This is a genomic window from Plantibacter sp. ME-Dv--P-095 (assembly GCF_030209365.1).
Classification (GTDB): Bacteria; Actinomycetota; Actinomycetes; order Actinomycetales; family Microbacteriaceae; genus Plantibacter.
On record NZ_JARVSB010000002.1, the window covers coordinates 1 to 113899 of the forward strand.

A 113899-nucleotide genomic window follows, 5' to 3' on the forward strand; every position below is an offset into this window, starting at 1 on the left:
TGAACGGGTCGGACCCGCCGAGTTCCAGCACGACCTTCTTGAGGTGCTTGCCGGCGAGCTCGGCGACGGCGGAACCGGCACGCTCGGAACCGGTGACGGAGACGCCCTGCACGCGTGGGTCGGCGATGACCGTCGCGATCTGCTCGTTGGTCGCGAAGATGTTCACGTACACGGAGTCGTGGGCGCCGAGTTCGGCTTCGGCGTCGTCGAAGATCTGCGCGATCGCGAGCGCCGATTCGGGGCACTGCGGGGCGTGCTTGAGGAGGATCGTGTTGCCGTTGACGACGTTCGGGCCGACGAACCGGGCCACCTGGTAGTAGGGGAAGTTCCACGGCATGATGCCCAGCAGTACTCCGAGCGGGGCGCGGCGGATGAACGCCGAACCGGTGCCGTCGGACAGTTCGATGGGCTCGTCGGCGGAGAAGGCTTCACCGTTGTCGGCGTAGTACTGGTAGATCGCGGCGGCGAAGTCGACCTCGCCGAGCGCCTGCTCGTAGGTCTTGCCCATCTCGCGCACGGCGATCTCGGCGAGCTGTTCGCGGCGCTCGGTGTGGAGGGCGGCGACGCGGGCGATGAGTGCTGCACGGTCGGCGACGGGAGCCTTGCGTGACCACTCCTCGTGGGCGGCGGACGCGGCGGTGATCGCCTGCTGCAGCTCCTCGTCCGTGATCGTCGGGTAGTCGCGGAGGGTCTCTCCGGTCGCGGGGTTGACGACGGCGTAGTCGCTCACTGGTGTGCTCCTTTGTCTGAGGTGCTGCTGGTGCTGGCGCGGTGCCCGGCTCGGGTCGACGCCGTCGGGGCGGGTCGGACGCGAGTGCGGAGCACCACCTGCACCGTATCGAACCGGGCCCCGCCTGTCAGGAGTGGAAGCCGCTTCAGGAGTCGAAGCCCAGACCCACAGCGTCCATCGTGCGCAGCCACAGGCCGCGCTTGCCGCGGTTCCGGTCGGCGCGGGCCATCTCCGACAGGGAGATGCGGGCGCCGATGAACGCGAGCGGGTCGGGCGGGAACGGCGTCGGCTTCTTCGTGACGAAGTCCATGGTCGTGCGCTCGGTGGGGGTGCCGTTGAGGAGGTCGAGCATGACGTTGGCGCCGTACCGGGTCGCGCCGACGCCGAGGCCGGTGAAGCCCGCGGCGTGCGCCACCTTGCCGCCGTGTGCGGTCTCGAAGAAGGAGAAGAACCGTCCGCAGGTGTCGATCGCGCCGCCCCATTTGTGGGAGAACCCGAGGTCGGCGAGCTGCGGGTAGGTGTGCGCGAAGTGCGCGGCGAGCTTGAGGAAGGACTCCTCGCGCTGGTCGAACCGCGGTTCGACGCGGCCGCCGTAGTTGTACACCGCGTCGTAGCCGCCGTAGAGGATCCGGGTCGACCCGTTCGCGTCGGTCGTGAGGCGCGAGTAGTGGAAGCGGTTGTCGAGGTCGGAGATGCCCTGCCGGCCCGTCCAGCCCAGGGCGTCGAGCTGCTCGGGTGAGAGCGGGTTCGTCATGAGTGCGTAGTCGTAGACGGGCACCGTGTACTTCCGCGCTTTCGGGATGAGTGCCTTGAACACGTTGGTCCCGAGGGCGACGCGCTTCGCGACGACCGAACCGTGCGTGGTCGTGAGGGTGACGGACGTCGCATCGGAGGCGATGGAGCGGACGTGCGTGTACTCGTGGATCTCCACCCCGAGGTCGAGGCAGACCCGCCGCAGCTCCCAGGCCAGCTTCGCCGGGTTGACGAGCGCGGCGCCCGTCGGCTCGAACAGGCCTGCCTGGAAGATCGGCGAGTGGACCTCCGCCTGCATCGCCTCGCGGTCGAGGAAGCGGGCGCCGTGCTCCTCGGCGCTCTCGCGGAGCCACTCGACGTGGTGCGGTGCGGTCGCCGCCTGCAGCAGCCCCGTCTCCTCCCAGTCGCAGTCCATGCCGTACCGCGCGATGGTCTCGCCGATCTCGCGCAGGTTCTCGCGCCCCAGCTCCTCCAGGCGGTCGAACTCGTGCGGGAGGCGGCTCTTGCCGTTCGAGGACCCGTGGGTGAGGCTCGGCTCGCAGAACCCGCCGTTGCGACCGGACGCCGCCCACGCGATCCGCCGCCCCTCGAGGAGCACGACCCGGCGGTCCGGGTCGCGCTCCTTCGCGAGGAGGGCCGTCCACAGCCCCGAGTACCCGCCACCGACGATCGCCAGGTCCGTCTCGATGTCCGCTTCCAGCCGAGGGAGCGGTGCCGGCCGGCTCGGGTCATCGAGCCAGTACGGCTCCGGGTCGGCCGCTGCCAGCTGTTCCCGCAGGCGTGCGGTGTCGGCGAGCTCTTCGGCCAGTTCGTAGGTGGTTCTCATGGTGTGGTGTCCCTTGTGGTGCTCGGTGCTCGGTGCGTGGTGCTGCGGGATTGGTGGTGCGCTACTCGGTGCGTGCGGGGTCGGTGCGTTCGACCGTGGCCTTCGGGCCCCCGGATCCGTTCGCCGCGGCTGCCGCGTCACGCTTGGTGCTCCGCTGGACGAACAGCCAGATGACGACGCCGAGGGCGAGGAGGCCGAGCGCGATGCCGAGCTCGAGGAAGCCGCCGTAGCCGGTGGTGGAGAAGCCGGTCGCGCCGACGATGAGGATGATCGCGAGGAGCACCGAGAGCACGACCGACAGCGGCACGAAGAAGCGCGGCAGACGGATGGGGCGGACGGCGTCCGGGCGGTCCTTCCGCAGCAGGAAGAAGCCGGAGACGGCGAAGAAGTGCGTGAGGATGTAGCCGAGGTTGCCGGTCACGATGATCGCCAGCGGGTTCTGCAGCACGACCAGGATGACGACGTTCATGACGAGCATCACGTTGAGCGAGCGGAACGGCACCCCGCGGCGGTTGAGTACACCGAGCGACGGGACGGTGACCCGCTCCTTGCCCATGTTGAACAGCACGCGGGAGGCGTCGGCCACCGAGGTGGTCATGATGAGCAGCAGTGAGGCGATGAGGCAGAGCACCATGACGTCCGCGGCACCACCGACGAGGGAGGCGAAGCTCGCGACGAAGAAGGTGGCCGGGTTCTCGGCGATCGCCGCTTCACCTGCGTAGCCGCCGAGGGTCAGCGGGATGACGAAGAAGACACCGAGGCAGAAGAGGACGGACGCCTTGATCGCCTTCGTCGTGTCCTTCACCGAGTCGCGGTACTCCGGGGCGAATGTCGCGCAGACCTCGATGCCGAAGGTGGTCCAGGCCATGATGTACAGCCAGACGATCGCGGTGTGGAGGCCCTCGATGCCCTCGAGCTTCCAGGTGAGGTCGAGCGGTGCCCAGTCGGCGCTGAACAGCGGGAACACGATGAACACGAACAGCGGGATGAGCAGGATGCCGGCCGTGATGTAGACGAACGCCATGGTGACGCGGACGCCGATGACGTTGATGAGGTACATGACGCCGATGACGCCGAGCCCGATGAGGATCGGGAAGGTGATCGAGATCGGGCCGAGCTGGATCACCCAGTCCTCGTTCGGGAACCACTGCGCCTGGATGAGCGCGCCGGTGACGGCACCGTAGGTGGCGAGGTTGGTGCCCCAGGGCAGCCAGTAGCCGACGCCGGTGATCGGTGCGACCCAGGGTGCGCGCGACTTCCAGGCTTCGGCCGCGTAGTGCGCGATGCCGCCGGAGGAGTTCGGGAACATGGTCGCGAGCTCGGTGTAGATCCAGTTGACGCCCATCGCGAGGATCATGGAGATCGCCCACAGCACGGCGGCCCCCCAGCCGCCGAGGCCCGTGATGGAGGCGCCGAGGGTCGCGATGAGGGCGGCGGGCATGGTCATCGCCATGGCGAAGCCGTCGAACCAGCGCATCCGTTTCGGCAGGTGCGTGGTCTCGTCGGTGCTGGTGACGTGTTCGGTGGACATGGGCTCTTCTCGATTCGTGGGGGACGAGACGTCGCTGTCTCGCTGCTGATGCACTCAATGTGCCGAAAGATTGTCGCTACGACAAGATCGGGTGGTTTCAGTTGTTGTAATCGTAACTTTGACGAAACAATACTGCTTGTTCGAGGAATCGCAAGGTCCTAGGCTGATCCCACATTCTCCCGACGACATCCGCACGACGCTGTTCGGCGTCGTCGGCCAGCCACGACACCAGGAGGTCCGGAATGACCACGTTGCCGACACCCACTCGCACCCAGCTCTTCATCGCCGGCGAGTTCACCGACGGAACCAGCTCGGAGCGCACGGAGGTGATCAGCCCCGTCACCGGTGACGTCGTCGCGTCGATCCCCGTCGCCGGCACGGCCGAACTGGACGAGGCGGTGCGCCGGGCGCACGAGGCGCAGCGGGAGTGGCGGAAGCTCGGCGTGTTCAAGCGTGCCGAGATCTGCCACAGGGTCGGCGACGCGATCAACGCCCGCGTCGAGGAGCTCGCCCGCCTGCAGACCCTCGAGCAGGGCAAGCCGCTCGCCGAGTCCATCGCCGACATCGCCGAGGCTGCACAGCTCTTCCACCTCCACGCGGAGGACGCCCTCCGCCTCTATGGCGAGACCCTGCCGTCGAGCGACATCGACAAGCGCATGTTCACCTGGCGCGCACCGGTCGGCGTCTGGGGCATCATCACCCCCTGGAACTTCCCGCTCCTCATGTTCAGCGAGTTCGTCGCCCCGGGCCTCGTCACCGGCAACGCCTGCATCGTCAAGCCGCCGAGCAACACGCCACTCGCCGTGCTCGCCGCGATGGACTGCCTCGTGGAGGCCGGTGTGCCAGCCGGGCTCGTGAGCGTCCTCCCCGGTGACGGCGCCTTCGGCTCCGAGCTCGTCTCCCACGACGGCATCGACGCCATCGGCTTCATCGGCTCGTCGGCGACCGGCGCGAAGATCGTCCGCACCGCCGGCCTCAAGCGTTCGCTCATGGAGTGTTCGGGCAACGGGCCGATCGTCGTCCTCGAGGACGCGAACATCGAGCGCGCCGCCAAGGCCGCCGTCGACTCCGCCTTCTACAGCGGCGGGCAGGTCTGCTGCGCCACCGAGCGGCTCATCGTGCACCAGAACGTCCACGACGTGTTCGTCGAGGCGGCCCTCGCCTACGCCACCGCGAACGTCCGACTCGGCAACCCGTTCGACGAGGGGATCAACCTCGGCCCGCTCAACAACGAGGGCGTCGCCGCGAAGATGGACCGCCACCTCGACGAGGCGCGCTCGCTCGGCTTCGACATCCTGCTCGGCGGCGGTCGTGCGGCCGGTCATCCCACGGACCTCTACTACGACTTCACCATCGTCGACGGCGTCTCCGAGGACAGCCTGCTCTCGCGCGAGGAGTCGTTCGGCCCGGTCCTCCCGATCCTCACGGCGAAGGACGACGACGACATCCTGCGCATCGCCAACGCCGACGCGCTCGGCCTGCAGTCCGCGGTGTTCACCGACAGCCTCTCGAAGGCGTACCGGTTCATGGAGGAGCTCGAGACCGGCCAGGTGATCGTCAACGACTCCAACGGCTGGTGGGACATCAACATGCCGTTCGGTGGTGCGGGCGGCAAGGGCACCGGTTGGGGTCGTATCGGCGGCATGTACACGCTGCACGACATGACCGACCTCCGCACGGGCGCGATCCACATCCGCTGACCGCCAAGCTCCGCCGATCCGCCCGGCCTCCCTCGGCCGGTCGGGTCGGCGTCGCCCCGGTCGACCGCCCGCGTTCGGGTCGGTCGGTCGGCCGGGGCTCGCGGCCCGGGTGTGGTGGACACCGCACCCGGGCCGTCAGGTTCCCCTCGCTACGCTTGACCGATGACCGTCCGCCAGCTGCCGGAGGAGCCCCATGAACGACCTTGACGACATCGACCGTCGGCTGATTGCGATCCTGCAGCAGGACGGACGGAAGGCGTTCTCCGAGATCGCCACCGAGACCGGGTTGCCGGCCTCCTCCGTCCGCTACCGGATCCAGCGGCTCGAGGACACGGGCATCCTGCAGATCGTCGGTATCGCGAACCCGCTGTCGATCGGCTTCGACCACCTCGCGCTCATCGGCATCCGCTGCGAGCCCGGCATGGCGCGTGGCGTGTGCCAGGAACTGTCGAAGCATGCGGAGACGAGTTACGTGGTGCTCACGAGCGGCGGCTTCGACGTGATGGTCGAGGCGGTGTGCCGCGACATGGACCACTACAAGACGTTCCTCCTCGACACCCTGCAGCCGACGCCCGGCGTCCGCGCCACCGAGACCTTCTTCGTGCTCGAAGCCCACAAGCTCGCCTACGGTTGGGGCGTCGGATAGGCCGACGAGCTGCTCCCGATTCCGCTGTTTCTGTCCCGCCCCGAAAGGCCCCTCATGACCGACGACCTCCTCGCCATCAACACCGTGCTCCAGGGCGCCGACGTGGTGCTCGCCGACAACGCGCTCGCGCCGGAGGATGTCGTCTCGGGTTCGCCACGGAGCGGGATCGTGTCGCTCGCGGCCGTCGGTGACGCCGAAGTGGGCGTCTGGGAGCTCGGCGTCGGCGTCGTGCAGGACACGGAGGTCGACGAGGTGTTCGTGGTGCTCTCCGGTGAGGCGACCGTCGACTTCGCGGACGGCACCCCGTCGCTCGAGCTTCGCGCCGGTTCCATCGGCCGACTCGCCGCCGGCGCCCGCACCACCTGGACGGTCCGCGAGACGCTCCGCAAGGTCTACGTCGCCTGAGCCGGCCGGCGCGTCCGGTCCCTGAGCTGCCTCCCTGCACCTCTGGTCCCTGAGCTTGTCGAAGGGCGCAACCCTCCCCATAGGCTGGTCGCATGAACCTGCGCACCGTCGAGCTCGACCACACGGACCACGCTGCCCTCGACCTCTGGTGGGGCGCGGCCTCCCGTGGCTTCCTCTCGAAGCCTGAAACCGATGTCGCGGTGCGCGCCGAGCGTCGGCAGCTCCTCGTCGGCAGCTCCATCCTCGGCGTCTACGACGACACCGCGGCCGAACCACTCGTCCCCGTCGCCACGCTCGGGTCCTTCCCGACTGCGTTCTCCATCCCGGGCGGCACCGTCCGTGCGCTGGCGATCACCGAGGTCACCGTCTCCACCTCCCACGAGCGTCGCGGGATCGCCCGGTCGCTTATGGAGAACCGCCTCCACCACGCGCAGGCGACGGGCGCCGCGGTCGTCGCGCTCACCGCGAGCGAGGCCACCATCTACGGCCGGTACGGCTTCGCCCCGTCGACGTGGGAGTACACGCACGAGGTCGACCCGAAGCGCGTCGCCTGGCGGGGTGCACCGCCCGCCGGCCGGGTCCACACGCTCGATCCGCGCTCGCTCGCGATCGTCGCCCCCGAGCTGTTCGAGCGCTCGCGTGGCGCGGGCGACATCGACCGCGGGGTCGCCTGGTGGAAGCAGGCCCTGCGCGAGGTGACCATCCGGCACTTCAGCCACGGTGAGGGCGACACGCTCGCGCTCCGCTACGACGATGCCGACGGTGAGCCGCAGGGCTACGCGCTGTACCGCGTGGGTGAGGAGTGGGGGACGATCGTCGTCGACGACCTCGTCACCACCACGCCCGAGGCCCGGTACGCGCTGTGGCGACACCTCACGGGGATCAGTCTCACGACGAAGGTCACCTTCCACCAGGCGCCGGCCGACGAGGCCATCCCGTGGCGGCTGGTCGATCGCCGCGCCGTCAAGACCAGCGCGCGAGCCGACTCCCTCTGGCTCCGCATCGTCGACGTGCCGACCGTCCTCGGCGCTCGGCGCTTCACCGTGCCGGGACCGTCGACGCCGCGCGAGCACGTGCTCGACGTCGTCGACGCGCTCGGCTTCGCGGAGGGCCGCTTCGTGCTCCGCATCGACGAGCGCGGGGCTGCGGTCGCCGAGCGCCTCGGCGACGTGCCGGAACCGGACGCCGCCACCGACACCGACACCGACGCCGTGCGCCTCACGATCAACGAGCTCTCGGCCGTCCTCCTCGGCGGGCCACGGGTGTCGGCGCTCGCCGAAGCGGGGCTCATCACCGGCTCGGCGGACGCCGTGCGCGCGCTGGATCTCGCCTTCGTGACCGAGCACGCGCCCTTCCTGCGGACGCACTTCTAGGAGTTTCGGGCGCTCTGGTCCGTCGACCTCGAGCCTGCTCCACAGGCTGTCTGAGGTCCGGCTCGATGGTGTGACCGACGGGTGTCGGCAGGCCGGATCGGCCACCGTCACTACCGTCGCCTGCAGCATCACGACGGGCTTCGTCGAGGTGCGTAGCCGGCGACAGGAGCGACGCGTGGACATGACCCCCGATGAGACGACGAACGACGGCCCGGGCGGACCGCCGATAGCGGGCGGACGGGCCCGGCTCGGGCGCCGTCCGGTCATCGCGATCGTCGTGGCCGTGGTGGTGCAGCTCGGAGTGATGGTGTTCCTGTTCGTCTCCTGTGCCGGATGGGTGGGTACGGTCCGGCAGCTGCCGACGAGCGCGCCGCCGAGGCTCACTTCACCGGGAGAGCAGGTCGATCCGCGCGATCCTCAGAGCGACGACGAACTTCCCACCCGAGACGAGGTGTTCGCCAAGGCTGCAGACATCCTCGGGCAGATGGTCAATACAGCGACGCGCGGGCAGCCGTCCGTGTTCTCACCGCAGGCGTCGGAGGCACCCTGCACCAGCCTGGCGCCGTCCGGTCGGGCCACGAAGCTGGCGCGCATGGCCGTTGAGCTCGAGCTGCCGGTCGGAACGAGTCGAGCCGTGCTCGTCGACCTCATCAACGTGTACGCGCAGCCGCTCGAACTCACCGCTGATTCCGACGAATTCCGGTCGGAGCTGATCGTGCACTCCTATGGCGAGCTGGGGCTGCCGGCGCAGCTTCGCGACGACGTCATCATCTTCGAGCGGGAGCTTCGACCCGATACGGACGTGCTGCGGATCACGGTCGAGAACGGCTGTTTCCTGCCGCCGATAGAGTGACATCCGTCGAGTACAGGGGAGAGTCGGATGAAGATCGTCGTCGCTGGGGGCAACGGGATGGTCGGGAGGCACGTCGTCGCCGTCGCCGAGGAGCGCGGGCATCGGGTGGTCACCCTGTCTCGTGCGACGGGCGTCGATCTCGTGTCCGGCGTGGGGCTCGCCCAGCAGCTGGAGGCGGCTGACGTCGTCATCGACGTGACGTCGACGGCCACCCAGTCCGCTGCGAAGTCCCGCGCGTTCTTCGGTGGGGTCACCCGCACCCTGCTCGATGCCGAGGGTGCGGCGGGTGTGCCACATCACGTGGCGCTGTCGATCGTCGGGAGCGATCGCGCTCCGTTCGGTTACTACGCCGGCAAGGCTGTGCAGGAGGAGCTGGTGAGCACGGGGCGGATCCCGTGGACGATCCTCCGAGCGACGCAGTTCCACGAGTTCGCGCAACAGATGGTCGAGCGGTTTCGGTTCGGCCCGGTCACCATGGTGCCGACGATGACCTCGCAGCCGGTCGCCGCTCGCGAGGTCGCCGAGCGCCTGCTGGAGTTGGCGGCGGGGGAGCCTCAGGGGCGTCCGGCCGACCTCGCCGGCCCGGAAGAGCTGCGCATGTCCGCGATGGTCAAGGCGTACACGGCGGCCGAGGGCGTTCGCGGCCCGGTCGTCGAGATCCCGCTGCCGGGCGGCTTCGGCAAGGCGATGCGCGACGGCACCACCCTCGCGGGCCCCGACGCACAGCGCGGCGTGCAGACGTTCGCGCAGTGGATCGACGGGCGCCGTCAGGCTCGGTGAGCGTCAGTTCCCGCGCGCGGCCCGGACGTCCTGCATCAGTCGGGGCGTGCGCCCCTCGCCGATCCGCTGGAACCACTCGGACGGCGGGTAGGCGAGGCGGACGACGAAGTAGTTCACGTACTCGACGACGCCCAGCAGCCAGATGAACGGGATGCCGATCGCCGCGAAGGGGTGAGCAGGGAACCAGACGATGATCCCGACGAGTCCGGCGAGTATCAGGGCTGCGTCGAGAACGCGGAACCCGCGGTAGGCCGAGGCCAGCCCACGGGGCATCGTGCCTCGCTTGACCCACCGCCGGGCGAGGAGCCAGTAGACACCGGCCTGCACGAGGATCACCAGCAGCGGGATGAGCGCCGACCAGAACGCGAGCGCGTCGCTCGGGCGTTCGAGTAACGGCAGCGCCGAGACGAACGCGACGCCGATGAACACGATGGCGGCGAACAGCTCCCCGAATCCCAGGCTCAGGTACCGGCCCCGGAGGACCGTGCGGCGATCGTCGGTCATCCCACCAGCCTAAACACGGTCCGCCTTGCCGGTCGAGCGCGCTCGGCAGACCTTCAGATGCTCAGAACGTGACGGTCGGCAGCGTCATGATCTCGGCGCCGTCCTCGGTGATCGCGATGGTGTGCTCGCTGTGGGCGGTGCGGCTGCCGGTGACGCTGCGGAGCGTCCAGCCGTCGGCGTCGGTGACGAGCTTGTCGGTGTCGACCATCACCCACGGCTCGATCGCGAGGAGCAAGCCCGGGCGCAGCTTGTAGCCGCGGCCGGCGCGACCGTCGTTCGAGACGTGCGGGTCCTGGTGCATGGTCGTGCCGATGCCGTGTCCGCCGAAGTCCATGTTGATCGGGTACCCGGCGCCGCTCAGCACGGTGCCGATCGCGAAGGAGATGTCGCCGATCTTCGCACCCGGCTTGGCGGCCACGATGCCGGCGGCGAGGGCGCGCTCCGTGGTCTCGATGAGTGCGAGGTCCTCCGGCTTCGCGGTGCCGACGACGAAGCTGATCGCGGAGTCTGCGGCGATGCCGTCGAGGAGGACGGCGAGGTCGAGGGTGAGGAGGTCGCCGTCGGCGAGCGCGTAGTCGCGGGGGAGGCCGTGGAGGACGGCATCGTTGACGGCGGTGCAGATGTAATGGCCGAACGGTCCGCGTCCGAAGGAGGGAGCGTAGTCGACGTAGCAGGAGACGGCGCCCGCCTCGAGGATCATCGCCTTCGCCCAGCGGTCGATCTCGAGGAGGTTCGTGCCCACCGTGACGCGGTGCTTCAGCGTGTGGAGGATGTTCGCGACGAGCTCGCCGGTGCGACGGGCCTTCGCGACCTCGGTGGGGGTGAAGATCTCGATCATGCGGGGCCCTTCCATCGGCGTGCTGCGTGTGCGGTGCGGCGGTGTTCGTGCCATTCACGGCACCCGACCAATAACTATACCGGTCAAACTATCCCGTACTACACTGGGCGCATGGTCCGCCTCCCGCTCACCCCCACCGACGTCGAACGCGGTCAGCGCCTCGGCGCGCTCCTGCGTGAGGCCCGTGGCGAGCGGTCGATGCTTGACATCGCCCTCGACGCCGGGCTCTCCCCGGAGACGTTGCGGAAGATCGAGTCCGGTCGCGTCGCGACGCCGGCGTTCTCCACGATCGCCGCGATCGCCGAGGTGCTCGAGCTCTCCCTCGACGAGGTCTGGGCGACGATCAGTCCAGCTCCCACCGGCGACCGCCTGCGCGAGCGCCTCGTCTCCTAGCCTCGCGCCTGTCCTCTGACGAATCCTCGGTCCCTGAGCTTGTCGAAGGGCGCTCCGCAGGTGCCGCGCCCCGCCCCCGCTACTGCGTGTCGCTCGTCGTCGGTTCGACCGGTCGGGTGAAGACGTTCTCGCTGATCTTGGTCCACCCCTCGTCGGGGTCGAGCTGCGTGTCGACGACGGCATCGGAGAGCACCGTGTAGCTGTTGACGCTGTCGCTCATCGTCACTTGGTCGCCGTCGCCGCAGGCGCGGAACGGCTGTGTCGCGGCGAACACGATGATGCAGATGCGTGGCTGCCCCTGCTCGGTCGCCGACGCCAGGAAGATCTCCGTGTCGCCCTGCACCGCGACGAGCCGCGTCGAATCGGCATCGATCGCGAGTGGATCGTCGCTTCCGCCGCCGGGCGTGCTCACCGGGAGTCGGTCCTGATCGGTCTGGTCGCGTTCCAGGTCCGCGTAGCTCTGACCCGAGGCGGCGCACGCGCTGAGCCCGACAGTCAAGGTCAGCGCGGCGATTCCAGCGGCAATGCGTCGATGCATGTGACGTCCCCCGAGGTCGATTCCCGACAGCCTACGACTCCTGCTCCCCGCGGGCCGCCGCAATGCCCGCGTCTCGGCTCGCGAGCGCGATCGCGATGATCCCGAGGAAGACCGGGGCGACGACCCCGCCGAGTCCGTCGAGGATCGAGAGGAACGGCGCGAACCGCGACGCGTCGGGCCCTGCCGTCACGACGACGAGCAGCTGCACGACCCGCACCGCAGCCGCGGCGACGAGCACCCAGAGTGGCGCGAGGTGCCACGGGCGGGGCACGATCCCGGCGCGGGCGATCTGCGTGGTGGCGATCGCGGCCAGCACGAAGGTAACGATCAGGTCGACGTATCCGAACCCGAGCATGGACCCGCGGCCGGGCGGGGCGGCCAGGGCGTCGAGCACGGGTGTGCTGACTGCGGTCCACACGGCGAGGCCGATCAGCGCCGCGGTGCCGAGCGGTCGCCTCGCGGTCACGCTCGTGGAACGGTCCGAGCCGATTGCGAACATGATCATCGACACGACGATGAGCAGGGTCGAGAGCAGGCTTCCGGTCGGCCCGAGGTACGACCCCACCTGGAGCAGCGGGCCGAGCAGGACCGACCCGATCATCAGTGCTCCGGCGACGATCCACACCTGCTTGGACCCTGGCGTCATGTCGTTCGTCTCCCCCATGGGCGCCCAGTCTACAAATCGGGCACCGACGTGCCCAGGGCGACGTCGGTCCCCGAGCTGGTCGACGGGCGTCCCGGTATTCGCCACCCGGGCTGTGTAGCGTGGCTCGGATGACTGATGAGCATGCTGGCCCGTACGCCACCGGATTCGTCGAGGTCGAGGGTGGTGCGTCGATCTTCTGGGAGGAGTCGGGCGTCCCGGACGGCGTTCCGGCGCTGTGGCTGCACGGAGGTCCTGGCGGTTCGCTCGGCTCCGGGTGGTATCGCTCGCACTTCGACCTGTCGCGGTACCGGCTGATCGGGATCGACCAGCGGGGGAGCGGTAAGAGCGTCCCGAACATCCTCGATGCGCGTGATCGGCTCGACGAGCACACGACCCAGCGGTTGATCGCCGACATCGAGCAGGTTCGCGTGGCGATGGGGGTGGAGCGCTGGGTGGTCGCCGGGGTCTCCTGGGGCACGACCCTCGCGCTGGCGTATGCGCAGGAGCATCCCGACCACGTGATCGCGCTGGGGCTCGTCGCGGTGACGACGACGAGCCGCGAGGAGGTCGACTGGATCACCGAGGGTGTCGGCCGCGTGTTCCCGGAGGAGTGGGCGCGGTTCGAGCGCGACAGTCGCCGCCGGGATGGCGAGCGCGTCGTCGAGGCCTACGCGCGGCGGCTGCGCGAGGGTGATGCGGCCGAGCGAACCGCTGCCGCTGCCGCCTGGGACCGGTGGGAGAGCGCGCACGTGTCGCTCGACAGCCCGGAACGTGTCGGCCAGCTCTTCGCCGATGCCCGCACGCGGGAGGCGTTCGCGACGCTCGTCACCCACTTCTGGAGTCGCGACGGCTTTCTCACCGGCGAGCAGGCGGTGCTCGCCCGGATGGGCCGGATCGCGGACATCCCGGGCGCGCTGGTCCACGGTCGCCGTGACATCAGCGGACCGGCCGTGACGGCCTGGCGCCTCCACCAACTGTGGTCGGCGAGCGAGCTGACGATCGTCGAGGCCGAGGGCCACGGCGGAGCGGAGGAGAGCGCGGTGCTGCGTGCGGCCCTGGACCGCTTCGCCCTCCTCGCCCCCTGACCTTGTCGAAGGGCGCCCGCGCTGGCCGACCTCGTTCCCTGACCCACCCCGGTCCCTGAGCCTGTCGAAGGGCGCCCGCTCGCTGCAGCAGTGCCCGCTCCCGAATCCCAACCATCTCCGGTCCCTGAGCCTGTCGAAGGGCGCCCCCGGCCCACCCGCCGCCCCTTCGATGACACCGGCCCATGCAACACTCGTCGCATGGAACCCGAGGTCGATATCCGCGTCGCGACGCCGGCCGATGCCGCCGGGCTGGCGGAGCTCAAGCTGGCGATGTCGCCTCCCTCGGCCCCGCTCGCCGACTGGGAGCGGGCCCTGTTCGCCCATGATCTCGTCTCGTGGATCGCCGTCGACCCCGACTCCCGCGTATGTCTGGTCGCCGTGGTCGGTGATCAGGTCATCGGGATGGCCTGGCTGGTCGTGTTCTCGCGCGCCCCGAACATCGGAGCGCTCCGCCGGCTCACGGGCGATGTGCAGAGCGTGTTCGTCCGCCCCGAGTTCCGCGGCCGTGGCATCGCCGGCCGGCTCGTCGACGGTCTGCTCGATGCAGCACGTGCTCGTGACATCGGCAGAGTCTCCGTCAGCTCGAACGAGAACGGCGCCTCGGTCTACCGCCGTGCCGGCTTCGAGGAAGCGCCGCTGCTCCTCGAGTGGCGGGCTGAGCGGGACGGATCCCACTAGCGTCACGAACCGCGTCGAACACCGACCCATCCCGCAGAACGACGAATCGCCCTGATCCGCGATCCGAGCAGCAGCTCGGGGCGGGTCAGGGCGATTCGGAATGCGGCGTGACTTACATGTCGCGGTAGCGCTTGGCCTCGGCGACGAGTTCGCGCAGCTTGTCCGCGTCGACGTCCGGACCGTAGCCGGGGGTGTCGCGCTGGATGCGCCATCCTTCGGAGAGTGCGCCGATGTCGAGGGGCTCGAAGCCGAAGGAGTCGATGAGCGCGGCGACGGTGGCCTTCGCGTCGGCGTCGTCACCGGCGATGACGAGGGCGCGACGGTTGGGGGTGCCGGACGGCTTGCCCTTGGTGGTGAGGTCGGCGGCGTAGATGTGGTTGAACGCCTTCACGACCTTCGACTCGGGGAGGTGCGCCTGCAGCATCTCGGCCGTGGTGGTCGTCTCCTCGTCGAGCTCGGCGATGTGGCCGTCGCGCTCGGGGTAGTAGTTGTTGGTGTCGATGACGACCTTGCCGACGAGCGGTGCGACGGGCACGGTGTCGATCGCGTGCAGCGGGATGGTGACGATGACGATGTCGCCACGCTCGGCCGCGTCGAGGGCGGTGCCTGCGGTGGCGTGTTCGCCGAGCTCCGAGACGAGGTCCGCGAGCGTCTCCGGTCCGCGCGAGTTGGACACGATGACGTCGTGACCCTGCGCCACCGTGAGGCGTGCGAGCTGAGAGCCGATGTTTCCTGAACCGATGATTCCGATGGTTGTCATGTTCAGGGGAACGGTTCCGGCGGGGTGGGGCATTCCTGCGCTCGCCGATTCCCAGCGGACGTTCATCCGCGGCGGATCCGTCGTGAGGTCCGGTCCTGTCAGTCGGTGCCCGCGACGCCCAGGAGCGCGCCGATCGCCGCATCGAGTCTGCTGCGGACCTCGCTCTCGGGTTCCGGGTCGTAGCCGAGTTGGGAGGCGACGCCGCCGGCGAGTGCCCAGACAGCCCAGGCGGCGGTGTCGGGATCGACCCAGGCCGGGATCTCGCCCTCCGCGCGTCCGCGGGCGATGAGCGACGCGATGAGGCCGCGGAGTCGGGCGTCGCTCTCGGCGATGGCGGCGGCGATGTCCGCATCGACCAGCGCGACCTGCGTGAACACCTCACCCTGGCGGTGCGCGGCCCGGCGCGGTTCATCGAGGGGAAGGACGCCGATGAACAGGTCGACGAGCCACCGTCGCAGGTTCGGGCGGCCGGGCTCGCCGGACGGCAGGGGCGCCGAGGTGTCGCGGAGTCGGGCGAAGGCCGCCGCCACCATCCGCTGCTTGCTCGGGAACGCCTTTTGGACGGAGCCGAGCGAACAGTCGTCCTCGGTCGCGACCGCGCGGAACGACAGCGCACCGAGGCCCGAGCGCGCGACGATCCGCAGTGCAGCGTCGGCGAGTTCGGTCTGGCGGTCGGTCAGGTCCACGTTCTCAGGGTAGGGCTGGGGAGCCGGTCGCTGCTGTCCCGCTCGGCCTTGATGGCGTCCGCCGACCGAGGAACACCGCATAGCCGAGCATGACGAGGCAGGCGGCGCCGAGCCCGACGAGCGATCGGGTGTCGGTCGCGTCGCCGCCGATGAAGGTGACGAAGTTCCAGGCGGCGTGCCAGGCGATCGCGGGCCACAGGCTGCCGGTGAGGACCAGGAGTTGCGCGGCGACGAGACCGAAGAGCGCCGCGAACGCCACCTGCAGGACGGAGGAGCCGAGGTCGGCGCCGCCCGCGAGGTTCGCCAGGTGCAGGACGCCGAACAGGACGGAACTCCCGACGACCGCCGTGCGGGTGCTTCGTGCGCGGAGGATCGCGAACACGATGCCGCGGAACCAGGTCTCCTCGTTCAGCGCGACAGCGACCACGAGCACGGCGTAGGCAGCGAGGGTCGGTGCGTCGACCCGGACGCCCTGGGCGCCGAGGATGATCAGGACCGTCGCGGCGGCCGGGACGAACCAGAGCGCGGCTCGCGCTCGCCGCGGTTGCCCGAAGCCGTAGTCGCGGAGCGTGGGTCGCGAGAGTCGTATGACGATGAACCCGAGGATCGCTGAGACGGCCGCCCCCGCGGCGAGGATGAACGCTCCGCCGATCTCTGTTGCCTCGGACAGCTGTGCCGCAGCAGATGCGCCCGCCGTGAACACGACGGGGACGAGCGCGAGGGCGATGGCGGCGAACCACGGAGCGCGCACGTGCCAGCTCGCGGTGGGCTGGTCGGCGGGCCGTTGCTCCTCGGTCGAGGAGGTCGGTGCGGAGGGTGAGGCGGAGCGAGGGGGTATGGCCAAAGAATACACATGTATTCCGAGAGGTGGAGCTACCTGAAGCGATCGGCTGCGGCGCGGCCCGCCCGGACCGATGCATGGGCAGCGCTGCCCATCGCCGAGCGGATCGGCGCTCGGTACCGTGCGAGTGTCGGGTCAACTAGAGGAGCAGCCATGCAGATCACACGTCGGAACCAGTCCACCGCTTCGGCCGGTGCGCGCGTGCGTGGTGTCGGGTCGGGCCGAGGCGTGAGCAGGTCGTCCCGAGCTCGTCGGTTCGGAGCGGTGACCACGGGTGCGCTCCTGGCTGTGGCGATGTCGGGTTGCGCGACCCTTCCGTTCGCCCAGTCCGCGCCGGATGCCGCCGCCCCCTCTGCGGCCGTCGAGCCGTCCGAGGCCCCGACGGTCGACGTGGCGTCGAAGCTGCTGACCATCGACGACCTTCCCACCGGGGGATGGGCTCTGCAGCCCACGGACTCGAGCGAGCCGGAGACCTCCACCGACAAGGCCGAGACGACCGTCTGCCAGGGCAACCTGGCAAGCGTCCTCGGAACCGAGGAACCACCCACGGTCTCCTTCGAGCGCGCCAGGACGGTGTTCTCCGAGTCGCTGGTCCCGTCGGACGATTCGGAGGCGTTGCTTGAAACGGCCGACGCGGCCGTCTCCGCGTGCTTCGGTGAGCAGACGGAGCGGATGGTCAACGGCGAGACGATCCTGATCGAGTGGGAGCCCGTCGACGTGACCGGAGTCGACGGCGCGGTGAAGGGTTACACGCTGTCCGCGTCGACCGGCTACGTCGTGACGACGTCGATCCAGATGTACCTCGTCGCGGGCGAAGGAGCGCTCGTCTCCGTCGGCGTGCTGGCCGGCAGCGTGACCCCCGACGAGCTCGCGCAGCTCACGCAGGCGGCCGTCGACAAGGTCGCTGAGTAGCCGAGCTCCCACCGGTCACTGAGCTTGTCGAAGTGCGCCCTCCGCTCACTGAGGTCCCGCCGGTCACTGAGCTTGTCGAAGTGCGCTTTCCGACAGGCGTGAATACGCGGCGGCCCTGACGCCCGCCTCATCCCACCGGCGGCAGCAGCTCGAACGTCAGCGGCTCCGTCGCGATCCCGTTCACCTGCAGGGCGATGCCGTGGGCTCCCGGGTGGTAGCGGCGGGTGGTGATCGCTCGGAACGAGTGTTCGCGGGAGAGCAGGATGTGCTCGCCGGGGGCCAGCTCGGTCGTCGTGAGCTTGAACGTCTTCGTCGTCTGTGAGCCGTTCGCCTTCTGGTGGTGCACGACATAGTCGATCGCCAGGCGGGCGGTCTCGGCGCCGGTGTTGCGCACGGTGGCGACGAACCTGACGGTTCCGCCGAACGGGACGTGTGCGCTCTCGAGCCCGAATCCCTCCACCTCGGTGGTCGCCGCGCCGAAGCCGAGGGCTGCGAGGGCACCCGGGTTGCCGCGCTTCACGAGCGTGCGGAGCGCGTGGCGGACGAGCGTCGGAGTGTTGACGTCGGGGTCGGCCAGCCAGCGGTTCGCGGTCGCGACGACGAGCTCAGGGTCGTCGCGGCTGAGGTCGTTGAGATGGTTGGCGACGGAGCGCCGCACGTACTCGCTCGGGTCGCGGTGGAGGGCGTCGAGGATCGGAACGGTGACGCCCGGGTTCGCGACGATCTCCCGCACGCGCACGGCCCACGGCAGGTAGGGGCGGGTGCCCTCGCTCGCGAGCCGACGGACGTGTTCGTTGTCGGAGGTGGTCCAGTCGAGGACGATGGCGAGCGCGCGGTCGAGGTCGTGGCGGAGCAGGGTGCGGATGGCGAACTCGGCGCTGAGGCGGTCGGTGAGTTCGGCGAGGAGTCGCATGGCGTCGTCGAAGGCCTCGGGCGTCCCTTCTTCCACCCCACGGACCGCGACCGCGCTGGTCACCGGCCAGATGAGCCAGCCGGTGAACGCGGGGTCCGAGGCCTGGGCGGTGCGGACGACACCGGCAAGCGTCGCGTAGTCGCCGGGGACGTCCCCGAGCAGAGCGTCGCGGAGCAGGTCGGCGCGCTCCCGGAGGGCGAGGCCGTCGAGCCGTTCGGCGGCATCGGCGACCGCGTCGAACGGACGGTCCGGAGCGGCCTCCCGCAGCGAACGCGTCATGGTGCGCGCGACGGCAACGCCGAGGAGCTCGTCTGCGAAGGGCATACCGCGATCATCGCAGGAGCCGGTGACACCCGTTCTACCTCCGTTCACCCGGGCGCGATAGCCTGGCGCGCATGACTGCATCGCTGACTGCCCTGGCCGAAGAACTCACGCGTCGGGGCCTCGTCGCCTCGCCCGAGGTGGAGGACACGTTCGTCTACGGGCTCGCCCGCTTCGACGCCATCGACGCCGAGGTCATGCTCAACGTCGACCCCGAGCCCGAGGAGCAGGAAGTCGAGCCGGAGCCTGCGGCGCTCGCCGACTTGGCGCAGCGGGTCCTCTCAACGCCGACGGCGGAGTGGAAAGTGCTGCTCGACCGCGTGGTGTCGGAGATCGAGGAGTCCGACGAGCTGGACGAGGTCGTCGAGACCGCCGAGCTGCGCGAAGACCTCGTGCTGCGCTCCGTGATCGTCTTCATCGACGCCGTGCTGCTGTCGTTCGACGCGCCGAAGCAGTTCCCCGACAGCTCGGTGCTCGTTCAGCTCGACGCCGACCTCGCGTTCGAGGCCGTCGAGGTCGAGGCCGACGATGACGACGAAGAGGGTGGCGAGACCATCGAGTTCTCCACCGTCGAGGAACTGGTCCGCCGCCTCTCGATGTGAGGCGGACACCGGTCCCTGAGTCTGTCGAAGGGCCGTCCGTTACTCGTCCCTCCCCGGTCCCTGAGCTTGTCGAAGGGCAGGCATGCACACGTTGACTCGTGTCGTTCGACAACCCGTCGTCCTGGCGGTCCTTGGCCTGACCGCTCTGTACATCGGGTTCATCCTGCTGCTCGTCGCGACCTTCGACGGCGGTTGCCAGGAGTCCTACCCGATGCACTGTCTCTTCCTGGAACTCGACCTGCCGGGCTTGCTCATCACGGTGCTCCTCCTTGTGGCCGTAGCGGTCGCCGCGGGTGTCTGCGCGACGCGTCCGCGATCGGTCGCGAGGGGCGCGCTACTCGTCGCGCTCGGAGTCGGTGTCGTCGCCATCATGGTCGTCGGTGTCGAGCTGTCGTCGAATCTCGCTCGAGAGTGGCGGTACTGACGACGTGTCGGCGCGCCGGTTGCGACGGTTCCGCGTCGAGCGCACCGCGTCGCCGGGTTCGTGACGAGTTGTGACACCGGTCGCTGGTCACGAGCGGGCTGCACCGCCGACACTGTCCGCATGACTCTCCTCACGAACGACCTCGCCACCGTCCCGACCGTCTCCGCAACCGAGCGCGCTGAACGCCTGGCCGCTGCTGGCTCCTCATGGTCCGAGCGGATCGCCTCCGCGCCGTCGAGCGCAGCGCTCACCTACCGCGTCTCGGGCACCGGTGAGGGCTCGGTCGCGAGTGCGATCACGGCGGGCAATCACCGCTTCTTCGTCGACGAGCCGGCCGCGCTGGCGGGAGACGACGTGGCGGCGAGCCCGGTGGAGTTCGCGCTCGGGGCACTGATCTCCTGCCAGATCGTGGTCTACCGCCTCTACGCGAGTGCGCTGGGCATCCAGGTCGACGACATCAGTGTCGACGCCGAGGGTGACCTAGACGTGCGCAACCTCTTCGGGATCACCGACGAGGTGCGAGCGGGGTTCTCGACGATCCGGCTCAACATCACCATCGCCGGCCCTGAGACGGAGGACCGCTACCAGGAGCTGCGTGCCGCGGTCGATGCGCACTGCCCGGTCCTCGACCTGTTCCAGAACCCGACGCCGGTCGAGGTCAGCGTTTCGAAGGGGTGACGGACCCTAGCTCCATTCCAGCGTGGCGCGGTTCCAGGCGCGTCCCGCGGCGCTGCCATCGAGTGCCGGCTCGATGAGTGATCGAGCCAGCGATTGTGCGTCACCGACGGTTCGGAAGCGCTCGCAGGCGGGCACGCTCTTCGCGAGCTTTGCATAGCTGGCGCCCCAGTGCGGCGGCAGGCGGAACGTGCGGGGGAGGTCGAGCGATCGCATGCGTGCCTCAACCTGGAGCGCGGTCGTGAGCTTCGCGCCGTCGATGTCCTGGGTCACGGCAAGTACGACGAGGTCGACCAGATCCTTCTCACGGCTCGAGGGGCGGCCGTTGTAGAGCGAAAGCGTCGCGCACACCTTGTCCGCGATCTGATCGACGACCGAATACAGCCGATAGGGGTGGCTGGCCGGCTTCGGCAGATCGAGCGCATTGGCTGGTGAGGCGGACTCCGGGTCGTCCGTGGTGACGACGTTCGATACGAGGTCCACATGGAGTTCACCCTTGCGATTTGCCCCGATCGAGATGTCGAAGCTCACCCGGTATCCGTCGACGTAGGCCTGCTGGTCCCCACTGATCGACGGCACGTACCCGGTGTAGTCGAAGCGGAAGAAGTCTCCGAGGTCGGTCTCGGCGAGACGGCGAAGCTCGCTGAGAGCAGCATCAAGGGAATGACCGCTCCGAGTCAGGTCGACGTCGATGGTCGCCCGTGCTGATGCCACCCGCGCGAGCATCCCAGTGCCGCCCTTGAGGATCCAATCGGACACATGGCCTTCGGAGAAGACCCGGCTGAGGAATCGGTTGAAGTACTCGAGGCGAATACGCTCGCTCGTCGTCAGCGATGGATTCGCGCGAGACGTGTTGCGCGCCGCGGCGGCGATTGCGGACTCCACGGCTGCGGGGGACGCGTAGCGTTCCTCTGCACTCACTCTTCGATGCTCCGGCGGGGCCTCGATGTCGCCGCAGCGATGGAAGCCCAGTCGTATCCCTTGAGGGCTTCCGCCATGCTCGCGCGAATGCTGGCCGTTGCGGGTTCTGCGATAGACGCGGTCAGCGCGTGCAGGTGTTCCACTTGCGGTGCAACAGCTTTGCTCAGCATCGCGTTGATTCCATCAATATCCGGGAACATCCGTTTGAAATCGAACGAGGGCAGCTGGCTGAGGTAGTTCGCCGCGACGAGTGCCCCGAGGCCAGGAATGGCCGCGAGGTGCTTCGCGACCGAGGCGGCGTCGATGCCCCCGGTCTGCAGCAGGTCTTCGAGGAGCGCATCGCCATCACCCTTTGGGTGGCCGTTCTGCTCGGCGAGCGGGCCGAGGAGCTCGCTCAGGCGGTCAAGGTCCAGGCGAGACTGCTGCGCTGCATCGCGGAGAACGCCAGCGACGAGGCTGAGATCCTGTCGGTCCTCGACCAGGTCCGCGATCGTCCGTTCTCGCGTGGTGACGGGGAGTCCGTCGCGGACTGTCACATCCTGCGCCGGAAGCGGCCGGGTGCGATACCGCACGTCCGGGCGTTGCGTCTGCTTGCGCGTCGGCGTCGTGAATTCGCTTCTGGAGGCGCGCAGATCACCGATTGCATGGAGTCTGCTGGCCGACTCCCCGGAGACGACTCCGGTGTTCGGCAGGTCCTGGAGTCGCTCGTACGCGAGTTTCTTCGGTTCGATCGCGAGCCAGGCAGCTCGGAGCTCCTCGTGTTCCACGCTCGGAGCGCCGGCGTCCCGGTACACGCCTTGGGCGAGGCGGACGAGGCTTCCGGAGTCAGTCAGCCGGGAGAGGTTCATGTGGCTGATGCCGCGCGCGCTGGCCTGTGCGGAGGTGACCATGCCCCATTGGGACTCGGTCACCTCCGCTAGGGCGCGGAGCGACTCTCGGGACTGCATGCTTGGATTCTAACGCTCCAGACGTGAGTTTCCAAGCTACTAGTCGGCTTCACACCGTTCGTGGGTGCGATCGACGGGAACTCCACGTGGAGCGCCCTGCTACTCGTTGAGGTCCATGCTCGAGGCGGAGCAGGAGGCCGACGCGTACGCACCGGTGGAGGTGTTCTCGGCGAGCACCTTGCCGTCGACGGTGATCTTGCAGGAGATCTCACCAGCGTCATCGGCGCCGTTCATGGCGAGGACGTAGAACGAGCTGTAGTCGAAGGTGCCACCGGCCTTGATCGTGAACTCCTTGGTGAAGGGGAGCGCCTGGTCGTTAGCCTGCTCGGTGCCGCTGTTCTCATCGGTGAACGTCATGTACGTGATGGAGGCGGCGGTCGAGGTGCCGGTCACCTCGTAGACCACGGTGACGTCGCGGTCGGCTTCGGCGGACGACTCGGCCTGCGCAGTCTTGATGCCCTCGCTCACGGCGCCGGCGAACCCGGCGGTGTAGGTGATGGCGAGGACGATGCTGAGGATCATCGCGACGAGCGACAGGACCGTGCCCGCGATGGCGAGGCCCTTCGACTTGTTCTTCAGGAAGAGCGCGATCACACCGAGCACGAGGCCGACGAAGGCGATGAAACCGGAGACGAAGTTCACGAAGGGGATGAACGCGCCGACGAGCGCGACGACGCCGATGATGAGGGCGGCGAGGCCGAGGCCGTTGCCGGTCTTCGCGGGCGGCGGCGTCGGCTGGCCGAAACCGGGCTGGCCGTAAGGTGCCTGGCCGTATGGCTGCTGGCCCTGGGGTGCCTGGCCGTACGGCTGCTGACCGTAGGGCTCCTGCGGCGACGGAGGCTGCTCGGGGTAGGACATGGTGGTGGTGCCTTTCTGCGGTGTGGACGACCGGCGTGCTGTCGTCGGTCGGTGGTGCGGGGGGAGGGAGTCGGAGAGGTGTCGCGTCCGCGCGGTGGGCGCGAGTCGGGCGCCGACGCGGGTCAGTACGGGTACGCGATGAGGCGTCGGTTGGCGGTGTCGACCTGCGATTGCATGGTGCAGAGGTCGATGATCCACCAGATGAAGGCGGCGATGATCGCGACGAAGCCGATGCCGATCGCGCTCAACGCCCAGCCGCCGCACCAGAGGGCGATGAACCCGATGCCGGCGCCGACGTTCCCCAGATAGAACTGGTGGGCGCCGAAGCCGCCGAGGAGGATCGCGAGGAGGTAGCCGGTTCCGCTCTCCTTGAGCGGACGGGCGTACAGGACCGGTGCCGGGTAGGGCTGGTGGTTGTACGGCATGGGTGCGTACGCGGATGGACCCGCGGGTGCTCCGTACTGTTGCGGTGCGGGAAGCATCGGCATCGGCCCGGTCGGGGCGAGTGGCGCGACCGCGGACGTCCAGGCGGTGCCGTCCCAGTACTGCTGCTGGCCGGGGCGCTGCGGGTTCGGGTACCAACCGGCGGGGATGTGACCGGGCTGCTGGGGGACGAGCGTCATCGAGGTGCTTTCGGAGAGGGCATGCACCGGGGGTAGGTTCAGCGGGCAGGCGGCGAAGTCAGGTTCACGCCGTGAGGCCCCCTGTGTGTTCAGTTTGATGTCCGCGCTGTGGGGGACAACAGTCCCAATGTAGGGCACGCGACCAAGTTTGCGGAGGGGGCTATCCCCTGGTCTGGGGCAGGGTGTGTAGCGCTCCCTGATCAGCCCTGGGAAACAGCGAACTGTCCAGCGCTGCTCGAGAATCGGCGAGCTACCGTCGCCGGACGGGCTGTGCTGTTCGAGGGCAGCCATGGTGAGGCGTTGTCGTTGCCAGGACGCCGGTCGGTGGCGTCAGAATGTAAGGATGAAAGAAGTGCCTCGGTGTGAATCAGTGGCGGACGCCATACACCTTCGGAAGCGATATCGCGATGTCCAGTGCACCAAGCCAGCTGACCACACATCAAGTCCACTACCCGGTTCTCGATCCCACTCTGGCGCAGCGGTCGGCGTTCCATTCTTCTGGTCTGATGCCAACTGGGACAAGCGCGAGCGTAAGTTCATCGCGCGGTACTGAGAAGGTCGCGATGGTCAGTCTCAGCAGCACCCAACGACTCACGCCCAATTCATAGCCGGCAGTCGCGCGCCGCGCGCTCGGTCAGAGATGAGTCTCAGACCTCACGATTATGAGTCGTGCGCTGTCGCCACGGTTGTGGGGCCGCTCCGCGAGTGGTTCCTACTTGTTCTCCGTCAGCCCATCCACACCAGACGCGGAGCACGCCACCGACGCGTACGCGCCCGTCGAGGTCTGCTCGGCGACCACATCGCCGTCGACGGTGATCTTGCAGCTGACGGACCCGGTGTCCTCGGCGCCGTTGGTCGCGATGAGGGAGAACGCGGTGAAGTCGGTGTCGCCACCGGCCTCGACGGTGAGTTCCTTGATGAAGGGAAGAGCCTGGCCCGTCGCCTGCTCGGTCCCGTTGGTACCGGCCGTGTAGGTGGAGTAGACGATGGAGGCGTCGGTCGCGGTGCCGTTGACCTCGTAGACGACGGACACCTCCTTGTTGGCGGCCTCGGAGGACGCTGCTTTCGCGGTCTTGACGGCGTCGCTGACGAGCCCGGCGAATCCGGCCGTGTAGGTGATCGCGAGGATGATGCTCAGGACGATCGCGATGGCTGAAACGATCGTGCCGGCGACGGCGAAGCCCTTCTTCCGGTTCTTCAGGCACAGGGCGACGATGCCGAGGACGAGGCCGACGAGTCCCACGAACCCGGCGATGTAGTTCAGGATCGGGATGAAGGCCCCGATGAGCGCGAACCCACCGACGATGAGAGCGGCGATGCCGAGTCCGTTGCCGCGCTTGCCGGTCTTGACGGGAGCCGGGCCTGGCACGGGCAGCGGGTAGGGCTGGTTTTGGGCGGGCGGCTGGTTCGAAGACGACATGCGCGGGGGACCTCTCTGCGGCGTTGGTTCCACCGTACCCAGGTCGACGCCGTGGATCACTGCCGTCTTCGGTTCGCGGTCATGCCTGCGGCGAAGGGGCGAGGCATGATCGCCCCGCCCCTCCGCTGACCAGCGCTCGTCGCTACTTGCTCGCGTCGTCGACGAGTGCCGTGTCGACGAACTGCTCGAAGCGCACGATGAGCCCACCGCGGACGACGAAGTGGTGGGCCACCCGGGCGTTCAGCTCCTTGCCCGTGCCGCGGTGCCTCGCCGTGTATCGGGCGAGCACCACGACGTTCTCGCCTTCGACCACGTAGGTGTCGTCGTGCGCGGTCCAGTCGGCCCAGTCTGCGCCGAGTCGTTCCATCACGTTGCTGGTGACGCCCTCCGGCGTCCGGTACGTGCCGGCGAGCGGGAAGCCGGCCATCTCGGTCCACTCGACATCAGGGGCGAGGGTCGCGCGCAGTGCGTCGAGGTCACCGGCGGCGGAGGCGAGGTACTGCCTCCGCACGACGTCGCGTGGTGCCGAGGACGGCTCGGTCGTGGTGGTCTCGTTCAGCCCCATGTCATCTCACCCTTCGCGACCTTCGGCCCGATCTGGGCGGCGATGAGCATGCCCGAGGACGGGTACTGCTCGACGAGCGCCTGCGTCGCGGCGGCGCCATCGGCGGACGCTGCGACGATCGTCTCGAACGCCTGCAGGTACGAGCGCGTGTAGTCGATGGCGGTCGCGTCGTTCGCGGTGTCGGGGAGGCGGTGCCCGGCGATAACGAGCTGCGGGTCGAGGGCCTGCATCTCGTCGAGGAGGTCGATCCACGCTGCGCGGAGTTCCGGCGTCGCCGTGTCTGCGGTCCACACGTGCTCCTGCTGGAAGAGGAGGACGCCACCGAGGATGGCCCGGTGCTCGGCGCTCCAGAGGTACTGGCGGTCCGGGAGGGGTGCTGAAGCGCCCTTGAGTTCGAGGCGCTGTCCATCGACGAGAAGCACGTCGCCGCTGAGCGGGGTGAGGGGGACGAGCCGAGTGGGCAGGTTCGCGCCGAGGGATGCCCAGGCGGTCAGCTTGCCCTCGAACGACGCGTTGATGTGCTCGATGACGATGGGGGTGGCGACGAGTGCTGCGTCGGGGAAGGCGTCCGCGACGACCTCGAGGCCGAAGGAGAAGTCGGGGTCGGCGTGACTGACGAACACCGTGGTGAGCGTCTTGCCGGAGTCGAGGATGGCTGCGACGAGGCGGTGGCCGTCGGCGCGGGTGAAGCCGGCGTCGACGAGGAGTGCCTCGGTTTCGCCCGTCACGAGGACGGCGGACTTGTTCTTCGAACCTGCGGGGAAGTCGAGGTCGAAGACGTCGAAGTTGAGCGCCATGGTGGTGGATCCTTCGGTTGGACGAGGCTCGGTGCGCCCGAGTCGATGCCGCGGTGCGGCGTACATGACGGTACAACAAAAGCTGACTCGTCAGCTATTCCCAATCCTTGCACGGAGATCTCCCGACCGGTCGGCGGCCTGTCCCCGGCGTCTACTGTGGAGACGTGACGACTGAGAACGAGTTCGCTTCGGCGAAGGATGCGGCGAGTGATGCGCGCATCCTGGTGTTCGGTCGTCTGCTGGGCGCGGCGAACGGTCTCGAGTACCTGCTGGGCAAGGAGCTCGAGGAGCAGACCGGTCTCAGCCATTCGCTGTTCGAGCTGTTGCTGATCGTCGGTCGGGCCGGTGCTGGCGGGCTGTCGGTGCGGGACATCGCGCAGGCGAAGGTCGTCACCTCCGGTGGGGCGACGCGGCTCGTGCATCGCGCCGTCGATCAGGGGCTGGTGAGTCGCCGGGCCTCTGCTGAAGATGGCCGGGTGCAGCTCATCGAGTTGACGGCAAAGGGTGAGCGGGCGGTCGTCGAGGCTGCTGGTCTGCATGCTCGGAACATCGAGCGGCTGCTGTTGTCCGTCCTGCCGGCCGAGAACCGTGCGGTTTTCGAGGAGTCGGTGAAGATGTTGAGCAAGCACGCCTCGGGGGCGCTGCCGGTGATGCCGTAGGGCGGCTCGGCTCCTGTTCGATCTGCGGGCTCGGTGCCTGCCCTCTGGTTCGCCGATCACCTGTTTGGCTAGGCTCGCCGCATGAGTAGCGATGTCCCTCTCGTCCCGGGCGAAAACGCCTTCCCGCTCCACATCTTCGATGCCCTCGGCTTGGACCCGGTGGTGTTCAAGGACCGCATCGGTGGGTCGGTGATGGTGATCGAGAAGCGGCCTGAGGACGGGCCGGTGACGATCCTGACGTCCGGGGTGTCCCGGCTCGAGACCGACTCCGGTGAGCGGATCGAGCTCGCCGTGGAGGTCGTCGACGGACAGCAGGGTGCCGCGATGGTCGCGCTGCGCATCGTGATCAACGAGATCGCGACCAACCGACGGGTGCCCCCGGTGCTCGCGCCGTGGCGCAACGGCACGCCGTTCCTCAACGGGACGGCGATCTCCGCGCTGCTGGTGACGCCGTCGCGCTGGGGAGCGTCGTTCGACGAGATCCGGAACGAGGCTGGCCAGGTGGTCGGGCACGTGCGGACACTGCGGTTGCTCACCGACGGTGAGGCCGCGGTCGCGGGGGAGCGTGGGTGGGATGCGCTCGTTGCCGAGGTGGGGTCGGTGGATGCATTGTTGGATGTGGAGCGGGGTGAGCGGGTTGGGAATTCGGGCGTGGGCTGAGCCGCCGTTTTCGTGAAGCGCGGCTCCGGAGCGGAGCAGCACATCTGCAGCGGTTGCGGCGCGTTCGTCCTTCAGCATCGATCTGTCGTTTCCGCCAGGATAGGGAGCGCGAGACGATCTTGTCTCGGAGAGCTGTCAGGAGTACCCGTACCTTGGTAAATCACGTCAATTTCATCTGGAACATCGCTGAGTCACTGCGCGGCCCGTTCAAGCCGGCTGAGTACGGATCCGTGGTGCTGCCGTTTACTGTGCTGCGGCGTCTGGATGCGGTGCTCGCGGAGACCAAGCCGAAGGTGCTGAACGTCGCGAAGGCAATGGAGTCGATGCCTGAAATGCTGCGGCACCTCCGACTCACCGAGGCTGCAGGCCGCCAGTTCTACAACACCAGCCCGTTTGACTTCGCGAAGCTCGTCGCTGACCCGCAGGACCTTCGCGTGAACCTGTCGGCCTATCTAGCGGGGTTTTCGGAGAATGTGCGGGATATCTTCGAGCGCTTCGATTTTGACAAGACGCTCAACAAGCTGGCAGAGAAGAACAGGCTTTACGCGGTGACGGAGAAGTTTGCGCAGGCCGACTTTCACCCGAACGTCGTCAGCAACATCAAGATGGGTCTGGTGTTCGAGGAGCTTATCCGGTGGGCGAACGAGCGCTCGAATGAGACCGCGGGTGATCACTACACGCCGCGCGAGGTAATCGCGCTCATGGTGCAGCTGCTATTCGCGCTTGACGACGATGCGCTCTCGAAGCCGGGCGTGGTCCGCTCGATCTACGACCCGACCGCAGGGACGGGCGGAATGCTCTCCGTCGCCGACGAGTATCTGCGCCGCATGAACCCGGGCATCCAGCTCAGCCTCTACGGGCAGGACTACAACGACGCCTCCTACGCGATCTGCAAAGCCGACATGGTCATCAAGGGCCAGGACGTTGACAACATCGCCCTCGGCGACACACTCACCGAGGATGCCTTCGACGACAAGAAGTTCGACTACGGACTCTCCAATCCACCGTTCGGCGTCGATTGGAAAGACCAGCGCACGTACGTCGACGAGGAGCACGCACGGCTCGGCTTCAATGGCCGGTTTGGTCCCGGGACCCCAGCGGTCAGCGATGGTGCGATGCTGTTCCTCCTTCACCTGGTGTCGAAGATGCGCAAGCGAGAAGACGGTGGCTCGCGCGTCGCAATCGTTCTGAATGGATCGCCGTTGTTCTCCGGTGGCGCGGGCGGCGGTGAGTCGAGTATCCGAAAGTGGCTGCTCGACAACGACCTAGTCGAGGCGATCATCGGGTTGCCGAAGGACATGTTCTACAACACCGGCATCTCCACGTACATCTGGGTGCTCAGCAACCGCAAGGCCGAAGAGCGCAGGGGACGCGTGCAGCTGATAGACGGGCGGGAGATGTTTACCAAGCTCCGCAAGGGTCTCGGCTCGAAGCGCAACGAGCTGTCGCCGAAGAACATCGAGATGATCGTCGGCCTGTACGCCGGATTCGAGGATACCGAGCACTCGAAGGTCTTCCGGAACGAGGACTTCCTCTATCGAACGATCACGGTCGAGCGTCCCCTGAAGCTCAACTGGCAGGCGACGCCGGAGCGTATCGAGGCATTGTTCGCTGCGAAGGCGGTGCGGAAGCTGAGCGAGGCGGACGTCCCGGCACTGCGCCGCGTACTGGATTCCATTGGTGAAGACACCGTGTGGAAGAACCGGGACAAATTCCACAATTCATTGAAGGACGCCGCGAGGGCCGAGGGCTTCTCCATCTCTGGGTCGCTGCTGAAGACCGTCACGACGGAGCTCGGCGAGCAGGATGACACCGCCGAAGCCTGCCTGGACGCCAAAGGCAAGGTCGAGCCAGATACCTCGTTCCGCGACACCGAAAACGTGCCGTGGCACGAGGACGTCGACGAATACGTCCGGCGTGAGGTGTTGCCGTACGCGCCCGATGCCTGGATCGACCACGCAAAAACCAAGGAGGGCGCGGAGATCCCCTTCACCCGCCACTTCTACCAGTACGTGCTGCCGCGTCCACTCGAGGAAATCGATCGTGATCTTGAATCCGTGATGGACGAGCTTCGCGCGATGCTTCTCGAGGTCGAGCGGTGAGCAGAGAACTTCGCGACTCAGGAGTGGGCTGGCTCGGATCTGTGCCCGCCGACTGGGGGACGGTGCCGGCACAAGCGCTGTTTGGGGAACGAAAGGCGAAGAGCACGGCCTCTGATGTACACCTGACGCCTTCCCAGAAATACGGCGTGCTTCCTCAAGAGGAGTACATGCAGATCACCGGGAATAAGGTGGTCTTGAATCTCACGGGTGCCGACAACATGAGACACGTTGAGACGGGCGACTACGTGAGCCACCTCCGGAGCTTCCAAGGCGGGCTTGAGTACGCACGGATTCCGGGGAAGGTCAGCGCTGCCTACACGGTGCTGAAACCCAAGGTTGCGCTCGACTCACGATTCTTCAGGTACCTGTTCAAGAGCGAGCTCTATGTACAGGCGCTCCAGACCACGACCGACCAATTACGAGACGGCCAGTCGATTAGGTACCCGCAGTTCTCACAGATTGCACTACCACAACCGTCACTCGACGAGCAGCGAGCTATCGCGGACTATCTGGACCGGGAGACGGCGCAGATCGACGCGTTCATCGCGAAGAACGAGGAACTCATCGCCCTCCTTGCCGAGCGTCGTGCCGCCACCATCACATCTGCACTGACGTCGGGGCGGGAGGAGAGCACCGGGAGTTGCGATGGTCGATGGTTTGGAGCGATTCCCGCGCACTGGGAATCGATGCCACTGCGGTACTTGCTGCGGCGAATCGAGCAGGGAGTGAGTCCTCAGGCTGAAGGTGGATTGGCCGAAGGTGCCCACCAGTTTGGCGTGCTGAAGTCTGGTTGCGTGAACGCTGGCATCTATCGGTCGACCGAGCACAAGCTGTTGCCGGCAGAGTTCGACTTCGATCGATCATTGCTGGTTCGCCCCGGCGACCTTGTCGTCAACCGTGCAAGCGGAAGCATTCCGCTACTTGGCTCCGCGGCGATCGTGACGCAGAGCCCCTACCGATTGATCCTTTCGGACAAGACCTTTCGGCTCATCCCGAACGCACGCACGTCATCGCACTATCTGTATTGGCTCCTCAACTCGCGGATCTACCGCGAGCAGGTCGAGTCCCGCGTAAGTGGGGCCGACGGGCTCGCGAACAATCTGCCGCAATCGACCCTGAAGCGGTTCGTTCTGCCGGTACCGCCAATCGAAGAGCAGGATCAAATCAGCTCTTACCTGACGGACCGATGCACGCAGATCGACAAGTCGATTGCAACCGCGCGGCGGGGAGCGGCCTTGGCTCGCGAGCGCCGAGCCGCTCTGATTTCTGCCGCGGTGACGGGCAAAGTCGACGGGAGGGAGGCGTCATGACTGAGATAACTGGCGCACATCTTGAGTCGGTGCTTGAGAACGAGATCGCTGAGCACCTGGCCACGAACGGCTGGCTGTACTCACCGACTGGTGCTGGATATGACCGCGGGATTGCGCTGTTTCCGGACGACGTTCTTGGCTGGCTCGCGGAGTCGCAACCGATCGAGTTCGCGAAGCTCGTGCGCCCTGACGATACCGATGCGCAGCGGGTAACGGCATCCCGGAGCATCCTTTCCCGTCTCGCGAAGGCCCTCGACAACGACCCGATGAAGAACGGCGGGACGATCCGCATCCTTCACGAGGGTTTCTCGATGGTGCCGCTGCACGGCGGGGCGGTGAAGTTCCGGATGGCGCAGTTCCGTCCGGCGACGGCGAACAACCCGGAGACACTCGCCGACTACGCGAGGATGCGTGTGCGGGTGATGCGCCAAGTGCACTACTCGACGAAGCATCCGAACAAAGCGCTCGACCTGGTGCTGTTCGTCAACGGCATCCCAATCGCGACCGTCGAGCTGAAGACCGACTTCACCCAGCCGATCGGAAACGCCGTCGACCAGTACCGGTTTGACCGCAACCCGGCGGGTGAGCCGCTATTCGCTTTCGCGAAGCGGTCACTCGTGCACTTCGTCGTATCGAACAACGAAGTGCGGATGGCGACAAAGCTTGCCGGCGTCGGGACGCGCTTCCTCCCCTTCAATAGGGGGCACGATGAGGGGGCAGGCAATCCGCCCAACCCCGTGGGGTCAGCATCCTCGTACTTTTGGGAGGATCTACTGCAGCGTGATGCTTGGTTGCAGGTGTTGGGGTCGTTCGTGCACCTCCAGATCGAGACGGACGTCGATCCAGACACTGGCAGGAAGACGCGCACGGAGAAAATCCTGTTTCCGCGCTACCACCAGTGGCGTGCAGTCAACCGTCTCGTGGAAGCCGCGCGTGCCGAGGGTGCAGGTAACCGCTACCTCGTGCAGCACTCCGCCGGCTCGGGGAAGACGAACTCGATCGCATGGCTCGCGCACCGGCTCTCACAATTGCACGACGAGCAGAACGAGAAAGTCTTCGACACAGTCGTAGTCGTAACTGACCGCACGGTGCTCGACAAGCAGCTGCAGGACGCGATCCGCCAATTCGAGAAACATGCCGGCGTGGTGCAGTCGATTACCCGTGAGGGCGGTGAGTCGAAGTCGACCGAGCTCGCGGCCGCGCTCTCTGGTGGCAAGCAGATTGTGATCGTAACGATCCAGACGTTCGAGGCGCTGATCTCAGCTATCCAGTCGAAGCCCGAGCTGCGGGGGCGGCGGTTCGCGGTCATCGCTGACGAGGCGCACTCATCACAGACCGGCTCCACGGCAGGCGCGCTCACGAAGGTGCTGTCACCGCAGGAGCAGGCTGCCGTCGCTGAGGGCGCCCCGATCGACTCGGAGGCGTACCTGCAGTGGGCGATGGAGGTCACCGCCAACGCGTCGAACATCTCGTACTTCGCGTTCACCGCGACGCCGAAGGCCAAGACGCTGGAGCTGTTCGGCCGGATCCCCGCGGGCGCGGACACTCCGGAGCCGTTCGACCTGTACTCGATGCAGCAGGCCATCGAAGAGGGCTTCATTCTCGACGTGCTGCAGAACTACACGCCGTACAAAGTCGCGTGGCAACTCCAGCATCCAGACTCCGACTATGACGGGCCTGGCGAGGTCGACGAGTCAACAGCGGTGAAGGCGCTCGTGCAGTATGTGAGGCTGCACCCGACGAACATCAGTCAGAAGGCGAAGATCGTCGTCGATCACTTCCGCGCGTTCGCGCAGCCGCTGCTGGAAGGCAAGGCGAAGGCGATGGTCGTCACTGGCTCCCGCAAGGAGGCTGTGCGCTGGAAGAAGTATCTCGACACGTGCCTGGCCGATTTGCACATGCATGGCGTGAAGGCGCTCGTCGCCTTTTCCGGCACCGTCGAAGATCCCGAGGACGTCGGCGAAGGGCTGACGGAAAAGACCCAGAATCCCGGCCTATTGACCTTGGATCTGGCTGCGGCGTTCAAGCCGTCGACATACAACGTGATGATCGTCGCGGAGAAGTTCCAGACCGGATTCGACCAGCCGCGCCTCGTCGCGATGTACGTGGATCGTAAGCTCGGCGGAGTGCAGGCAGTTCAGACGCTCTCGAGGCTCAATCGCACGTACCCCGGCAAGGACAAAACGTTCGTGCTTGATTTCGTGAACGAGCCCCTCGAAATCTTGGATGCCTTCAAGGACTACTACCGCAAGGCGACGCTGACGGCGACGACCGATCCCAACCTCATCTATGACCTCGTCACAAAGCTCGACAGCGCTGGCATCTACACGATGGCCGAGGTGACGCAGGCGTTCGATGCCGCTTTGGCGGGAGGAGTGAACGCGAATAGTGCGGTGAGCGCCGCGACCGCACCTGCGGTGGATCGCTTCGGAAAACGTTGGGTGAACGCCGTGCTTAATGGGGATGCGGCTGAGCAGGATGAACTGAAGCTCTTCAAGAGCGACGCCGGACAATACGTGAAGTTCTACGACTTCATCTCCCAGGCGCGAAACCTTGAGGACACGGATCTCCCCAGGCGGCACTACTTCCTAAGGCGCATTCTGCCTCAGTTGTCGACTGCTAGCTATGAGGAGCCTGTAGATATCTCGAAGGTGCAACTCACCGAGTACACGATCGCGCGCGGTGAAGCTGTGAAGCTCAACCTCGAGCGAGGCCCTGGACTTGACCCAATCACGGCCATTGGCGCTGGTGCAATTCACGAGAAGCACCGCACTGCGCTCGACGAGATTATCGGCAAGCTTAATGATCGCTTTGGCGACAAGTACGGCGTTGGTGCGGTAGACCTAACTATGAGTCACATCATGGGAAAACTTGCTGTGGACTATGATCTCACGCAGCAGGCTGAACGGAACAATCGACAGCAGTTCGCGGAGTCGCCGGCGTTGCCGAAAGCGTTCGCGAAAGCCGTCATCGAGGTGCGAGATGAAACGCCGTTGCTTGTGGACGACATGCTCAGCGACAGTGGGCTGTTCGCCGAGCTGTCGAAGGCGCTGCCCGCGATGTTGTACGAGTTCCTGAAGGGCAAGCAGGCATGATGTGCGCTGGATTCGTCGAGGATCACGGCGGGCGTCTTCAGGCGAGAGCTTCTGGTTGGCAACCGTTCAGTCAGGCACTTCCTACTTCGCCTCGTTAGGGTTTGTGAGGGCCTCCGCGGGCTGTCGAACAGGCAGAAGCTGCGTGGTCAGCGTTCTCTTGCCGATGAATTCCATGGGAGCGCCCGCCCACCTGTACCACCCCGATGAAAGGCCCGCACGTGGACGCTTCTGAACTCAACTCCGCCGTCGGCCAGGGGCTCGAGCAGCTTGGGTTGGGGCTTCGCCCTGTCGTCGAGGGTGCGTTTGCCGAGGCGGTGCCCGGTGTCGAGTGGACACGGATCATCGAGGAGAAGGACCGCGCAGCCGGGAGCGGCCACGGGCGGTACTCGGCGACCGACGTGTCGCTCATGCTTCGGGCGATGACCGAGCGGATCGGGGAGCTGGGGTACCCGTTCGACCGCGTGCTGTCGCGGAGCGCTCGGGGGTACGCGAGTGAGCTTCGGGAAGTTCGGAACGCCTGGGCGCATAACGCGGGGTTCACGGAGCAGTCTGCGTATCGGGCGTTGGACTCGATGCAGTTGCTGTTGGAGGGTGTCGGGGCGATCGAGCAGGCCGCGGTTGTGGGGGAGTTGAAGGGGCGGATGTTGAGCCCTTCGACAGGCTCAGGGACCGAGGGGGTTGCGTTGGGCGAGGCCGGGAGCATTGGCGAAATGAGCCCTTCGACAGGCTCAGGGACCGACGGAGCCAGTGGGCAGAGCGCCGCAGGCTCCTTGTCTGCCGCAGACGCCGCCGCCTCTTCCTCCGTCTCCATCCGCGTCAGCGCGACGCCGACGCTCAGCTACGCGATGGCGCACTGCAGCATCGCGGTGATCGACGAGATCGTCCTCGAGAACCACGGCGGGGAACGCCGGGCGGCGTCCGTCGAGATCGACGTCGTCACCGCTGACGGCGCCCTCGCCGACACCAAGGTGCTCCTCGCCGACCTCGGCGAAGACCGCACCACCCTGCTCCGCAGCCCCGAAGTCCTCCTCGACCCACGCCGCATGCTCCTCGTCGAAGAACAGCGGCCCGGCGTCATCCGGGTCACCGTGCGCGATGCCGCCGGCACGCAGCTCGGCACGGTCGAGAGCCCCGTCACCGTGCTCGCGTCCAACCAGTGGATCGCCGCACCCGTGCAGCTCGGCCTCGAACTCCTCGCCGCCCACGTGCAACCCAACGCCCTCGTTGTCAGCGAGCTCATGCTTGAAGTCTCCGACCTCCTCGACCAGCAGACCGGCAACAGCTCCCTCGCCACCTACCAACTCGACGACCCCGCCCGCATCGACGCCATCGTCGCCGCCGTCTGGGACGCCGCCCGCGCCCGCGACATCCGCTACGCCGAACCGCCTGCCAGCTGGGGCCAGAGCGGCCAGAAGGTCCGCACCCCCGAGGAAGTCCTCACCAGCCACCTCGGCACCTGCCTCGACACCACCATCCTGCTCGCGTCCGTCCTCGAAGCCATCGGCATCCACCCGCTCCTCTGGCTCATCAAGGACCACATCTTCCTCGGGTACTGGCGCGTCCAGACCACCCTCGACGTCGTCGCCAGCACCGACGTCTCCGAAGCCGTCAACTCCCTCGAACTCGGCCGCATCGGCGTCGTCGAGACCACCATGCTCACCGGCAACTCCGCCACCTTCGCCGACGCCTCCCGCCGACCCCACACCGAGCACCTCGCCGGCTCGCTCGACGACTTCATCGGCATCACCGACGTCGTCCAGGCGCGCCTCCGCAAGATCTACCCGCTGCCGAGCCGCCGCATCAACGCCGATGGCGAGCCCGTCGTCACCCTTTACCAGGCACCCGAAGCGCGCGCCCTCACCCAGGACGCTCCGGCCACCGCCGAGTCGACCGCCGCCGGCCACGGCCCCGACGCCCCGAAGCGCGTCTCCACCTGGAAGAACGCCCTCCTCGACCTCAGCCTCCGCAACAAACTCATCAACTACACCGAACGATCCGGTTTCGAGCTCGCCGTCCCCGGCCCCGCCCTCGGCCACCTCGAGGACAGCATCAACCACGGCACCCCGCTCACCCTCGTCGCCTCCGACAGCGTCGCGACGATCGACCAGCAGCGCGGCATCCGCTTCGGCCGCGACCTCGACGAGCGCGACCGCATCACCTTCCTCGACGACAAGAAGAGCGCCTTCATCGACGTCACCCAGGCCGCCTACCCGACGAAGCTCCGCGCCCTCGCCTACAAGGCCAAGACGATCGTCGAGGAGACCGGCGCCAACAACCTCTACCTCGCGTTCGGCATGCTGAGCTGGCGCTTCGGCGACCGCGACCTCCGCTCACCGCTTGTGCTCGTGCCCGTCACGCTCACGACCACGAGCCGCGGCTCGTCCTACCGCCTCACCCTCGACGAGGCCGGCTCGTCGACGCCCAACTACTGCCTGCTCGAGAAGCTGCGCCTGAGCTTCGGCCTCGAGATCCCCGGACTCGCGAACCCCCTTGAGGACGGCTCCGGCATCGACCTCCCGGCCGCGTTCACCGCCGTGCGCCAGGCGATCCTCGACGCCGGCCTCCCGTTCCGTGTGGAGGAGACGGCGTCGCTGTCGATCCTCCAGTTCGCGAAGTACCGGCTGTGGAAGGACCTCGACGAGAACTGGGAGACGCTGAGCCGTAACAGCCTCGTAGACCACCTCATCAACTCACCGCTCGAGGCCTACGCCGACCCGACGCCCGCGCAGACCGACACCGACCTCGACCGCCTCGGCCTCGACTGCCCGGTCGCCGCCGACTCCTCGCAGCTCGACGCCGTCGCCGAAGCGGTCGCCGGTCGCACCTTCGTGCTCGAAGGCCCTCCCGGCACCGGCAAGTCGCAGACGATCACCAACCTCCTCGCCCGCTCACTCGCCGAGGGCAAGAAGGTCCTGTTCGTCGCCGAGAAGCGTGCGGCGCTCAACGTCGTGAAGCAGCGACTCGAAGACGTCGGACTCGGCGCGTTCTCGCTCGACCTCCACGACAAGGGCGCCAGGCCCAACGTCGTCCGTGCGCAGATCAAGACCGGCCTCGACCTCCGCACCAAGGCCGACATCGACGCGCTGAGCACCAACCGCGAGCTGTCCGAGTCCGGCCTCCGCACCCTCACCCGCTACGCCGACCGCCTCCACGAGGTCAACGCCGCCGGCTTCTCGCTCTACTCCGCGCGGAGTCGTCTGCTTGCGATGGACCACGACCTCGTCCCGATGGCGATCCCCGAGCAGCTCGTCGCCGCCGGCACGCCCGAGGCCTTCGAAGAACTGCGGCAGGTGTTCCGCGAGCTGCCCGAGCGCTCCGACCTTGCGCGCCCGAGCACGACCCACCCGTGGGCGTTCCTCGACGGCCCGTCGGCTCCCGGGCTCGACGCCGCGACTGTCCAGCAGGCCGCCCGCGCGCTGGACGCCGCTCTCGCGACGACGCTCGACGCCGGCCTCCCGATGGACGCGCTGCGGCTCGCGACGCGACCCGACCTCCTCGGCCTCTGGTCGACCGCCGTCGCCGCACCGCGTCTGCCGATCGGCGCGCTCATGGCTGGAACCAGGCCCGAGGACTTCAGCCGGCTCGACGAGGCCCTGGCCGCTGCCGAGCAGCTTCGCGTCGCCCAGGCCGAGTGGCGCTCGACCTTCACGCCCGCCATCCTCGACCGCGACATCGCGGGCCCGCTCCATGCTGCCGAGCATGCCGCGGCGTCGAGCTTCTTCGGTCGCAAGAAGCGGCTCCGGGCCGCGCTCGCGCAGCTGAGCGACGTGCTCGCGGTCGACGCCGCCTCGTTCAAGGTGAAGCAGCTCGTGCCACAGCTCACCGAGGCGAAGGCGGCGCAGGACCGCCTCGTCCAGCTGCGCGGCACGCTCCGCTCAACCGCCCTCCCGCTCGTCGGTGACCGCTGGAATCCGCTCGTCGAGCCGACCCAGCCCGTCCGCGAACTCCTCGGCTGGTACCGCTGGCTGTCGGAGGGCTTCCGCCTGCCGGGCACGCCCGACGACGCGTTCATCACCGCCGTCCGCGACCACTACGCCACGACCCAGCCGTCGCAGGAGGCCGCCCAGGCGCTGACGACGCTCGCGAGCACCTGGAGTGGGTTCCTGCGGGCCGCGTCCGTCACTACCGAGCGCCTGTCGGCGTGGTCGGGTGGCGAGGGCTTCCTGCAGGCCTGGTGGTCGACGCGCGACGCCCGCCGTCTCGATGGCGCCGAGCCGGTCGTCCTCGAGCGCTGGCTCGACCTCGTGCGGGTCATCGAACCGCTGCGCACCCACGGGCTCGACGACGTCCGCGCCGCGATCCTCGCCGGTCGCATCGAGACCGAGGACGCGACGCTCGCGTTCGAGAAGGGCCTCGCGCAGGCGTCGATCGACGAGCGTGAGCGCACCACCACGCTCGACGCCTTCGACGCCACCGCCCACAACCGCAGCGTCACCCGCTTCACCACGAGCGTGAAGGCCGTGCGCGAGGAACTGCCGCGCGCGATCCCGGCGTCGGTGCTCGGGCTGCGGACGTTCAGTTCGCAGTCGGAGAGCGGTCAGGTCGGCGGCTTGCGTCGCCAGATCGACCGCCAGCGCGGCGGCATGAGCGTCCGGGCGCTGCTCGAGAACTTCGGCGAGCTCATCACGCAGATCATGCCGTGCACGCTCGCGAGCCCGGAGTCGGTCGCGCGGTTCTTCCCGGCCGCCGCCGAGCTCTTCGACATCGTCGTGTTCGACGAGGCGTCGCAGATCCGGGTCGCCGACGCCATCGGGGCGATGGGGCGTTCGCGCTCGGTCGTGGTCGTGGGCGACAGCAAACAGATGCCGCCGACGACGTTCGCGGAAGCGGGCGCAACGATCGACGACGACGCCGACTACACGAGCGAGGTGTTGCAGGACGAGGAGTCGATCCTCTCCGAGTGCGTGCAGGCGCGGGTGCCGAGCAAATGGCTGTCGTGGCACTACCGCAGCCAGGACGAGTCGCTCATCGCGTTCTCGAACCACCACTACTACGACAGTCAATTGTCGTCGTTCCCGGCGCCGTTCGCGGGTGCGGGCGACGGCGGGGTCGAGGGCCATGGGCTGGCGTTCGTGCGACTGGAGGGTCAGTTCGAGCGCGGCGGCCGAGGCAAGTCGCTGCGGACGAACCCGGTGGAGGCGCAGGCGATCGTCGAGGAGATCACGCGCCGCTTCGACGCCTCGCCGGACGAGACGCCGTCGCTCGGGGTCATCACCTTCAACGCGCAGCAGCGGACGCTCATCGAAGACCTGCTGCGCGACAGCACCGACCCGCGGATCGCGACGGCGCTCGACGAGCAGGACGGGCTCTTCGTCAAAAACCTGGAGAACGTGCAGGGTGATGAGCGCGACACGATCCTGTTCTCGATCGCGTTCAGTGCGAACGAGAAGGGCGTGATCCCGCTGAACTTCGGTCCGCTCACGCGAGCGGGTGGCGAGCGGCGGTTGAACGTCGCAGTGACCCGCGCTCGGCGACAGGTGGTGCTGTTCGCGAGCTTCGACCCGTCGGAGCTGCGGGCGGAACAGACGTCGTCGATCGGCATCAAGCATCTGAAGGCGTATCTGGAGCTGGCTCAGCGGGGCAGCGACGCGGCGGGCGAGGACGGTCGTCGTCAGGCGATCATCGACCGTCACCGCGACGAGATCGCCGACGAGCTCCGATACGCCGGGCACGCGGTCCGGACGGATGTGGGGTTGTCGGACTTCCGGGTCGACATCAGCATCGCGACCGAAGCCGAGCCCGACCGACCGCTGGTCGCCGTGCTGCTCGACGGGGCGTCGTGGCGTGAGCGACGGACGGTCGCCGACCGAGACGGACTGCCGATCGAAGTGCTGAGCGGCCTGATGCGGTGGCCGGGCGTCGAGCGCGTGTGGTTGCCGGAGTGGCTGCACCACCGCGAGGAGGTGCTGGACCGGTTGGTCGCGGCCGTGGAGGCTGCGGGGGAGCGGGCCGCTGTGGGGAGTGCGGTGGACGCGCCTGTTACCGACGAACCGGACCAGACCGAGGTGACTGCCGGCGGCAGCGAGGGCGCCGTCGACGAGTCCGCCGCGGCTGCGGATGCTGTCCCGCCGGTGCGGAGCGCGCGCGTTCGGGAGTGGTCGGAGCGGTTGGCGTCGCTGGAGACCCTGTCGGAGTTCCGTGACCGCAAGGTCGGTGCAGCGCAGCCAGTGGAGGCGGAACCGATGGCGGACACGTCGGCGCGCCATCCTGAGCTCTCGGAGTACCAGGCCTGGGACGCACCCACGCTGGGTGGGATCGAGGTGCTCGACCGTCTGCCGGGTCGTCCGTCGGTCGTCGCGGTGCAGGGTGCGATCCGTGCGGCGGTGGAGGCCGAGGGGCCGATCCACCTGACGCGTCTGGCGAAGCTGGTCGCGGGTGCGTTCGGTCTCGATCGGGTGGCTGGTTCGCGGGCGAAGTCGATCCTCGACAAGGTCCCCGCCGAGTTCCTCGGTCGCTCTGACGAGCCCTTCGCGTGGCCGACGGAGATCGACCCGCTCACCTGGCGAGGAGCGCGTCAGTCCGCGGCGGACGCGCCTCGTGCGATCGAGCACATCTCCCTGGTGGAGATCGCGAACGCGATGGCGATCGCCGCAGAGGAGTCCGCCGGTCTCTCGCCCGACGAGCTCCGACGCGAGACCCTCGCGATCTTCGGCGGCAAGCGTGTCACCGCTGCGATCGGCGCCCGCCTCGACGAGGCCCTCGAGTTCGGGCTGGCCTCGGGGCGGTTGGCGCGGAGCGGATCGAGTCAGATCGTTTCTGGCTAGCGAAAGCTGGCTGGCCATGGCAACCGTGCGAAGCCTGTCAGGAACGTCTAGCCGTCTGGGGTCCCACGGGGGAGGTCGGTGTCTACGACCCCAGCAGCTCGTCCGGGTCGAGTCGACCACTGCTCAAGCTGAATGCGCCCCGCTGGGCGGCAGCAGTCGCTGAGGGCGAAGCGTTGCCGTCGATGGCTGCCCACGCGAGCTGAACCTGCGACCATCTCGACGTATCCCCATCGCTCTCGAGGCAGCCGCGTCGCGTTCCCTGCCGCAGATACGCAGTCAGCGGAGATGGTCACTCCAGAACGTATCCGCGGCCCACCCCTCGGGCATTCCCATCCCAGTAAGGTTCATCACCGGCCGGGTGACGAGGAGGTCGTGCAGACGACGCGACCATCCGCTGTGGGGCGAGATGGTGTTCAGAATGGACTGCAGCGAGATGAGCACCGGATAGAGACGCTTCTCGGACCGACGAGGCAGGGCGCCGGGAGCCTCCAGCCAGGACACTGCCTGCGATGTTGGAATCGCCGGGTACACGCCCAGACCGACGTTCCACAGGCGTCCATGATGCGCGCAGATGTTTCGCACGCGGACGTAGCTTCGCATCCACGATGTCAATACTCGTTCGTTGAGCCCGACGTTCGCGGCGATAGCGCTCCTGTCCGAGCGGAGCTTCAGGTTGCCGATGAGGCTGTCCAGCTGGCCGATCGTCAGCGCTTCAAGCATCAGCCACGATGGCGGAAGTTCCGGTACGCCGTAGGTGGTCAGATAGTGCTCGAGAGCGGACCGGTGGACCAGCGCGTCCTCGCCCGCATCGGGTGCACCTCGGAGTCGTTCGTCGCACGACTTCTGAACGATCTGCAGCAGCCCGGCGTGCTTGCGCCCGTCGAAAAAGTGCCCGGGCTGCACATACCAATGGGGATCTCCGTACGTCGTCGACATGTGGTCGGTGACCGCAGCCCGCACGGCGACTTCGACGCGCTCCAACGCGTCCATCACGAGCAGCCGAAGAGCCCGGTCAAACACATAGAGGTCGAGCACATCGTCGAATGAGGTCCCGTCGCGGAAGAGATGGTCTGTCCCCGGACTCTGGAACGGAATCGTGTATGGGGATAGCCGGAAATAGCCGATATGCCTGAGGTACCGACGAGTTCGGTCTCGGTCAGGGATCGTCAATCCCCGCTCTTCGAGTCGACTGACGAGCGAGTCAAGGCTGAGCGCCTCCTTCTCATATCGAAGGATGCCGCGGGGCCGAGGTGGTCGAGGCAACGATGGTCCTCCCGAGTAGACAAAAAAATCCCCCAAGTGCGCTTCGATGAGAGGCGTGGGGGATGTAGTGGGGCAAGCCTAGCAGTCAGGCGCTGATCGTGGGGCGGCGGCGTTGAGGCTGTGGAGAGCGCCGACCGCAGGGTCCGCAATCACCTCGACCTTGAACCCGGCCTCGTTCTCGAGCCAGCCCGCGTAGTGCTGCTCGCCGCCGGCGTGCGGGTAGCGCTCCTGGTACAGCGGCTGCCAGCCGTGCTCGGGGGCCGCAGCCATGATGGCGTCGACGGCCTCGCGCGATCCTGCTCGGAAGGCGAGATGGTTCACGCCCGGCCGTCGTCGGTCGTGCGACTCCGCACTGAGGTTCGGTGACGCCGTGAGCGTCAGGTACGTGTCGCCGGCCTCCCAGGACTCACCGCCGGACCACTCGCTCGCCATCGTGAAGCCGACACGACCGAGCAACCACGCCCAGCCCGCCCGCTCCGCAGCCACGTCCGCCAGCCACACCTCGACGTGGTGCAATCCGGGACCAGCCGCGACCAGCGCGGACGGCCGCGTGCGCTGCAAGACATCCGCAGCACCCCGCAGCCGCTCCAAGGTCCCCGCCACCGCGACCCGCGCGAGCGCATGCGGCCGCGCGAGCACGTCGATGTTGCGCGCGATCCGCACGTCCTCCAGCGGGACCAGCACCAACCGCGGGTCGGCCCGCGGCGCCGTGTACCGCGGGAACAACGCCAGCAATCCGCCGCCCACGATCAGCGACGCCGCCAGGTGATAGTCGTTCACCCGATGCGCCCGCTGGAACCGGACACCCGCCGTCGCCTCGACCACCCCGAGCGCGACGTCCGGCGCGAAGCCCGCATGCGCCGCGATCCACGACTCGTCGGCGAGTTCCGCAGCCGACACCGACGACCGCCCGGCCAACGGGTGGTCCACCGACATCGCCACGTCGAAGGGCTCGCTCAACAACGTCGTCACCGACAGCTGCTCCGATGGCCACGGCTCGTCGTGATCCATGCGGTGCGCGATGACGAGGTCGTACTGGTCGACGAGCTCGGCGAACTCCGGCTGCGCGACATCGTGCTCGCCGAACACCAACGCCGGCGCGGAGCCCGCGTCCCCCTCGGCCAACAGCCCCGGCAACAGCGCCTGGCCTGCGCTCTGGAACGCCGCCACCCGCACCCGCGCACCGGTGTCGTCGCCGTACTCGCGCACCGTCTCCGCCGCGCGGTCGATGAGCGTGTGCACAGTCCCGGCCATCTCGGCCAGCGCCATGCCAGCCTCGGTCAGCCGGATCTCACGCCCGACGCGATACGTGAGCGGCACGCCCAGCTCGCGATGGAGCGCGGCCAGCTGCTGCGAGATCGCGGGAGCGGTCACGTGCAGGTGACGCGCGACGGCGGCGATCGTGCCGCGATGGGCGAGCTCGCGCATGATCCGCATCTGGGAGAGATTCATCAGCTCAAGCTAACTGGTCACGTGGAAACCCTCAATATTCATGACGGATCGATCTGACTAGCGTGGTCATCAGGACAGCGCAAGGACGCCCGTCCGCGACAGCCAGCACACCAAGCACCACCGGCAGTCGCCGCTCCCGCAGGAAGGAACGCCGTTGCTCGCCCTCTGGAAACGACCCGACACCGCCGGTTTCGAACTCGTCGAGCGCGCGATGCCGGCGATGGGCTCCGACGACGTCCTCATCCGCGTCCACCGCACCGGCATCTGCGGCACCGACCTCCACATCGAATCGTGGGACCCGTGGGCGGCCGGCGCGGTCGACGCACCGCTCGTGCCGGGCCATGAGTTCTCGGGGGAGGTCGTCGAGGTCGGCAGCCGTGTCGCGGGGATCCCGGTCGGCGCAGCGGTCTCCGGGGAGGGGCACCTCGTCTGCGGGACCTGCCGCAACTGCCGCTCCGGCCGCCGCCATCTCTGCCGCCACACCCGCGGCCTCGGCGTCAACCTCGACGGCGCCTTCGCAGAGTATGTCGTCCTCCCCGCCACCAACGTGTGGGTCCACGGCGACCAGGTGACGCCCGACCTCGGCGCCCTCTTCGACCCGCTCGGCAACGCCGTCCACACCGCCCTCAGCTTCCCGATCCTCGGCGAGGACGTGCTCATCACCGGCTGCGGCCCCATCGGTCTCATGGCCATTGCCGTCTGCCGGGTCGCCGGGGCACGCAACATCGTCGCGACCGACGTCGTCGCCGATCGACTCGAGAAGGCGCTCGCCGTCGGAGCCGACCGGGTGGTCGACGTCTCGAAGGAACGGGTCGCCGACGCCCAGGCCGCGCTCGGCATGCTCGAGGGCTTCGACATCGGCCTGGAGATGTCCGGTCAGGCGGCCGCTGCGAGCGAACTCATCGACAACCTCAACACGGGCGGCAAGGTCGCGCTGCTGGGGCTGCCGTCGACGAACATCGAGATCGACTGGACCAAGGTCATCACCCGCATGATCACCATCAAGGGCATCTACGGTCGCGAGATGTTCGACACCTGGCACCACGCCAGCGCGATGGTGGACCACAGCCCAGAGCTCCGGCACGCCCTCGAGTCGCTCGTCACCGCCCGCTTCCCGCTCGCCTCCTGGCAGGACGCCTTCGACACCGCGCGCGGGGGAGCGGCGGGCAAGGTGCTCATCGACTGGACCGACACCAGCGACGCCGTCATCACCGGGGTCATCGACGAACACGTGCCGGAGACCGTCGGCGCGGTCACCGCAGCCTGAGCCGGCGCCCGTCGCCCACCCACAACCGACAACCGACCAACCGCCCACTCGACCCCGAGGAGACGACATGTACGGCACCATCAAGACCCAGTTGCGCGACCAGCTCGACCGCATCGAGGCGGACGACCTCACGAAGCGCGAGTTCGCGATCACCTCGCGGCAGGGCAGTCACGTCACGATCGACGGTCGTGAGGTGCGGAACTTCTGCGCCAACAACTACCTGGGTCTCGCGAACGAGCCGTCGATCGTCGACGCCGCCAAGCTGGCGCTCGACGAGTGGGGCTACGGACTCGCGAGCGTGCGGTTCATCTGCGGCACGCAGCAGATCCACCGCGACCTCGAACAGGAGTTGAGCGCCTTCCTCGGCACGGAGGACACCATCCTGTTCTCCTCCTGCTTCGACGCGAACGGAGCCGTGTTCGGCGCGCTGTTCGGCGAGGACGACGCGATCATCTCCGACGCCCTCAACCACGCTTCGCTCATCGACGGCATCCGCCTGAGCAAGGCCCGCCGCCTGCGCTACCGCAACCGCAACATGGCCGACCTCGAGCAGCAGCTCATGAACGCGGCCGACGCTCGTCGCACCGTGATCGTCACTGACGGCGTGTTCTCGATGGACGGCTTCTACGCCCCGCTCGACGAGATCTGCGACCTCGCCGACCGGTACGGCGCGCTCGTGCTCGTCGACGACTCGCACGCGGTCGGCTTCGTCGGCCCGGGCGGTCGCGGGACGCCGGAGCTGTTCGGTGTGCAGGACCGCGTCGACATCCTCACCGGCACGCTCGGCAAGGCGCTCGGCGGGGCGTCGGGCGGGTATGTGAGTGCGAAGCAGGAGATCGTCGACGTGCTGCGGCAGTCGGGCCGGCCGTACCTGTTCTCGAACAGCCTGGCGCCGTCGCTCGTCGCCGGTGCCCGTCGTGCCGTGGAGTTGGCGGCCGCGGGCGACGAGCTGCGCGAGGGGCTCTTCCGGAAGGCGGACCTGTTCCGCGCCCGCATGACCGAGGAGGGTTTCCGGCTGCTGGAGGGGTCGCACCCGATCATCCCGGTGATGTTCGACGACGAGCAGCAGGCCGTCCAGGTGGCGGCGCGGATGCTGGAGCAGGGCATCTATGTGATCCCGTTCAGCTTCCCCGTGGTGCCGCGCGGCGAGGCCCGCATCCGCGTGCAGATCAGTGCCGCGCACAGCGAGCAGGACATCGAGGACTGCGTGGCCGCGTTCGTCGCGGCGCGGGGGTAGGTGCCGCGGCTGGTCAACGCGAGCGATCGTCCTCGCTGGGGTCGGCCGTCGATCGCAGTCGCATGCTCAGCACGTGCCGCGCCGACCCGTTTGCGCCGAGGTCGTCGTCCACGCGCCGCATGCCGATCTTCTCCGCCACGCGCTCCGACGCCCGGTTGTCGGGGTGGACGATCGCGACGAGCTCCATCGAGTCCGTGTGCTCTTGCGCGAAGTCCCGACTGGCAGCGGCTGCCTCGCTCGCGAACCCTCGACCCTGCCAGGCGGGACTCACGTGGTAGCCGACCTCGAGCTTCAGCTCGCCGTTCACCCGCTGCCAGGTCAGGCCGCAATCGCCGACGAAGTCGCCGTCGTGCGTCTCGATGATCCAGAGGCCGAGGCCGTAGGTCGCATAGTTGTCCTCGTTCCAAGCGATCCACGCTGCGGCCTGCTCGCGGGTCTTCGGCGCCGGGTAGAACTCCATGACGGCAGGGTCGCCAAGCAGCGCAGCCATCTCGTCGAGGTCCGCCGGCGTCATCCGCCGGAACCGCAGGTGCTCCGTGTCGTGAGGGACTGGCATCGGTTCAATGGCCTCTACTGCGGCAGGCCGCGTGCTGCGGCGGCCCGGCGTTCGGCCTGTGTCTCCGCGTGGTGCTTCCGAAGCGCGGACAGGACCGCGGTCCGGATGATGAAGATCCAGAGCAGCACGAACAGGATGAAGCCGAGGAGCCAAGCGGTGCTGTAGGCGACGATGAGCGCGGTCGGGTCGAGGTTCACCCGTGAAGGGTACCGAAGTCGTGCGTCCGGAGAGTGGGGGTCGCTCCTTTGGGGCCCGGGCAGTCACGCAGGCTTCCGATCGTGCCGAGCGGTGGTGAGGAGGACCGCAACCTTCACCGACGATCCTCGTTACTGAAGTTTGGCTCCCTAACCTTCAGTAAGGGTCCTCGTTAGTGAAGTTTGGCTCCCTAAGCTTCAGTAAGGGTGCTCATCGACGAAGGTTCTCATACGCGGAAGCCGCTCGCAGAGATGTCGTCGGCACCAGAAAACTCCCGCATTTGACTCTCCCGTAGGGGGAGACGGGATGCTTGACGCATGTTGCACATCGGAGAGTTCGCAGGCATGACCGGCTTGAGCGTGAAGGCGCTCCGGCACTACGACGAGAAGGGCGTGCTGGTTCCGGCCGAGGTCGATCCCGACTCCGGGTACCGCCGCTACGGCGAGGAGCAGGTGCGTTCCGGCGTGATCGTGAAGGCGCTCCGCGACGCCGGCGTGCCGCTCGACGCCGTCGGCGTCACGGTCGTGGGTGCCGATCCGTCGACCACCATCGACGTCCACCACCGCCTCGTACTAGAGCAGCGGGAGCAGGAGGACCTGGCCTTCGCGCAGGCTCGTTCCGTCGTCGCGTCGCTCGCGGCTCCGGTCGAGATCGTCGAGCGCACCCTTCCGCCCCAGCCCTACGTCGGCCGGGTGCTCACCGTGCCGCGCGGCGATGAGGACGCCGTAACGAACGACGATGCGAACGAGCAGTTCTCCGTGCTCTACGCCGCCGTGCGGGAGGCCGGCGTCGGCCCGTCGGGAACCTTCTGGACGGCCCTGCGCCCCGGGGAGCAGGGCGCGGTCGAGATCGTCTGCTGCTGGCCGACGTCGTTGCAGCTCGAACCGACGTGGGGTGGGGACGAGACCACGGTCGACGCGCTGCCGGAACGCACCGAGCTTGCAGCAGTCTGGCGGGCCGAGCCCGGCGTCGAGCTCCCGGAGGGCTCGACCCACCCCGCGGTCGTCGCCCTGTTCGACGCGATCGCGGAGCGTGGCATCACGATGCCGACCACCGAGCTGCGGCAGCGAGTGCTCGGCCAGAGCGCCGACGAGTACGCCGTCGAGGTGTCGATCACCCTGCCGTGATGCGGTGGTCAGGCGACACCTGTCGTGCTGTCAGGGCGGGTCGTTAGGCTGGAGTCGTGGCCAACAGCAAAGATTTCGACGCCCGATACGAGCTCCGTGAGTTCCCGTTCGCGAACGGGACCGACGGTGAACCGACCCCGGAGAGCCTGGCGGCGCTCGACGCCATCGGGTTCGGCTTCCACGAGCCCACCCCGAAGCCGGAGGCGCGCAAGCGCAAAGTGAACGAGTTGATCGCCGACGAAGCGGTCCTCCTCGGAGCCTACGTACGCAACCCGCAGCCCGGCTCGGTGGACGAGACCTGGCCCGCCGGCACGTTCTCCTGGTTCCCGAAGGCGCTCAGCTGGGGCGACGGCACGTCGATCAACACGCAGGCCGTCTCCGATGTCACGGTCCGCCCGACCGAGCGCCGTCGCGGGATCCTCCGTCGCATGATGACCCACGCGCTCGAGCGCGGCGTCGCCGACGGTTACGCGATCGCGGCCCTCACCGCCAGCGAGGGGACCATCTACCGTCGCTTCGGGTTCGGCTCCGCGATCCGCGAGCGCAACGTCGTCGTGAAGCGCGCGAAGGCGCTGCCGTTCCTCGCGTCGACCACCGGCATCGTGTCCGTCGTCACCCCCGAGTACCTCGCCGACGGTGTCGCGCGCCGGGTGTTCGACCGCTTCGACGAGCGCTCGATCGGTTCGATGATCCGCAACACCGGATCGTGGCCGCTCGTTCTCGGCACGCTGGGTCGCGATGGCGAGCCCGCGAAGGACACCCGTGCCGCGGTGCACCGTCCGGCCGATGGCGAGGACGTCGACGGGTACGTCACGTGGCGCATGGTCGAACAGCCCGGCGGGCAGACGGGCATCGAGATCATCGACCTCGTCTACGCGACGGACGTGGCCTACTTGTCGCTGTGGGAGTTCCTGCTCTCGATCGACCTCAACGACGTCGTGAAGTACAACCGCGCCCGCCTCGACGACCCGATCATCGCCGCACTCGGCGACAACCGAGCGTACGACATCGAGCACGAAGAAGACCACGTGTGGCTGCGGGTCCTTGACCTGCCTGCCGTCCTCGCGTCTCGTCCCTATGCGGCCGACGGCTCGCTCACCATCGCGGTGACCGACGCGCTCGGCTATGCGGCGGGCACGTTCCGCCTCGAGGTGACGGGCGGTCGCGGCACGGCGACGAAGCTGAGCGACGAGACCGATGCGGCTGGTGCGGACCTCGCGCTCGACGTCGCCGACCTCGGCGCCCTGCTCCTCGGTGCGGTCTCCCCGGTGACCCTCGCGGCCGGCGGGGTGCTGCACGCCGCCGACGAGCAGGCGCCGCTGCTCCTGCGGTCGATGCTGCAGACGCCCCGCGCCCCGCACGGGATCACCTTCTTCTAGGGAAGCACGTGGGCGAGCGGTCACTAGTGGCCGCTCGCTCGCCGGTCAGTCGCGCTGCTCGATGAGCGTGAGCTGCGTGCCGTCCGGGTCGATCAGGAAACCGGCTCGGAGGCCCCAGTCCTGCATGCGCACCGGGTGGAGTCGCGGCGCCCCGGTCGTGCGTTCCGGGACGCCCGACCGTCGAATCGCATCAGCCAGCTCGTCGACCTCGGCGACGCGCAGGCAGCACATGAAGCTGCTCGACGCAGGGTCGAGGTCGGGCGCCGGGAAGAACTCGAGCTGCAGACCTCCGCGGACGAGGATCAGCCAGCCCTCATCGCGGAAGGTCCGCTCGAAGCCGAACGCTGCGTAGAAGGCCTCGGTGACGTCGAAGCTGCGTGATGGCAGGTTGGGCGTCGCGCGGTCGTACTGGGTCGCGGTCATGGCATCGATGATCGCAGCGCGACGGCCGTCGCGGAAGGTCAATCCGTCGAAGCCGGTGACGCCAGGCGCTCGCGGAGGAAGGCGACCACGCGCTTGCGGGCCTCGAACGCGGGATGACCGTCGCGCTCGCGCACCTCGCCGGTGAGTGCCGAGTGGGCGGTCTTCGCGAAGCCGCCGGGGTTGCCCGGTGAGGAGTCGAGTTCGATGACCTCGAAGGCGTCGCCGAGCTTCGCCGCGATGGTCGCGAATCGTTCCCGCGGCACGGCCTTGTCCTCGCTGAACCGCAGACCGAGGGCGCAGACCGATCCTTGCGCTGCGCGGGCTGCGACCGCGTCGAACTCGGCCGCGGACATGCCAGGGTCGATCCGCCGAGCACGACTCACGGGGAACGGCGTCGACGGCTGGCTCATCACCGAGGCGAGCACGTGCTCGTCGACGGCGGCCGCGAGCGCGAAGCCGCCGGAGAAGCACATGCCGATGACGCCGACGCCCGGCCCGGGCGTGCGGGCGGCGAGGTCGGCTGCGAGGGCGCGGACGTGGTCGGCGACCGGCCGGTGCGCGCCGGTCGCGAACGCCTTGAACTCAGCGGACACGCACACCTTCGACACGCTGGCGAGCGTGTAGCCGAGGGTGCCCTCGCGTCCCGGCGTCCCGAACGGCGACGGGATCGAGACGGTGAACCCCTCCGAGACGAGGTGCTCCGCCAACCCGAGGACCTCGGGCGTGAGCCCAGGCAACTCGGGGATGAGGACGACGCCCGGCCCGGACCCCTGCTCGAAGCGGTCGTGCGTGACGCCACCGCCGGTGAACGGGGTCCGGACCCAGCCGGTGAGTTCGCCGGTCGGGGCGTGGTCGAGGTCGGTCATGGGGCGAGCGTAGTCCTGGGGCGGGAACGCAGGCGGAGACCACGCGAGACACATCGCTTCTCGCAATCGTCGCTGGTCCGTTGAACTTCAGCCGATGGATTCGTTCCGCGATCGGGATCGCTGCGGCCAGCGCCCGAGAGACTGTCGGTACTCCGTTGCTTCGGCGCTGTCCGAGAATTCGAGAATGTTGCCGACCTTCTGCAGGAGCACATCGCGTACTTCAGCTGGACTGGCGAAGAAGAACTCTTTGCGCGGGTTGGCCTGGTTGAGCGCCCGGTCAGCGAAATGCTTGTGCAGCTCGTTCTCCAGGGTGACTGCATCCTCCGAGAAGAACAGCGTGTGGGTGTCGAACCGGAATGGCACGGATGCGCCGCTCAGTTCAGAGATGCGATCCGTCGGCGTCAGGCGGCGGGTGAGCCCGATCTTCACCACATCAGGACCGAACGCACCTTCATTGGAGATGACGTAGATATAGCCGGCACGAATGTTCGCGGCCCGGAAGTCGTTCTCTGCGATCGCTTCGTCGATCGCGCCGAGCCGACGCAACAGGTCGTCGTCGGTCTGACCCTGACGTTGCAAGACGGCGAGCGTATTCACGAGGTGGGCTCGCTCCTTGTCCAGACGAGCACGCTCGTCATCCAGCTCTTTCTGAACGCGTTGCTCCTCCTTGATGCGGGCGCGTTCCTCCTTCGCTTCTTCTCGCTCGATCTGCTTCTTCATCAGCCAATCAGCCGTCAGCTCGAGTTCCTTCTCACGAAGCCGATGGAACTCGTCGCTGATTCTCAGCTCCATCAGAGCGCCGAGCTTGGCGATGGCCGTGCGAGATGATTCCAATCGCTTCTTCGCGGTCACGACGTTGCCAGCACGAAGGGTGCGCAATGCGTTGTCGGCTTCCGCGTTGTAAGCCCGGAGCATGAGTTTCGCGAGGTCCGACGTCATGCGCTTGCCCTGCGCCAGCGAGTTGTTGAAGGTGAAGAGTTCGGACTTCTCGATCGCGCGGTCGTCTCGGACCAGTGAGGCGATCCGAGCTTCGATCGCTTGGAGTCGCAGCTGGTAGGCGGCTGCCGTTTCGAGCGGATGGTGGAATCGGTAGATGCCCACCGACTGCAGGACTCGTGCGTCGTCGAGTTCGACGAGGTCGTCTACGTGCCCCAGGGCCAACTTCTGACGCAACGCGGCGTTCTCACGCTCGAGTTCATGGATGCGAGCGGAGTCAGCTGCAGGGTTCGGCGTCGGCGGCGTATCCACGGTTGTCGGTATCGCCGGTGCCGCTGCCGCTGCCGCTGCCGTTGCCGCTGCCGCTGCCGCTGGTGTAGGCGCCTCCACGTCGCGGCTCTCGTTCGGATCGATCCAGAGCGCCCATCCGGCTGGGGCAGGTGGCCAGCTCGGATCCGGCGTCCAACTCGCGGGCGGCCTCCAGCCGGCGGGAGGCTTCGGCCATCCCGGCGGTGGGTTGAAGATCATCGATCCGTTGTCCGTCATGCTCGGCGAACCCCGCCGCCATCGACCGCGACGAGCCCATGGGGGTTCTTCGACACGACCGCGCGAAGGTGCTCCAAGGTCGCGGACGGGACGACCGCGGCCAGATCCAGCTTGAGGAACTCGTCGCGTGAGACGGCGAGGGCCAGGAATCGCACCGAGGTCTCGCGGCCCGTCGCCGGATTGATCGTTTCGGTGCCCAACTCGAGCGACACATTGTGAATGAGTGCCCGCCGATCGGCTTCGAAGACCTCGTGGACGCTCCGGAGCGCGACGTTGTGGACGATTCCCGCGTACCGATCCTTCACGTCCTTCGCCGCCAGAGGAGAGGCGGCGATCTCATCCGACGCCTTCACGTACCGGTAGGCCTTGGTCGTCGGGATCTGGTCCGGTCCTGGGATGGTCACCCGAAGACTGAGTTCGGCCGTCGATGGTTCGAACGTCGCGTTGGTTTCGACCGTGAACCATTCCGGATAGACCGAGTTCGCCATGACGATGCCGACGTACTCCTGCACGGCTTCCACGGTGCCATAGCCGAGACCGGTGATGAGCTGGTCCAGCTCTGCGTTCCGCTGGGTCGCGGCAGTCTCGCGTGCTTCACACTCCTGCGAGTACTTGGATTCTTCGAAGGCGAGCCGTCCACGGCGTTTCTGCTCGGCAGCCTCGTATGCCTCCTGTTGCGCCGCGCGCTGTTGCGGAAGCGCAGCGACTGCTGCTTGCCAGGCGTAATAGTCGGCTGCATAACGCGCTTCAACAGCTGCCTGCGCCTCGGCGAGTTTCCGCTTCTTGCCGAACATCCCGGTCGGCTCCTCGGGAGCGTACTTGACCGGCAGCGGGGGATCGGGGATCGGGGCGGGAGCTGCCGTCGGGACTCGCAGATCGACCCGAGGGAACGGAGGGTGTTCGACTCGGACGCGTAGCTTCTCGAGGTCGACGTAGTCGTCGACATCGAGGGTCGCGCTGAGCAGCCCGTCTATCTCGGCATACTGATCCCGCAGATCCGCGTTTCGTTGGTCGACCTCAGCTTGCATGGCGGCGACGTGTGCGGCTGCCGCTTCCTTCTCCAGGCGCTTGCGATCTGCTTCTGACGCCCGAGCTGCGGCGAGCTGCGCTCGTTCGGCCGCGCGTTGCGCTTGCTCCACCTGGCGGACGTTCGCGTTGTGTTGTCGGAATGCGTTGCGTTGTCGCTGCTCCGCGAGCCTCGTCTGGTGCTGCATCTCCGCCAAGAACCCACGCCGTCGTGCCATTTTCTCCCCAATTCGGTCGTCCACATTGTATGTGGCGAGGGGCCACGAACGAGCGTGGTCCGTCATCGCCCAGCGCGGTCCCACGGGCGGCATCACGGCAATGCTGCGCGCGCTCCTCGCACCCGAACTGCCGGATCGTGGCACGTGTCGCCTGGGAAGCCACCCGCCGTTCACCTTCCGGCCACCGTCGCTCCTCCAACCGGCAACCCCACGCCGATGGGATGGGTCCAGATCCCCGTCCCTTCGTGCCCTGGAGACCCATGCCCCGCCTCAACCGCGTGTTGACGATGACCGCCGCGTGCGCCATCGGTGCAACCGCTTTCATCGCGACACCCGCCGTCGCCATCGCCGCCCCAGCGCCGGGGCTCCAGATCAACGAGGTCGAGTCCTCCGGGGGCGTCCCCGGCGACTGGATCGAGTTCACCAACACCGCCGCCACCGCGATCACGCTCGACGGTTGGGTCGTGAAGGACAACAAGGACGACAGCAACTACGCGTTCCCCGCCGGCACCGTCGTCGAGCCCGGCGCGTTCCTCGTCGTCGAGGAGGAGCAGCTCGGGTTCGGCCTCGGTAAGGAGGACTCGGTCCGCCTGTTCGACCCAACCGCGGCACTCGCCGACGAGTACTCGTGGACCGGCCACGCCGTGACCACGTACGGCGTCACCGCCGACCGCTCCGGGTGGGCCGAGACCACCGAGTCGACGAAGGGCGCGGCGAACCTCTTCACCACTCCCGAGGTCCCCGAGACGCCCGGCGAGATCCGCATCAACGAGATCGACTCACAGCCCGCCGACTGGGTCGAGTTCTTCAACCCCGGCACCGAGGCACTGGACATCTCCGGCTACGAGATCCGCGACAACTCCGACGACCACCGTTGGCAGTTCCTGCCCGGCACGTCGATCGCGGCGGGCGAGTTCCTCGTCGTCGAGGAGTCGACCGTCGGCCTCGTCGGCGGCGTGGAAGCGGCCTTCCGTGACCCGATCGGCATCGGCAGCGCCGACGAGATCCGCCTCTTCGACGACGCCGGCACGCTCATCGACCGCTCGGGCACCTGGAGCGGCCACCCGGTGATCGGTGGCGACTCGCTCGCAGCGACCCTCGCCCGCTGCCCCGACGGCGAAGGCCCGTTCGTGCTCGCCAACATCACCAAGGGTGCGGCGAACGACTGCGTGCTCCCGAACCTCGCCATCAACGAGATCGAGTCGAACGGCGACGCCACCGACTGGGTCGAGGTCGTCAACCTCGAGCCGACCGCCATCGACCTCTCCGGCTGGACGGTCATGGACGACGACCCGGTGGGCCACGCCGACCAGACCACCCCGCTGCCCGCCGGCACGATCCTCGAGCCGGGTGAGTACTTCGTCTTCGACCAGAACGTGGACTTCGTCTTCGGGCTCGGCAACGGCGACACCGTCACCGTGCGGAACGCCGCCGGCACGACCGTCGCGCAGCACGCCTACGCCGCTCACGCCGAGGGTGTCCTCGCCCGCTGCCCCGACGGCACCGGCGACTTCGCCGACACCGCGGTCTCCACCAAGGGACTCCGCAACGCGTGCGGCAACCCGGTGCGCATCAACGAGGTCGAGTCCGACGGCGGATCGCCCGACGACTGGATCGAGCTCGTCAACCCGACCGCCGCCACGCTCGACGTCTCCGGCATCGTCGTGAAGGACGACGACGACACCCACGCCTACGCGATCCCCGCGAACACCACCATCGCGGCCGGCGGCTACCTCGTCATCGAGCGCGCGGCCCTCGGCTTCGGTCTCGGCGGCGGCGACACGGTCCGCCTCTTCGAGGGCGACGCACTTCTCGACTCCACCACGTGGGGCGAGGGACACCCGGCCACCACCTGGGGTCGCTGCCCCGACGCCACCGGTGCCTTCGCCGCGACCAGCGAGTCGACCAAGGGCGCCGCGAACGTCTGCGCCGGCGAGATCCCCGTCGGCCCGTGGCCCGGCTCGCCCGACGTCGCCGTGCTCGACACCACGCCCACGTTCCTTGAGGACAGCTCGGGCCTCGACACCCAGGTCACCGCCGACGGCGCGTTCCTCTGGGCGGTCGACAACGGCACCGGCACGTTCTGGAAGCTCGCCATCGCCGCTGACGGTTCCGTCTCGTTCGTCGACGGTTGGGAGCAGGGCAAGCGCGCCCGCTTCCAGAAGGACGCCTCGAACCCCGCCGCGGCCGGCCCCGACACCGAGGGCATCACGGTCGACGGCACCGGTTCCGTCTATGTCGGCGTGGAGCGCGACAACAGTGTGAAGGGCACGACGCTGAACGCCGTGCTCAAGGTCGACCCGAACGCGCCCGGACCGGACGTCGTCGCGTCGCAGGAGTGGGACCTCACGGCCCTGCTGCCGACGGTCGGCGCGAACCTCGGCGTCGAAGCGGTCGAGTGGGTGGCCGACGGTGACCTCGCCGGCAAGCTCTTCGACGACAACACGAAGGCGACCTACGACCCGGCCAACTACGCGGGTCACGGCGATGGGCTGTTCTTCGTCGGCGTCGAGGACACCGGCGACGTGTACGCGTTCGCGCTGAACGCCGACGGCTCGGCCACGCTGATCTCGACGATCGACCCGGGCCTCCCGGCGGTCATGGCGCTCGACTACGACACGACCCTCGGCGTGCTGTGGGCCGTGTGCGACGACGGCTGCGCGGGCACCGGTGCGCAGATCACCCTGAACGGGACCGAGCAGCCGGGCATCGCCCAGGTCGCCCGCCCGGCAGGCCTGCCCGACCTCAACAACGAGGGCTTCGCGACCGCGCCGGCCTCGCTGTCGGTCGACGGGAAGCGTCCCGTGTACTGGTTCGCCGACGGCTTCGCCTCCGAGGCGCTGCGCCTCGGCTCGCTGCCCGGAACGACCACGCCGCCCGTGACGCCGCCGACCGGTGGAGTCACGCCGCTGCCCGGCACGAGCCTCACCGAGGCCAACCGTGGCGCGATCACGCTGGCGGACACCGTGCGGCGGGGCGAGACCGTGACGGTCGGGCTCGAGGACCGGTTCGCGGCCACGGCCGTCGAGGTGTGGTTGTACTCGACGCCCGCGCGGATCGCCGCAGGTACGACGAACGCCGCCGGTGACCTGCTGGCGACGATCCCGGCCGACGCGACGCTCGGCGACCACCGGGTCGCGGTCTACGCGGCCGACGGTTCGCTCATCGGCTGGACCGAGGTGCGCGTCGTCGCAGCCGACGGGACGATCGTCGACGGTGCGGCTGCCGGCGGATCGCTCGCCACGACCGGGACCGAGCTGCCCATCGGCACGATCGGCACGGGTGTGCTCCTGCTCCTGCTCGGTGGCGTCCTCGTCGCGATGCGAGCGCGTCGCCGGGCGGCCTGATCCTCCGCAACGCCTGACGGCCCCGGGAGCGCACCAGCGCACCCGGGGCCGTTCCCCGTCACCTGCCGGTTTCGCTGGGCCGGTGGTGATGCCGGTGGTGATGTTGCCAGCGCGGTGCTGTGACGTGAGCGCGGGTCTAGGACGTGAGCGCGGGTCTCCGGAGGGGCGCGCTCGCGCGTGTGGGGTGCGCCCGGGCCGGGTCGGGCGCACTCGCGTCAGCGCACCGCGCTGGCCGAAGGCGGACACGGGGCAGGAGTGCGATGCTGGGGCGATGGACGAGCACGGGGTGACCGAAGGCGGAATGACCGTCGGCCGGGTGGCGGCCGAGATCGGGGTCAGCGTCCGGACCCTCCACCACTGGGACGAGCTCGGCGTCGCGCAGCCCTCCGGCAGGACGAGCAGCGGCTACCGCTCGTACCTGCCCGTCGACGTCGCTCGACTCCGACGCGTCCTCCTGCTCCGCGACCTCGGCGTCCCACTGGCCCGGATCCCCACGCTCCTCAGCGCGCCGGCCCCGGAACGCCGCGCGGAGCTCACGCAGCGGCGCCGCGACCTCGCCGACACGATCGCCCGGCTCGAAGACGTCGCGCGTTCCGTCGACCGCCTGCTCGAAGCGGACGAGGTCGGAGTGCTCGTCCCCGAGGACCAGCACCACGACGTCTTCGGTGACGACTGGAACCCGACGATGGCGGAGTCCGCACGCGCCCGCTGGGGCGACTCCGCGCAGTGGGCCGAGTACGCCGAGCGGTCCGCCGAGCGCACGCCGGAGGATTGGCGCGCGGTCGTCGGCCCGCTCCGAGACCTCGTGGACGAACTCGCCGAGGCCAAGCGGGCCAGGGTCGTCGCCGGATCCGTGGCAGCGAACGCCCTGGCCGAACGACACCGAGCCGCCCTCAGCGAGTACTTCCACTGCACGCCGGCCATGCACGTGATCACCGGTCGCCTCGCGCTGACGGAGCCCGGCATGGCCGACACCTACGACCGGGTCGAGCCGGGCCTCGCCGCCTGGTTCTCGACCCTCATCGACGCGAACGCGCGCACCCACGGCGTCGACCCGGAGACCGCCGTCTGGGAGTGACCGCAGGCCAGCGCGGCCGGCTCGGCAAGCGCGGCCGCCTCGGTCAGCTCAGCCGGCTCGGCCCAGTTCGCGCAGCGCGACCTCGATGATCGTCGCGCTCGGAACGTGCAGCGCCTCAGCCGCGGTCGTCCTGGTCGCAGACAGGTAGGCGTCGACCAGTCGATTCCCCGCCGCGTAACCGGCACCCATCGGTAACCCGACCGGCTCGCCTCCGAACCGCAGGGCCGCCTCGTCGCCGTGCACCCACGAGACGAAGTGCTGCATCCCTCCGACCTCGAGCCCCTCGACCACCCGATCGAGCACCGTGTCGTCGTCGAGGCGCGGGACCCCGATCGGGGTGTAGCCGGACACCCCGTACAGCTGCCGGGCGAACGCGTCCGCCAGGCCCTCCGAGACCACCTGTTCACCGACCACCACGGTCGCCGGATTCCAGACGACCCCACCCGGTGCGTATCGCAGGTTGTGGTGGAGTTCGTGGACGGCCGCCGCCTCGAGGCGCGCGAGGTTCTCCTCCGTCGGCCAGAGGATGAGCGAGATGAATCCCGTCGCGCTGCCGTTGCCGATGAAGCCGCGGATGGCGTCCATGAAGTAGTCGTCATCGGGGTCGCCGAGGACGAGCAGGACGGTGATGTCGGGCACCAGGAGGGTCGGGACCGCCGCGAGCTGGGTGGCGACCGCCGCGTCGAGCGCCCGTGAGATCCGTCCCCACGCGTCCGCGGCGACGAGTCGGTCGAGGGCGTCGACGACCCGATCCCGACTCCGGTCGATCGGGAACCCCGAGCCCACCGTGTGCATGGCGAGCAGGTCGACCTCCCCGGGGAAGTACCGGTACATGTCGGCGACGGGCTCGAGCATGGCGCGGAGTCGCGCGGGTCGTTCGGCTTCCGGTGCATCGAGGACGGAACGCATGCCGCTGGCGGTGTCGAGGATCGTGATCGTCATGGTGTCGACGCTAAAGCCTCACGTCGCGTGAGGGTCAAGCTTCCAAGTGGCCCGTCCTCACGCCAGCGCGGTGCGCTGGCGCGAGTGACTCACACTCGGTAGGAGGACACCCCACTCGGCCCGAGTGCACCCGATGCGGCGTGAGCGCGCCCCGCACGGTCGAGCGCGGGTCTCCGGAGACCCGCGCTCGAGGCTCCGCACCGCGCTCGCGTCAGCGCACCGCGCTGGCACCCACCGACGGGGAGGTGTCAGCGGTTCGCGGTCGCCCGAGTGCCGTCGCGGAGGGCTGGTGGGACGGCCTCGCCGCGTCGCTCGTCGCTGTAGACCATGAGCGTCGAGCCGATGAGCGCCAGCACGATCGCGATGGTGCCGAAGATGCTCGGCAGGGTCTGGTAGACGACGAGCGAGACGAGGATGGTGAGCACCGGCGCGAGCGCGTTGGTCGTCGGCGCCACGACGGACGCCTTCCCGCGGCTGAGCGCCATCACGAGGAACAGCGCCCCGACCGCGTTCAACAGCTGCGTGCCCGCCGTCAGGACCGGCGCCTGCCACGGTGCGTCGAGCGGGAGCCCGCCCATCGCGATGATCGCGAACGGCGTGAGGATGAGGCCGCTGATCGCCATCCACGAGAAGGTCGTCGCATCGTTCACACCGATCGTCGCGGCCTTGCGCATGAAGAACGCCTGGACGCCCCAGGCGATGCTCACGAGGATCGCGATGATCAGCCACGGCCCTGACGCACCCTCGGCGGACCCGCTCGACACGCTGAAGAGCACGATCGCCGCGAGTGCCGCGACGAGCCCGACGACCGCGATCGCGTTCAGCCGTTCACGCAGCAGGATGACGGCCATGATGACGGTGATCGCGGGGGAGATCGAGATGATCGGGAAGATCAAGTAGGCCGGGCCGGTCGACAGGGCGTTGAACAACAGGAGTTGCCCGCCGGCGCCGGTGAGTCCGATCAACAGTCCGTAAACGGCGGCTCGTGGTCGACGGTCGAAGGTCTGCCCGCGCAGGGCGAACACGGCGGGGATGATCATCACCACCGCCCAGATGACGTAGACCATCTCGTCCGGGTAGCCGTACAGCGTGATGGGGAGCGAGGAGAACGCTCCCCAGACGCCCCAGAACAGCACTAACAGTCCGGCGTACAACATCCAACTCTGGGTCTTCTTCACGATGGTCTTCCTTGACTGCTGATTCGGGCAGGAGTGTGCACCCCGGGGTGCCGGGGTGGTGGTGATGGCGTCCGCGGATGCGGGCGCGGGCGCGACGAGCTACCGGGAACCCAGGCGGTCCAGGGCTGTCTCGGCCAGCGGCGAGCCGTGCTGCTTCGCCGCGTACAGGGCGGCGCCCACCGCGGGACCGAACATCGGGACGCGGAGTTCGTACGCCGGCGGCAGCGCGTGGAGCGCCTGCTCGAAGCCGACTCGGATCGCGTCCGCCGTGAACATGCCGCCGGAGTAGGACACCGGGACGACCTCATCGTCCAGGAAGCCGAGCGCGACGCGGGTCGCCTCCACGATCTCGACCAGCTCCCCGCTCGCCTCCCGCAGGATGGTCGCCGACGCCTCGTCACCGTGGCCGGCGGCATCGACGACCGTCTTGGAGAGGTCGGCGATCAGCGCGCGCTGCCCCTTCCACTCGTTGACCACGACGTCGATCACGTCGAGATCGCTCGTGATCCCGACCCGCGCCTTCATGAGGTCGTAGAGCGGCCCGCGCGACAGCCGGCCGTCGCTCATCCGCGTGAAGGCGTTCAAGCCTCGAGCGGCGATCCAGTACGCCGACCCCTCGTCGCCGAACAGTTCGCTCCACCCGCCGACCCGGTGCCCGCGGCCACGGCGCTCGCCGTAGGTCATCGAGCCCGTGCCGCTGATCACGTTGATGCCGTCGACGGCGCCGAGCGATCCGGCCCAGCCGCACACCATGTCGTTGTCGCACGAGTACCGGTCGTGGCCGAGCACCTCGCCGGGGATCGCGTTCAGGCGGTCGAGGTCGGAACTGACCTCGCCGTATCCCGGCAGACCGAGGAACGCCTGATCGATGTCGGACGCCTCGACTCCCGCCCGCGACGTGACCGCCGCCACCCCCTCGGTGAGGATCCGACCGACGAGCTCGATGCCGTCGTCGAAGTAGTAGCAGCTGGCCGTCTGCGCCTCGGCGACGATGTGTCCGCCGTCGTCGAGGAGCACGAACGCGGTCTTCGAGCCGCCGCCGTCCACACCGAGGAAGAGTGACACGCCTACCGCTCCTCGGGTGCGGTGCTCGCTGCACCGGAGGTCACCGGGTGGATCCGGACGCCCTGCACGACGCGGTTCACCGTGCCGCTCGGGAACGGGTTGTCGGGCGTCGCGCCGAGCTGGAGCGAGTACGACAGCCCGAGCAGCTGCGCCACGAGCACGAAGCCCACGGCGAGCTGTGCGTCGTCGAGGCCGGCGAGTTCGGGGAGCACCCAGTCCTGCGCCGTTGGGCCCTCGACCGGTTCGGCGGAGATCGCGATGACGCGCTCCGGCGACAGCGTCGCGCGCAGTTCGGCGACGATGTCGAGGTCGTACCGGCGCGAGTACGGGTCGGAGGACAGGTAGACGACCGCGAGCGTGCTGTCGTCGACGACGGCCTTCGGCCCGTGACGGAACCCGAGTGCCGAGTCGTAGTAGGTGACGATGCGTCCGGCGGTCAGCTCGAGGAGCTTGAGCGCCGACTCCCTGGCCAGCCCGGTGAGCGGACCGCTGCCGAGGTAGACGACGCGTTCGCACCCCTCGTTGGCGAGCGCGCGGATGTCGACCTCGCGCTGGTCGAGGATCGTCGTCGCGCCGGCCGCGAGTGCCTGCACTGCGGCTTCGTCGGCGCCCCCGAGGATGAGGAGGACCGAGAGCAGCATGGAGCTGAAGCTCGAGGTCATCGCGAAGCCCTCGTCGTTGGAGCGCCGGGGCATGAGGACGGTGAGCGACGAGGCGCGGTCGTGGTGGCGTCGGTACAGCTCGCCGGTCTCGTCGCAGGTGATCACCAGGTGGTGGACCTCGGCGAGCGACTGGTCGGCGAGCTCGGTCGCGGCGACGCTCTCGGGGCTGTTGCCGGAGCGCGCGAAGGACACGAGCAGCAGGGGGACGTCCTCGGCGAACGCCTCCCGCGGGTTGGAGACGATGTCCGTGGTCGCGACCGCGTCGATCCGGCGGCGGAGCGTCCGGGTCAGCGACGGCGCCGCGATCTCACCGATGAAGGCCGAGGTGCCCGCGCCGGTCAGGACGATGCGCAGCTCGGGTCGCGCGAGGAGCGGCGCGAGGAACGCGTCGATCTCGTCACGGCGGGCGGCGATCCCCGTCGACGCCTCCAGCCAGACGTCGGGCTGCTGGGTGATCTCGCGGACGGTGGCTTCCGAACCGACGATGGTGGTGATGGACACGGGTGGCTCCTGGGATGGGTCGAAGTGATGGGGGGTGTTGCGGTGGGGCTGCGGTGGCCGTGCCCGAGCTGCAGGCGCGGCGATGGACGTGATCCTGCCACGCCGGGATGGGCGACTACCCCTTGAGTCCCGAGAAGGTCATGGTCGCGACGAACTGCTTCTGAGCGACCATGAAGAACAGGATGAGCGGCAGCGTGGCGACGACGTTCCCGGCCATGAGGAGCGCCCAGTCGGTGCGCCGTGCCCCCTGGAAGTTCGTGATGCCGAGCTGCAGGGTGAAGACCTGGTCGTTGTTGATCGCGATGAGCGGCCAGACGAGGTCGTTCCACGAACCCAGCAGGGTGAAGATCGCGAGGGTCGCCAGAGCCGGTTTCGCGAGCGGCAGGATCACCCGGAAGAACACCTGCAGGCGGGTGCAGCCGTCGATGAGGGCGGCCTCCTCGAGCTCCGCCGGCAGTGAGAGGAAGAACTGCCGCATGAGGAAGATGCCGAACGCGGACGCGAGCCACGGCACGATCGCCGCACCGAGGCTGTCGATGAGTCCGAGGCGTGAGAACAGGATGTAGGTCGGGATCATGAGCAGCTGTGTGGGGATCATGATCGTGGCGACGATCATGAGGAAGCCCATCGTCTTACCGCGGAACTTCAGGCGGGCGAAGCCGTAGCCGGCGAGCGAGCAGAGCACGAGGTGGGAGGCGACCGCGACGGCCGACACGATGACCGTGTTGCCGAGCCACAGCAGGATGCCCGACTCCGTGAACAGCTTCGCGAAGCCGTCGAAGGTGATGTGCGTCGGGAGGATCCGCGGCGGGAAGGTGTTGATCTCCGACTCCGGCGTCACCGAGGTGATGAACATCTGCACGAACGGGATCGCGAAGATGATCGCGATCGGCGCGAGCACGAGGTGCCAGAGGCTGAAGCGCCGGCGGGTGCGGCGTTCGGCGGGCGGTGCGGTGACCGAGGGCTTGCCGGTGGCGGCGTCGCCACGCGGTGGGGTGGTCAGGACGGTCATCAGAATGCCTCCACGTTGGACCGGCGGGAGTACAGGACGACACCGATCGTGGCGACGAGGGTCACCGCGAAGAGGCCGTAGGCCACGGCGGAGCCGTACCCGAACTGCAACTGCTTGAACGCCGCGTCCCACAGGTAGAACACGATCGTCTGGGTGGCGCCGAGCGGGCCGCCCCTGGTGGTGGTGTACACGAGGTCGAACAGCTGGATCGCCTGGATGAACTGCCAGATCGCCACGAACACGGTGACCGGCCCGAGCTGCGGGAAGGTGATGCGCCAGAACGACTGCCAGGCGTTCGCCCCGTCGATCCGGGCGGCTTCGAGGAGTTCGGAGGGGATGTCCTGCAGGGCCGCCAGATAGATCACGGTGGTGAAGGCCGCCTGCCCCCAGAGCGACATGATCGTGATGACGACCATCGCCTGCCCCTGGTCCTCGAGCCAACCCTGCGCCGGCAAGCCCAGGAACCGGAACACGGTGTTGAGGAGGCCGAACTGCGGGTTGAAGAGGTAGGTGGTGAGGATGCCGGTGGCCGCGGCCGACGCGACGAAGGGGACGAAGATCGCCGTACGGTAGACCCCGATGAAGCGGATCCGGCGGTTGAGGGCGACGGCGAGGAAGAGCCCGAGGCCGAGCGACGCCGGGACGAACAGGAGCGTGTAGACGACGGTGTGCACGACGGCCGCCTGCAGCTCGTCGTTGCCGATCATGCTGGCGTAGTTCTCGAGCCCGACCTGCTCCGGCTCGCTGAAGCCGTCCCACTTCTGGAGCGACAGGAAGAACGCCCAGATCGCGGGGAAGATCGACAGACCGAGCACGATGAGCATCGCCGGGGCGACGAAGCCCCAGCCGGTGAGGTTGTCGCGGAGGCGTCGCCGGCCGGGCCGGGGCGCGGCGGGCGTGTGCCCACCCCGCCCCGGCTTCGCCGTGCGCTTCGTGTCGCGTTCCGCGGTGGTCGACATCAGTCGTCCGCCAGGGCGGCGTCGGCGGCCTTCGCGGCATCCTCCAACGCCTGCTTCGGCTCGCCCTGACCCTGTAGGACCGCGGAGATCGCCTTGCCGATCGCCTCGGAGAGTCCCACGTAGCCCGGGACGGTCGGTCGGGCCTGCTTGGCGTTCACGCCGTTCTCGGCCATGACGTCGAGACCCGGGAGCTTGTCCACCTGCGCCTGGAACTCCGGGGTGTCGATCTCGCTCGACCGCAGCGGCAGGTTGCCGTACGCGACGTTCCACTTGAGGTCCTGCTCCGAGTCGGTGAGCCACTTCGTGAACTCGTACGCCCAGTACTCGCGGTTCTTGTCCTTGTGGTCGAACAGGGCCCACACGTCCGGACCGGAGACCGTCTGGTGGTCGCCGTCGGTGCCCGGCAGGACGGTGACGCCGTACTTCGTGCCCTTCGTCTGCAGGGTGGAGAGCTGCCACGGGCCGGAGGTGATCATGCCGATGCGGTCGCTGGCGAACAGGTCGCCGAACTTCGTGTCGGTCTGGTCGAGGTAGACGCTCTTGTCCTCGACCGCCATGTCGCGGAGGAAGGTGAGGGCGTCGACGCCGGCGTCGGAGGCGAACTCGGCGGTCTTGTCGTCGTCGGAGATGATCGACCCGCCGTTCTGCCAGAGGTGCGGCCAGAACTGCCAGGTCGTCTCCTCACTGCCGGAGACGGAGTACGCGTACCCGTAGGTGTTCGTCGCCGGGTCGGTCAGTTGCTTCGACGCCTCGCGGAAGTCGTCCCAGGTCCAGTCGGCCGTCGGGTAGGCGACACCGGCGGCGTCGAACACCGTCGTGTTGTACAGGAGGGAGATGTTGTCGACGACCGCCGGGAAGCCGATGGTCTTCTCGCCCGTCGGCTGCACGGTCTGGCGTGCGGCCTCGGAGAACTCGTCCCACTTGACGTCGGGCTCCGCCACCTGGTCGGTGATGTCGAGGGTGCGACCGGAGGCCTCGAGGCGGCTCGCCCACGAACCGAACGCGTAGGACACGTCCGGGTAGTTGCCGCCGGCGAAGCTCGCGGAGAGCTTCTGCAGGAGGTCCTCCGTCGACGGCGCGCCGGACGACACGTCGATGGTCACGTTCGGGTGCAGCTCCTCGAACTCGTCGACGAGACCGGTGAGGATCTGCTGGGCGGCGTCGGCCTGCCCCGTCCAGAACGTGAGCTTGACCTTCGCCTCCTTGTCGAGGGTCGTCGCACCGGAGGAACCACCGGCGCAGCCGGAGAGCGCGAGGGCTCCGGCGGCGACGATGGCGGTCGCGGTGATGAGGCGGCGTGCTCGGCGTGCGTGACGCGAGGCTGGGACGTGGATCGTGGAACGGGGTGGGAACATCGGTGGTCGTCTCCTGTGTCGATCGTTCGGGAACGGTGCGGGTCGGCGGTGCGGTCAGATGCGGTCGGCGGGGATGATCTCCCGCAGCGGCTCCGGCAGGAGGTCGCCGTGCGCGGCGACGAGGTCGTTGCACAGCTCCCAGATCTGCTCGGGTGTGAGGGTCGAGGAGGCGTTCGGGTCCATGAGCACCGCCTGACGGATGAGTGTCGGGTTCCCGGTGCGGGCGGCCTCGATCGTGAGCTCCGCCACCGAGACGTAGGGGCGGTTGAGCGCGGCGCACTGCACGGGCAGCGCGCCCATCGCCTGCGGGGCGATCCCGTTCGCGTCGACCTGCACGGGCACCTCGACGACCGCGCCCTGCGGCAGGTTGTCGATGAGGCCGCGGTTGACGACGTTGCCGTGGATGAGGCGCGGGGTGTCCGTCACGAGCGAGTGGATGAGCTGCGGGGCGTACTCGCTGGCCTCCTCCTCGAGCGTCAGCGGGGTGCCGGACGCGAGTGCCGCCTTCGTCGCCTCGAACTCGGCGACGTTCTCCTCGCTGATGCCGAGGTACTCGAGCGGCTGGAGCCGGTAGCGCGCGACCTGCTCGGGGGAGCGGAGGAACCACGACAGGTACTCGGAGGAGTGCTCGCTCGTCTCCGTCGGGTAGAAGCCGATGCGTCGGAACATCTCGACGCGCACGCGCCGGCTGAGCTCGGGGTCGTTCCGGATGCGCTCACGCAGCAGCGGATAGAGGTCGCGGCCGTCGTGCGTCCACTCGAGCAACCAGGACTGGTGGTTGACGCCGGCGGCGCGGTACGTCGTGCCCTCGATCGGGACGCCGACGAGCTCGCAGAGGTCGTTCACCGTCCAGAAGACGCTGTGGCAGAGGCCGATCGCACTGATGTCGGGGGCGACGACCGACGCCCACCAGATGTTCATCGCCATCGGGTTGGTGTAGTTGAGCAGGTGGGCGTCGGGGCAGATCTCCCGCATGTCGGCGGTCAGTGCGGAGAGCAGCGGGAAGGTGCGGAGGGCTCGGAAGACGCCGCCGACGCCGGTGGTGTCGCCGATGGTCTGCAGGAGGCCGCGCGCGGCCGGGATCTCGAGGTCGGAGTAGGTCGCGGCGATCCCGCCGACCTGGACCATGTTGATCACGAAGTCGGCGCCGGCGAGTGCCCGGCGGCGGTCGGATTCGGCGGTGATCGTCGCACGACCGGCGAGACGCTCGTCCACCTGACGGGCGGTGCCCTCCGCCACGGCGAGGCGTTCCGCGTTGATGTCGTGCAGCACGATCTCGAGCCCTGCGAGCTCGCGGTACCGCAGCAGGTCGGCGATGAGCTGGCGGGTGAAGACGACGCTGCCTGCTCCGATGAAAGTCACTCGTGTCATGGAGCGATCATCGACTACAGTGATCGAACCGAGCAAGAAGTTGATCGGATTTTGCCTGAAGTGATCACTTTCGCTGAGCGTCGGGGGTGCGCGAGGCGACGGGACGACGGAGGAGTCGCCATGCAGGGACCCACCGCGGCGGAGTTGTCGCAGCGTGCGCCGTCGGGGAAGCGCAGTCAGCGGATGCGCGACATCCTCGCGCAGCTGGCCGCCGCCGACGCAGTGGTCTCGATCGACGAGCTGACGACCCGGCTCGCGGTCTCCGCGCCGACGATCCGACGCGACCTCGCCGACCTCGACGACCTCGGCCTCGTGCTCCGCACCCACGGTGGTGCCCGGGCGATCGACGCGCGCGACGAGGTGCCGGTCCGGTTCCGCGACACCCAGTTCCGGGAGGCGAAGCGTCGTATCGCCAGGCGGGTCGCCGACATGATCCCCGCCGGCCCCTACGCCATCGCGCTGAGCGGCGGGACGACGACGGCGGCCGTCGCCAAGGAGCTCAGCAACCGCTCGGAGCTCACGATCGTGACGAACTCGCTGACGACGGCGACGGAGATCGCGTCGAGGCCGAACCTGCAGGTCATCATGACCGGCGGCCTGGTGCGCTCCTCGTCGTTCGAGGCCGTCGGGGCGCTCGCCGAGAACACCTTCAGCGCGATCAACGTGGGGACCGCGATCCTCGGGACGGACGGCATCAGTGCGTCCGGCGGGGCGACGACCCACGACGAGCGTGAGGCGCGGACGAACCTCGCGATGGTGACGCACGCGCAACGGGTGATCGTCGTCGCCGACGGCTCGAAGGTGGGGCGCGTCACGCTCGCGCGCATGGCGGACCTCGGGCAGATCCACGACCTGGTGACGGACGCCTCGGCCGATCCTGTCGAACTCGAGCGTCTGGCCGCGGCCGACATCGCGGTGCACGTCGTCGCCCTCTGACATCCGCCCATCCATCCCACCTCGGTGGCTTGCGCCAGCGCGGTGCGCTGACGTGAGCGCGGGCCTGTGACATGAGCGCGGGCCTCCGGAGGGGCGCGCTCACGGTTGTGGGGTGCGCTCACGCCGATTCCCGCGCACTCACGTCACCGCACCGCGCTGGCCTTCAAGCCGACGGGTGTCCCTGGCGGGGAATGCATTGTTCTAGTAGCATTGCAAACATGTTGTTCCGCATCGATCCGACCTCGACGACCTCCCTCGCCGAGCAGATCGCTGTGCAGGTGCGGTCGGGGATCGCCTCCGGCGACCTCGGTCCGGGGGAGCGGCTGCCGCCCGCTCGCGACCTCGCACGGGCGCTGCAGATCAACATGCACACGGTCCTCCGCGCCTACGGAGAGCTCCGCGACGCCGGACTCATCGGCATGCGACAGGGGCGAGGCGCATGGGTGCTGGAGGACGCCGTCCCCGGACTCGTGCGGGTCGAGGAGCTCGTCACGCAACTGGTCGCCGAGGCCCGCAAGCTCGGCATCTCGCCTCAGGACCTCAACCGGATGATCGAACGCGCCTGACCGGTCCATCCACCACGCGCGACACCGACCGTCCGCGCAGCATCATCGCCGACCACCGCAGCAGCTCAGGGGGAGCACATGCACGACACCACCACACCGCCACCGGCAGCACCAGCTCGCGGACGCATCGTCCTGGCCGGCCTCGCCATGGCCGTCCCGGCGATCGCGATCGCCATCACCCGGCTCGTCTGGGGCGATGCGCTCCCGGTCGACGTCGCCTCGCATTGGTCGGGCACCGGTGCACCGGACGACTCGCAGCCCGCCGCGGGTGTCTTCGTCGTGACGTTGATCATCGCGTCCGTCGTCGCGATCGCAGCCATCATCCTGCTCGCCCTGCCACGGCCCTCCATGCGGACCAAGCGCATGATCGTCCTGATCCTCGGCATCGCCGCGGGATCGGCCGCCGCCGTCTGGGTCATCCCCACGTGGCTCACGCTCCAAGCGGGATCGGTCGATGGCGCCGTCCTCGGCTGGTGGATCATCCCGCTCGCCGCGTGCTCGCTCTGGGGCGTCATCCCCGCGGCGATCCTGCCGGCCCGGCCGCTGCTCGCGGGTGCAACGGCACGACCGGCGCCGATGGACCTCGGGGAGACCGAGGTCGGCGCCTGGAGTCGCAGCGTCACGGCCCTCATATTCCTGTGGATCACGCTCGGCCTCGTCGCCATCGGTGCCGTCGCGTACACGCCGATCTTGCTGGATGGCGAGTCGGGCGTCGCGACGTTCGGTCTGTCGATCCTCGCCCTCGCGACCATCGTCTGCGCCTCGTTCGTCCGCCTGCGCATCAGCGTCGACTGGCGCGGCCTCCGCGTCGTCTCGCTCTTCGGCATCCCGATGAAGCGCATCCCGCTCGACCAGGTCGACGTCGTCGAGGCGACCGACATCCGCCCGATGGACTGGGGCGGTTGGGGCTACCGGATCATGCCCGGCCGCTCGGCCGTCGTGCTGCGCTCCGGTCCGGGCCTCGTCGTCACGAGCACCTCCGGCAAGCAGTTCGCGATCACGATCGACGACCCCGAGGAACCCGCCGCGCTCCTGCAGGCGCTCGTGGCCCGCGCCGCAGCCCGCGTCTGAGATTGCCGCGCATGACGATCGGGGCCTCGCGGCGCCGGTGAGCCAATACGGTGAGTCCATGAGCGAAGCACCCCTGGCGACCGGACCGTCGACGACCGCACTGCCCACCACGACCATCGGGACGGGCGGTGACGCCGCCGAGGTCGGCGCCATCGGCTACGGCGCGATGTCGATCGCGGGCACCTACGGTGCGATCGCCGACGCCGACGTCACCGCGGTCCTCGACGCGACCCTGGCGGGTGGAGCGAACCTCATCGACACCGCGAACGTCTACGGCGACGGCCGGAGCGAGGAACTCCTCGGCCGATACCTGGCCGGGCGTCGCGATGAGGTGTTCCTCGCCTCCAAGGTCGGCATCGTCACGGGCGGGGGCATCGGCAAACGTGGTGTCCGCGGCGATCGCGCCCACCTCCACGAACAGATCGACCGCTCGCTCGCCCGACTCGGCACCGACCACCTCGACCTCTACTACCAGCACCGGGTCGACCCGAACATCCCCATCGAGGAGACCGTGGGGGCGCTCGCCGAACTCGTGACGGCCGGCAAGGTGCTCCGCATCGGCCTGTCGGAGGCGACCGGTGACGAACTGCGTCGCGCCCACGCCGTCCACCCGATCGCCGCGATCCAGTCGGAGTGGAGCATCGTGAGTCGCGACATCGAGACCTACGTGGTGCCGGCGGCCGCCGAGCTGGGCGTCACGGTCGTCGCCTTCTCGCCGCTGTCGCGCGGGCTGTTCACGGAGGACTTCACAGCCGAGACCGTGCCGCTCGGTGGGACGCGCGGCAACTTCCCGCGCTTCCAGCCGGAGCACCTGGCGGCGAACCTCGAGCTCGCCGCCCGGTTCCGGACCCTCGCCCGCCGTCTGGGGACGACCGCGGAGGCGCTCGCGCTCGCCTGGGTGCACGACCGCGGGCAGCAGCTCGGCGCACGCGTCGTCTCCATCCCCGGCACCCGCAGCGTCGCCCACCTCCGCGCGAACCTCGCGGCGTTCGAGGTCGAGCTGACCGACGAGATCCGTGCCGAGATCGACACCTACGCCGAGCAGGTCAGCGGCCCCCGTTCCGCCGATCCGAACTGGGTGTCGGGCGGTCGCGAGGGACTGCTCTGACGCGGTCGGGCGGGCCTTCCTCGGCCAGCGCGGTGCGTTGACGCGAGCGCGGCCCTGTGACGCCAGCGCGGGTCTCCAGAGGGCCGCGCTCAGGGCTCTGGGGCGCGGCCACGCCGATTCCATCGCACTCGCGTCAGCGCACCGCGCCGACCCCACCGGAGGGGTTGCGGGTGTTATCCGTGCCATTGGCTAACATGTGGAAATGACGTCATCCGGGGGACCGACAGCGCTCGACGCACCAGCACCGAAGGGCGAGCCGGGACCGCCTGGGAGGCGCAAGCAACGCGACAAGCGCACCCGCATGCCCACGATGGCCGACGTCGCCGCGATCGCCGGTGTCTCCCCGCAGACCGTCTCCCGGGTGCTCCGCGGCCTCGACAACGTGACCGAGGTGACCCGGCTCCAGGTGGAGGCGGCTGTCGAGCAGACGGGCTACCGACGGACGGGGCTCGCCCGCGCGCTGGTCACTGGCCGCAGCCGCACCATCGGCGTCCTCACCCACGAGACCGACTACTACGCGCGCTCGTCGATGATGCTCGGCATCCAACGTGCGACGCACCAGCACGACTACTTCGTGAGCGCCGCCGGGACGACGTCGTTGTCCGCCGCGTCCATCACCGACGCCATCGACCGGCTCCGGAACCAGGGCGTCGACGGACTCGTGATCGCCGTTCCGATCTGGGACGAGGTCTCCCTGCTGCGGGTGACGGCCGACCTGCCGACGGTCGTGATCGACGGCCTCGAGTCCTTCGCCGACGAGATCGTCCGGGTGGACCAGGAGGCCGCCGGCCGCATGGCGACGGAGCATCTGCTCGACCTCGGGCACGAGACCGTCTGGCACCTGAGCGGCCCGACGGCCTGGAAGGACGCAGGAGGCCGGACGATCGGCTGGCAGGCCGCCCTGCGCGACCGCGGCATCGACGAACCACCCGTCCTGTACGGCGACTGGAGCCCGGAGTCGGGCTACCGCAACGGCCTCCTCCTCGGTCGCATGCCGGACGTCACGGCGATCTTCGTCTCGAGCGACGAGATGGCGTTCGGGGTGCTGCGTGCCCTCGCCGAACTCGGCCGGAGTGTGCCGGGCGACGTGTCCGTCATCGGGATGGACGACATCGCCCTGGCGCAGTACGCCTCGCCGCCACTGACGACCATCCGGCAGCCGTTCAGCGAGATGGGTCGCGTCGCCGTCGAACATCTGCTCACGCTGATCGAGGAGCCCGCGGCGGAGCGCGAGACGGTCGTCATGCTGCCGGAGCTGATCGTCCGCGGGAGCACCGCAGCGCCCGGCACGGCGCACTGAGCGCCGGGCTCAGAACTCCTCGACGTACTCCTCGGTCGGTCCGAGCTCCGGGCGGCTGACGAACTCGACGCCGGATCCCGATCGGTGCAGTTCGAGGACGACGATCCGGTTCGACCCCGACCGCAGGAGCGGCCCGGGAACGTAGAGCGTCTGCTGCGGACCGATGTTCCAGTACCGGCCGAGCAGCGCGCCGTTGATCCAGACGAACCCCTTCGTGAACCCGGGGAGCCGCAGGTGGGTGTCGAGGGGTTCGTCGACGTGGAAGGTCCCGCTCGACAGGCCGCCGTCGCCCGTACCGCCGGGCGTGGCTCCGTCTCCCGACCGCTCGATGACCGACCGTTCGACGACCGACCGCAGGTGCAGGGCGTCCAGGCGGTCGAGGGCGACGGGCCGTGCTCGCCAGCCGTGCACGAGACGACGCTCCACGAGCACCGGGCCGAGCAGGCCCTTCCGGGAGCCCAACTGCGGTCCGTAGTTGACGCGGCCGAGGTTCTCCACCACGACCGTCAGCTTCGAGACGAGGCCCGTACCGATCACGGTCACCGTACCGGCCGCCGTGATCGTCGCCTGGTGCTCGCCGTCGAGGAAGATCTGGCCGCGGTCGGCGACGCCGTCGAACACGAGCTCGACCGGGCGGTCGGGGAGGAGGACGTCCGCCTCGTAGACGACCAGACCGCCGTCGACGTCGAGGTCTTCGAAGGACGCCGGTGACGCCGTCCGCTCGGCGAGCGGACCGCCGAGCCCACCGAGGGCGTCGAGCAGGCCGGCGCCGTGCTGCAGTGGCACGCTGCGTTCCGGCAGGTACCGGAGCTCGGGCGAGCGCAGCGGCTGGTCCGCCATGCCGAGGGCCTCGCGGAGGGCGAAGAACTTGGGCGTGAGTCGGCCGTCCTCGGCGATCGGCGCGTCGGAGTCGTAGCTGGTGATGGTCGGCCGCAGTTCGCCATCGACGAGGTTCGCCCCCGACCAGAGGCCGAAGTTCGTCCCGCCGTGCGCCATGTAGATGCTGATGCTCCCGCCGTCGGTCAGGATGCCTCGCGCCACCTCGGCGGCGTTGTCGGCGTCGCGCACGTGGTGCGGCTGGCCCCAGTGGTCGAACCATCCGTTCCAGAACTCCGCGACGAAGAAGGGCTCGTCGGGCCGGCGGCTCCGGAGCAGGGCGCGAGCCTCATCCGGCTTCGAACCGAGCGTGGCGGCCATCATGATGCCGGGGATCGAGCCACCGTCGATCATCAGATCGGTGGGCCCGTCGGCGGTGTAGAGCAGCTCTTGCACGCCGAGTCGGCGCAGGAGCGAGGCGAGCCAGCCGGGGTACCTGGCGTCGTCGCCGTAACTGCCGTACTCGTTCTCGACCTGCACGGCGACGACCGGCCCGCCGTGGACGGCCTGGTAGGGCGCGAGCCGGGGGATGAGCTCCTCGAACCAGGTCTCGACCGGCTGCTGGTAACCCGGGTCCGAGCTGCGGAGCGTGATGTCGCGGGCGGTGAGCCAGGCCGGCAGGCCGCCGTTCGACCACTCCGCGCAGATGTACGGGCCGGGGCGGAGCAGCACGTCGAGACCGAGGTCGGCGGCGGTGTCCATGAAGGCACCGATGTCGCGCCAGCCGGTGAACCCGGGTGCAGCGTCGACCTGGGGCTGGTGGAAGTTCCAGGGGATGTAGGTGTCGATGGAGTTGAGGCCGAGGTCGACGAACCGCAGCATCCGGTCGCGCCAGTGCTCCGGGACGACCCGGAAGTAGTGCAGTGATCCGGACCGGATGGAGTGCGGGACGCCGTTGCGGAACAGCTTCCCGTCGCCCCAGTGCAGCGCCGCAGGGACGGCGGGCTGCGGCTCGTCCGCGACGTGGGGAAGGGCTGAACCGACAGCGTCGGCGAACTTCGTCATGGTGCGGTCGTCTCCTCGGATCAGCGTGCAGGCTTCCACTATGGGGCATGCATGTTATGGATGCCAAGCCTCTATTCATCTGCTTTAAGCCACTTTGTAACGCTTTCGTGTCGACGATTGTTATCCGTATCATTTTCTGCCAGCATGACTCCCAACCACCGCCGACCCCGCTCCACTTCCACGGAAAGGCCGCACCGATGAACAGCACCGACGCTTCCGCTCACGGCCTCCGTGCAGCACGGCAACGCGGTCGTCGCCGGACACGTCTGCTCGTCGCCGCCGGCGCAGCGGTCCTCGCGGGCGTCGTCGTCGCCGGGGTCGCGGTCACCGGGGCCGGAGCGGCTCCCGCGGAGCTGGGGACGATCGGTGGCACCACGGTCACCCGCGACGAGCTGCTCTTCCATATGGAACGTGTCCGCCCCGCGATCGAGAACGAGGTCCTCGTCGAGACCGGCTCCGCGACCGTCGACTGGGATGCACCGCTCGGCGACACGACGGCGATCGACCGCCTGCGCACGGCCGCCCTCGACGAGCTCGCGGCCGACCGCGTCGTCTTCGAGCTCGGCCACGAACACGGGCTGGTGCCGTTCACGGACTTCGCCGGATTCGAACAGACGCTCGCCGACACCAACACGGCGCGCGCCGCACAGCTCGGCGAGGGGGAGGTCGTCTACGGGCTCACCTCGTTCCGCGCGCAGGAGTTCTACGGTCGTCTGCTCGCAGACGCCCGGACCAAGCTGGCCTCGGCCGTGAGCTCGGGAGACGACCCGCTCATCGACGTCTCCGAGGCGCAGGTCCGAGACGCGTTCGACGCGCACGCCGACGATTGGACGCTGAACGCGAGCACCTACGCCCTCACGCGGATCGCCGTGCCACTCGCCTCGACCACGGCCGAGCAGTTCGCCGCCCGGCTCGCGACGGAGGGCGTCGACGCCGTCGGCAGCACCGGCGCGACGGTCTCCGCTTCGACCCTCGACGGTGCCACCGGTCTCCTCGACGGCGGGTCCCGCACGCCCGACCCGCGCCTGGTCGCCGAGGTCGCCACCCTGCCCGTCGGTGCGCTCAGTTCGCCCGTCGTGGAGCAGGGCGACCACGTGGTCTACCGGGTGGACACCGTCACCGTCGACCGCGACGCCGCTTTCGCCGCCTATGCCAGCCGCATCCGAGCCCAGCTCGTGAACGACGCCCTCGACGCGCTCATCGCCGAGCGCGTCGCGGCCCAAGACCGCCAGATGGACAGCAACGCCCTGCACCAACTCACGATGGAGGACACGCACTGATGAACACCGCCACCCCCGCGGCGATCCCGGAACCCCGACGCAGACGTCGGAACCGGTCCGCCCAGCACCCCGCCCTCCGAGGGCTTGCCGCTCTCGGGCTCACCGCCCTCTTCGTCACGGCCTTCGCGCCGGCGGCGTCGGCGGCCCCGACCACCCCCGACGCCGCCGTCCAGGCGGCCGCCGCTCCGACGGGCTGGGCCGGTGACACCCCGAACACGACGGGTGGCACGGACTACTTCGTCGACGCGACCGCCGGTGACGACGCCGCAGCGGGCACCTCGGCCGACACGGCGTGGAAGAGCTTCACGCCCGTCAACGCCAAGACCTTCGCGCCGGGCGACCGCGTCCTCCTGAAGGCCGGGGAGACCTGGTCCGACACCTCCCTGTGGCCGAAGGGTTCCGGGACCGAGGCGGCGCCCATCGTCATCGACGCTTATGGAGCCGCCGATGCGCGTCGCCCCTACATCGCGACGAACGGACAGGTCCCCAGCCCGTTCACGAGCCCGGGCGTGAAGAACCCCGAGACCGTCGGACTGACCGGTGCCGTGATCCTGCGCAACCAGCAGTACGTCCACATCGCGAACCTCGAGGTCTCCAACGACGACGACTTCGGGACCGACATCACGACGGGCAGCTACGTCCGCGACGGTGTCTCCGTGTCGATCAACGCCGACAAGCTCGAGGCCGGTGCCGACTCGATCATGCGCGGCATCAGCGTCACGAACGTCTTCGCGCACGACATCGACGGTCCGTCCTCGTGGCAGAAGATCCACTACGCCGGTGTCAACTTCCAGGTCTTCGGTTCCCAGCAGTACACGGCGTACCCGACGGGTGGCCACCACTTCGAGGACATCAGCATCCAGGACAACACCTTCGAGAACGTCGAGCTGCACGCCGTGCAGTTCGCGTTCAACTGGTTCGGCGACCAGCAGGGCCAGACGGACGCCTCCGGCAAGTACCACGAGGGTTGGGAACAGCTCTGGGTCCGCGACCGCGACCTCTACAGCCGTGACGTGACGATCAGCCACAACTACGCCGAGAGCACCGGCCAGGGCCCGTTCCAGTTCGCGAACACCCAGCGCCTCACCGCCGAGTACAACGAGGCGAACGGCTGGCTCGAGCGCTACAACCAGGTCTCCGCCGGCCTCTACCTGTGGGCCGGTGCCGACAGTGTGATGCGCTTCAACGAGATCTACGGCGGCCCCGCCAACGAGTACGACGCGACGCCGTGGGACCTCGAGTTCACGAACTTCAACGTCGTCTACGAGCACAACTACTCGCACGACAACCAGGGCGGCTGGATGTCCTACATGGGCAACAGCTCCAACTCGATCGCCCGCTACAACCTCAGCGTCAACGACAACGGTGTGATCTTCAAGAACATGCTGTCGTCGAACTACTCGCCCACCTACATCCTCAACAACGTCTTCGTCTACGACGGCGCCGAGCTGGAGAGCTTCCACGACGAGGTGCTGAAGGACCGCGTCTACTTCGCGAACAACGTCTTCTACAACACCTCCACCACCACGTCCACGAACTGGGCGCGGAAGGCCGGCGGCCTCGACAAGGGCGTGTTCTCGAACAACGCCTACTTCGAGGCGAGCGGCAAGCAGTCGGCCAACCAGCCGGTGGACAAGCGGGCCGTCATCGGCGATCCGGAGTTCGTCGGGAACCCGGCCGACTACGCGAAGGACGCCGGCGTCGACGCCATCCGCGACTCCGCCTCGCTGTTCAAGCTCCAGGAGACCTCGCCGTTGATCGACGCCGGTCGCTACAACGAGCGCATCGGCTCCGACGACTTCTTCGGCACCGAGCTCTACTACGGTGACGGCGTCGACATCGGGCTGTACGAGGCCGCGGTCGGTGCGAAGGTCGACAACCCGGTCGACACCGACCCGATCGAGAACGAGGGCGTCGACACCCGCGTCGACCTCGCCAAGGGCAAGCCGATCGTCGCCAATAGCACGCACCCGCACAACGACTTCGAGTTCAACGCGGGCAAGCTCGTCGACGGTGATCCGGCGACACGCTGGGCCGGTGCGGACGACGCCACCTACCCCCTGACGATCGACATCGACTTCGGTGCCGACACGACGTTCGACGAGGTCGACCTCTCGGAGTTCACCGACTCCGGTACCGACGCCCGCGTCAACGCCTTCTCCCTCCAGCGGTGGGACGCGGCCGCCGGTGCCTGGGTGGGCTTCTCCTCCCAGACGGGGATCGGAGCGAGCAAGGTCGTGAAGGACTTCGGTTCGATCACCAGCTCGAAGCTCCGGGTGTCGCTCGAGAGCCTGCTGCCCGGTCAGGTCTACGCACCGACCCTCACCACCATCAGCGTCTTCAACAGCGCGGTCGTCGCCACCGATCCCACGGTGACCCCCACGGCAGCGGTCATGGACAAGAACGCCGCGATGGCGGAGGACCCCGACAACCTGCCGACGTTCACGGTCGACCTCGACGGTGACACCCTCACCGGTCTCCGGTACGTCCAGCCCTCCGGCGCGATCGTCGGCAGCCTCGACGACGCCGACTTCGTCCGCACCGACACGGCGGACGGCGCCACGATCACGCTCACGAACGCGTTCGCCGCCGACAAGGAGCTCGGTGCCTCCGGGGTCGTCTTCGAGTTCGGCTCGAACACGACCGAGCGGGTCACGGTGGAGATCGTCGACACGACGGAACTCGCGGCGTCGATCGCGACGGCGAAGGCCCTCCTCGCCTCGTCAGCGCCCGCAGCGCAGTCGGCGCGCGCCGCCGCTCCGGCGGCCGACGGAGCCGAGACGTTGACCGCGGCGATCGCCTCCGCGGAAGCCGTCCTGGCGCTCGTCAACCGCGACACCGTCGCGACCGGCAACACCGCCGTGACGAACGCCGACGTGCAGGCAGCGGTCGTCGCGCTGAACGCCGCGATCGAGGCCTTCGAGCCCGGTGGCGGCACCCCGGTCACGCCGGGTGGACCGGGCACACCCGGCACGCCCAGCGCAGGAAGCCCCGGTACCGGTGGATCTGGCGCCACCGGTACCGGTTCCGCCGGCGGCTCGCTCGCGAGCACCGGAGTCGACGGTCTCGCACCGGCAGCCGCGGGGATCCTGCTCCTGCTGGCCGGAGCAGCAGCACTCACCCTGCGAGCCCGTCGCGCATCGGCCATGAACCGATGACGGACCGCAGCGACCTCGCCCATCCCCGCAACCGCATCACCGCACTCCCCACCACCCCCTGCAGCACCCACCAGCACTGGGAAGGACCCCTGTCATGAAGCACACGAGAACCGTCGGCGTCATCGCCGCCGTCGCGACGGTCGGCATGCTCGCCGGCTGCGCGGGAAACTCCGGCACGAGCGGCGACGACGCCGACACCCTGAAGATCGCCGCATTCGAAGGCGGCTACGGCTCCGAGATGTACGAGGAGGTCGTCGCGGCCTACGAGAAGCTCAACCCCGACGTGAAGATCGAGCTCACGACGAGCAAGACCCTCGCCGACGAGCTCACCCCGCAGGTCGCGGCCGGCGACTACCCCGACCTCGTCGTCCTCGGCCTCGGCGCCAAGGAGGGCTTCACCGAGTCCTTCGTCCGCGACAGCAACCTCGAGGACCTCACGAGCGTCCTCGACGCGAAGATCCCCGGCGAGGACGTCACCGTCGGCGACAAGCTGACCCCCGGCATCGTCGGCAACCTCAACACCAACCCCTACGGTGACGACGAGGTCTACCTCATGCCGATGTACGCGTCGCCCACGGGCCTCGTCTACAACCAGAAGCTGTTCGCCGACAACGGCTGGACCGTCCCCACCACCTGGGACGAGATGTTCGAACTCGGCGACGAGGCGAAGGCGGAGGGCATCTCGCTCTTCACCTACCCGACGGCCGGCTACCTCGACTCGTACTTCTTCTCGCTGCTGTCCGCGGTGGGCGGGCCGGAGTTCCTCAACGACGTCCTCACCTACAAGAAGGACGTGTGGAAGTCCGACGACGCGACCGAGGCCCTCGAACTGACGACGAAGCTCCTCAGCTACGCGGCACCGACCACGGTCGGCTACGCCAACGGTCAGGACTTCACGAAGAACCAGCAGACCATCCTCGACGGCACCACGCTGTTCATGCCGAACGGGTCGTGGATCGCCAACGAGATGAAGGACGCCCCACGCACCGACGGGTTCCAGTGGGGGCTCACCCCGGTCCCCGCTCCAGAGGCCGACGGCACGCGCTACCTGACGACGTTCGTCGAGTCGGCGTGGGTCCCGAAGGAGGCCACGAACAAGGACGCGGCGAAGGACTTCATCGCGTACCTGTACTCGGACGAGGCCGCTGACATGTTCGCGAAGGCCAACGCCATCCAGCCGGTCCAGGGACTCCCGGAGCGCCTGACCGGTGAGGCGAAGGACTTCTACGCCGTCTACAGCGAGCCCGGTGTCGAGGCCGTCGTCGGTGCCTTCGCCGCGACCAAGCCGGTCCCCGGGGTCGACCTCAAGGCCACGCTGTTCGACGCGGCCAACAGTGTCCTCTCCGGCACCACCACCCTCGAGGACTGGCAGAACCAGGTCAACGAGGCGAGCAACAAGCTCACCGACCAGCTCGCGGGCTGATCCCGACCGGTGTGCCCGTCCGATCCCCCTATCGGACGGGCACACCCCTCAACGCAGAAAGGACGCGCCGTGGCCAGACGCCCCGTCTCCCTCAACACCCGTGGGAAGAACCGCTTCGTGCTGCTGTGCGTCGCGCCCGCGATCATCCTCTACGTGCTCTTCATGGTCGTCCCGACCTTCGACGTGTTCCGGATGTCGCTCTACAACTGGACCGGCGTCGGCGGCACCCCCACGTTCGCCGGCTTCGACAACTTCATCGCCCTCGCCGGCGACATGCAGTTCGTGCGGGCATTTCAGAACACCGTCTTCCTCCTCGTGGTCGTCTCCATCGTGACGATGGCCGGCGGGCTCGTGCTCGCCGGGGTCATGACGCAGGGCAAGGTGCGCGCCCGCAACCTCTACCGCTTCGTGCTCTACCTGCCGAGCGTCCTGTCGATCGTCGTCGTCGCCGCGATCTTCTCCGCCGTGTACGACCAGCAGAACGGGCTCATCAACGGCTCGTTGACCTTCCTCGGCCTCGAGTCGTTGTCGCAGGTCTGGCTCGGCGACCAGAAGATCATCATGTACAGCATCGCCTTCGCGATGGTGTGGCAGTCGCTCGGCTACTACCTCGTCCTCTACATGTCGGGCATGTCGAACATCCCGGCGGAGATCTACGAGGCCTCAGCGCTCGACGGGGCCGGCCCGTTCCGGCAGTTCCTCGACGTCACGCTGCCGCTCGTCTGGGAGACGCTCCGCACCTCCCTCATCTTCTTCATCATCAGCTCGATCAACCTCGCCTTCGTCCTCGTCCGGGCCCTCACCGGTGGCGGCCCCGACGGTTCCTCCGAGGTCCTCCTCGACTACATGTACAAGCAGGCGTACACGAACTCGAGCTACGGCTACGGCATGGCCATCGGGACGGCGATCTTCCTGTTCTCATTCCTCGCGGCGCTCATCATCAGCCGTGCGACCAAGCGAGAGGTCCTCCAGTTCTGATGACCACGACCACCTCAGCTCCCGTCCCGCCGATCGTGACACCGCCGTCATCCTCGGTTCCACCCGGACCCACCTCCCGTCGGCGCGTCCGTCGCCGCAAGCCGGTGTCCTGGGTCTCGAACCTCGTCCTGATCCTCATCTCGCTCATGATCCTGGTGCCCGTGCTCTGGGTCGTCATGGCGTCGGTCAAGACCAAGGGCGAGTTCTACGGCAACCCGTGGGCGCTGCCCGAGGGTCTGCACTGGCAGAACTTCGTCGACGCGTTCGTCGACGCGAACATGGGCCCCTACCTGCTCAATTCGCTCCTGGTCACGGTCGTCGGCCTCTGTTTCGTCCTCATCATCGCCGTGCCGGCCGCCTATGCGCTGGCCCGGTTCGAGTTCCGCGGCAAGTCGATCCTCGAGACGCTGCTGCTCGCCGGCCTGTTCATCAACGTGAACTACATCGTCATCCCGATCTTCCTCATGCTCCTCGGGTGGGACAAGGCCCTGCGGACGTTCATGCCGAGCGGCTTCTTCATCGACAACCTGTTCGTCCTCGGGCTCGTCTACGCTGCGACGTCGCTGCCGTTCACGATCTACCTGCTGCTCGCCTACTTCCGCACCATCCCGGTGTCCTACGAGGAGGCCGCCACGCTCGACGGCGCGTCGCGGTTCCGCACGATGCGGACGGTCATGCTGCCGATGGCGATGCCGGCGATCAGCACGGCGATCCTGTTCAACTTCCTGAGCTACTGGAACGACTACATCATCTCGTTGTCGCTGATCCCGGGTGAGAACAAGACCCTGCAGGTGGGGCTGCTGAACCTGTTCCAGGCGCAACGCGCGGCCGCCGATTACGGCCGGTTGTACGCGGGTATGGTGATCGTCATCATCCCCGTCGTGATCCTCTACATCATCATCCAGAAACGTCTGTTGCAGAACGTCGGAGCCGGAGGGCTGAAGGAATGACCAAGGAACGTGTGGGAGCCGTCGTCGCGGCGGTCGTGTTCGTGAGCTGCGTGGCCGCGGTGATCATCGCCAACCAGTCGGTGGGGTGGGTGAACCTCGGGGTGATGCTCCTCGGGCTCGCCGGCTTGATCACGCTGCTCGCCCTCTACAACCGGAGGTTCCGATGAGCCGCGCGGGGGCCGAGCGTTCGGCCGGAGCGACGATCGACACTGCGCAGCGCCTGGCCGAGGCGGTCGCCGTCGTGCCGTCGCCGCGGCAACTCGCTTGGCAGCGCCTTGAGTTCTACGGCTTCATCCACTTCGGGGTCAACACGATGACCGACCGGGAGTGGGGTGACGGCACCGAATCGCCCGCCGTGTTCGACCCGTCCGGCGTCGACGCCGAGCAGTGGGTCGCCGCGGCGAAGAGCGCCGGCATGCGCGGGCTCATCCTCACCTGCAAGCACCACGACGGGTTCGCGCTGTGGCCGACAGCCGTGAGCGACCATTCCGTCGCGTCGAGCCCGTGGCGCGATGGCGGTGGCGATCTCGTCGCCGAGGTCGCGGCGGCGTGCCGGGCGGCCGGACTCGCGTTCGGTGTCTACCTGTCGCCCTGGGATCGCGCCGAGGCCAGCTACGGCTCGGGTGACGCCTATGACGACTTCTTCGTCGCGCAGCTCACCGAACTCCTCACCGGCTACGGCGAGTTGTTCTCGGTCTGGTTCGACGGCGCGAACGGTGAAGGGCCGAACGGCAAGAAGCAGCTGTACGACTGGGACCGCTACTACGCCGTCGTCCGCGAACTCCAGCCGAACGCGGCGATCAGCGTGTGCGGGCCGGATGTGCGCTGGTGCGGGAACGAGGCCGGATCGACCCGCGCGGACGAGTGGAGTGTGGTGCCGGCGTCATTGCGTGACGCGGAGCGCACCGCCGACCGCTCGCAGCAGGTCGACGACGGGCTCTTCTCGCGGGCGGTGCAGTCCGACGAGGAGGACCTCGGCAGTCGCTCCGCGATCGTTGCGACCGCGGAGCCGCTCGTCTGGTACCCGGCCGAGGTCAACACCTCGATCCGTCCGGGCTGGTTCCACCACCCTGCGGAGGACGGGATGGTCCGGTCGGCCGAGGAGCTCTTCGACATCTACGAGCGCAGCGTCGGCGGGAACGCGACGTTCCTGCTCAACCTGCCGCCGACCCGCGACGGGGTGATCGCGGAGCCCGACCTCGAGAGCCTCGCCGGTCTCGGCCGACTGATCGACGAGCTGGAGCGGCTCGACGTCGCCGGCTCCGCACTGCTCACGATGTCGAGCGCGCCGGTGCCGGCCGCGTCGATCACGGGGACCGGGTCGCAGCTGGACGTGGTGACGTGGCGCCCGGACGACGACGATCCCCTGCCGACCCTGCGGTTCCGATGGGACCGACCGCAGCCGGTGTCCGGAGTGAGTGTGCGGGAGGCGATCGCACATGGCCAGGTGGTCGAGGGGGTCGAGGTCTCGGTGCTGGATGTCGACGGTGTGCCGCGGGTGCTCGCTTCGGCGGCGACCGTGGGTGCTCAGCGGATCCTCCGGTTCGACGCGGTCGAGACGACCGAGTTGCGCGTGACGATCACCGCATCCCGAGCGCAGCCGCACCTCGCGCGGATCTCGGTCTTCACCGCCTCCTGACGCTCTTCCTCCGCCGGTCTGTGTCAGCGTGTTGTGCCGGCGCGGTGCGCTGGCGTGAGCGCGGTGCTGCGGGCACGGGCGCGCCCCGGTGACGTGGGCGCGGGCCTCCGGAGGGGTGCGCTCACGCCGCTGGGGCGCGCTCACGGCGTTGAACGGGTGCGGGGTTCAGCAGCCGATGGTGGGTGTGCCGGGTCGGCAGGGTTGGTCGACGCCGACGGTCGCGTTGCGGACGATCTGGATGGGGTGCGGAGTGTCGGTGGGGATGGTCAGGGTTCCGACGACGGGAAGCCAGCCACTGTCGCCGACGCGGTACTCGGCTGCGTACTCGACCTCCACGGTGATCGTCTTGGTCCCGACGGTCGTGTACCGGTGACTGGTCGGCGTTTTGGAGAACTCGGGGAGTCCGAGAGACGCCCAGGTGGCGCCACCGGTGCTGCTGGTGGCGGTGGTGCCGTCGCCGTAGTCGATGGTGAACCCGACGGGGATGAAGTTCACCTCCGCCGTCTGACCGAGCAGAGTGCCCGAGCGGGTGTGACCAGACGCACCGGCGATGACGTTGGTGTGCAGCCCGCGGATTCCCCAGCTCCGTGGTTCGGTGGTGACGGTCGGGGCGGCGGGCGCGAAGCTGATGAGGTCCCGGATGGTGACCGGTTGTGCGGCGGGTGTGGGTTCGAAGCCGGGGATCAGCTCGCCGGGGGTGATCGTGTAGCAGTCGTCGGGACGCACGAGACTGCACACGGTCCGTTCCCCGTTGGGTCCGTCGGTGACGCCGGGCGGAAGCTCGGTCGAACCGCCACCGCTGTCACCACCGCCTGAGCCACCGGAACCCCCACCCCCGGTCCCGGGCCGCTCGACACTGCCACCGATATCGACCGAACCGTTGCCGATGCAGGCGCCGATGGCGTGGTCCACATCTGAACACTGCGCAGCCACTGCGACACTTCCAGGCGCCACCGCGATGAACAAGCCGATGACGAGAGCTCCAACGGCGATGACCGCCGGACGGCGAGCGTTCAGTCGTCGCATCGATCGTCCACCTTCTCCTTGGCGCCCACGATGAGCGTCTGATCGTTCTCCCGGTAGGAGATGTCGACCGACCACAAGGACTGGGGCTGCCGTTCCGTCGACACGACCGACGTGCCTGCGCCGTCGACCACCTGGACATTCGATATGTCGATGCAGAGCTCCGCCCGAGCCACCACCTGCAGGGGGTCTGGGTAGGGCAACCAGAGATCCAGGGCAGTGGATTGGATGGTTGGCGCCCCGGTGAACACATATCCCTGATCTGCTGCGCGGCGATATCCGTCCATCTCCGTTTCCGCTACCTCGTCCGAGGTCAGCGATCGAATTCGCTCGGGGTCAGCCCCTCCCTCCGCGAGGATCTGGTACGACAGCTGCTGGAACCGCTGGTACGTCTCCGTCACCGCGGCGAGTGCCTCCTCCTCGCTGGCGAACACCGGCGGGGCGCTACTCGGCGGCGGCGCGGGATCCGGGCCGGAGCACGCCGTCAGGGCGAGGAGGCCCGCCGCGAGGGCGAGGGCGGAATGGGTGCGAGGACGTGGTGTGACTGGCATCCCTCGACGCTAGGCGCGGACGGATCCCGACCCGGGGCTATCCACAGAGCAGATATGCCTACACCGACATATGTCTTTGATAGGCGCGGTCCGGGCGGCTGGAACCGGCCTAACGACGACCGAGCCACCAGGCGGGGGAGGCGGCGATGACGGTGCGGGCGGCGGCGTCGATGTCGTCGAGCTCCCCGGTGCGGAGCCACTCCTCGATCGCCGCGACCGTGCCGGCCCCGGCGTAAGCGACGAGCATGCGCACGTGTCGTTCGGGGTCGACGCCCTCCTCGCGCGGCGGGGCGATCTGCGGGTGACGGTCGAGGTGGTGACGGAGGGCCGCCTCGATCCGTTCGGTGAGCGCATCGCGGAGTGGTCCGACGAGCCGGGGCTGCATCGCGTTGCGGTAGATCGTCGCGTGCTCGGCGACGTGCCGCAGGAGGTCGCGCTCCGACTCGTCGAAGACGCTCAGTTCGGAGCCGCTCTCCGCCGGGAGGTCGACGTGCGCGCGCAGCGTGTCGTCCAGTTCCTCGCCGAGCACGTCGGCGAGCAGGTGGACGGGCGTCGGCGCGTGCCTGTAGAAGGTGTCGCGGGTGATCCCGGCCGCTCGAGCGACATCCGCGACCGTCACCTGGTCGATGCGGCGCTCCGTCGCGAGCGTGTGGATCGCCTCGCGGAGGGCGCGGCGGGTGCGTGCCTGGCGGGGGTCCATCCGCTCACTCTAGTGAGCGCGGCTGCGAGCTCGTCGCGGGCTCGAAGCGGGCGACTTGCACCCTGGGATGGAGAGTGCAATACTGCACTTCGTGATGCAGAGTGCAACTTCGACGAATCGGCTGTCCGAGCGGATGGCCGCGACCGCCACACGCCTGACGACGGTGTCCCGACGACTCACCGCTGCCCAGGGCCTCAACGGGTTCACCATCGAGGAACTCTGTGAGGAGGTCGGCGTCTCGCGCCGCACCTTCTTCAACTACTTCCCGAGCAAGGAGGACGCGGTCCTCGGCATCGACGAGTCCGAGGAGAGCGAGCGGTTCGCTACCGAGTTCCTCGCCCTCGGCTCGCGGGGGTGGCGCGCCGTGCTCGACGACTTCATGCTCATCGCGGCCGCCCATGCGGAGCGGTCCGGGTTCGGCCTCGCCGAGCACGTCGACTTCCACGCCGCCCTCGAGCGCGAACCCAAGCTGTTGGTCCGCTTCATGGGCCTGAACCGCGAGCGCGAGCAGATGCTCGTCGAGCTCATCGCCGTGCGGGAAGGCGTCCCGGCCGACGACCCGCGTGCCCGCGCCTGCGCCGACCTCTTCGGGATGGCGATCAAGACGACCATGGCGCGCGTGTTCGGCAGCGGTGTCGTCGACCTCGGCGAGGGCGGCGAGTTCGACATCGTCGGCTCCATCCGCGACTGCCTCGCGACCTACCGCGCCGTGCTCGAGCCTGCCGAGGACGACGGCGACGCAGCCGCCCCCCAGAACCCCCACACCAACCCCACTCCCCGAAAGGACCTCCCGTGACCGCCGCCACCGCCGCGCCCACCGAGGGCCCGATGCTGCTCACCAAGCGCCGCATCTGGATCATCTTCGCCGCCCTCATCGCGGGCATGCTGCTCTCCAGCCTCGACCAGACGATCGTCTCCACAGCCATGCCGACGATCGTCGGGCAGCTGGGTGGCGTCGACCACCAGGTCTGGCTCACCACCGCCTACCTGCTGGCGACCACCGTCGTCATGCCCGTGTACGGCAAGTTCGGTGACGTCCTCGGCCGTCGTCGACTGTTCCTCGTCGCGATCGCGCTGTTCACCATCGCCTCCGTCGGGTGCGCCTTCGCCGGCGACTTCACCCAGCTCATCGTGTGGCGCGCCGTCCAGGGCCTCGGCGGCGGCGGGCTCATGATCCTGTCGCAGGCGATCATCGCCGACATCGTCCCCGCCTCCGAGCGCGGCAAGTACCTCGGCCCGCTCGGCGCCGTGTTCGGTCTCTCCGCCGTCGGTGGCCCGCTCCTCGGTGGTTTCTTCGTCGACCACCTCACCTGGCAGTGGGCGTTCTACATCAACATCCCGGTCGGCATCGCCGCCTTCGCGATCGCGTTCTTCACCCTGAAGCTGCCGAACAAGAAGGCCACGGCCCCGATCGACATCCTCGGCGTGATCTTCCTCTCGGCCTTCACCACCTGCCTGATCTTCTTCACCGACTTCGGCGGTGACGAGGCCCACGGCTGGGGTGCGATCGAGACCTGGTTGTTCGGCATCGGCATGCTCGTCGCCGCACTGCTCTTCGTCGTCACCGAGGCGCGCGCGAAGGACCCGATCATCCCGTTGTCGCTGTTCAAGAACCCGACGTTCATCAACGCGACCGCGATCGGCCTCACGCTCGGGCTCGGCATGTTCTCGGCGATCGGCTTCGTGCCGACCTTCCTCCAGATGTCGTCCGGCACCTCCGCCGCCGCGTCCGGCCTGCTCATGATCCCGATGATGGTCGGCCTCATCGGCACGTCGATCGTGTCGGGCAACCTGATCACCAAGACCGGTCGCTACCGCATGTTCCCGGTCATCGGCACGCTCGTCACGGCGGCGTCCATGATCGCCTTCACGACGCTCACGGCTGACACCCCGATCTGGCTCATCTGCGTGTTCCTGTTCTTCTTCGGCGCCGGCCTCGGCCTGATCATGCAGGTCGTCGTCCTGGTGGCGCAGAACTCGGTCGACGCGTCGATGGTCGGTACGGCGACGAGCACGAACAACTACTTCCGCGAGGTCGGTGCATCGCTCGGGGTCGCCGTGTTCGGCACGATCTTCACCACGCGCCTGACCTCGAACCTGCGGGACGTCTTCGCCGGTTCGGGTGCGAGCCCAGACGAGGCGTCCAGTGCGGCGTCGACGATCGACCCGCAGACGCTCAGCCAGCTCCCGCCCGGCGTCCGCGACGGTGTCGTGACCGCGTACGCCGACGCGCTCGCCCCGGTGTTCTGGTACCTGCTGCCGTTCATCGGTGCTGCGTTCCTGCTCTCGCTGCTGCTCAAGCAGATCCCGCTCTCCGACGTCGCCGGGCTCGTCGCCCGCGGCGAGGCCCTCGGTGGCGAGGAGGCGGAGTCCCTCGAAGCCGCCGCGCGCGGCAAGGTGACGGCGTCCGCCGCCGGTGGCACGACGACGGACCGGGCGAGTGGCGGCGACGATCCAGCGACGACCACCTCCGAGTCGCGCGAGCGGTAGCCGCAACCGGTCGGACGACGACGGCCCCGGGACCTGAGGTCCCGGGGCCGTCTGTCGTGCGGCGGACGGCTAGCCCTTCGGCGAGACGACCTTGATCCGGGAGTGACCCGAGGGGCCGCCGGTCGACTCGATGTAGGTCTTGAACGCCTCGAGCGTCCCACGGACGGCCCGCCCGGCGAGCCCGAGCGCCGCAGCGGTCCGCTCCACCGCGGTCACCGGCTTCCAGTGCACCGTGACGTCCACGCGGGTCTGCTGCTTGTCGATCGCCTCGAACGCGGCGTCACCACTGAACCAGACGTCGCCTTCGATGGTGCGCCAGACCAGACGCTCCTCGGGAAGCTGCTCGAGGATCTCGACCAGGAACTGCCGCGAGAGTTTGCTGATCGCGACGGTCCAGCGACTGTAGACCTCGCCGGTCGTCGACACCTCGCGCACCGCCGGGAGGAACTCCGGGTACGACTCGAAGTCGACCCACTGCTTGTAGACGGCCGCGATGGGGAGCTCGACGATGACACTGTGCTGCACGGTCGACACCCCGTCGCGCTCCCGGCGGTCGCGTTTCGCCGACTGCTCCTCGTCCGGCCCGGTGCCGGGCTCGTCGTCCGCTGCCGCTGCTGACATGCCTCGTCGTCTCATTTGTCCTTCTTGCCGTTCCCGTTGCCGTTGCCGTTGTTGCCCTTGTCGCCGTTCTTGCCGTTGTCACCCTTGTCGCCGTCGTTCCCGTTCCCGGGGCCACCGTCGTCGCCTGGCTCGTCCGCGCCGTCATCCACCGGGGCGGCAGGCTCCACCGGCTCGACCGAACTGGGCGTGGGCGTCGGCGTCGGTGTGGCTGCCGGCGTCTCGACGACGGGGGAGAGGTCGGCGCGGACGGTGGCGATCGCCGATCGGATCTCCGACAGTCGGCTCGCGGAGACGGAACCGTCCGCCTCAGCTTCGGCCAGCCGCGCCTCGAGGGCGTCCAACGCCGCGATGGCACCGGTGGTGTCGCCGGCGGCGGCGGCATCGGCGACCAGGATGACCCCCTGTTGCAGCTCACGGCCGGTGTCCGCATCGAGTCCGGCGTCCGGCGACGCGCAGCCGCCGAGCAGCGCCACGACGAGCAGGGGCGCTGCGAACAGCGCCCGAGTGCGGTTCCCCGGCCGCGTCACGGGGTCACCTCCCGCATCAGCTCGTCCAGGTGCGTCGACAGCGGATCCGGCAGCTCAGGCAGGGCCGGCACGGAGGGTTGCGCCGACGAGACGAGGAACCACACGAGGGCGGCGGCCGCCACGAGCAGGATCACGCCGAGGAGCACCCAGACCCGGATCGTCCGCCGGCGGCGCTCGACGGCGGCGCGTCGAGCGCGCTCGTCGACCCGACGCGTCGAGCGCGGGGAGTCATCGAGCACGGCCGTCGTGGCGAGCCCCTCACCGTCGCGCGATCCGCTCGGGAGCACCAGCGTCGGATCGGCAGGCGGGCCCGGCGCGTCGAACCGTTCCGTCGTCGCCGTCGGAGTCGCCGCCATCGCGGTGGCAGGCGTGGTCGCGTCCGTCGTCGACGCCGGTCCGGCCGACATCGCCATCGTCGCGGTCGCCGGATCCGGTGCCTGGTCGCGCACCGGGTCGAGGTCGCGGACCGCCATGGCGACCTCGAGCGCCGTCGGGCGCGCGGCCGGATCCGACGCGGTCATCGCCGTCAGCAGGGACTTCCACTGGTACCCGAGCGTCCCGGGGATCGTCGGCGACGCGTTCAAGCGCGCCATCAGGGATTCATGGGTGCTCGTCTGCGGGTAGGCGCGGCGGCCCGTCAGGGCTTCGAGGAGGACCAACCCGAGGGCGTAGACGTCGGCGGGTGTGGCCGGATCGGCGCCCCGGACGAGTTCGGGACTGAGGTACGCGACGGTGCCCATCAGGGAGCCGGGTGCGGTCATGCGGGTGCTGTCGATGAGGTGCGCGATGCCGAAGTCGGCGAGCTTCGCGCGATACTCCTGGTGCGGGAGGACCGATCGGCGCAACAGCACGTTCGACGGCTTGATGTCGCGGTGCACGACCCTGGCGGCGTGCACGGTGTGCAGCGCCTCCGCGAGGTCGACCGCCATCGCAGCGACCTCAGGTGACGGCAGCGGCGATCGGCTGATGCGCTGCGACAGCGTCGGTCCGTCGACGTACTCCATGACGAGGTAGGAACCGTCACCGGAGAAGACGCGCGCGTCGAAGAGGGTGACGAGCGCGTGGTGGTTGAGCGAGGCCAGCAGACGCGTCTCCGAGGCGGTCCGCGCTCCCAACGAGGCGTCGGTCGTGCCGGGGCGGAACAGCTTCACCGCGACCTGACGCCCGAGGGTCTCGTCGGTCGCGAGGTGGACGGTCGCCATGCCGCCGGATCCGATGCGCGCTCCCAGGCGGTAGCGTCCGTCGAGGAGTTCGCCGGTGCGCGGGTCGTCGACGCCGGGTTCGGCCATGGGTGGTGCGATCGCCCCGGTCCTCAGAGGACGGGACCGTCGTTGTCGGTGGTGCTGCGGCGGGTCACGCGCTCGCCGCTGCTCGGGTCGACGGCGGAACGCGTCGTCGACGACACCTGGCGGTGACGCAGCACGAGGATGAGCGAGATGAGGAACACGACGGCACCTGCTGCCATGAGGATGTACCCGATGAGGGTGAGGTCCACGGCTGGGACGTCGATGTTGACGGCGAAGGCGAGGATGGCTCCGATGACGATCAGGGCGATTCCGGTTCCGATACCCATGACAAGCTCCTTCTCCAGGTGACCCGGGCGTCGAGCGGGCGTGCTCGAGCGTGACCGACGGGTGACTCAGCCTATTATTGAGTCAATCGTGGTTGAGTCAACGGGGGTTGTGTCGGTGGAGTCGCTAGCGGTAAGGGCGTCCAAGTTCGCCGCGCTCGCCGAGCCCGCCCGCCTGCGCATCGTGGACCTCCTCGCGCTGGGCGATCTGTCGCCGACGGAGATCCAGACGGCGCTGGGGATGGGCTCGAACCTCGTCGCCCATCACCTGAGCGTCCTGCAGAAGGCGGGGATCCTCTCGCGCTCGCGGTCGGAATCCGACGGGCGTCGCAACTACGTCCGCCTCGTCCCCGGCGCGTTCGACCGCCTCGCGCCGGAACCGATCAGCGTTCCGAGCCGCGTGGTCTTCGTCTGCACGGCCAACTCCGCGCGGTCCCGGATGGCCGAGGCGCTCTGGCTGGACCGCAGCACCGTGCCGGTCGCCTCGGCGGGCAGTCGTCCCGCCGACGAGGTGAACCCGGGAGCGGTGCGGGCGGCAGCACGACACGGCGTCCGGATCGGTTCGCAGCACCCGCGTGGCACGCAGGAGGTCCTCCGGCCGGACGACTTCATCATCACGGTCTGCAACCGGGCGCACGAGGAACTCGTCGGCCGCGACGACCTGCACTGGTCCGTCCCCGACCCCGCCCTGACCGCCACCGAGGAGGCGTTCGACGAGGCGTTCCGGGACCTGCGGATCCGGGTCGACGAGTTCGTCAGCCGGTTGGCACCGCTGCCCGCGGAGCCCCGTGACGAGGCGCCGCACGGACTGGCCTGACGGCGGTCACCCGGCGTCAGGGAGCAGCTCCGGGCAGTCGCCGCCCGGGGTGGTGGCCAGTTCGAAGTGCCAGATCTCGTTCGCGTAGGTCTGGCAGAGGCCGAACGCGGAACCGTGCTCGATGAGCCAGTAGTCGGCGTCCGTCGCACCGATGTCGACGGCGGCCCCGCGGGTGTGCGAGGAACCCTCGGGGGTGGCGACGACCTGCCGGGCCGCCTCCTCGCTGCCGTACCGCAGGATCGCCTCGTCGAGCAGATGCTGCTGGTAGGCCGTGCTCCGCCATCCCGAGCTGATGAACAGCGTGATGTCGTCGTCGGCTGCGGCCTCGGTCGCCTGCCGGACCGCCTCGAGGAGGTCCGGTTCGAGGTTCGCGACGCCGGGCAGCGCGATGTCGTCCACGGTGAAGCGGTTCTCTTCGAGTACGCCGTCGGCGGTCCCGAACCCGCCGTCGGTCGTGGTCGTACCGTCGTCCAGATCGGGCTGCCCCGCCGAGGAGGTGATCGCGCGCGTGATCGCGGGCGCGACGCCGGTGCACGCGACCAGGGCGATCGCGGCGGCGAGGGCGACGGCGGAGACGGCGAGGACGGTGACGGCCAGGTTCGCGGTGCGCCGGCCGGCTGCCGACCGTCGCGTCGCGTGCTGTCGCCGCGGGTGGCGCCGCTGGTCGAAGTCCTGGTGTCGCATGATTCCTCCTCCACGGACCACCGCGGGTCGACGTCCGGCGATCGTGGTCCCAGTCCAGCCGCCCGGGGGTCTCGTGGGCGTCGGGCGATCGTCAGACGGTTCCGAAACATCCGGCCGCCTACGATCGACACGACGCCCAGACGACCGGAGGTTCCATGCGTGTCTTGATCGCCGAGGACGAGCAGTACCTGGCCGAGAGCATCCTCGAGGGGCTGCAGCACGAGGGGCTCGCCGCCGACCTCGTGTTCGACGGCGACGCCGCGCTCGAACGGCTCGCCGTCAACAGCTACGACGTCGTCGTCCTCGACCGCGACCTCCCCGGTACGCACGGCGACGACGTCTGCCGCTGGATCGTCGCCCGGGAGCTGCCCTGCCGCGTGCTCATGCTCACCGCCGCCGCCGAGCTCGACGACAAGGAGAGCGGGTTCGAGATCGGTGCCGACGATTACCTGACGAAGCCGTTCGAGCTGCGCGAGCTCGTCCTGCGACTGCGCTCGCTGGCGCGCCGGCCTGCCGCGTCCCTGCCTCCGGTGCTGGAGTACGCCGGGGTGCGGCTCGACCCGTTCCGTCGGGAGGTGTACCGCGACGGGCGGTACGTGCGCCTGGCGAAGAAGCAGTTCGCCGTGCTGGAGGTCCTCCTCGCGGCCAGGGGTGGGGTCGTGAGCGCTGAAGACCTCCTCGAACGGGCCTGGGACGAGCACGCCGACCCGTTCACGAACGCCGTCCGGGTGACGATGTCGACCCTCCGGAAGGTGCTCGGTGAGCCGTGGGTCATCCACACCGTGCCGGGCGTCGGGTACCGGGTGCTCCCGCCGGGCGAGGACGAGCCCACGAGGGTGGACGGCGCATGACCACCGCGTCGCCCGCGCGCCCGGTCTCGTCCCGTCCGACACGCATCACCGCCCGCGTCAAGCTCACCGCGACGTATGCCGCCTTCACCGTCGTCACGGGCCTCGTCGCGCTGATCGTCATCAACGTCATCATCTGGCGCTTCCCCGACTACCCGATCGCGCCGGCCGGCGATCCGGAGCAGTTGTCCGGCATCACCCGCGGCGAGATCCGCGACTCGCTCATCAACTACTCGATGCTCGCGCTCATCGCGATGGCCGTGATCGGCACCGGCGTCGGCTGGATCGTCGCCGGTCGGGTGCTGCGGCCGCTGCGCGACCTCAACGACGCGGTGCGGGCCGCCGCGGCGGGCTCGCTCGACCACCGCATCGCGATGACGGGTCCGCGCGACGAGTTCCGCGAACTCGCCGACCGCTTCGACGACATGCTCGCACGCCTGGAGCAGTCGTTCCTCACGCAGAAGCGGTTCGCGGCCAATGCCTCGCACGAGCTGCGCACGCCGCTCGCGACCATGAAGATGCTCATCGAGGTGGCGCAGGCCGATCCGGAGGGCCGCGACGTCGACCGCGCGCTCCGCCGGCTGCACGAGACGAACGAGCGGGGGATCGCGATCGTGGAGGCCCTCCTGCAGTTGAACCAGCTCGACCGCCGACCGCTCGTGACCTCGCCCGTCGACCTGGCGGCGGTGGTCCGTGACGCGTCGCAGCTCGTCTCACCGGACGCCGCCCATGCCGGTGTCGCGATCTCCTCGACCCTCCGGAGCACCGCCGTGCTCGGCAACCGCGTGCTCCTCCAGCAGCTGCTGACGAACCTGCTGTCGAACGCCGTGCGGTACAACAGCGGTCCGCGCGGGTGGGTCTCGGTGTGGGTGGGCAGGGATCCGCAGGCCGACCGGTCCGCGGCCGAGTGCGCGGTCGTGGTCGTCAGCAACTCCGGACCGCTCCTCGGCGTCGACGAGGTCGCTCGCTTCGTCGAGCCGTTCGATCGCCGCGACGCCAGGATCGCGCGCGCCGCCGGGCCCGACCGGGGCAACGGGCTGGGGCTGACGCTCGGTGCGCGGATCGTCGAACTGCACGGTGGTTCGCTGCGCCTCGCGCCACTGCCGGCCGGAGGTCTCGAGGTGACGGTGCTGCTGCCCGCCGTGCACGGTCCCGAGCCGGACGACGCCTGACCCCGCGACGACGGGACGGCCGACCGATCGACGGATCGGTCGGCCGTCCCGGCGGGAGCGGTCGTCACTGCACGGCGCAGGCTCTGGCCTCGTCGAACAGGTCCTCCGGCAGGTCCCACACGCCGTTCGCGTCGGGGTCCGGGACGTCGAACCCCTGGTCGCGCAGGCACTGGGCGCGGAGCCGTAGTTCGTCGGAGATCTCACCCCTGGTGGGCTGGTCGGGGTTCGCCGGCGGTGGGCCGAGTTCCGTGGTGCAGGCGTCGTAGGCCTGGTTCATCACGTCGCTGCCGTCGAGCGTGATCGCCGTACCGGGTTCGGGGTCCACGACGTCCACCCCGTGGTCGCGCAGGCAACCCGCGAGCGAGATCGTGTAGTCGTCGAACGCCTGGGCGTAGGCGTCGGCGGTCGGCGACGCGTCACCTCCGGGCGGTGCGTCCGTCGTCCCGGAACAGGCGGTGAGCCCCAGCATGAGGGCGAGGACGGGGACGGCGAAGCCGAGGGCGGCGGATCTGCGCATGGGATGGTCCTTTCTGAGGGCGACCGGTGTCGGTCATCCGCCCATCCCAGCAACCGAGGTGTTCCGTCCTCGTCTGTCGATCACCAGACGTCCTCGACATGCCCAGGAACCACGGGGTCAGTTCATGCGCATGACGATCCAGACGATCACCGTTCCGACCACGAACGCGACCGGGATCCACGTTCCGGATCGTCGCAACCTGCGGCCGGACGGAGCGACCCCCGGCGGCGGTTTGATGAGCCCGAGGGCGGGAGCGTCAGCCTGGGTGCCCGGTGCAGACGGGTGCCCCGATGCACCGGTCGACTGCGGCTGGAGGCGGTCGTCCCGCCACCGTGCCCACTGGTCGAACTTCGTCGTCAAGGCGTCGACGATCCCGAACAGCCACGCCCAGGTGTCGGGATCGAGCGTCGACACCTCCCGTTTCGTGTAGAGGAACAGCCAGTCGTCGATGATCTCGACGTCGAGCTCGGCGGCGTGGTCGATGAACCGCGCCATGATGTCCGGGGTGAACAGGTACAGGGCGTCCCGTTCGTAGCCGGCCGGGCAGTAGAGCGTGAAGTGCTGGTCGAAGTCGCCTTCCAGCGACAGCCGCTGGGCGCGCTGGAACGCCGCCGGGAGGTTCGAGCCGAACCCGTTGTTGCCGATCGCATCGAGCACGATGTTCGGCAGGGGGACGTCGAGCTTCACCGCGACGTACCCCCAGTGGTGCGTCGTCGAACTCTTCCCGTGGCGGACCGTGTACCGGTAGTTGCCGAACTCCACGGGGCGGGGACGAGCGCCCCGCAGCACGTCGGTGGCCTGCCGCGACGATCCGATCCCGAAGATCATGCCGGGGAACGGCGGGTAGCTGAGGTCGGCGGTGTAGGTCATCCCGTTGGCTGCGGCGAACTGGGAGAGGCGGAAGCGCTTGATGCGCCTCGTGCGCCAGGAGAGGACCGCGACCACTGCGACGGCGGCGGCCGCGAGGAGTCCGATCCCGAGCAGCGGCGTCGGGCCGGAGCCGCCTCGAGAGGCCGAGGACACCGTTCCCAACAGGACGAACCCGGCGACGACGACCACGACGACTCCCGCGATCAGGCCGATGAACAGCCGCGCGGAGGGCGCGCGGTGGTAGGCGGGCGCCTTCGCCATGGCCTCGCTGTCGACCGGGTCGATGAGCGCTCGGGTGTCGATCGTGCTGTCCATGCCCACACGCTACCCGCCCCCGATCGCGGGCCTCGGTCACATCGAGCGGCGGAGCCAGCTCTCCACGCCGCTCACATGCACGGTCACCAGGGCCCGGGTGAGTTCGATGTCGCGTCGCTCCAGGGCGTCGACGATCGCGTGGTGCTCCTGCAGGGTGCGGGCGACGGCCTTCTCCTCGGTGAGGCCGCGCCAGATGCGGGCGCGGACCGTCTTGCTGCCGAGGGCGGCCAACAGGCTCGCGAGGTAGGCGTTGCCGCTCAGCTCGATCACGCGGGCGTGGAACTGGAGATCGTGCGCGACGAGGTCCTCGACCGTGGTCGACTCGTCCACCTCGTCGACCATCGCGCGCAGTTCGGCGATCTTCTCGTCGTCGAGATGCTGGATCGCCATCACCGACGCGGACGGTTCGAGGATCCGGCGCACCTCGAACATCTCGATGAGGGAGCCGTCGGCGTGCATGTCGATGACGAACGACATCGCCTCGTGCAGCAGGCTCGGTTCGAGCGTCGTGACGTAGGTGCCGTCGCCGCGACGCACGTCGAGCACGCGGATGAGTTCCAGTGCCTTCACGGCCTCGCGGAGTGAGCTGCGCGACAGCCCGAGCGTCTCGCTGAGTTCCTTCTCCGGAGGGAGCCGCTGCCCGGGCTTGAGATCGCCCGAGACGATCATCGCCTGGATCCGCGCGATCGCCTCGTCGGTGACTGCCATGAAGACCCCCTGCTCATGCGCGGCGGTCGTCGGTCGCACCGCCTCGCGCCATGATACATCCGACGTTTCGCGTGGCCGGGCCCGGCTGCCGGTCCCCGCCAGGCGTTGTGTTACGTCAGGTTGAGCGCCCTCTCGCGGCCCTCCCCGTCCGTCCCTACTGTTACTGCAACCCCGACGTCCCGGTGCAGCTCACGCCCGCACCGACAGCGGACGGCGGCCCCGACCCACCCCCGCACCGTCCCGCGCCCCACCGTCCTCTGGAGTCCCCATGCGTCGTCGATCGCGCCTCGCGCTGTCCATCATCTCGCTGGCCGTCGTGGCCGGTCTCGCCACCGGCTGTTCGCTGAAGCAGTCCTCGTCCGGCGAGTCGACGAGCGGCCCCGCGGCCAGCTCCGCTGCGTCCGACGCCGACGTCCCCTCGCTCGAGGGCAAGACCGTCGGTGTGGCCGCGAAGGACGTCGTGCGCGACTTCGGTCGCCTCACCTACCAGGGCGTCCAGGACCGCTTGGAGGAGCTCGGCGCGAAGGTGGTCGCGACCCAGGCCGATGCGCAGGACGACAAGCACCTCGCCAACGTCGAGAACCTCGTCTCGCAGAAGGTCGACGCGATCGTCGTCATCCTCGGCGACGCCACGACGCTCGCGCCGGCGCTGCAGCAGGCGAAGGACGCCGACATCCCCGTCTTCACCATCGACCACGCCAGCGAGAACTCGGTGAACAACATCGGTTCCGACAACTGGCAGATCGGTTCCACGCTCGCCCGCACGCTCGCCGAGGACATCGGCGGGAAGGGCAAGGTGCTCGTCTTCAACGGCTTCTACGACGTCACCCCCTGCCAGATCCGGTACGACGAGTTCAAGCTGGTGCTGAAGAACTACCCGAACATCGAGGTCATCGAGCCCGAGCTGCAGGACGTCTACGAGGGCACCATCGAGGACGCCAAGCAGAAGACGAACGACGCCCTGACCAGGTACCCGAAGGGCGAGATCTCGGCCGTGTGGTCGTGCTGGGACCTCCCGGCCATCGGTGCCGCGCAGGCCATCGACGCAGCCGGTCGGAACGAGATCAAGGTGTACGGCGTCGACGCCGAGCCCGGCGCGCTCGACCTCATCGAGGACCCCGCCTCGGTCTACCAGTTCACGGTCGCGCAGCAGCCGACCCTGTTCGGCACGACGAGCGCCGACAACGTCGCCCGGTACCTCGGTGGACAGCAGGACGAGGTGCCGCTGAGCACCTACCTCGACGCCGTGTTCATCGACAAGGCGAACGTCGCCGACGAGCGCAAGCGGCTCGGCCTGGAATGACGGACCGCACCTCGATCGACGAGTCGACCGCCCAGCGCACGCTGGACGGTCGGCCCGGTGCGGCTGCGTCCGGCTCACCCGTGCCGGCGGTGACCATGCGGGGTATCGCGAAGGACTTCGGCGGCGTCCGCGTGCTGCACGACGTCGACCTCGAGGTGCAGCCCGGCGAGGTCGTCGCCCTCGTCGGCGAGAACGGTGCCGGCAAGTCCACGCTCATCAAGATCCTCACCGGGCTCTACACGGCGAGCGAGGGGACGATCGAGATCGATGGCGAACCCGCCGTCATCCGGAACCCGGGCGACGCCGAACGCCTCGGCATCCGGGTCATCCACCAGGACCGCCACCTCGCCGGACGACTCACCGTCGCCGAGCAGCTGTTCCTCGGCTCACGCACCGCGTTCCTCACGGGCCGGCAGCTCGACCGCCGGGCCGAACGCGAGCTGCTCGACCTCGTCGGCCTCGACGTCCCCGGCGGCACGCTCGTCGACGAACTCAGCGTGGCCGAGCAGCAACTCCTGCAGCTGGCGATCGCGACGATCACCCGCCCGCGCGTCCTCGTGCTCGACGAACCGACGGCCCCGCTCGCCGCGGGGGACGTGGAGCGCCTGTTCCGCACCGTCCGCGCCCTGCAGGCCGAGGGTGTCGCCGTCATCTACATTTCCCACTACCTGCAGGAGGTGCGCGACATCGCGTCCCGCGTCGTCGTCCTCCGCAACGGCGAACGCGTCGGTGCGCTCGATCTCGCCGACCCCGACGCCACGCTCGACGCCATCGTGCAGCTCATGGTCGGCCGGAGTGTCACCGAGTTCGGCGACGGTGAACGCGTCGCGGCGGACGCGGGGAGCGAGCCGGTCCTCGCGATCGACGCGCTGACGGTGCCGGACCGGCTCCACGGCGTCTCGATCACGGTGCGGCCGGGTGAGATCGTCGGGGTCACCGGCCTCGTCGGCTCCGGGCTCGAGGAGCTCGCCGACGCCGTCGTCGGCCTCCGCGCCCACGGTGGCGCGGTGCGCCTCGGCGCCGGCGGCACCATCCGGTCGCCGCGTGCCTTCGTCCGCGCCGGCGGCGCCTACGTGCCGGCGAACCGCCACCGCGACGGCATCCTCAACCGGCAGTCGGTACGGGAGAACCTGACGCTCGCGGCGCTCGACCGCATCACGGGCCTCGGCGGCATCCTGCGCGGCCGACGCGAGCGGGCGATCGCCGCCGACCTCGTCGAGCGGCTCGACATCCGACCGGCGAACGACGCCGCGGTCGCCGGCAGCCTCTCCGGCGGCAACCAGCAGAAGGTCGTCCTCGGTCGCTGGCTGGCGGCCGGATCGACCGTGTTCGTGCTCGATCAGCCCACCTCCGGGGTCGACATCGGCTCGCGCCAGCAGATCTACGCGGAGATCGACGCGCTCGTCGCGCAGGGCGCCGGGGTGCTGCTCGTGAGCGTCGACCTCGAGGAACTCATCGGCCTCGCCGACCGCGTGCTCGTGCTCTACCGCGGAACCATCCGCACGGAGCTTCCGCGGTCGCAGGCGACGGCCGACACGATCCTCGCGTGGTCGACGGGCGTCGCCGAGCTCGCCTCGGTCCCTGAGCCATCCCCGGTCCCTGAGCCATCCCCGGACCCTGAGCCTGTCGAAGGGCCCTCGACCACCTCCCGGAACGCAGCATCGCCCACCCGAGGAGCCTCCGCATGACCGCCCTGTCCGCACCGCCCGCCGCGCCCTCGGCCGCCGCCGAGTCCACGACGAAGCGCCGCCCGGTGTCCCGACTCGGGCTGATCGGCTACGCGATCGTCGTGATCGAGATCGTCGTCTTCGCGGTCGCGTCACCCGGCTTCCTCGATCCCGCCAACCTCGCGACGATCCTGACCCAGTCCGCGGTCTACGCCATCGCCGCCTTCGGCTTGTCCGTCGTCGTCGTGACGGGTGGTGAGGACGTCGTGCGTGGCGGTATCGACCTCTCGATCGGCGCCGTCCTGGGCTTCTCCGGTGCACTCGTCGCGGTCCTGCTGCAGGCCCAGCTCGGCCTGCCGCTCGCCCTGCTCCTCGGCCTCGGCGCCACCGCGCTCATCGGGCTCGTGAACGGGCTCGTCGTGGTCGCCGGGATCCGGCCGTTGCTCGTCACGCTCGCCATGATGAGCATCGTCACGAGCCTCACCATCGTCATCACCGACAACGTGAAGGTGCCCGTGTCCGACGGAGGACTCGTCTGGCTGCGGAGCGGTCATGTGCTCGGGGTCCCGGCCGCGGTCGTGGTGCTCGTGATCGTCTTCGCGATCGTCGCCTTCGCCACCGGTCGCACCAGCTGGGGTGTGCGGAACGCCGCCGTCGGTCAGAACCCCACCGCCGCGCGGGTCGCCGGGATCAGCGTGAACCGCCACCTCGTCGGGAGCTACGTGCTCGCCGCCGTGCTCGCCGGCATCGCGGGGGTGCTCATGACGAGTCGGCTCTCCGCGGCCCTCCCGGGGATCGGGGAGCAGTCCTTGATCGACATCCTCCTCGCGACCTTCCTCTCGATCGCGTTCTCCCGTCGCCTGGTCGTCACGATCACCGGCACGCTGTTCAGCGCCGTGTTCGTCGCGATCCTCACGAACGGGTTCAGTCAGCTCGGCGTCCCGAGCCAGTGGATCGGCATCACCAAGGGTGTGCTGATCCTGCTGGTCCTCGCCGTCGCCGCGATCCGTGAACGGAGCGTCAAGCGATGAGCATCGACACCCGGGAGGACGCCACGTCCGCAGCCGACTCGTCCACCACCAGCGGGGGCCGGCGGAACGACACTCCGGGTCGCCGGGGGGCTGGCTCGGGCAAGCGGGCCGGCGGTCCGCTCTCCACCCTGACGGTCAGCGGACTCGGGGCGGCCGTCCCGCAGGCCCTCGCCCCGACCGTGCTCGCCGTCCTGCTCATCGTCTTCGCGGTCCTGTCGCCGTCGTTCCTGACCGCCGACAACCTGCTCGGCGTGCTCAACCAGAACGCCCTGCTCCTGCTGGCGGCGGTGGCGATGACGGTCGTCGTGCGGGCCGGCGGCATCGACCTGTCGATCGGGGTCGCCATCGACCTCGCGGCGCTGACCGCCTCGGCGCTCCTCGCGGACGACTACGTCGCCTGGGTCGCGATCGTCGGTGGATTGGTCGTCGGCCTCCTCGTGGGTGCGGTGAACGCGTTCCTCATCGTCGTGCTGCGCATCCGCCCGTTCCTCGCCACGTTGAGCGTCTGGTTCATCGGTGGTGGCGTGCAGCAGGTGGCGACCGACGGCGGCTCGCCCATCTACCTGTCGCGCAGCAGTGTGCCGGACGAGTTCGCATGGCTGGGTGCCGGTTCGCTGCTCGGCGTGGCCGCGCCCATCGTCATCGCGGTCATCGTCCTCCTCATCGTGTGGGCGGCGCTCGAGCGGAGTCGCTGGGGGCGCGTGCTGACGGCCGCCGGGGAGCAGCCGACCGCCACGCGGATCGCCGGGCGGATGGCGGGCACGTCGATGGCGACCGCGTTCGTCTTCGCGGCGGGGATCGCGGCGATCGCCGGACTGATCCTCGCGGCGCGGAGCAACGGTTTCGTCGCGAACAGTGGGCAGCTCTACGTGCTCGACTCCATCGGTGCGGTGTTCATCGGGACGACGCTCAGCCGGACCGGGCGGCCGAACCTCTTCGGGACGCTCGTCGGAGTACTCATCTTCGCGTTGCTGACGAACGGGATGAACCTCATCGGCCTGTCCTTCTACTGGCAGGGCCTCGCGCGTGGGGTCGTCCTCATCCTGATCCTGCTGCTCGGTGTCCTCCTCGCGCGTGACCGAGCCCGCAAACCCCTCACCTGACGTCCTTCCAAGTCTCGCTGTGGTGGTGTGGTCTGGTCAGCGCGGTGCGCTGACGCGAGCGCGATCCATACGCGTGAGCGCGGGTCTCTGGAGACCCGCGCTCACGCGTATGACCCGCGGCGAGGCCCAGCGCACCGCGCTGGCGCCGGGTACGCGTGGTCGGGCCCCGACGCCCCGCGCTCGGGTCAGCGCGGTGCGCTGACGCGAGACGTCGCGACTCGGCGTGGGCGCGCCCCGCACGACTGAGCGCGGGTCTCTGGAGACCCGCGCTCACGTCACAGACCTGCGGTGACGTCAGCGCACCGCGCTGGCGCCCCGCCACAGACCCGCGCTCGCGTCAGCGCACCGCGCTGGCACCACCCGAGGGACGCGCTCAGACTCGCAGGTCGAGCCAGGCCACCTGCTCCGGCGTCAGCTTCAGCGACAGCGCGTCGGTCGACGAGCGGGTCTCCTCGATCGACCGCGGCCCGATGAGCGCGAAGGTCGGGAAGTCCTGCGCCAGCACGTAGGCGAGGGCGATGGCGGTCGGCGCGACACCGAGGTCGGCACCGAGCTTCCGTGCACGGGCGAGCCGCTCGAAGTTGTCGTCGCTGTAGTAGCAGCGCACGAGGTCGGGATCCGACAGGTCCTCGGGCTCGGCACGGCCCGTGAAGAACCCGCGAGCCTGCGACGACCACGGCAGCAACGGCGTCTTCGTCTCCTCGAGCCAGGCGCGGCTCGTGGGGTCGGTCACCTCCACGCAGCCGGCCCACGGCACGTCGAGCGCCCGCGCGAGACCGAAGTGGTTGCTCAGCGCCGCGAAGCCGCGCTTCCCGTGTGCCGCGGCGTACGCGTTCGCCTCCTCGAACCGTTCGATCGACCAGTTCGACCCACCGAAGGCGCGGATGCGGCCGGCCTCGGCGTGCTCGTTCAGCACGTCGACGAACTCACCGACCGGCACCTCCACGTTGTCGCGGTGCATGAGGTACAGGTCGAGGTGGTCGGTCCCCAACCGCTCGAGGCTCTCGAACAGTTGACGTGAGATCGACTCGGGGTCGCAGAACGGCGTGTGCGCACCCTTCCCGATCACGACGACGTCGTCGCGGACACCGCGGTTCGCGAGCCACCGCCCGAGGAGCTGCTCCTGGAGTCCGTCGCCGTACAGCCAGGCGGTGTCGAAGGCGTTGCCGCCGCGCTCGAAGAAGTCGTCGAACATCGCGGAGGCCTGCGGCAGGGTCTCCTGGTTGTCGACACCCATGACCAGTCGCGAGATGTCGTGGTCGATGCCGGCGATCCGACCGGTGGGCATCGGCAGTTCGGCACGCACGGTGAGCGGACGGCCGGAACCGGTCGGGACGTCCGTGTCGATCGACTCGAAGGGGTACTCGAGGCCGATCGCGGCCCGCCAACGGTCGAGGGTGGCGGCGTTGCCGATCGAGTCGGCCCAACGCATCTGCGGCGCCTGTCCGGCATCGGCGAACTCGGCGAGCGCGTCGGCCTGGATCGCGTACTGGGGTGCTCCGGGGATCAGGATCGACTCGGTGCCCGTGATGGTGCGGATCTCGATCGTCGAGCCGTCCTCGACGGAGGGCAGCCACGGATCGGCGACGATGATCTGCCCGGCCGAGCCCGTGACGACGACACGATTGTCGTCCTGCACCCGGACACCGCTGGTGACGTGCGCCGTGATGCCGGAGGGGAAGACGAGTGATGCGCTGGCCCATTCGTCGACGCCCGTCGAACCGATGGTCCCGTTGCCGGTGACCTCCGTCGGGTCGGCGAACGGCGCGCCCACGGCGGCACCGGCGATGAGGCGCGCGATCGAGACGGGGTAGCCGCCGACGTCGAGGATGCCGCCGCCGGCGAGCTCCGGGTTCATGAGTCGGTGGTCGGCGGGCAGGTTCGCGGCGAAGGCGAACGACGCCTCGATGTGCTGGATCTCGCCGATGGTGCCGGAGGACACGAGCTCCACGAGCTTGGCCGTCTGCGGGTGGAAGCGGTACATGAACGCCTCGGCGAGGTAGACCCCGGCGCGACGGGCGGTCTCCGCGGCGAGCATCGCTCCGGCGCGGTTCACCGAGAGCGGCTTCTCGCTGATGATGTGCTTGCCGGCCTCGGCGGCTTCGATGACGAGCCGGACGTGCTCGGTGTGCGGGGTGGCGATGTACACGGCGTCGACGTCCGGGTCGGCCAGCAGTTCGGCGACGGAATCGTAGGCGCGGACGGGTGCCGTGCCGTCGCCGAAGCGATCGCCGAACTCCTGGGCGCGGGCCGCATCGCGACTGGCGACGGCCGCGAGGCGCCCGGTGCGACTCTCGCGCAGTTGCGTCGCGAAGCGTTCCGCGATGGTTCCGGGTCCGATGATTCCCCAGGCGACGTGTTCCATGTGGTGGTGCTCCTCGACGTTGATCGGCGGTTCTGTGGTCTTCGTGAACGCTACCGTGAACGTTCACGGCGATGGTATCAGTACGATGTGTCCATGACCAGACCCCGCGACGATCAGGCTCCCGCACGAGCGACGATCATCGACGTCGCCCGGGTCGCCGGGGTCTCCAGGCAGACCGTGACCCGCTCGCTCAACGGCATGCGCGACGTCAGCGAGGCCACCAGGCAACGCGTCATCGAGGTCGCGGCGTCACTCAACTACCGGCCGAACCGGGCCGCACAGCACCTCGTCAGTGGGCGCACCACGACGCTCGGTCTCGTCGTCGACGACCTGCGGAACCCCTACTACCCGGAACTCGCCGCGGCACTCGTGCAGCAGGCCGCCGAGCGCGGGTGGACCGTGCTGGTCGCCGAGGTCGGGGGAGCGGGTGGCGCCTCGGGCGAGCGGCCGACCGCTGCCGACCGGGGTCCCGAGCTCCCCGACGCGGAACGCGCGCAGCTCGCCGAACTCGCGAGACAGGTCGACGCGGTCGTCGGACGCAACGGCGCCGACCACGGCGCCCTGCAGGGGGCGTTCGCGGCCATCCCCTTCGTGTCCCTCGGCGACCAGCGCGCCCGCGAGCACGACGATCCCGCAGCGGCGGGGGATTCGGCTGCGGCGCCGGTGGCCGGCGTCGACATCGACTTCGACGACGGCATCCGTCAGGCCATCGCCCACTTCACAGCAACCGGTCGGCGCTCCATCGCGATGATCGACGCCTCGGCCGAGCCGTCCGGGCGTCGCCTCGCGTATCGGGCGTTCCTCGCGGAGCGCGGTCTGCCCTGGTCGGAGGCCTCGGAGACGTGGGCGGACGACACCCACCAGGGCGGCGTCGCCGCAGCTCTCCGCTGCCGCGACGCCTTCCCCGAGGTCGACGCGGTCCTCGTCTTCAACGACGTCATGGCGGTCGGGGTGCTCAAGGGGTTCGCGCGCGCCGGGGTGCGCGTGCCGGAGGATGTCGCGGTGATCGGCATCGACGGCCTCGACCTCGGCCGCTTCGTCACCCCCGAGCTGACGAGCGTCGCCGTGGACAAGCGCGACCTCGCCCGACTGAGCCTGGAGCTGCTCGACGGCATGATGTCCGGCTCGTTGCCGCTGACGGGGCCGACGGTCCGGCGGACGGTGGGCGTCTCGCTCGTCGTGCGCGAGTCCGCCTGAGCCTGACCGGGCGCCGTGCCGCTGCCTGCTCCCGGGACACGGCAGACTGGTCCCATGCCTGAACTCCTCGCCCTCTGCCGTGTCGACGCCCTCCAGATGGACGACGGGTCGATCGGCGTCACCGCCATCGACAAGCGCGCGGTCGACGAGCCGCTGCACGTGCGGCCCATGGGGCTCTACGGCGACGTGCAAGCCGACCGCAAGCACCACGGCGGCCTCACGAAGGCGCTCTACGCCTACGCCGAGGAGGACGCGCAGTTCTGGGAGGGCGAACTCGGTCGCGAGATCACCCCTGGATTGTTCGGTGAGAACCTCCGCACGCAGGGGCTCGACGTGAACGGCGCCGAGATCGGTGAACGCTGGCGCATCGGCGACACCCTCGTCGTCGAGGTGACGTGCCCGCGCACCCCGTGCGGCACGTTCCAGCGTCGGCTCCGCGAGCCGCGCTGGGTGAAGCGCTTCGCCGACGCGGCACGGCCCGGCGCCTACCTCAAGGTGGTCAAGAGCGGGACGGTCCAGGCGGGCGACACGATCGAGATCGTCCGGCAGCCCGGCCATGGCGTGACCATCGCCTCCTGGTTCGCCGCGGCGGACGAGACCCAAGCCGTCGCCCTCGAACAGTCGGAGCAGTCGGGTGCCGTGGCGCTGGCCCCCGAGATCCACGAATCGATCAAGCAGCTCCGTCGCAAGCGGACCGTCTGAGCACCGTCGTGTCCTCACACCTGTGCGACCGCTGAGTGCAAGCCCCGGGCGGAACAGTCCGGAAGCGGACGCTGTTGCATACCATGGAGCCGAAGACCGGAGCACGCGGGGACCCCGCACGGTGCTCGGCACGAAGGAGGAGTCACGATGAGTGCAGCAGACGAGCAGAGCACGACGACCGAGCGAGCGGTGCTGGCCGGCGGATGCTTCTGGGGCATGGAAGACCTCGTCCGGAAGATGCCGGGTGTGAAGTCGACGCGCGTGGGCTACAGCGGTGGCGATGTCGCCAACGCCACCTACCGCAACCACGGCACCCACGCGGAGGCCCTCGAGGTCGTCTTCGACCCGAGCAAGCTGTCCTTCCGCGAGCTCCTGGAGTTCTTCTTCCAGATCCACGACCCGTCGACCAAGAATCGCCAGGGCAACGACGTCGGCCTGAGCTACCGTTCGGCGATCTTCTTCACCTCACCCGAGCAGGAGCGCGTCGCACGCGACACCATCGCCGACGTCGACGCGTCCGGGCTGTGGCCGGCCAAGGTCGTCACCGAGGTCGAGCCGGTGTCCGAGTTCTGGGAGGCCGAGCCTGAGCACCAGGACTACCTGGAGCGCATCCCGTGGGGCTACACCTGCCACTTCGTGCGCCCGGGCTGGAAGCTCCCGCGTCGCGAGGCGGTCGCTGAGCAGGCCACCGCATAGTCCGTCATCGCAGCGCCCGGCACCACTGGTGTCGGGCGCTGTGCTGTGTAAGGACCGTGCTGCAGACGCGGTGGGTCAGACGCCGTCAGCGCGCGAGGAGTTGACCGCGTCGGACGCGAGCCTCGGCGCGAACCGGGGGTCGAAGGTGAGCGGCGGATCGTCGGGTGACGCGAGCGACGGCTTGCCCAGGCGTACCCATTCCAGGTACTGGAGGTAGGGATCGGACCCGGCATCGACCGGCGCATCGACGATGCGCTTGCGTCCCCACGGCCACTTCCACCCCACGATCAGCATCCTACGGACGCTTCCTGAGGATCCGCGGACCATCGCGCCACGATCTCGCAACGATGTCGTGGAGGCGCTCTTTTCGTCTGATGGATACGGAGTTGTCCATCGGTCGTCGGTGCTGTCATGATGAAGCACGGCGGAGATAGCTAGACAGTCGAGATACTTCGAGGGGTTGTCCGGACCCGGTCGTTTCACCTGCCGAGAGAGGTCGTTCCATGGGCTCCACCGGTAGCGAGACGTCTGAACTCCGCCGAGCCTGGGTGGAGCAGCTCACGCCAGACCGCTTCAGCGTCTTCGAGGGCACCCGGCGAATCGGGTTCATCGACGTGGACTGGCCGCTGCACGTCGCCCTGCGTGGGGCCGACTACGAGACGGCGGTCGAAATCGATCGGGCGATCCGGTTCGATCAGGCGCTGCGAGCGGTCCTCGGCGACTGAGCCGCCTCCGGTGTCCGGCGACTATGATCGCAGCACGGTTCAGGTGGGCGGTTCGCCGGGCGGTACCCGGTGGGACCTGCGAGACGGAGGGAGGCTGACATGACCGACTCCTTCAGTGCCGAGCCCTGGGCCTCCGGGCTCCCCGTCCTCGAGCTCCCGATGTTCCCGCTCGGCTCCGTGCTGTTCCCGCACATGCCGCTCGCCCTCCGGCTGTTCGAGGAGCGCTACCTCACGATGCTCGCCCACCTCCTCGAGGCAGAGGACCCCGCGTTCGGCGTGGTGCTCATCGAGCGCGGCCGCGAGACGGGCGGCGGCGAACACCGCTTCCGGACGGGCACGGTCGCCGAGATCGTCGAGGTCGACGGCGGCGAGGGCTTCGTCGCGGTGATCGCCGAGGGCGGGCAGCGCTTCGAGGTCACCGACTGGCTGCCGGACGACCCGTATCCGCGTGCCGAGATCCGAACCCTCGACGACCTGGAGTGGGACGACCGCTTCGAGTCGCTGCGCGGCGAGACCGAGGCGGCCGTCCGTCGCTCGCTCGCCGTGGCGAGCGAGTTCAGCGAGCAGCAGTGGGCTTCGGTGGTCGAACTCGCCGACGACCCGCTCGAGTCGTCGTGGCAGCTCGCCGGCATCGCACCGGTGAGCGAGCTCGACCAGATGCGGTTCCTCGCAGCAGGCTCCCTCGAGGAGTTGCTGCTCGCGGTGCGCGATCGCGCGACCGAGGCCGGCGAGGCGTTCATCGCGGGCGGCATCGCCGACGCGGACGACGAGGACTGGGACATCCTCGGCAGCTGAGGCGACTGCACCTCGACAGGCTCGGTGACCCCGCGCCGCTTCGGTCGGCGGGGTGGTCGGCGCGCTCGGTCACCGAGCCTGTCGGCGTGCTCTTGCGCATTCCCGGAAACGGTTTACTATTTCCTATAGGATCTTTTTCACCGGGAGCATCATCCCCGGGCAGCAGTCCCTGAGCGCAATGGAGCATCATGACGGATACGAACGCGACCGCATCGCCGAACCCGGCGGCGTCGAAGACCACCTGGACCGCTGAGACCTGGCCCATCGCCACGTGCCTCCACGGCATCCCACCGGTCGACCGCAACGGCGTCTCACTGCACGACGCCGAGCCCGAAGCCTGGGACGACCTCTTCGCACAGGTCGCCGGCGTCGGCTTCACCCTCGCCGAACTGCCCGACAGTCACGTGCGCCCAGCCGACCTCGAACCCTCGCGTCGCGACGAGTTCCTCGCCATCGCCAAATCGCACGGTGTCGGCGTCCCCTCCGTCCACCTGCAGCGCCAGAGCGTGATCATGCCGGGCCACGAGGAGCGGAACCTCGAGTACGCACACCGCACCATCGACGCCGCCGCGGAGTGGGGCATGCAGGTCTTCTCGACCGGTCTGCACCAGCCCTTCAGCGAGGCGCAGCGGAAGGCGCTCTGGTTCTGGACCGCCCAGGGACCGAAGGACCCCGACGACCCCGAGGTGTGGAATGCGGCCGTCAGCCGCATCCGCGAACTCGGCAAGCACGCCGCGGACGTCGGGCTGCCCCTCGCCCTCGAGCTGTACGAGGACACCTACCTGGGCACCGCCGACAGCGCGGTCCGCTTCGTGGAGGAGGTCGGCCTCGACAACGTGGGCCTGAACCCCGACGTCGCGAACCTCATCCGCCTGCACCGCCCCGTCGAGGACTGGCGCGAGCTGTTCGCCAAGACCCTGCCGTACGCCAACTACATGCACGTGAAGAACTACACGCGTGACGAGTCGGCCGACGGCAGCTGGGCGACGTCCGTCCCCTCCACCATGGAGGCCGGCCTCATCAACTACCGCCAGGTCTTCCGTGACGCCGTCGAGCTCGGCTTCAACGGCATCATCCTGGCCGAGCACTACGGCGGCGACAGCCTCGGCATGTGCTCCACCAACCAGAAGTACATCAGGACCCTGCTGCCGCAGGCCTGACCACGACGACCAACAGGAGTGACACCATGACCGCACACACCATCGCCGTCGTCGGATCGGGGTACATGGGCGGCGGCATCGCCCAGGTGCTCGCACTGTCCGGCGCCACCGTCCGCATCGCCGACATCTCCGAGGAGATCGCGCGCAAGAACTACGACCGCCTCATCGCCGAGGCCGAGCAGTTCGTCGCCGACGGCCTCTTCCCCGCCGACGCCGTCGAGCGGATCCGCGCGAACGTCTCGCCGGCCGCGTCCATCGAGGAGGCCGTCACCGGTGCCGACTTCATCGAGGAGGCCGTCCCCGAGAAGATCGAGATCAAGCACGAGACCCTCCGCCGCATCAGCGCAGCGGCCTCGCCCGACGCGATCATCGGCTCGAACACCTCGACCATCCTCATCGGCTCGCTCGCCGAGGCCGTCACGAACCCGGAACGGTTCCTCGGCGTCCACTTCTCGAACCCGGCACCGTTCATCCCCGGCGTCGAACTGATCCCGCACGAGACCACCGCCGATGCGGCCATCGCGACCGTCGAGGAGATCGTCGCCGCCACCGGCAAGGAGACCGCCCGGGTCAAGGACTCCACCGGCTTCGTGCTCAACCGCCTGCAGTACGCCCTGTTCCACGAGGCGACGCAGCTCGTCGAGGAGGGTGTCGCGACGGCCGAGGACATCGACACCATCGTGCGCACGACGTTCGGCTTCCGGCTGCCCGTCTTCGGGCCGTTCGCGATCGCCGACATGGCCGGGCTCGACGTGTACTCGTTCTGCTACGCCTCGCTCCAGACCCGCTGGCCCGAGCGCTTCGCCACGCCGGACTCCCTGAAGGAGCTCGTCGACGCCGGCAAGTTCGGCACCAAGTCGGGTGCCGGCTACCTCGACGTGCCCGCGGACCGCACGCCGGAACTCATCGCCTACCGCAACAAGGCCTACGTCGCGATCAAGCAGCTCATGGACGAGCTCGGGCCGGCCCCCATCCACTGAGCCGGCCGTCCGGTCCGACCGGACACCACAGCCCTCGACCCCTCACGCAGAAAGGCCGGCCATGACCGCCACCACCTTCCCCGAGTCCAAGACCGTCGTCCTCACCGGGGCGGCTTCCCCGCGCGGCATCGGGCGCGCGTCCGCCCACCACCTCGCCGAGCTGGGGTGGAACATCGGGATCATCGACCTCGACGAGGCGGCCGCGCAGGCCGTCGCCGCGGAGATCGCGGAGCAGCACGGCGTGCAGGCGGCCGGAGCCGGGGCGAACGTCGCGGACGAGGCACAGGTGCGTGCCGCGTTCGACGCCCTCGAGTCCGCCCTCCCGCAGCTCGTCGCGCTCGTCAACCTCGCCGGTGTGGCCTCGCCCGTGCCGTACCTCGAGGTGGGTGCCGACGAGTGGAAGCGCGTCATCGACATCAACCTCAACGGCGTCCACTACACGACCCGTCGTGCGGTGGAGTCGATGGTGGCGAACGGCGTCGGACGCGTCGTCAGCCTGTCGTCCGTCTCCGCCCAGCGCGGCGGCGGCACGTTCAGCAAGACCGCCTACTCGGCAGCGAAGGCCGGCGTCATCGGCTTCACCCGCAGCGTCGCGCGCGAACTCGGTCACGACGGCATCACCGTCAACGCCATCTCGCCCGGCCCCATCGACACCGACATCATGGGCGGCACCCTGACCGAGGAGCGCAAGACGGCGATGGCCGCCGATGGCGTCCTCCCGCGCATCGGCACCCCGCGCGACATCGCCGCCGCGATCGCCTACCTCATCAGCGAGGACGCCGGCTTCGTCACCGGCCAGACGCTGAACGTCGACGGTGGCCTCTACATGCACTGAGTCGTCTCCCGCACCGAGCCGGCCGCCCCGATCCCGGGTGCGGCCGGTGCATGCACCACCCCGCACCACGAGCGAACGGAGCAGCACATGCAGCACCTCACCGGTCAGTGGACCAAGTCCCGACTGATCTTCCTCGGCCTCGGCATCGTCTTCGTCGGCATCGGCCTCTGGATGATCATCCCGTCACTGGTCTCCTGACCACCTCACGCAGCAGCAGCAGTACCAGCAGTACCAGCAGCGCCCACCCGCACCAGTCATCTCAAAGGAGAGTGTCTTGTCCACACCCAATCCGCCGGCGATCGGATCGACCAACGATCCGGCCCTGAAGTCGGCGATCCGCAAGGCGTCGAAGCACCTGATGCCCATGCTCGTCATCCTGTACTTCGTCGCGTTCCTCGACCGCACGAACGTCGGATTCGCCGAGGAGGCGCTCAGCGTCGACCGCGGCATCTCCAACGGCGCCTTCGCCCTCGGCGCCGGCATCTTCTTCATCGGCTACGCGATCTTCGAGATCCCCAGCAACCTGTTGCTGAAGAAGTTCGGCGCGCGGTTCTGGCTCGCCCGCATCGCGGTGACCTGGGGCATCGTCGCCGCCCTGTTCGCGTTCACCACGGGTGACACGATGTTCATCATCCTGCGGTTCCTGCTGGGCGTGACCGAGGCCGGGCTCTTCCCGGGCGTCATCATGTTCCTGTCGGAGTGGTTCCCGAACAAGGTCCGCGTTCAGATGTTCTCGATCTTCTACCTGGCGCAGCCGTTCTCGCAGATGCTCGGTGCCCCGTTGAGCGGTGGCCTCATCAGCTTCGGCGACGCCCTGACCCCGTGGCACGGCTGGCAGGTGATGTTCTTCGCCGAGGGCATGCTCGCGGTCCTTGCCGGGTTCGCGGCGCTCTACTTCCTCACCAACTCGCCACAGCAGGCGAAGTGGCTGAACCAATCGGAGAAGGACTCGTTGACGGCCGCGATGGAACGCGAGGACACCGTCAGGCAGTCGGACGGCCCGACCGGTATCGCCAAGGCGATGACGAGCTGGAAGGTGTGGTACTTCACCATCATCTACTTCTGCCTCCAGATCGCGGTCTACGGGACGACGTTCTACCTGCCGCAGCAGGTGGCCAACCTCATCGGCCAGGACGTCGGCTGGCAGGTCGGTCTCGTGGCGGCCATCCCGTGGCTCGTGGGTCTGTTCGCCTGCTACTACGTGGGCCGCAACGCGAACACCGTCGTCCGTCGCCGCACCTGGGGCACGATGTTCTACATCTCGACCGGTGTCTTCATCCTGGCCTCGGCCTGGGCCGGCGCGAACAACCAGCCGTTCCTCGGGATCCTGTTCATCACGATCGCCGTGGCGAGCTTCCTCTCGGTCGGGCCGATCACGTGGGCCTACCCGACGGCGTTCCTCACCGGAACCGCTGCAGCGGCCGGCATCGGCCTCATCAACTCGCTCGGTAACCTCGGCGGCTTCGTGGCGCCGATCATGCGGACCGGGATCAACGAGAGCGTCCCGACCGACAGCGGCGCGTGGGGTGTGGTGTCGCTCGGCGTCTTCGCGTTCCTCGCGGCGGCGATGCTGTACTGCACGAGGTACTTCCGCGGCGCCAAGGCGGACGAACTCCTCGAGACGACGGCGAACCGCACGGCGCACTAGGCACGACGCAGCGCCCGGACGGGGTCGATCGCTCACGCGGTCGGCCCCGTTCTGTACGCCCTTCGACAAGCTCAGGGACCGGAGGAGCGGGGCTCAGGGACCGGAGCAGCGCGGCTCAGTGCTCGGCGTCGCTCCGGGCGCGCATGCGGACGAGCTCGATGTGGGAGCGCATGGCGGCCGCGGCGGCCTCCGGCCCCTCGGCGAAGGCCTCGAGGATCGCCCGGTGCTCGACCACGGCCTGGTCGGCGTCGGTGACGCCCGTCTCCACCGTCTGGCGCATGCGGTGCACCCGGGTCGAGATGCCCTCGGACATGTCGAGGAGGAACGGGTTGCGGGTGCCCTCGAAGATGAGGTGGTGGAAGTTCCAGTCGACCGCGAAGTACTCCCGCAGGAGGGCGACGGGGATGTCGCCGGTCGACGCGGACGCCCGCACCCTGGCGGTCATCTCGACGTGTTGGGCGAGGGCGACCTCGAGGGCTGGGACGAGGTCGTCGGCCTGGGCTGCGGCGAGGGCGGTCGCGCCGCTCTCGAGCACGATGCGGGCGTCGAAGAGCGCCTCGAGCTGATCGTCGGCGAGGGGCGGGGCGACGCGATAGCCCTTGTGCGTGACGCGGGTCACGAGGCCGGTGCGCTCCAGCTGGACGAGCGCTTCGCGGACGGGCGTCGGGGAGACGTCGAGGTCGCGGGCGATGGCGTCGATCGACAGCCGGGCGCCGGGCTCGATGCCCGAACTGAGGAGCATGTCGAGCACCAGCTCGTAGACCCGGTCGCGGAGCCCGCGGCGTTCGAGCGAGGAGGAGGCGCCGAGCGGGAAGACGGCATCAACCACGGCGGTCTCCGAAATGTGTGCTCGGGGCGTCGTCACGGAGGGGGACCCCCGGTCGAGCTGCCGCG

The 113899-nt window shown here is 68.8% G+C and carries 104 protein-coding genes and 1 pseudogene; 55 read left to right on the plus strand and 50 right to left on the minus strand.

The features are described from left to right. From QRN26_RS01085 to QRN26_RS01095, 3 genes are all read right to left on the minus strand, one after another. Positions 1 to 730, minus strand: a 730-nt coding sequence (locus QRN26_RS01085; RefSeq protein ID WP_285034939.1) for an aldehyde dehydrogenase family protein, incomplete at its 3' end; no start/stop codon positions are given. 145 nt (positions 731 to 875) lie between these two features. Beyond that, positions 876 to 2309, minus strand: a complete 1434-nt coding sequence (locus QRN26_RS01090; protein ID WP_285034940.1) for an NAD(P)/FAD-dependent oxidoreductase — start codon at positions 2307 to 2309, stop codon at positions 876 to 878. Positions 2310 to 2370: 61 nt separating this feature from the next. Then, the gene (locus tag QRN26_RS01095; protein WP_285034941.1) at positions 2371 to 3840 is read right to left on the minus strand and encodes an APC family permease; all 1470 of its coding nucleotides are present in this window, start codon (positions 3838 to 3840) and stop codon (positions 2371 to 2373) included. A 242-nt stretch (positions 3841 to 4082) separates the two neighbouring features. Here QRN26_RS01095 and QRN26_RS01100 point away from each other — a divergent pair, with 242 nt between their 5' ends. From QRN26_RS01100 to QRN26_RS01125, 6 genes are all read left to right on the plus strand, one after another. Beyond that, a complete protein-coding gene (locus QRN26_RS01100) occupies positions 4083 to 5540 on the plus strand; it encodes an aldehyde dehydrogenase family protein (protein ID WP_285034942.1) in 1458 nt (485 codons plus the stop codon). 193 nt (positions 5541 to 5733) lie between these two features. Next, on the plus strand, positions 5734 to 6186 hold the full coding sequence (locus tag QRN26_RS01105; protein WP_285034943.1) for an Lrp/AsnC family transcriptional regulator: 453 nt from the start codon (positions 5734 to 5736) through the stop codon (positions 6184 to 6186). 54 nt (positions 6187 to 6240) lie between these two features. Continuing rightward, positions 6241 to 6591 (plus strand): cupin domain-containing protein, encoded by a 351-nt coding sequence (locus tag QRN26_RS01110; RefSeq protein WP_285034944.1) that lies wholly within the window; start codon positions 6241 to 6243, stop codon positions 6589 to 6591. A 92-nt stretch (positions 6592 to 6683) separates the two neighbouring features. Continuing rightward, on the plus strand, positions 6684 to 7964 hold the full coding sequence (locus QRN26_RS01115; RefSeq protein WP_285034945.1) for a GNAT family N-acetyltransferase: 1281 nt from the start codon (positions 6684 to 6686) through the stop codon (positions 7962 to 7964). A 283-nt stretch (positions 7965 to 8247) separates the two neighbouring features. After that, positions 8248 to 8817 (plus strand): hypothetical protein, encoded by a 570-nt coding sequence (locus QRN26_RS01120; RefSeq protein WP_285034946.1) that lies wholly within the window; start codon positions 8248 to 8250, stop codon positions 8815 to 8817. 27 nt (positions 8818 to 8844) lie between these two features. Continuing rightward, positions 8845 to 9597: an SDR family oxidoreductase gene (locus QRN26_RS01125; RefSeq protein WP_285034947.1), complete on the plus strand. Its 753-nt coding sequence runs from the start codon at positions 8845 to 8847 to the stop codon at positions 9595 to 9597. Between the two features lie 3 nt (positions 9598 to 9600). On the opposite strand, the gene QRN26_RS01130 is transcribed toward QRN26_RS01125, so the two are convergent. Together QRN26_RS01130 and map are read right to left on the minus strand one after the other, a co-directional pair. Then, a complete protein-coding gene (locus tag QRN26_RS01130) occupies positions 9601 to 10101 on the minus strand; it encodes a hypothetical protein (RefSeq protein ID WP_285034948.1) in 501 nt (166 codons plus the stop codon). Positions 10102 to 10162: 61 nt separating this feature from the next. Beyond that, complete coding sequence (gene map / locus QRN26_RS01135; RefSeq protein WP_285034949.1) at positions 10163 to 10939, minus strand: type I methionyl aminopeptidase; 777 nt, start codon at positions 10937 to 10939, stop codon at positions 10163 to 10165. A 111-nt stretch (positions 10940 to 11050) separates the two neighbouring features. Here map and QRN26_RS01140 point away from each other — a divergent pair, with 111 nt between their 5' ends. Then, positions 11051 to 11332 carry a helix-turn-helix domain-containing protein gene (locus QRN26_RS01140; RefSeq protein ID WP_285034950.1) on the plus strand — a complete coding sequence of 94 codons (282 nt, stop codon included), beginning with the start codon at positions 11051 to 11053 and terminating at the stop codon, positions 11330 to 11332. A 79-nt stretch (positions 11333 to 11411) separates the two neighbouring features. On the opposite strand, the gene QRN26_RS01145 is transcribed toward QRN26_RS01140, so the two are convergent. Then, positions 11412 to 11870: a hypothetical protein gene (locus tag QRN26_RS01145; RefSeq protein ID WP_285034951.1), complete on the minus strand. Its 459-nt coding sequence runs from the start codon at positions 11868 to 11870 to the stop codon at positions 11412 to 11414. Positions 11871 to 11901: 31 nt separating this feature from the next. After that, positions 11902 to 12534: a hypothetical protein gene (locus QRN26_RS01150; protein ID WP_285034952.1), complete on the minus strand. Its 633-nt coding sequence runs from the start codon at positions 12532 to 12534 to the stop codon at positions 11902 to 11904. A 110-nt stretch (positions 12535 to 12644) separates the two neighbouring features. On the opposite strand from QRN26_RS01150, the gene QRN26_RS01155 reads away from it, so the two are divergent. Both QRN26_RS01155 and QRN26_RS01160 read left to right on the plus strand, forming a co-directional pair. Continuing rightward, complete coding sequence (locus tag QRN26_RS01155) at positions 12645 to 13601, plus strand: alpha/beta fold hydrolase (RefSeq protein ID WP_285034953.1); 957 nt, start codon at positions 12645 to 12647, stop codon at positions 13599 to 13601. Positions 13602 to 13799: 198 nt separating this feature from the next. Next, a complete protein-coding gene (locus tag QRN26_RS01160) occupies positions 13800 to 14279 on the plus strand; it encodes a GNAT family N-acetyltransferase (RefSeq protein WP_285034954.1) in 480 nt (159 codons plus the stop codon). 112 nt (positions 14280 to 14391) lie between these two features. Here the strand turns inward: QRN26_RS01160 and QRN26_RS01165 are convergent, their stop codons facing one another. The 3 genes from QRN26_RS01165 to QRN26_RS01175 form a co-directional block, all read right to left on the minus strand. Then, on the minus strand, positions 14392 to 15039 hold the full coding sequence (locus QRN26_RS01165) for an NADPH-dependent F420 reductase (RefSeq protein ID WP_285034955.1): 648 nt from the start codon (positions 15037 to 15039) through the stop codon (positions 14392 to 14394). A 98-nt stretch (positions 15040 to 15137) separates the two neighbouring features. Next, positions 15138 to 15725 (minus strand): TetR/AcrR family transcriptional regulator, encoded by a 588-nt coding sequence (locus QRN26_RS01170; protein WP_285034956.1) that lies wholly within the window; start codon positions 15723 to 15725, stop codon positions 15138 to 15140. 4 nt (positions 15726 to 15729) lie between these two features. Beyond that, on the minus strand, positions 15730 to 16569 hold the full coding sequence (locus QRN26_RS01175) for a CPBP family intramembrane glutamic endopeptidase (protein WP_285034957.1): 840 nt from the start codon (positions 16567 to 16569) through the stop codon (positions 15730 to 15732). A 150-nt stretch (positions 16570 to 16719) separates the two neighbouring features. On the opposite strand from QRN26_RS01175, the gene QRN26_RS01180 reads away from it, so the two are divergent. Continuing rightward, positions 16720 to 17478, plus strand: coding sequence for a hypothetical protein (locus QRN26_RS01180; protein WP_285034958.1), 759 nt, complete (start codon positions 16720 to 16722; stop codon positions 17476 to 17478). Between the two features lie 127 nt (positions 17479 to 17605). Here the strand turns inward: QRN26_RS01180 and QRN26_RS01185 are convergent, their stop codons facing one another. Next, positions 17606 to 18715, minus strand: a complete 1110-nt coding sequence (locus tag QRN26_RS01185) for a DNA alkylation repair protein (protein WP_285034959.1) — start codon at positions 18713 to 18715, stop codon at positions 17606 to 17608. Positions 18716 to 18786: 71 nt separating this feature from the next. Here QRN26_RS01185 and QRN26_RS01190 point away from each other — a divergent pair, with 71 nt between their 5' ends. The 3 genes from QRN26_RS01190 to QRN26_RS01200 all read left to right on the plus strand — a co-directional run bounded on the left by QRN26_RS01190 (position 18787) and on the right by QRN26_RS01200 (position 20416). Next, complete coding sequence (locus QRN26_RS01190) at positions 18787 to 19314, plus strand: cytochrome C5 (RefSeq protein WP_285034960.1); 528 nt, start codon at positions 18787 to 18789, stop codon at positions 19312 to 19314. A gap of 82 nt (positions 19315 to 19396) precedes the next feature. Next, the gene (locus QRN26_RS01195) at positions 19397 to 19738 is read left to right on the plus strand and encodes a hypothetical protein (RefSeq protein ID WP_285034961.1); all 342 of its coding nucleotides are present in this window, start codon (positions 19397 to 19399) and stop codon (positions 19736 to 19738) included. 120 nt (positions 19739 to 19858) lie between these two features. After that, the gene (locus QRN26_RS01200) at positions 19859 to 20416 is read left to right on the plus strand and encodes an OsmC family protein (RefSeq protein ID WP_285034962.1); all 558 of its coding nucleotides are present in this window, start codon (positions 19859 to 19861) and stop codon (positions 20414 to 20416) included. 6 nt (positions 20417 to 20422) lie between these two features. Here the strand turns inward: QRN26_RS01200 and QRN26_RS01205 are convergent, their stop codons facing one another. The 7 genes from QRN26_RS01205 to QRN26_RS01235 all read right to left on the minus strand — a co-directional run bounded on the left by QRN26_RS01205 (position 20423) and on the right by QRN26_RS01235 (position 26544). Continuing rightward, the gene (locus QRN26_RS01205; RefSeq protein WP_285034963.1) at positions 20423 to 21334 is read right to left on the minus strand and encodes a nucleotidyl transferase AbiEii/AbiGii toxin family protein; all 912 of its coding nucleotides are present in this window, start codon (positions 21332 to 21334) and stop codon (positions 20423 to 20425) included. Continuing rightward, a complete protein-coding gene (locus QRN26_RS01210) occupies positions 21331 to 22281 on the minus strand; it encodes a type IV toxin-antitoxin system AbiEi family antitoxin domain-containing protein (protein WP_285034964.1) in 951 nt (316 codons plus the stop codon). Before QRN26_RS01210 ends, QRN26_RS01205 begins: the two co-directional genes overlap by 4 nt. Before the next feature lie 99 nt (positions 22282 to 22380). After that, a complete protein-coding gene (locus QRN26_RS01215; RefSeq protein WP_285034965.1) occupies positions 22381 to 23139 on the minus strand; it encodes an MmpS family transport accessory protein in 759 nt (252 codons plus the stop codon). A gap of 122 nt (positions 23140 to 23261) precedes the next feature. After that, positions 23262 to 23762, minus strand: coding sequence for a DUF2510 domain-containing protein (locus tag QRN26_RS01220; protein ID WP_285034966.1), 501 nt, complete (start codon positions 23760 to 23762; stop codon positions 23262 to 23264). Between the two features lie 712 nt (positions 23763 to 24474). Beyond that, positions 24475 to 25182 (minus strand): DUF4190 domain-containing protein, encoded by a 708-nt coding sequence (locus QRN26_RS01225; protein ID WP_285034967.1) that lies wholly within the window; start codon positions 25180 to 25182, stop codon positions 24475 to 24477. A 142-nt stretch (positions 25183 to 25324) separates the two neighbouring features. After that, the gene (locus tag QRN26_RS01230) at positions 25325 to 25747 is read right to left on the minus strand and encodes a nuclear transport factor 2 family protein (RefSeq protein ID WP_285034968.1); all 423 of its coding nucleotides are present in this window, start codon (positions 25745 to 25747) and stop codon (positions 25325 to 25327) included. Next, the gene (locus tag QRN26_RS01235) at positions 25738 to 26544 is read right to left on the minus strand and encodes an MBL fold metallo-hydrolase (RefSeq protein WP_285034969.1); all 807 of its coding nucleotides are present in this window, start codon (positions 26542 to 26544) and stop codon (positions 25738 to 25740) included. The genes QRN26_RS01230 and QRN26_RS01235 overlap by 10 nt, the downstream gene beginning before the upstream one ends. A 164-nt stretch (positions 26545 to 26708) precedes the next feature. Here QRN26_RS01235 and QRN26_RS01240 point away from each other — a divergent pair, with 164 nt between their 5' ends. The 6 genes from QRN26_RS01240 to proA all read left to right on the plus strand — a co-directional run bounded on the left by QRN26_RS01240 (position 26709) and on the right by proA (position 41134). Next, a complete protein-coding gene (locus tag QRN26_RS01240; protein WP_285034970.1) occupies positions 26709 to 27203 on the plus strand; it encodes a MarR family winged helix-turn-helix transcriptional regulator in 495 nt (164 codons plus the stop codon). An 81-nt stretch (positions 27204 to 27284) separates the two neighbouring features. After that, the gene (locus QRN26_RS01245) at positions 27285 to 27863 is read left to right on the plus strand and encodes a suppressor of fused domain protein (RefSeq protein ID WP_285034971.1); all 579 of its coding nucleotides are present in this window, start codon (positions 27285 to 27287) and stop codon (positions 27861 to 27863) included. Between the two features lie 152 nt (positions 27864 to 28015). Further along, positions 28016 to 29965: a type I restriction-modification system subunit M gene (locus tag QRN26_RS01250; protein WP_285034972.1), complete on the plus strand. Its 1950-nt coding sequence runs from the start codon at positions 28016 to 28018 to the stop codon at positions 29963 to 29965. Further along, complete coding sequence (locus QRN26_RS01255) at positions 29962 to 31275, plus strand: restriction endonuclease subunit S (RefSeq protein ID WP_285034973.1); 1314 nt, start codon at positions 29962 to 29964, stop codon at positions 31273 to 31275. The genes QRN26_RS01250 and QRN26_RS01255 overlap by 4 nt, the downstream gene beginning before the upstream one ends. Continuing rightward, a complete protein-coding gene (locus QRN26_RS01260; RefSeq protein WP_285034974.1) occupies positions 31272 to 34370 on the plus strand; it encodes a type I restriction endonuclease subunit R in 3099 nt (1032 codons plus the stop codon). The genes QRN26_RS01255 and QRN26_RS01260 overlap by 4 nt, the downstream gene beginning before the upstream one ends. A 203-nt stretch (positions 34371 to 34573) precedes the next feature. Continuing rightward, a complete protein-coding gene (proA, locus tag QRN26_RS01265) occupies positions 34574 to 41134 on the plus strand; it encodes an anti-phage protein ProA (RefSeq protein ID WP_285034975.1) in 6561 nt (2186 codons plus the stop codon). A gap of 276 nt (positions 41135 to 41410) precedes the next feature. Here the strand turns inward: proA and QRN26_RS01270 are convergent, their stop codons facing one another. From QRN26_RS01270 to QRN26_RS01280, 3 genes and pseudogenes are all read right to left on the minus strand, one after another. Then, complete coding sequence (locus tag QRN26_RS01270) at positions 41411 to 42304, minus strand: Abi family protein (protein WP_285034976.1); 894 nt, start codon at positions 42302 to 42304, stop codon at positions 41411 to 41413. A gap of 171 nt (positions 42305 to 42475) precedes the next feature. Then, positions 42476 to 42934, minus strand: coding sequence for a VOC family protein (locus QRN26_RS01275; protein WP_285035123.1), 459 nt, complete (start codon positions 42932 to 42934; stop codon positions 42476 to 42478). Positions 42935 to 42982: 48 nt separating this feature from the next. After that, positions 42983 to 43849, minus strand: a pseudogene (locus QRN26_RS01280) (LysR family transcriptional regulator); the annotation flags it as partial. A gap of 154 nt (positions 43850 to 44003) precedes the next feature. On the opposite strand from QRN26_RS01280, the gene tdh reads away from it, so the two are divergent. Further along, the gene (gene tdh / locus QRN26_RS01285) at positions 44004 to 45116 is read left to right on the plus strand and encodes an L-threonine 3-dehydrogenase (RefSeq protein WP_285034977.1); all 1113 of its coding nucleotides are present in this window, start codon (positions 44004 to 44006) and stop codon (positions 45114 to 45116) included. Between the two features lie 67 nt (positions 45117 to 45183). Continuing rightward, positions 45184 to 46353 carry a glycine C-acetyltransferase gene (locus tag QRN26_RS01290; protein ID WP_285034978.1) on the plus strand — a complete coding sequence of 390 codons (1170 nt, stop codon included), beginning with the start codon at positions 45184 to 45186 and terminating at the stop codon, positions 46351 to 46353. Positions 46354 to 46366: 13 nt separating this feature from the next. On the opposite strand, the gene QRN26_RS01295 is transcribed toward QRN26_RS01290, so the two are convergent. Both QRN26_RS01295 and QRN26_RS01300 read right to left on the minus strand, forming a co-directional pair. Beyond that, complete coding sequence (locus tag QRN26_RS01295) at positions 46367 to 46909, minus strand: GNAT family N-acetyltransferase (protein ID WP_285034979.1); 543 nt, start codon at positions 46907 to 46909, stop codon at positions 46367 to 46369. A 14-nt stretch (positions 46910 to 46923) separates the two neighbouring features. Beyond that, entirely contained in the window at positions 46924 to 47106 is a 183-nt protein-coding gene (locus tag QRN26_RS01300; protein WP_285034980.1) for a hypothetical protein, read from the minus strand. 315 nt (positions 47107 to 47421) lie between these two features. Here QRN26_RS01300 and QRN26_RS01305 point away from each other — a divergent pair, with 315 nt between their 5' ends. Next, a complete protein-coding gene (locus QRN26_RS01305) occupies positions 47422 to 48231 on the plus strand; it encodes a MerR family DNA-binding transcriptional regulator (protein WP_285034981.1) in 810 nt (269 codons plus the stop codon). A 56-nt stretch (positions 48232 to 48287) separates the two neighbouring features. Then, positions 48288 to 49610 carry a GNAT family N-acetyltransferase gene (locus QRN26_RS01310; protein WP_285034982.1) on the plus strand — a complete coding sequence of 441 codons (1323 nt, stop codon included), beginning with the start codon at positions 48288 to 48290 and terminating at the stop codon, positions 49608 to 49610. 45 nt (positions 49611 to 49655) lie between these two features. Here the strand turns inward: QRN26_RS01310 and QRN26_RS01315 are convergent, their stop codons facing one another. From QRN26_RS01315 to QRN26_RS01330, 4 genes are all read right to left on the minus strand, one after another. Further along, entirely contained in the window at positions 49656 to 50033 is a 378-nt protein-coding gene (locus tag QRN26_RS01315) for a bleomycin resistance protein (protein ID WP_285034983.1), read from the minus strand. 38 nt (positions 50034 to 50071) lie between these two features. Next, positions 50072 to 50899, minus strand: a complete 828-nt coding sequence (locus tag QRN26_RS01320; protein WP_285034984.1) for a dienelactone hydrolase family protein — start codon at positions 50897 to 50899, stop codon at positions 50072 to 50074. A gap of 87 nt (positions 50900 to 50986) precedes the next feature. After that, positions 50987 to 52381 carry an SNIPE associated domain-containing protein gene (locus QRN26_RS01325; protein WP_285034985.1) on the minus strand — a complete coding sequence of 465 codons (1395 nt, stop codon included), beginning with the start codon at positions 52379 to 52381 and terminating at the stop codon, positions 50987 to 50989. Beyond that, complete coding sequence (locus QRN26_RS01330; RefSeq protein ID WP_285034986.1) at positions 52378 to 53595, minus strand: hypothetical protein; 1218 nt, start codon at positions 53593 to 53595, stop codon at positions 52378 to 52380. Before QRN26_RS01330 ends, QRN26_RS01325 begins: the two co-directional genes overlap by 4 nt. Positions 53596 to 53885: 290 nt before the next feature. On the opposite strand from QRN26_RS01330, the gene QRN26_RS01335 reads away from it, so the two are divergent. Together QRN26_RS01335 and QRN26_RS01340 are read left to right on the plus strand one after the other, a co-directional pair. Beyond that, complete coding sequence (locus tag QRN26_RS01335) at positions 53886 to 56972, plus strand: lamin tail domain-containing protein (protein ID WP_285034987.1); 3087 nt, start codon at positions 53886 to 53888, stop codon at positions 56970 to 56972. Between the two features lie 271 nt (positions 56973 to 57243). After that, positions 57244 to 58050: a MerR family transcriptional regulator gene (locus QRN26_RS01340; RefSeq protein ID WP_285034988.1), complete on the plus strand. Its 807-nt coding sequence runs from the start codon at positions 57244 to 57246 to the stop codon at positions 58048 to 58050. A 48-nt stretch (positions 58051 to 58098) separates the two neighbouring features. On the opposite strand, the gene QRN26_RS01345 is transcribed toward QRN26_RS01340, so the two are convergent. From QRN26_RS01345 to QRN26_RS01380, 8 genes are all read right to left on the minus strand, one after another. Then, on the minus strand, positions 58099 to 58992 hold the full coding sequence (locus QRN26_RS01345) for a DUF2268 domain-containing putative Zn-dependent protease (RefSeq protein WP_285034989.1): 894 nt from the start codon (positions 58990 to 58992) through the stop codon (positions 58099 to 58101). Positions 58993 to 59240: 248 nt separating this feature from the next. After that, complete coding sequence (locus QRN26_RS01350) at positions 59241 to 60170, minus strand: DMT family transporter (RefSeq protein ID WP_285034990.1); 930 nt, start codon at positions 60168 to 60170, stop codon at positions 59241 to 59243. 99 nt (positions 60171 to 60269) lie between these two features. Next, entirely contained in the window at positions 60270 to 61235 is a 966-nt protein-coding gene (locus QRN26_RS01355; protein WP_285034991.1) for a BadF/BadG/BcrA/BcrD ATPase family protein, read from the minus strand. A 2-nt stretch (positions 61236 to 61237) separates the two neighbouring features. Beyond that, positions 61238 to 62398, minus strand: a complete 1161-nt coding sequence (locus QRN26_RS01360) for an SIS domain-containing protein (protein ID WP_285034992.1) — start codon at positions 62396 to 62398, stop codon at positions 61238 to 61240. Positions 62399 to 62513: 115 nt separating this feature from the next. Continuing rightward, positions 62514 to 63410, minus strand: a complete 897-nt coding sequence (locus QRN26_RS01365; protein WP_285034993.1) for a carbohydrate ABC transporter permease — start codon at positions 63408 to 63410, stop codon at positions 62514 to 62516. Beyond that, the gene (locus QRN26_RS01370; protein WP_285034994.1) at positions 63410 to 64369 is read right to left on the minus strand and encodes a carbohydrate ABC transporter permease; all 960 of its coding nucleotides are present in this window, start codon (positions 64367 to 64369) and stop codon (positions 63410 to 63412) included. Before QRN26_RS01370 ends, QRN26_RS01365 begins: the two co-directional genes overlap by 1 nt. Further along, positions 64369 to 65724, minus strand: coding sequence for an ABC transporter substrate-binding protein (locus tag QRN26_RS01375; RefSeq protein WP_194671180.1), 1356 nt, complete (start codon positions 65722 to 65724; stop codon positions 64369 to 64371). Before QRN26_RS01375 ends, QRN26_RS01370 begins: the two co-directional genes overlap by 1 nt. 54 nt (positions 65725 to 65778) lie before the next feature. Further along, a complete protein-coding gene (locus QRN26_RS01380; protein ID WP_056013732.1) occupies positions 65779 to 67095 on the minus strand; it encodes an alpha-glucosidase/alpha-galactosidase in 1317 nt (438 codons plus the stop codon). 120 nt (positions 67096 to 67215) lie between these two features. Here QRN26_RS01380 and QRN26_RS01385 point away from each other — a divergent pair, with 120 nt between their 5' ends. The 5 genes from QRN26_RS01385 to QRN26_RS01405 all read left to right on the plus strand — a co-directional run bounded on the left by QRN26_RS01385 (position 67216) and on the right by QRN26_RS01405 (position 72076). Beyond that, positions 67216 to 68031 (plus strand): DeoR/GlpR family DNA-binding transcription regulator, encoded by an 816-nt coding sequence (locus QRN26_RS01385; protein ID WP_056013734.1) that lies wholly within the window; start codon positions 67216 to 67218, stop codon positions 68029 to 68031. A 218-nt stretch (positions 68032 to 68249) separates the two neighbouring features. Next, entirely contained in the window at positions 68250 to 68597 is a 348-nt protein-coding gene (locus tag QRN26_RS01390) for a GntR family transcriptional regulator (RefSeq protein ID WP_285034995.1), read from the plus strand. A 78-nt stretch (positions 68598 to 68675) separates the two neighbouring features. After that, the gene (locus QRN26_RS01395) at positions 68676 to 69668 is read left to right on the plus strand and encodes a hypothetical protein (RefSeq protein ID WP_285034996.1); all 993 of its coding nucleotides are present in this window, start codon (positions 68676 to 68678) and stop codon (positions 69666 to 69668) included. Between the two features lie 58 nt (positions 69669 to 69726). Beyond that, on the plus strand, positions 69727 to 70776 hold the full coding sequence (locus tag QRN26_RS01400) for an aldo/keto reductase (protein WP_285034997.1): 1050 nt from the start codon (positions 69727 to 69729) through the stop codon (positions 70774 to 70776). Positions 70777 to 70978: 202 nt separating this feature from the next. Then, complete coding sequence (locus QRN26_RS01405) at positions 70979 to 72076, plus strand: LacI family DNA-binding transcriptional regulator (RefSeq protein ID WP_200920992.1); 1098 nt, start codon at positions 70979 to 70981, stop codon at positions 72074 to 72076. Positions 72077 to 72085: 9 nt separating this feature from the next. Here QRN26_RS01405 and QRN26_RS01410 read toward each other — a convergent pair whose 3' ends face one another. Further along, on the minus strand, positions 72086 to 73957 hold the full coding sequence (locus QRN26_RS01410; RefSeq protein WP_285034998.1) for a glycoside hydrolase family 35 protein: 1872 nt from the start codon (positions 73955 to 73957) through the stop codon (positions 72086 to 72088). Positions 73958 to 74154: 197 nt separating this feature from the next. Between QRN26_RS01410 and QRN26_RS01415 the strand changes: the two genes are divergently transcribed. The 7 genes from QRN26_RS01415 (at position 74155) to QRN26_RS01445 (ending at position 83385) form a co-directional block, all read left to right on the plus strand. After that, on the plus strand, positions 74155 to 75237 hold the full coding sequence (locus tag QRN26_RS01415) for a peptidylprolyl isomerase (protein ID WP_285034999.1): 1083 nt from the start codon (positions 74155 to 74157) through the stop codon (positions 75235 to 75237). After that, positions 75237 to 78395: a discoidin domain-containing protein gene (locus tag QRN26_RS01420; protein ID WP_285035000.1), complete on the plus strand. Its 3159-nt coding sequence runs from the start codon at positions 75237 to 75239 to the stop codon at positions 78393 to 78395. Before QRN26_RS01415 ends, QRN26_RS01420 begins: the two co-directional genes overlap by 1 nt. Positions 78396 to 78489: 94 nt before the next feature. Next, positions 78490 to 79818, plus strand: coding sequence for a carbohydrate ABC transporter substrate-binding protein (locus QRN26_RS01425; protein ID WP_285035001.1), 1329 nt, complete (start codon positions 78490 to 78492; stop codon positions 79816 to 79818). A gap of 69 nt (positions 79819 to 79887) precedes the next feature. Continuing rightward, on the plus strand, positions 79888 to 80796 hold the full coding sequence (locus QRN26_RS01430) for a carbohydrate ABC transporter permease (protein WP_285035002.1): 909 nt from the start codon (positions 79888 to 79890) through the stop codon (positions 80794 to 80796). Next, positions 80796 to 81746, plus strand: a complete 951-nt coding sequence (locus tag QRN26_RS01435) for a carbohydrate ABC transporter permease (RefSeq protein WP_285035003.1) — start codon at positions 80796 to 80798, stop codon at positions 81744 to 81746. The genes QRN26_RS01430 and QRN26_RS01435 overlap by 1 nt, the downstream gene beginning before the upstream one ends. Continuing rightward, entirely contained in the window at positions 81743 to 81913 is a 171-nt protein-coding gene (locus QRN26_RS01440) for a DUF6903 family protein (RefSeq protein ID WP_285035004.1), read from the plus strand. Before QRN26_RS01435 ends, QRN26_RS01440 begins: the two co-directional genes overlap by 4 nt. Next, positions 81910 to 83385 (plus strand): alpha-L-fucosidase, encoded by a 1476-nt coding sequence (locus QRN26_RS01445; RefSeq protein WP_285035005.1) that lies wholly within the window; start codon positions 81910 to 81912, stop codon positions 83383 to 83385. The genes QRN26_RS01440 and QRN26_RS01445 overlap by 4 nt, the downstream gene beginning before the upstream one ends. 165 nt (positions 83386 to 83550) lie before the next feature. Here the strand turns inward: QRN26_RS01445 and QRN26_RS01450 are convergent, their stop codons facing one another. The 3 genes from QRN26_RS01450 to QRN26_RS01460 all read right to left on the minus strand — a co-directional run bounded on the left by QRN26_RS01450 (position 83551) and on the right by QRN26_RS01460 (position 85659). Continuing rightward, the gene (locus tag QRN26_RS01450) at positions 83551 to 84297 is read right to left on the minus strand and encodes a hypothetical protein (protein WP_285035006.1); all 747 of its coding nucleotides are present in this window, start codon (positions 84295 to 84297) and stop codon (positions 83551 to 83553) included. A gap of 101 nt (positions 84298 to 84398) precedes the next feature. Further along, positions 84399 to 84842: a hypothetical protein gene (locus QRN26_RS01455; protein WP_285035007.1), complete on the minus strand. Its 444-nt coding sequence runs from the start codon at positions 84840 to 84842 to the stop codon at positions 84399 to 84401. A 226-nt stretch (positions 84843 to 85068) separates the two neighbouring features. Then, the gene (locus QRN26_RS01460) at positions 85069 to 85659 is read right to left on the minus strand and encodes a TetR/AcrR family transcriptional regulator (protein ID WP_285035008.1); all 591 of its coding nucleotides are present in this window, start codon (positions 85657 to 85659) and stop codon (positions 85069 to 85071) included. Positions 85660 to 85753: 94 nt separating this feature from the next. On the opposite strand from QRN26_RS01460, the gene QRN26_RS01465 reads away from it, so the two are divergent. Together QRN26_RS01465 and QRN26_RS01470 are read left to right on the plus strand one after the other, a co-directional pair. After that, positions 85754 to 86455 carry a TetR/AcrR family transcriptional regulator gene (locus QRN26_RS01465; RefSeq protein WP_162235723.1) on the plus strand — a complete coding sequence of 234 codons (702 nt, stop codon included), beginning with the start codon at positions 85754 to 85756 and terminating at the stop codon, positions 86453 to 86455. A gap of 32 nt (positions 86456 to 86487) precedes the next feature. Further along, positions 86488 to 88149 carry an MDR family MFS transporter gene (locus QRN26_RS01470; RefSeq protein ID WP_285035124.1) on the plus strand — a complete coding sequence of 554 codons (1662 nt, stop codon included), beginning with the start codon at positions 86488 to 86490 and terminating at the stop codon, positions 88147 to 88149. A 69-nt stretch (positions 88150 to 88218) separates the two neighbouring features. Here the strand turns inward: QRN26_RS01470 and QRN26_RS01475 are convergent, their stop codons facing one another. From QRN26_RS01475 to QRN26_RS01490, 4 genes are read right to left on the minus strand one after another with little or no spacing between them, the layout of a single operon-like run. Continuing rightward, positions 88219 to 88770, minus strand: a complete 552-nt coding sequence (locus tag QRN26_RS01475) for an SRPBCC family protein (RefSeq protein ID WP_285035009.1) — start codon at positions 88768 to 88770, stop codon at positions 88219 to 88221. Between the two features lie 11 nt (positions 88771 to 88781). Continuing rightward, positions 88782 to 89297: a hypothetical protein gene (locus tag QRN26_RS01480; protein WP_285035010.1), complete on the minus strand. Its 516-nt coding sequence runs from the start codon at positions 89295 to 89297 to the stop codon at positions 88782 to 88784. Then, positions 89294 to 90586, minus strand: coding sequence for a serine/threonine-protein kinase (locus tag QRN26_RS01485; protein ID WP_285035011.1), 1293 nt, complete (start codon positions 90584 to 90586; stop codon positions 89294 to 89296). Before QRN26_RS01485 ends, QRN26_RS01480 begins: the two co-directional genes overlap by 4 nt. A 23-nt stretch (positions 90587 to 90609) precedes the next feature. Then, a complete protein-coding gene (locus QRN26_RS01490) occupies positions 90610 to 90870 on the minus strand; it encodes a DUF6458 family protein (RefSeq protein ID WP_056013767.1) in 261 nt (86 codons plus the stop codon). A 115-nt stretch (positions 90871 to 90985) separates the two neighbouring features. Here QRN26_RS01490 and QRN26_RS01495 point away from each other — a divergent pair, with 115 nt between their 5' ends. Next, positions 90986 to 91684: a metalloregulator ArsR/SmtB family transcription factor gene (locus tag QRN26_RS01495; protein ID WP_285035012.1), complete on the plus strand. Its 699-nt coding sequence runs from the start codon at positions 90986 to 90988 to the stop codon at positions 91682 to 91684. Positions 91685 to 91690: 6 nt separating this feature from the next. On the opposite strand, the gene QRN26_RS01500 is transcribed toward QRN26_RS01495, so the two are convergent. After that, positions 91691 to 92368 carry a M15 family metallopeptidase gene (locus QRN26_RS01500; protein ID WP_285035013.1) on the minus strand — a complete coding sequence of 226 codons (678 nt, stop codon included), beginning with the start codon at positions 92366 to 92368 and terminating at the stop codon, positions 91691 to 91693. A 155-nt stretch (positions 92369 to 92523) separates the two neighbouring features. Between QRN26_RS01500 and QRN26_RS01505 the strand changes: the two genes are divergently transcribed. Then, a complete protein-coding gene (locus QRN26_RS01505; protein ID WP_056013773.1) occupies positions 92524 to 93219 on the plus strand; it encodes a response regulator transcription factor in 696 nt (231 codons plus the stop codon). Then, positions 93216 to 94388, plus strand: coding sequence for a sensor histidine kinase (locus QRN26_RS01510; RefSeq protein WP_056013776.1), 1173 nt, complete (start codon positions 93216 to 93218; stop codon positions 94386 to 94388). The genes QRN26_RS01505 and QRN26_RS01510 overlap by 4 nt, the downstream gene beginning before the upstream one ends. 64 nt (positions 94389 to 94452) lie before the next feature. On the opposite strand, the gene QRN26_RS01515 is transcribed toward QRN26_RS01510, so the two are convergent. The 3 genes from QRN26_RS01515 to QRN26_RS01525 all read right to left on the minus strand — a co-directional run bounded on the left by QRN26_RS01515 (position 94453) and on the right by QRN26_RS01525 (position 96798). Then, entirely contained in the window at positions 94453 to 94905 is a 453-nt protein-coding gene (locus QRN26_RS01515) for a hypothetical protein (RefSeq protein WP_056776848.1), read from the minus strand. Between the two features lie 117 nt (positions 94906 to 95022). Beyond that, positions 95023 to 96090: a hypothetical protein gene (locus QRN26_RS01520; protein WP_285035014.1), complete on the minus strand. Its 1068-nt coding sequence runs from the start codon at positions 96088 to 96090 to the stop codon at positions 95023 to 95025. Between the two features lie 36 nt (positions 96091 to 96126). Continuing rightward, positions 96127 to 96798: a FadR/GntR family transcriptional regulator gene (locus QRN26_RS01525; RefSeq protein WP_285035015.1), complete on the minus strand. Its 672-nt coding sequence runs from the start codon at positions 96796 to 96798 to the stop codon at positions 96127 to 96129. Positions 96799 to 97066: 268 nt separating this feature from the next. Here QRN26_RS01525 and QRN26_RS01530 point away from each other — a divergent pair, with 268 nt between their 5' ends. The 4 genes from QRN26_RS01530 to QRN26_RS01545 are packed head-to-tail and all read left to right on the plus strand — an operon-like array spanning position 97067 to position 101902. Beyond that, entirely contained in the window at positions 97067 to 98101 is a 1035-nt protein-coding gene (locus QRN26_RS01530) for a sugar ABC transporter substrate-binding protein (protein ID WP_082498773.1), read from the plus strand. Continuing rightward, a complete protein-coding gene (locus tag QRN26_RS01535; RefSeq protein WP_285035016.1) occupies positions 98098 to 99789 on the plus strand; it encodes a sugar ABC transporter ATP-binding protein in 1692 nt (563 codons plus the stop codon). Before QRN26_RS01530 ends, QRN26_RS01535 begins: the two co-directional genes overlap by 4 nt. Next, positions 99786 to 100799 (plus strand): ABC transporter permease, encoded by a 1014-nt coding sequence (locus QRN26_RS01540; protein WP_056013784.1) that lies wholly within the window; start codon positions 99786 to 99788, stop codon positions 100797 to 100799. Before QRN26_RS01535 ends, QRN26_RS01540 begins: the two co-directional genes overlap by 4 nt. Next, positions 100796 to 101902, plus strand: a complete 1107-nt coding sequence (locus QRN26_RS01545; RefSeq protein WP_285035017.1) for an ABC transporter permease — start codon at positions 100796 to 100798, stop codon at positions 101900 to 101902. Before QRN26_RS01540 ends, QRN26_RS01545 begins: the two co-directional genes overlap by 4 nt. 373 nt (positions 101903 to 102275) lie before the next feature. Here QRN26_RS01545 and QRN26_RS01550 read toward each other — a convergent pair whose 3' ends face one another. Continuing rightward, positions 102276 to 104267, minus strand: a complete 1992-nt coding sequence (locus QRN26_RS01550; RefSeq protein WP_285035018.1) for an aldo/keto reductase — start codon at positions 104265 to 104267, stop codon at positions 102276 to 102278. Between the two features lie 93 nt (positions 104268 to 104360). Here QRN26_RS01550 and QRN26_RS01555 point away from each other — a divergent pair, with 93 nt between their 5' ends. The 3 genes from QRN26_RS01555 (at position 104361) to msrA (ending at position 106862) form a co-directional block, all read left to right on the plus strand. After that, on the plus strand, positions 104361 to 105464 hold the full coding sequence (locus QRN26_RS01555; protein ID WP_285035019.1) for a LacI family DNA-binding transcriptional regulator: 1104 nt from the start codon (positions 104361 to 104363) through the stop codon (positions 105462 to 105464). Positions 105465 to 105518: 54 nt separating this feature from the next. Continuing rightward, on the plus strand, positions 105519 to 106166 hold the full coding sequence (locus QRN26_RS01560) for an MOSC domain-containing protein (RefSeq protein WP_285035020.1): 648 nt from the start codon (positions 105519 to 105521) through the stop codon (positions 106164 to 106166). Between the two features lie 147 nt (positions 106167 to 106313). Then, entirely contained in the window at positions 106314 to 106862 is a 549-nt protein-coding gene (msrA, locus tag QRN26_RS01565) for a peptide-methionine (S)-S-oxide reductase MsrA (protein WP_056013794.1), read from the plus strand. A gap of 75 nt (positions 106863 to 106937) precedes the next feature. On the opposite strand, the gene QRN26_RS01570 is transcribed toward msrA, so the two are convergent. Next, entirely contained in the window at positions 106938 to 107156 is a 219-nt protein-coding gene (locus tag QRN26_RS01570; protein WP_194671151.1) for a hypothetical protein, read from the minus strand. Between the two features lie 209 nt (positions 107157 to 107365). Between QRN26_RS01570 and QRN26_RS01575 the strand changes: the two genes are divergently transcribed. The 6 genes from QRN26_RS01575 (at position 107366) to QRN26_RS01600 (ending at position 113005) form a co-directional block, all read left to right on the plus strand. After that, positions 107366 to 107587, plus strand: coding sequence for a hypothetical protein (locus QRN26_RS01575; protein WP_285035021.1), 222 nt, complete (start codon positions 107366 to 107368; stop codon positions 107585 to 107587). 99 nt (positions 107588 to 107686) lie between these two features. Continuing rightward, positions 107687 to 108382: an LON peptidase substrate-binding domain-containing protein gene (locus QRN26_RS01580; protein WP_235526861.1), complete on the plus strand. Its 696-nt coding sequence runs from the start codon at positions 107687 to 107689 to the stop codon at positions 108380 to 108382. Between the two features lie 188 nt (positions 108383 to 108570). Further along, positions 108571 to 109542 carry a sugar phosphate isomerase/epimerase family protein gene (locus tag QRN26_RS01585; RefSeq protein WP_285035022.1) on the plus strand — a complete coding sequence of 324 codons (972 nt, stop codon included), beginning with the start codon at positions 108571 to 108573 and terminating at the stop codon, positions 109540 to 109542. A gap of 26 nt (positions 109543 to 109568) precedes the next feature. After that, on the plus strand, positions 109569 to 110522 hold the full coding sequence (locus tag QRN26_RS01590; RefSeq protein ID WP_056776820.1) for a 3-hydroxyacyl-CoA dehydrogenase family protein: 954 nt from the start codon (positions 109569 to 109571) through the stop codon (positions 110520 to 110522). 61 nt (positions 110523 to 110583) lie between these two features. After that, on the plus strand, positions 110584 to 111357 hold the full coding sequence (locus QRN26_RS01595; RefSeq protein WP_056013803.1) for an SDR family NAD(P)-dependent oxidoreductase: 774 nt from the start codon (positions 110584 to 110586) through the stop codon (positions 111355 to 111357). 274 nt (positions 111358 to 111631) lie between these two features. After that, positions 111632 to 113005, plus strand: coding sequence for an MFS transporter (locus QRN26_RS01600; protein WP_056776815.1), 1374 nt, complete (start codon positions 111632 to 111634; stop codon positions 113003 to 113005). A 115-nt stretch (positions 113006 to 113120) separates the two neighbouring features. Here QRN26_RS01600 and QRN26_RS01605 read toward each other — a convergent pair whose 3' ends face one another. Next, on the minus strand, positions 113121 to 113834 hold the full coding sequence (locus QRN26_RS01605; RefSeq protein ID WP_285035023.1) for a GntR family transcriptional regulator: 714 nt from the start codon (positions 113832 to 113834) through the stop codon (positions 113121 to 113123). Positions 113835 to 113899 lie beyond the last annotated feature (65 nt).

What these genes read in the sequence shown, in the direction of transcription:
- QRN26_RS01460 (WP_285035008.1), bottom strand. Translation starts at nt 85,659, where the DNA reads ATGGACCCCCGCCAGGCACGCACCCGCCGCGCCCTCCGCGAGGCGATC.
- QRN26_RS01550 (WP_285035018.1), bottom strand. Translation starts at nt 104,267, where the DNA reads ATGGAACACGTCGCCTGGGGAATCATCGGACCCGGAACCATCGCGGAA.
- QRN26_RS01100 (WP_285034942.1), top strand. Translation starts at nt 4,083, where the DNA reads ATGACCACGTTGCCGACACCCACTCGCACCCAGCTCTTCATCGCCGGC.
- QRN26_RS01235 (WP_285034969.1), bottom strand. Translation starts at nt 26,544, where the DNA reads ATGGCGCTCAACTTCGACGTCTTCGACCTCGACTTCCCCGCAGGTTCG.
- QRN26_RS01190 (WP_285034960.1), top strand. Translation starts at nt 18,787, where the DNA reads ATGACTGCATCGCTGACTGCCCTGGCCGAAGAACTCACGCGTCGGGGC.
- QRN26_RS01340 (WP_285034988.1), top strand. Translation starts at nt 57,244, where the DNA reads ATGGACGAGCACGGGGTGACCGAAGGCGGAATGACCGTCGGCCGGGTG.
- QRN26_RS01475 (WP_285035009.1), bottom strand. Translation starts at nt 88,770, where the DNA reads ATGTCAGCAGCGGCAGCGGACGACGAGCCCGGCACCGGGCCGGACGAG.
- QRN26_RS01320 (WP_285034984.1), bottom strand. Translation starts at nt 50,899, where the DNA reads ATGACCGACCTCGACCACGCCCCGACCGGCGAACTCACCGGCTGGGTC.
- QRN26_RS01330 (WP_285034986.1), bottom strand. Translation starts at nt 53,595, where the DNA reads ATGCAGCACCAGACGAGGCTCGCGGAGCAGCGACAACGCAACGCATTC.
- QRN26_RS01105 (WP_285034943.1), top strand. Translation starts at nt 5,734, where the DNA reads ATGAACGACCTTGACGACATCGACCGTCGGCTGATTGCGATCCTGCAG.
- QRN26_RS01380 (WP_056013732.1), bottom strand. Translation starts at nt 67,095, where the DNA reads ATGACACGAGTGACTTTCATCGGAGCAGGCAGCGTCGTCTTCACCCGC.
- QRN26_RS01570 (WP_194671151.1), bottom strand. Translation starts at nt 107,156, where the DNA reads ATGCTGATCGTGGGGTGGAAGTGGCCGTGGGGACGCAAGCGCATCGTC.
- QRN26_RS01225 (WP_285034967.1), bottom strand. Translation starts at nt 25,182, where the DNA reads ATGTCGTCTTCGAACCAGCCGCCCGCCCAAAACCAGCCCTACCCGCTG.
- proA (WP_285034975.1), top strand. Translation starts at nt 34,574, where the DNA reads ATGAAAGGCCCGCACGTGGACGCTTCTGAACTCAACTCCGCCGTCGGC.
- QRN26_RS01410 (WP_285034998.1), bottom strand. Translation starts at nt 73,957, where the DNA reads ATGACGAAGTTCGCCGACGCTGTCGGTTCAGCCCTTCCCCACGTCGCG.
- QRN26_RS01345 (WP_285034989.1), bottom strand. Translation starts at nt 58,992, where the DNA reads ATGACGATCACGATCCTCGACACCGCCAGCGGCATGCGTTCCGTCCTC.
- QRN26_RS01420 (WP_285035000.1), top strand. Translation starts at nt 75,237, where the DNA reads ATGAACACCGCCACCCCCGCGGCGATCCCGGAACCCCGACGCAGACGT.
- QRN26_RS01130 (WP_285034948.1), bottom strand. Translation starts at nt 10,101, where the DNA reads ATGACCGACGATCGCCGCACGGTCCTCCGGGGCCGGTACCTGAGCCTG.
- QRN26_RS01435 (WP_285035003.1), top strand. Translation starts at nt 80,796, where the DNA reads ATGACCACGACCACCTCAGCTCCCGTCCCGCCGATCGTGACACCGCCG.
- QRN26_RS01305 (WP_285034981.1), top strand. Translation starts at nt 47,422, where the DNA reads ATGTTGCACATCGGAGAGTTCGCAGGCATGACCGGCTTGAGCGTGAAG.
- QRN26_RS01595 (WP_056013803.1), top strand. Translation starts at nt 110,584, where the DNA reads ATGACCGCCACCACCTTCCCCGAGTCCAAGACCGTCGTCCTCACCGGG.
- QRN26_RS01195 (WP_285034961.1), top strand. Translation starts at nt 19,397, where the DNA reads ATGCACACGTTGACTCGTGTCGTTCGACAACCCGTCGTCCTGGCGGTC.
- QRN26_RS01145 (WP_285034951.1), bottom strand. Translation starts at nt 11,870, where the DNA reads ATGCATCGACGCATTGCCGCTGGAATCGCCGCGCTGACCTTGACTGTC.
- QRN26_RS01365 (WP_285034993.1), bottom strand. Translation starts at nt 63,410, where the DNA reads ATGACCGTCCTGACCACCCCACCGCGTGGCGACGCCGCCACCGGCAAG.
- QRN26_RS01470 (WP_285035124.1), top strand. Translation starts at nt 86,488, where the DNA reads ATGCTGCTCACCAAGCGCCGCATCTGGATCATCTTCGCCGCCCTCATC.
- QRN26_RS01245 (WP_285034971.1), top strand. Translation starts at nt 27,285, where the DNA reads ATGAGTAGCGATGTCCCTCTCGTCCCGGGCGAAAACGCCTTCCCGCTC.
- QRN26_RS01165 (WP_285034955.1), bottom strand. Translation starts at nt 15,039, where the DNA reads ATGACAACCATCGGAATCATCGGTTCAGGAAACATCGGCTCTCAGCTC.
- QRN26_RS01485 (WP_285035011.1), bottom strand. Translation starts at nt 90,586, where the DNA reads ATGGCCGAACCCGGCGTCGACGACCCGCGCACCGGCGAACTCCTCGAC.
- msrA (WP_056013794.1), top strand. Translation starts at nt 106,314, where the DNA reads ATGAGTGCAGCAGACGAGCAGAGCACGACGACCGAGCGAGCGGTGCTG.
- QRN26_RS01525 (WP_285035015.1), bottom strand. Translation starts at nt 96,798, where the DNA reads ATGGCAGTCACCGACGAGGCGATCGCGCGGATCCAGGCGATGATCGTC.
- map (WP_285034949.1), bottom strand. Translation starts at nt 10,939, where the DNA reads ATGATCGAGATCTTCACCCCCACCGAGGTCGCGAAGGCCCGTCGCACC.
- QRN26_RS01415 (WP_285034999.1), top strand. Translation starts at nt 74,155, where the DNA reads ATGAACAGCACCGACGCTTCCGCTCACGGCCTCCGTGCAGCACGGCAA.
- QRN26_RS01385 (WP_056013734.1), top strand. Translation starts at nt 67,216, where the DNA reads ATGCAGGGACCCACCGCGGCGGAGTTGTCGCAGCGTGCGCCGTCGGGG.
- QRN26_RS01115 (WP_285034945.1), top strand. Translation starts at nt 6,684, where the DNA reads ATGAACCTGCGCACCGTCGAGCTCGACCACACGGACCACGCTGCCCTC.
- QRN26_RS01530 (WP_082498773.1), top strand. Translation starts at nt 97,067, where the DNA reads ATGCGTCGTCGATCGCGCCTCGCGCTGTCCATCATCTCGCTGGCCGTC.
- QRN26_RS01445 (WP_285035005.1), top strand. Translation starts at nt 81,910, where the DNA reads ATGAGCCGCGCGGGGGCCGAGCGTTCGGCCGGAGCGACGATCGACACT.
- QRN26_RS01425 (WP_285035001.1), top strand. Translation starts at nt 78,490, where the DNA reads ATGAAGCACACGAGAACCGTCGGCGTCATCGCCGCCGTCGCGACGGTC.
- QRN26_RS01230 (WP_285034968.1), bottom strand. Translation starts at nt 25,747, where the DNA reads ATGGGGCTGAACGAGACCACCACGACCGAGCCGTCCTCGGCACCACGC.
- QRN26_RS01150 (WP_285034952.1), bottom strand. Translation starts at nt 12,534, where the DNA reads ATGGGGGAGACGAACGACATGACGCCAGGGTCCAAGCAGGTGTGGATC.
- QRN26_RS01515 (WP_056776848.1), bottom strand. Translation starts at nt 94,905, where the DNA reads ATGCGCAGATCCGCCGCCCTCGGCTTCGCCGTCCCCGTCCTCGCCCTC.
- QRN26_RS01395 (WP_285034996.1), top strand. Translation starts at nt 68,676, where the DNA reads ATGCACGACACCACCACACCGCCACCGGCAGCACCAGCTCGCGGACGC.
- QRN26_RS01590 (WP_056776820.1), top strand. Translation starts at nt 109,569, where the DNA reads ATGACCGCACACACCATCGCCGTCGTCGGATCGGGGTACATGGGCGGC.
- QRN26_RS01160 (WP_285034954.1), top strand. Translation starts at nt 13,800, where the DNA reads ATGGAACCCGAGGTCGATATCCGCGTCGCGACGCCGGCCGATGCCGCC.
- QRN26_RS01390 (WP_285034995.1), top strand. Translation starts at nt 68,250, where the DNA reads ATGTTGTTCCGCATCGATCCGACCTCGACGACCTCCCTCGCCGAGCAG.
- QRN26_RS01220 (WP_285034966.1), bottom strand. Translation starts at nt 23,762, where the DNA reads ATGACGCTCGTCCCCCAGCAGCCCGGTCACATCCCCGCCGGTTGGTAC.
- QRN26_RS01585 (WP_285035022.1), top strand. Translation starts at nt 108,571, where the DNA reads ATGACGGATACGAACGCGACCGCATCGCCGAACCCGGCGGCGTCGAAG.
- QRN26_RS01575 (WP_285035021.1), top strand. Translation starts at nt 107,366, where the DNA reads ATGGGCTCCACCGGTAGCGAGACGTCTGAACTCCGCCGAGCCTGGGTG.
- QRN26_RS01140 (WP_285034950.1), top strand. Translation starts at nt 11,051, where the DNA reads ATGGTCCGCCTCCCGCTCACCCCCACCGACGTCGAACGCGGTCAGCGC.
- QRN26_RS01540 (WP_056013784.1), top strand. Translation starts at nt 99,786, where the DNA reads ATGACCGCCCTGTCCGCACCGCCCGCCGCGCCCTCGGCCGCCGCCGAG.
- QRN26_RS01180 (WP_285034958.1), top strand. Translation starts at nt 16,720, where the DNA reads ATGCAGATCACACGTCGGAACCAGTCCACCGCTTCGGCCGGTGCGCGC.
- QRN26_RS01505 (WP_056013773.1), top strand. Translation starts at nt 92,524, where the DNA reads ATGCGTGTCTTGATCGCCGAGGACGAGCAGTACCTGGCCGAGAGCATC.
- QRN26_RS01210 (WP_285034964.1), bottom strand. Translation starts at nt 22,281, where the DNA reads ATGCAGTCCCGAGAGTCGCTCCGCGCCCTAGCGGAGGTGACCGAGTCC.
- QRN26_RS01400 (WP_285034997.1), top strand. Translation starts at nt 69,727, where the DNA reads ATGAGCGAAGCACCCCTGGCGACCGGACCGTCGACGACCGCACTGCCC.
- QRN26_RS01510 (WP_056013776.1), top strand. Translation starts at nt 93,216, where the DNA reads ATGACCACCGCGTCGCCCGCGCGCCCGGTCTCGTCCCGTCCGACACGC.
- QRN26_RS01295 (WP_285034979.1), bottom strand. Translation starts at nt 46,909, where the DNA reads ATGCCAGTCCCTCACGACACGGAGCACCTGCGGTTCCGGCGGATGACG.
- QRN26_RS01315 (WP_285034983.1), bottom strand. Translation starts at nt 50,033, where the DNA reads ATGACCGCGACCCAGTACGACCGCGCGACGCCCAACCTGCCATCACGC.
- QRN26_RS01555 (WP_285035019.1), top strand. Translation starts at nt 104,361, where the DNA reads ATGACCAGACCCCGCGACGATCAGGCTCCCGCACGAGCGACGATCATC.
- QRN26_RS01370 (WP_285034994.1), bottom strand. Translation starts at nt 64,369, where the DNA reads ATGTCGACCACCGCGGAACGCGACACGAAGCGCACGGCGAAGCCGGGG.
- QRN26_RS01090 (WP_285034940.1), bottom strand. Translation starts at nt 2,309, where the DNA reads ATGAGAACCACCTACGAACTGGCCGAAGAGCTCGCCGACACCGCACGC.
- QRN26_RS01325 (WP_285034985.1), bottom strand. Translation starts at nt 52,381, where the DNA reads ATGACGGACAACGGATCGATGATCTTCAACCCACCGCCGGGATGGCCG.
- QRN26_RS01260 (WP_285034974.1), top strand. Translation starts at nt 31,272, where the DNA reads ATGACTGAGATAACTGGCGCACATCTTGAGTCGGTGCTTGAGAACGAG.
- QRN26_RS01490 (WP_056013767.1), bottom strand. Translation starts at nt 90,870, where the DNA reads ATGGGTATCGGAACCGGAATCGCCCTGATCGTCATCGGAGCCATCCTC.
- QRN26_RS01290 (WP_285034978.1), top strand. Translation starts at nt 45,184, where the DNA reads ATGTACGGCACCATCAAGACCCAGTTGCGCGACCAGCTCGACCGCATC.
- QRN26_RS01500 (WP_285035013.1), bottom strand. Translation starts at nt 92,368, where the DNA reads ATGCGACACCAGGACTTCGACCAGCGGCGCCACCCGCGGCGACAGCAC.
- QRN26_RS01440 (WP_285035004.1), top strand. Translation starts at nt 81,743, where the DNA reads ATGACCAAGGAACGTGTGGGAGCCGTCGTCGCGGCGGTCGTGTTCGTG.
- QRN26_RS01155 (WP_285034953.1), top strand. Translation starts at nt 12,645, where the DNA reads ATGACTGATGAGCATGCTGGCCCGTACGCCACCGGATTCGTCGAGGTC.
- QRN26_RS01110 (WP_285034944.1), top strand. Translation starts at nt 6,241, where the DNA reads ATGACCGACGACCTCCTCGCCATCAACACCGTGCTCCAGGGCGCCGAC.
- QRN26_RS01375 (WP_194671180.1), bottom strand. Translation starts at nt 65,724, where the DNA reads ATGTTCCCACCCCGTTCCACGATCCACGTCCCAGCCTCGCGTCACGCA.
- QRN26_RS01095 (WP_285034941.1), bottom strand. Translation starts at nt 3,840, where the DNA reads ATGTCCACCGAACACGTCACCAGCACCGACGAGACCACGCACCTGCCG.
- QRN26_RS01215 (WP_285034965.1), bottom strand. Translation starts at nt 23,139, where the DNA reads ATGTCCTACCCCGAGCAGCCTCCGTCGCCGCAGGAGCCCTACGGTCAG.
- QRN26_RS01335 (WP_285034987.1), top strand. Translation starts at nt 53,886, where the DNA reads ATGCCCCGCCTCAACCGCGTGTTGACGATGACCGCCGCGTGCGCCATC.
- QRN26_RS01560 (WP_285035020.1), top strand. Translation starts at nt 105,519, where the DNA reads ATGCCTGAACTCCTCGCCCTCTGCCGTGTCGACGCCCTCCAGATGGAC.
- QRN26_RS01545 (WP_285035017.1), top strand. Translation starts at nt 100,796, where the DNA reads ATGAGCATCGACACCCGGGAGGACGCCACGTCCGCAGCCGACTCGTCC.
- QRN26_RS01535 (WP_285035016.1), top strand. Translation starts at nt 98,098, where the DNA reads ATGACGGACCGCACCTCGATCGACGAGTCGACCGCCCAGCGCACGCTG.
- QRN26_RS01200 (WP_285034962.1), top strand. Translation starts at nt 19,859, where the DNA reads ATGACTCTCCTCACGAACGACCTCGCCACCGTCCCGACCGTCTCCGCA.
- QRN26_RS01465 (WP_162235723.1), top strand. Translation starts at nt 85,754, where the DNA reads ATGCAGAGTGCAACTTCGACGAATCGGCTGTCCGAGCGGATGGCCGCG.
- QRN26_RS01580 (WP_235526861.1), top strand. Translation starts at nt 107,687, where the DNA reads ATGACCGACTCCTTCAGTGCCGAGCCCTGGGCCTCCGGGCTCCCCGTC.
- QRN26_RS01185 (WP_285034959.1), bottom strand. Translation starts at nt 18,715, where the DNA reads ATGCCCTTCGCAGACGAGCTCCTCGGCGTTGCCGTCGCGCGCACCATG.
- QRN26_RS01125 (WP_285034947.1), top strand. Translation starts at nt 8,845, where the DNA reads ATGAAGATCGTCGTCGCTGGGGGCAACGGGATGGTCGGGAGGCACGTC.
- QRN26_RS01520 (WP_285035014.1), bottom strand. Translation starts at nt 96,090, where the DNA reads ATGGACAGCACGATCGACACCCGAGCGCTCATCGACCCGGTCGACAGC.
- QRN26_RS01405 (WP_200920992.1), top strand. Translation starts at nt 70,979, where the DNA reads ATGACGTCATCCGGGGGACCGACAGCGCTCGACGCACCAGCACCGAAG.